This window comes from Staphylococcus cornubiensis (assembly GCF_900183575.1).
In the GTDB taxonomy this organism is placed as follows: domain Bacteria; phylum Bacillota; class Bacilli; order Staphylococcales; family Staphylococcaceae; genus Staphylococcus; species Staphylococcus cornubiensis.
This window is the reverse complement of record NZ_FXUZ01000001.1, coordinates 115,344-230,686: the sequence shown is the minus strand read 5'-3', so window position 1 is coordinate 230,686 and position 115,343 is coordinate 115,344. Positions and strand designations below refer to the sequence as shown.

The following is a 115,343-nucleotide window of genomic DNA, read 5'->3' as shown; positions in this document are numbered from 1 at the left end:
TAATCATAACTGTTTTTTCATTCAGTTTCAAGCCATTAACTTAAAAAATAACTTTTTAACCCGTCAACAATTGCTTGTTCAACGATTTTGCGATGATTTTCATCTCTCATCATCACTGTGTCAGTAGGATTACTAATATAACCCAATTCCAGTAATACAGCAGGCATTTCTGTCTGTCTCAATACTTGATAATTTTCTTGTCTAGTGCCTCTGTTGGATAGCATTGCTTTCTTTTGTATCGTTGCATTTAACGCTTGTGCCAACCCTTCTTGTTGTTCATGAAACCAGTATACCGTCGCACCATTCGCATTCGGTACTTCTAAAGCATCATTATGAATACTTAAAAAGACATCTCCTTTTAAATTACGGTCTTTCAGCTTCACATATTCATCAGTTGAACGCGTCATTTTCACTTTAGCGCCTTCTTTTTCAAGCAATGATTTTAATTCTAAACTGGTTTTTAAAGTAATATCTTTCTCCAAAGTTTGAGGACCTTGTTTGCTTGAAGCCCCTTGATCGCCACCACCATGACCCGGATCAAGAACGATCGTCTTATTTTTCAAAGGATTTGCTCGAGGATTTTCATCTGCAGGAATGTCAAGGTTTGTATGCCATCCTGCAATCCATCCCTTTTGTTTGCCATTAGCCGAACGCACTTGAATCCATTTGCCTTGTTTTCCAATTTGATCAAACTCATCACCTTGATGTACTTGATATAGTACAGGATAAGCTGCATTAGGACCTGTACGAATTTCTGCATCTTCTATTAAATTGATATGGTCTGAATCGCTATGTCGTAATACAAAATAAGAAACGACAATGATACCAATTAATGCAATAGTTAAGCACGCTCCATAAAATCGTTGCGGATGGATTCGTTTTTGTTTTAACCATTGATCGACCTTTTTCATACGATTTTTCCATCTACACTCTCAAAAATAATAGTCACTGGACCATCATTTTGAATATTTACAAGCATATCTGTTCCAAATTCTCCTGTTTCAACCGGAATTTGGAATGCACGTAACTGATCATTAAAATATTCGTAAAGCTCTTGCGCTTGATCAGGGGCCATCGCTTGCGTAAAGCCTGGGCGATTTCCTTTTCTCACATCCGCATATAAAGTAAATTGAGAAATGGATAAAATCTCACCGTTGATTTGTTGAATATTTAAATTTAGTTTTTCATTTTCATCTTCAAAAATACGTGAGTTCGCAATCTTTTTCGCTAAAACTTGCGCATCTGCCTCAGTATCACCTTCACCAATACCAACAAGGAGACAAAAACCTTGCTGGATGGTACGCTCTATTTGATGATTTTTAACACTTGCCGCACGAACTCTTTGTACAACGATTTTCATAATTATGCACTCCTAATTCCAAACTCGTGTCACTGTATAAATATCCCCGAGTTGTTTAATTTTATCTGCAACTTTATAAACTTCATGTACATTTTTTACCATAATGCTTAAATTAATGACAGCATTTCTATCCACATCAGATTTACCCGCTACCTTAATCAACTGACTCGAAGTACTGTTGACAGCTTGGAGTACCTCATTCAGTAAACCATTTCTATCATAGGCAGTCACTTCTAAATCCACTTGATATTTTTGAGAAGCATCTTTAGATTTCACCCATTCAACATCAATTAAACGTTCGTTTTCGTTTTTAATGTTCGGGCAATCTGTACGATGAACTTTGATCCCATGTCCTTTCGTGATGTAGCCGACGATACGATCACCAGGAATAGGATTGCAACATTTAGACAATTTGATCAGTACATTGTCGAGACCTTCTACGTATACACCTGAGTCTGTCGTAATAAAGTCTTTAATAGGTGCTGCTTTTGTCACTTCTTGTGCTTGATTTAATGCTTTTTGTTTATGCTCGATACGTTGACGTTCTGACAACTTATTGACAATTTGAAGCGCAGTCACACCACCGAAACCAACTGCAGCGTATAAATCATCTTCATTCGTAAAATTGTATTTGTCATTCACAATTTTAATATTTTTTTCAGTTAATAATTCTTCTGGTCTAAAGCCTTGTTCTTTCAATTCTGCTTCGACCATAAACTTACCTTTTTCAATATTAGACGAGCGGTCTTGCTTTTTGAAGAAGCTTTTAATTTTGCTTTTTGCACTAGAAGAACGGACAATTTTCAACCAATCACGACTTGGACCGTATGAATGTTTACTCGTACGAATTTCGACAATATCACCTGTTTGCAATACATAATCAATTGGTATAATTTTGCCATTTACTTTTGCACCAATCATTTTATTGCCCACTTCACTGTGAATGGCATATGCAAAATCAATCGGCACTGCGCCATACGGCAACTCAATCACGTCACTCGCCGGCGTAAATGCATACACTTTATCACTTTGTAAATCGAACTTCATCGACTCGATAAATTCTTGTGCATCTGAAGACGTGTGATCCGTTTCTGCAATATCTTTAAGCCAGTTCAACTTTTTATTATAGTTTTCATTATCTTTATCAACTTGTTTGCCTTCTTTGTATGCCCAGTGTGCAGCTACACCATGTTCAGCAATTTCGTGCATCTCAAAAGTACGAATTTGAATTTCAAGGGGATCGCCATTTGGACCAACCACTGTCGTATGTAATGATTGATACATGTTTTGTTTAGGCATCGCGATATAATCTTTAAAACGGCCTGGCATCGGTTTCCATAAAGTATGAACCAAACCTAAAACAGCATAACAATCTTTAATCGAATGAACAATAACCCTTACAGCAAGCAAATCAAAAATTTGATCGAATTGCTTTTTTTGTTTCATCATTTTACGGTAAATACTGTAAATATGTTTCGGGCGACCATTGATTTCGCCTTCAATATCCATAATGTCCATTTCTTTACGAATATTTTCAATTGCATTATCAATATATGCCTCGCGTTCACTTCGCTTTTTCTTCATCAGATTAACGATTCTGAAATATTGCACATTGTCGATATACCTTAAAGCAATGTCTTCAAGCTCCCATTTAATCGTATTAATCCCTAAACGATGTGCTAACGGTGCATAAATTTCTAATGTTTCTTTAGAAATGCGAATTTGCTTTTCACGAGGCATCGCACGCAATGTTCGCATATTATGTAAACGGTCTGCCAATTTCACTAAAATGACACGGACGTCTTTAGCGATGGCAATAAATAACTTCCGATGATTTTCGGCTTGTTGTTCCTCTTTAGAACGATATTTGACCTTTTTCAATTTGGTTACACCATCTACAATTGTTGCAATTTCCACGTTAAACATTTCTGCGACATCATCAAATGTGTAAGGTGTATCCTCAATGACATCATGTAAAAACCCAGCAACAATCGTAGGCCCATCAAGATGCATTTCTGTTAGGATACCTGCGACTTGGATGGGGTGCATAATATATGGTAAACCGTTTTTACGAAATTGTCCTTCATGTGCTTTATAAGCGATATGATAACTTTTAAGAACATATTCATATTGCTCTTTATCTAAGTACGTTTTCGCTTTATGTAGTACTTCATCAACACTATATGGATATTCGTTATTCATATGGTCACCCCCACGTTATAAATAATAATTCTATCATACTACATGAGTTCAAATAATTGAACCGTATCAGCACGCATAATTAAGAGAAAGTCCGTAATTTATAAAATAATCTTCACATTTTAAATGAAAAGTCATCAAAATGTATTATTTGTAGCATAAAAATATCGTTTAATGCCAAAACTGAGCGAACTATTGATATCAAAATAACTATAAAAGTTCGACATCATATTTTTCCCAATCGACCCTGTATGATTGAAATATACTTCTCTACTTAATCCCTTCTTTTTTAATCCATTGTGATGATATAAACAATACAGTAGCTATAGAAAAATTGTAGTTCATTCACATCACTCTAAGAAACGTTTAATCAAAACATCTGTCTGAGTTTGCTATCACAACACCTTAGTAAACGATAAACTCCGGAGACTTCAATCATCAATGACGAAAATGTCCCGGAGTTTTCTATTAACTTTATATTGGATTGTGTTACAGTAGATGGTTGATGAAACTATGCATAACTAAAAATAACTTATTATCCATGATTACAAATTTAGCTTGAAGCAATATCACATCCACTTCCTTCTTGTAAACGTAATAAAAATAATTCCAGAAAGAATAATGAATCCGGAAATCAAGTAACTGAACTGTATACTAAAATGTGAAATGATATACCCGAATAAAGGATCCGAAAAAATGAACATTAAACTCATCACAGTACTTTTTATAGAAAGCATAGTCGCTCTATTTTCATCAGTTGAAATATGATTAATCATTTTTGAAATCACCATAAAGAGCCATCGATTCGCAAATCTCGATAAGCCGTATAGAAGTAAAAAGATATAAAAATTCGATAGACTCATCATAAATAATAGCCCTGTAAAATAGATGAGCGTCATATAAAGCAAATGTTTATTTTCTATATTTGAAAGCGTTTTATCATATATTTTAGCGCCAATAATTGGGATGACATTAAACAAAAACACGATTATTCCAATATATTCAACGGCAATATAGTCTTTTAAATATGCAGGTAAATAGACGGATAATTGCGGTATAACTAGGTACATCAACCCTAAAAACACGTAAATATCATAATTTTTCACTATCGAAAGCCGAGTATCATTAAAAATTGATTTTTTTATTACTCTCTTACTTTCTGTTGCTTTTACTTCTTTCATAAATATCACAAATATAAGCAACAATACTTCCGCTATTAAAGAGATATAAAATGGTAATATCATATTCACTTTATATAAATAGCCCATAAATATAGCTAAGAATGCATTTGTGTATAAATTGATTTTATTACCTATCTCAAAATAAATTTTTTGATGCGCTTGATTGAGACGATTAATAAGCACAGCCTCAGCCGAACCGGATTTCCCAGACATACCAATACCGTATAATATCGAACCTACGACAATCATATAAAAATCTTTATACATTATGAAGCACATTAATGACAAAATAATAAAACTTGAACCAATGTAATAGCTTAATTTTTTTGACGTTGTATCAGCGAAATATCCAAACGGGACTTCTGTTATTAAGTTAGTGGTATATGTGATTGAAAATAAAAGTCCGATATGAAATACATCAATATTAATATCTTTTAAATAGACTAAAAATAATAGTGCATGGGCAAGTGTAAACGAATTCAAAAGACGAAATATAACGATTTTTTTAACTATAGAAAGTTTGACCATTCATCCCCTTTAACCTACACAGTAAACTACTTTGTTATGCCCAACACCTTCTTTGTACCCATGAGTGCAACAACCATACACGTACCTCTGTTTAAGTCAGATATTTCTGACAATTTAATTATATATCATTTTTGTCATATATCAATTCCTTTTTAACTTTTAAGGTTGGCATTATGTTATCACTATCATCAATCATTCAATTGGATCCAGATTTATTGATTGAAAACACTGCACGATTTATGCAATGAAATCATAATAAAAAACAACCTCATACATGACTGCATGAAGTTGTTTCATCACTTCAAAATAACAACTGATTATTCCTCATACTTAATTAAGCACATCACGTCATAATCTTTAATTTTTTCCATACCATTTAAATACGCAAGCTCAATAATAAAGGCAATACCTGCTACAATACCACCCTGTTTTTCAACAAGATTTATCGCCGCTTCAATTGTGCCACCTGTCGCTAATAAATCATCAGTAATCAATACACGTTGGCCAGGTTTAATCGCATCTGCATGCATCGTTAAAACATTGCTTCCATATTCTAAATCATATTCATAACGAATCACTTCACGCGGTAATTTGCCCTCTTTACGTACTGGTGCAAAACCAATTCCCATCGCATAGGCCACTGGACATCCGATAATAAAGCCACGCGCTTCTGGCCCAACAACGATATCCACATTTTTCTCTTTTGCAAACTTAACGATTTGATCTGTCGCGTAACCGTATGCTTCACCATTATCCATAATTGTTGTGATATCTTTAAAATTAACCCCTTCTTTTGGCCAATCTTTTACTTCTGATACATATTGTTTTAAGTCCATTAAAATCCTCCTCATTCATTCCGTGCCAATTCATTTTCTATCCAAGACTTAATGGCGCCAAATTCATCATATAGTAACTGTTTTTCTACCTCAATCCGCTGTACACGTGCTTGATAAACTCGGCTAGAGGTAATCGGTTGTTTATCTGTTGATTGCACAATCTCGATTATACCATCTTTTTGAGAAATGATTCCAAGGTCAAGAAAAACTTTTAAAATAAATTTAAGCATCATTGGTTTAACGTTAATATATTGACTTAATGCAACCCCATCTTTTTGTAAATCGGTTTGTCCTTTTTGATACAACGCCTTATAACAATTTTTGAAATCTGCAGGTTGCGGTAAACCTTCAAAATAAACTGAACGTTGATGCTGAAATACTAAATAGATTTGAGATGTATTTAAATAATGACAAGACAACTTAATATCATCCAGCGTTAATGGTAAATCACGCATGACGCACTTGTCATATTGCTGTGGTATATGCTCTCCATAGTAATACTCATGTGGTGACGACTTATCTTGGTTCGGATGAATTAAATAACAAACTTTTTGGTCATCCTCAAAAATTGGCAAGCGTTTATTTTTACTACGATAATCTAGTATTTGACGTTCATTACTTTTCATGTCAGTTAAAATCATTTGAGGTGTACGGTTACCATTCCACTCATTGATTTGTAGTTCGCCCGTTACATCGATATGTTGGTTTGGCATGAGCTCACTAGACAATGCACCTTGATTCCAAAATAGCGCTTGTAAATTTTGTTCAACAAACGTCATCTTCAAATGGGCTTGTTGTTGACCAATGCCTTTACTCTGTTGTACTGTCAGACCATTGACTTGAATAATCGGTCGCTTGAAGTCTGTACCAAACGGTCGTAATCTCTCGATAGATTGAATTTGTTCCACCGTTATATGACCTACGTCTATAGTGACATCCACTTTTTGTATCGGTTGTAATTGCGTCGTATCAATATGCGTCGTCATCCAATCGTTTAACCCTTCACGTAATGCGGACACTTGATCAATAGGTAAAGTTAAACCAGCCGCCATATGGTGACCTCCAAACTTAGTAATTAACGTTTGTTGAGAGGATAACGCTTCAAACATGGACACTTGTGTAATACTTCTTGAAGAGCCTTTCGCATGTTGCTGTTCATGATCAATATTTAATATCATTGTCGGCAAATGGTAAGTTTCGACAATTCTTGAAGCTACAATACCGAGTACACCCTCATGCCAGTCCTCTTTAGCTAGAACTAAAAAATGTTCTCCTGCTTGGACTGCCGTTTCCGCCATGACCATCGCTTCGTCTACTATCGTTTTCACGATTTCTTTTCGCTCAACGTTAAAATGCTCGACTTGCTCGGCTAAAAAGAGTGCTTCATCTTCATCATCAGTCATCAGTAATTCTGCAGCAAGTGAAGCATCATCTAACCGTCCGACCGCATTTAACCTTGGTCCAATCATAAAGCCGATAGTCTCCTCGGTCACAGTCTCATTAAATTGCGCTTGATTGAGTATAGCCGCTATAGCAGCAGGGGGATTTTCATTTAATAATCTCAGTCCATGCTTAACGATAAAACGATTTTCATCTGTTAATGAGACTAGATCAGCAATGGTTCCTATCATCGCATAAATCCAAAATATATCTGGGACTTCATCAAGCAAACTTTGTGCTAATTTAAGTGACACACCTGCACCACACAAACTAGGAAACGGATAATCAAAACCTGCGTGCATCGGATGAATAATCGCATATGCTGGTGGTAAAGTGTCTCCAATCTCATGATGATCGGTAACAATGACATCGACGCCTAAGTTTTGTACCATATCGATTTCTGAATGACCTTGAATCCCATTATCGACTGTAATAATGAGTGAAACACCTTCATCATACGCATTCTTAAACGCCGGTTCACTCGGTCCATAGCCTTCTGTAAAACGGTTTGGAATATACCATCCGACTATAGCACCTAATTGTTGAAGCGTCTTTACCATAATCGTTGTAGAGGTCACACCATCTGCATCATAATCCCCATACACTAATATTTTTTCTTGATTTTGAATTGCTGTATGTATACGTTCGACGGCTTTGTCCATATCACTCATCAAACGAGGATCGTGCATATTCTCATGAGATGACGCTAAAATTTGTGCGAGTTGTTGTGAATCAGTGTATCCTTTACTCTCTAAAATATAGCGCATCAAAGGGGTTAATTTATATTGTTCGATCAACGTTTCGTCCATTGATTGACGATTTGTTTCGGTTTGCCATTGAAATTTAGAATTTATCATATCTTCACCGCCACTTTCTCCACACAGTATTATATCGAAAATTCACTTAAATAAAAAGAATGAGAGACTAAGACATTTCAGTAGGTCCTAGCCTCTCGTTTTAACAGTATATCAATTGAATTAAACTAATACTTTTTCTTCGTTTGTACGTTTACGTTTGTACACCACAAGTTTGTGATGTGGTGATTTACGTAATTCTCGTTTTTTCAACATGCCCCATAACGGTACGGCAATAATAATGGATGAATAAACACCCGATACAAGACCGATAAGAAGCGCGAGTGAGAAGTTGAATATACTTGATGCGCCCAAAATGAGCAACGCAACAACAACAATCACAACTGTAAGCACTGTATTGATCGAACGCGTTAATGTTTGGCGAATCGAACTATTAACAATATAGTCAATTTGTTCCTCTTTCGTAATGACCTTAATTTTTGATAGCATCTCACGTACCCGGTCAAACGTTACAATTGTATCATTGATTGAATAACCGATAATCGTCAGCACTGCAGCAATAAACGTAATATCAACTTCTAATCGGAACAAACTAAATACCGCAATAATCATAAATGCGTCATGTAAGAGTGAAATGATAGAAGCAATACCCATACGCCATTCGAATCGTAAAGAAATATAAATGATCATACCGATTGATGCAATCAGCACTGCTAACATCGCATTTTTCGCTAATTCTTGACCGATGACTGGCGATACAGTATTGACAGATGGCTCTTTACCATATTGATCTTTTAACGTGTTTGTCACTTTTGCCACTTCATCTTTATTTAAATCACGCTTAAATTGCATTGATGCATTTTCATTGTTTGTACCACCAATAGACAATTGATTTGGTTTAAGGTCAATTGACTCCATTGTTTTTTCAACTTGGGCTTGTGTTAATTTTTGATTGCTTTGTAAGTCAACACGTGTCCCTGAAGTAAAATCAATCCCTAAATTCAATTTGAAAATAGCGAGAATAATGACACCTGCTAAAATGACAACGCCACTCAATGCAAATAATGGTTTCGCCCACTTCATGAAGTTTGCTTTATCATATGGTGTACTTAAATCATGTACATCCAGACCTTCGTTAATATCATGAATTTGTTGTCGTTTAACACCAAACCACCATAACTTTTTCTTGAAGACGTTTGAATGCACGACTAATGATAATAAAATACGTGTTAAGAAAACGGCTGTAACGAAACTCATGAGGATCGCAAGTAATAACATCGTTGCAAACCCTTTGACCGAACTTTCACCAAAGAAGAACAATACAGCAGCGGCTAACACAGTTGTTAAGTTGGCATCGAGAATCGTAATAAACGAACTCTTATTCGCTTTTTTATAAGCTTGCTTTAACGTTCGTCCGATGCGTATTTCATCTTTGATACGTTCGTACATAATAATGTTTGCATCGACGGCCATACCGACACCGAGTACCAATGCGGCTAAACCTGGCAATGTGAGCACACCAGAAATAAAGTTAAATGCAACCATTGTTAAGTATATGTACGTCGTTAACGTAATAACCGCCACAAAACCAGGTAAACGGTAGAATAATAGCATGAATAAGAAGATAATGCCGACACCAATCATTGATGCATTAATCGTTTTATCTAATGCATCTTGACCAAATTGCGCACCTACTGATGTTGAATAAATCTCTTTTAATTCTACAGGTAATGACCCTGAATTTAATAAGTCAGCAATTTGTTTCGCTTCAGAAATCCCTTCATCACCTTGGAAACCACCAGAAATTTCAACATTAGTCGAGTTAATCGGTTGGTTTACAGAAGCGGCAGAAATAAATTTAGGATCTTCTTTTGTTTTTTCTTTTTCATAACTGTCGCCTTTTTCGAAATCTAACCAAACGACCATAACATTTTCTTGTTTTTTAGAAATTTCTTCTGTTACTTTTTTAAACTTGTCACTATCTTTTAATTTGAAAGTGACAGCGGGTTGATTTGTGTTTTGTTTAAACTCTTGCTTAGCTGAACCTTGTACAAGATCTTTACCCGTTAATAAAACTTTATCGTCGGCATCACGAATCGTTAAGTTCGCTTGAGATGACAAAATTTTACGTGCTTGGTTTTGGTCTTGTACCCCTGCAAGTTGAACGCGGATACGATTCTGATCTTCAACTTGAATTTTAGGTTCTGATACCCCGAGTACATTGACACGACGTTCTAACGTTTTGGCTGTCGATTGTACTGCGGTGTTATCAATTTTGTCTCCATCTTCAAGTGGATTAACTTGGTACAATACTTCAAATCCACCTTGAAGGTCAAGCCCTAAGTTAACATTTTTGATTACACTTTTATATGTCGCACCCATACCCGCAAACAAGAGTACAACAAGCAGTAAAAAGGTAATCAATCTACTTACTTTTTTCACATGAACACCTCATTTAATCTTATGTCACAAGCATACTTGAATCACTCCGTTTAGTGCAAGTCATTTTGAGCATACAATAAAAAAGACATGGTGTTAAGCCATGTCCTTTATTGTATGCAAACTTACGGATACAATCAATCGTTATGAAGGGTCAACTTGCTTAATGGCTTGTTTTTCAAAAGTCAATTCTGTACCTTTACCGTTTACAGTAATAACGGCAGAAGTTTCATCTACTGCACGAACTGTCCCTTTGATGCCGCCGATTGTTGTTACACGTTGACCAGCTTGTAATTGTTCTACCATTTGACGATGTTCTTTCGCACGTTTTTGTTGTGGACGAATCATAAAGAACCACATTACTACGAAAAGTAATATTAATGGTAATAAACTAAAAAGTGATGACATAAAACATAACTCCTATCTAGAAATTTTTCGGATTATCAACATTCAGACCGTATTGTTCGAAAAATTCCTCTTTAAAATCTAAAAGACGGTCTTCTCGAATGGCTTGTCTAATGTTCTCCATTAATTTTAACAGAAAATGCAGATTATGGTAAGTAGTAAGGCGAATACCGAATGTCTCATCTGCTTTAATTAAATGACGTAAGTATGCACGCGTGTAATTTTGGCACGTATAACAATCACAATTTTCATCTAAAGGGCGAAAATCATCTTTGTATTGTGCATTTTTGACAACAAGTCGACCTGTTGATGTCATGCATGTCCCATTACGTGCAATTCGTGTGGGAAGTACGCAGTCAAACATATCCATACCGCGAATACTACATTCAATTAATGCGTCTGGTGAACCCACACCCATTAAGTAACGCGGTTTATCTTTCGGCATGAATTGTTCTGTATGTTCTACCATTTCGTACATGACAGGTTTCGGCTCTCCGACAGACAACCCTCCTATTGCATAACCAGGAAAATCAAGTTTTACTAGTTCTTCGGCAGATTGTTGACGTAAATCTTTATACTCGCCACCTTGAATAATCCCAAATAAAGCTTGGTCATCAGGACGTTGATGCGCAGCTAAACAACGCTCAGCCCATCGTGTTGTACGTTCTAATGAGTTTTTTACATAATCATATTCAGCAGGCATCGGTGGACATTCATCAAATGCCATAATGATATCCGAACCTAAATCATTTTGAATTTTAATAGAGTCTTCAGGTGACAGAAATAATTTCGAACCATTCGTATGATGGCGGAATTCTACACCTTCTTCTGTAATTTTACGCAAGTTACTTAAACTGAACACTTGGAAGCCACCTGAATCTGTTAAAATAGGACCATCCCAGTTCATGAACTTGTGCAACCCTCCAGCTTTTTTCACAATATCATTACCAGGTTGTAACCATAGATGATACGTATTCCCTAATAAAATTTTAGTGTTCATTTGTTTTAATTCTTCAGGGCTCATTGTTTTAACCGTTGCCTTTGTTCCAACTGGCATAAACATCGGCGTTTCAAATGAACCATGAGGGGTATGCACGATCCCTAAACGTGCACCTGATTGTTTACATGTTTTAATATGCTCATAAGTTACCGCGGGCATAATATTCTCCTCTCAAACTAAATGATAATCATCGCGTCACCAAAGCTAAAAAAGCGATACTTTTCTGCAACAGCATGGCGATAAGCTGATAACACAAATTGACGTGAACTAAACGCCGAAACAAGCATAACTAATGTCGATTTCGGTAAATGGAAGTTCGTAATCAAACCGTCTATCGCTTTAAATTCAAAGCCAGGATAAATAAAAATATCTGTCCAACCACTTGTCGCTTTGAAAGTGTCAAATTGTGTCCGAATTGTCTCAAGTGTACGTGTCGAAGTCGTTCCAACAGAAATAATGCGATGCCCTGCTGCTTTCGTTTCATTTAAAATGTCGGCAGTTTCTTGTGACATTTGGTAATATTCACTATGCATTTCGTGGTCATCAATATGATCAACGCTGACAGGTCTAAACGTTCCTAAACCGACATGTAATGTCACAAATGCAATTTGAACGCCTTGCTTCTGAATGTCTTCTAATAGTTCATCTGTAAAGTGTAGTCCAGCTGTCGGTGCGGCTGCTGAACCTGCTGCTTTAGCATAAACTGTTTGATAGCGTTCCTTTTCATCCAAACGCTCCTTAATATATGGAGGCAATGGCATTTCACCAAGTTCGTCTAAGCGCTCTTGTAAAATCCCTTCATAACTTAAACGCATCACACGTCCGCCTTGATCCAGTTCTTTAATACAAGTCGCTTTAATTTTACCTTCCCCAAAACTCAGCGTTTGTCCAAGCTTGATACGTTTCGCCGGTTTTAAAAGGACCTCCCAATCATCACCTTCAATTTGCGTCAACATTAACATTTCTACTTTAGCATTTGTTTCTTCTTTAATACCAAATAAACGCGCTGGCATCACACGTGTATCATTGAGTACCAACGTATCTCCAGGTTTGAAAAAACGCGTAATATCCTTGAAATGTAAATCCTCAGTCTCCCCAGTCTCGCGATTCAAATACAATAAACGACTTTGATCACGCTGTTTAAGAGGGGTCTGGGCGATGAGTGATTCTGGTAATTCATAATCAAATTCTTCTATGTTCAAAATAATGACTCCTTCACTTATTGGCTCGTATATTTAAAGTGTTCGTATGCATAAGGTGTCGCTTTTCGACCTCGAGGGGTACGCTCTAAAAATCCTTTTTGTATGAGAAACGGTTCATAAACATCTTCAATCGTTACACGTTCCTCACCTATTGAAACAGCAATCGTATCTAATCCCACTGGGCCGCCACGATATTGTTCAATAATACAAGCCATCATTTTGTGATCGATATAATCCAACCCTTCATCGTCCACTTGAAGTAGTTTCAATGCATGCTTTGTTGTCTCAATATAAATCATATCGTCTTGTTTGACTTGCTGGAAATCTCGAATACGTTTCAGCAGACGATTGGCAATCCGTGGTGTCCCACGACTTCTTTTCGCAATTTCTAAGGCGCTTTCTTCATCAATGGCTGTGCCTAATACTTCTGCTGTTCGTATAATAATTTGCGTTAATTCTTCTTCAGTATAATACTCAAGCCTTAAATGCACGCCGAAGCGATCTCGTAATGGACTCGTTAAACTCCCTGCACGCGTCGTTGCACCCACTAGTGTAAAAGGAGGTAAATCAATACGAATACTTCTTGCTTCGTCACCTTTACCTACGATGATATCTAAAAAGAAGTCTTCCATCGCTGGGTAAAGCACCTCTTCTACGACACTACTTAATCGGTGAATTTCATCAATAAATAGTACGTCGCCGGGTTGCAGGCCTGTTAATATCGCTGCTAAATCACCCGGTCGCTCAATCGACGGACCTGATACTGTACGTAAATTAACGTCCATCTCATTTGCAATAATATGAGATAAAGTCGTTTTACCTAATCCCGGTGGACCAAAAAGTAAGACGTGATCTAATGGTTCCTCACGAATTTTAGCGGCCTGTATAAAAACATCAAGGTTTGACTTAATTGCAGATTGACCTATGTATTGTCTTAAACGCTCAGGTCGTAATGACAATTCAAATGTGTGTTCATCTACTTGCTCATGTCCATCCATCATTCGGTCTTGATCCATTTACATCACCCCTTTATGAAATCAATTGTTTTAATCCAAATTTAACAGCTTCATCAACATCATTAAACGCTTGCTGTTGCATCGCTTTTTCTACTTTCTTCAACTCACGTTTTGAGTAACCTAATGCTTCTAATGCAAGTAAAGCTTCTTGTACTGCATGCGCATCATGCTCTGGCGTTAAATCTAACAACCCTTCGCTCACTTCTTCAGTAACGACAACTTTACCTTTAAGATCTAACACAATTTGGCGTGCAGTCTTCTTACCAATACCTGGAAATTGCGTTAAATATGCATCATTTTCATTTTCAATAGCACGTTTCACTTCATTAGGTGTACTTGCTGCTAAAATAGCTAACGCTGACTTTGGTCCTATGCCTGTCACTTTGATTAAACTTAAAAACATATCCTTTTCTTCTTGGTCGATAAACCCATATAACAATTGAGCATCCTCACGTACAATCAGGGATGTGTACACTTTTACCGGATGATCTAAATGCTTTTGAAAACGATATGAGTTCGGTGTTTGAATTTCATATCCGATACCAGATGTTGTTTCAACGACGATATGGGTTGGATGCAGTGCTGTTAATTTTCCAGAAATATATGCATACATTCAATAGCGCTCCTTACATGTTCATTCCAATAATGTCTACGTTATATACATTTTCCATTTGGCGTAGTTCATTAATGATTTGATAAGGTCCCCACTTGGCGTTTCGACCATCTAATGATAATGTAATCGATGCTTTTTGGTCAGTGGGAACACTTTGATGAATCGTCAATACAGAAAGGTTTAATTCAGATAGTTTCTCAAGTATTTGTGCTAAAATACCAACTTTATCTGTCACAAATAAAATAATCGTAAAAACTTCGGTCTGTTGCTGAACATCTTCTAGCGGAAATATCGTGTCCCTATATTTGTAAAACGCACTACGCGAACAATCATGCATATCTACAGCTTCTTGAATTGTTAATGATTGATCTTCTTTCAATGATGCCTTCACTTCTAGGACACGCTTAACAACATAGGGCAACACATCTTCACGAATAATATAAAATTGATGTTTCATACCTCTTCAGAACCTCCACTCTCAATATTATTCGACAAATTCAAATTCTCCACCAAGAATACGTACAATATCTCCATTTTCAGCGCCACGTTCTCTCAATGCATCATCAATACCCATTGAGCGCATTTGTCTCGCAAAACGACGAATAGCAGGTTCGCTGTTAAAGTCAGTCATCTTAAACATACGTTCAATCGCATTGCCACTTACGACATAGGCACCGTCATCGTCACGCGTAATCGTAAACTTATCTTGTGATGGCGTATGTTTATAAAGTACACGATTCACACCAACTTGTTCCTCTTGTGCAGAGAAATCGACATCTTTCACTTCTTCAAGTGTGTTTGCAATTTCATATAACAATTGATCGATATTTTCTCGCGTATAAGATGAAATCGGTACAATTGTAACAGTTTCATCTCCAAGTTGCTCTTTAAATAACTCAAGCTGTGCCTCAGCGTCAGGCATATCCATTTTGTTTGCTACAACGATTTGTGGACGGTCTTCTAAACGTTGTGCATACGCCTTAAGTTCGTGATTGATGATTTGGTAGTCTTCATACGGGTCACGCCCTTCCATACCACTCATATCAATGACATGCACAATCACTTTCGTCCGTTCTACATGTCTTAAAAATTGATGACCTAAGCCGACACCTTCAGAAGCACCTTCAATCAGACCTGGTAAATCAGCCATAACGAAGCTACGTTGGTCACGTGTTTCTACTACACCTAAGTTCGGTTGAATCGTAGTAAAATGATACGCACCAATTTTAGGTTTTGCTTTAGAGACAATGGATAATAAAGTAGATTTACCAACACTTGGAAAACCAACTAACCCGACATCTGCCAACAATTTAAGCTCTAAAGTAACTTCAATTTCTTCACCCGGCTCACCGTTTTCACTAAAATCTGGTGCTGGGTTTTTAGGTGTTGCGAAACGAGAATTTCCTCGACCGCCACGACCCCCTTTAGCAACAACCGCACTTTGACCGTGCTCAACAAGATCAGCTAACGTTTGTCCCGTCTCAACATCTTTAACAATCGTACCCGGTGGCACTTTTAAAATAAGATCTTCAGCATTTTTACCATGCATATTACTACTTTGACCGTTTTCACCTTTTTTAGCTTTAAAATGACGTTGATATCTAAAATCCATTAAAGTACGTAAGCCTTCATCTACTTCAAACACGACTGAAGCCCCACGTCCACCATCACCACCAGCTGGACCACCAAACGGTACATATTTCTCACGACGGTACGCAGTAATACCATTACCACCATCGCCAGCTTTCAATGATATTTTCACTTGATCGACAAACATGTTTTCACCTCTTTTACTTTGTTTTCTTTAATCACGTTTTGACTATCACGTTATATTATATAACTTTTTGTTCGTTTAATATAAAAAATAAACACCAGAAGTTACCTTCTGGTGTCAAAGATTGACAAATTATTCAGCAACTGCATATACAGAAACTTGTTTTTTGTCTCGACCTTTACGTTCGAATTTAACAACGCCGTCGATTTTAGCGAATAATGTATCATCGCCACCACGACCTACGTTTTCACCTGGGTAAATCTTAGTTCCACGTTGACGGAATAAGATAGAACCACCAGTAACGAATTGACCGTCAGCACGCTTAGCACCTAAACGTTTAGATTCAGAGTCACGACCGTTCTTAGTAGAACTTACCCCTTTTTTCGATGCGAAAAATTGTAAGTTTAATTTTAGCATGAGTTACACCTCACTTCAGATTTAATTTAATATACTCATTATATTCTTCTTCAATTGTTTGTAAAGAAATAAGTAACGATTGGAGTATTAACTGAGCTTGCTCGTTATTCGTATCAACAGCTCTCACATGAAAATACCCACCATCTTCAGAATAATCAATATCTGGACGTTCAGAAGTTAAGCCAATAATGGCATTCACACTACCAAACACAACTGCTGATGCACCTGCACAGACAATATCTTGACCGTGTTCACCATAATCCGCATGACCATCCATAATGACATCTGTAATTTGACCCTCGTCGTTTAACTTAATATCAACATTAATCATGATTATGCATTAATCTTGTCGATTGTTAATTTTGTGTAAGGTTGACGATGGCCTTTTTTACGTTTAGAGTCTTTACGACGACGGTAAGTGAAAACAGTGATTTTCTTACCACGACCTTGTTTGTTAACAGTTGCAGTTACTGTAGCACCTTCAACTGTAGGCGCGCCAACTTTAACGTTGTCTCCACCAACAAATAAAACTTTATCAAAAGTGAAAGTGTCACCTTCGTTTACGTCTAATTTCTCAACGAAAATCTCTTGACCTTCTTCTACTTTGATTTGTTTTCCACCTGTTTCAATAATAGCAAACATACTTTGCACCTCCTATTTATAAGTCACGCCATACATAGGTGACGAAACGTACTTAAAACCCATGTTTGAGCGGTTGTATGTAGCTACGAACTACTCAACTATTGCATCATACCATTCGTTTTACTTCGTGTCAATAGAACGTGAGCGATTTAAAAAATAGTTTGCAGCGAAGTAAAGGAAAATGAGTAAAATCGCATTCAGCAAGAGTGTAGGTAGTATTCGGAATAATATAAATTGAAGAAGATTAAATTCAATCAATCCGATAACCAAATAGATCAAGACGACGAAAACTTCTAGAAAAACAACTCCTATCAATGTCATCACAAAGACCATCAAATGATCACGGAAAAACACTTTTAAAAACTTATCAGCAAATAGAATAGAGACGATGTAACCAAATAGGTAGACACCATAAATTTGTCCGAAAAATAAATCGTGGACCGTTCCTAATAATGCGCCGAGAATCAAAGCAATACTTGTGTTTTTATAAACCGTAATCAAGATTAAAAATAAAAAGACAAGATGGGGCACTAAAATGAATCGATGCCCCCCTATCATAATGGGTGATAAAAAAGTTAAAACTGTATCCAAATAAAACATCAGTATCGCAACGAGAATATAGTAAATAGATTTCATTATGAATTATCACCCTCATCACTTACAACCGTTTTAGGATCGCGCTTTGCAATATAAACATGGTCAAAATGATTTAAATTAGCCCCTGTTTCAATGGCAACTTGCTTAGATAAACCATATTGATCATTTTGTACTTTTTTCACTTCGCCTATGTAAAGCCCTTTAGGTAATTGATCGCCTAAACCACTCGTCACCACTTTGTCTCCAGCTTTAATGTCTTCATTGTTATCGATATCGCTAATAATTAAACGATTCGTCTTCTCATCGAAATGATCAATTAAGCCAAATACTTCGTGACCGTCATGTTGTACGTTCACTGATAAACGATTTGTTCGTCCTTTAGTCGAGATTAAATGGATTTGAGATGAAAATTGATTCACTTTCGCTACACGACCGACTAAACCATCCGCGGTCATCACTGCCATATTTTCTTTGATGCCAGATTTTTTCCCTTTATCAATGACAATCGTATTTAACCATTGGTCAGGTTGTCGCGCTATGACAGCTGCAGTAACAGGTTCATATTCAGAAATGTCACTCATATCTAATTCTTTCTTGAGCTTTTTGTTTTCTGATTTTAGACGTTCATTTTCAGCTTCTAATTGTTTTTCTTTATTCGTTGGTTTTTCAGTTTTATGAAAAATGTCCGTGATTGACCCAGCAATAAAATGAATTGGATAAGAAAAGACTCTCTGTCCAAACGAAGTCGTATCACTGACATACTGTTCTGGAACTGATTGGGAGTGCGAACGAATTGATAATCCAATTAGAGCGATAAAAAGGATTAATGCACAAAACAACACAACGAGTTTGTTGTTTTTAAAAAAATTGGACAACCTCAACACCTCAAATTATATTTCAATGTATGTACTGCTATTATTTTATATTACTCTGTAAAGTAAATAAAGTCCCATGGTGTACATTATTGATAAATATTAGAAAAAGCGAGATAGAAGTGACTGCCACACCAAATTACTCTACCTCGCTTTGATATATATCTTTATGATGATTCTTCCGATTGTTGATTTTCAGATTTTTCTTCGTCTTCCTTATACAAAGTTTCATCTTTACGCCATTTTGCAAATAAGTTTTGAGCTTTCAACTGCTCGTTACTTGATTGTGCTTTATGGTTGTCAGACATCGTAAAATCACTCCTCATCAATCTGTCTCATCCATAGCCTAACTTATCAATGTTGTTATCTCAAGTCGTACACATTATCTTAAAGTTAATCGTCTGTTTCTTGTTGATAATCACTGATTGGCTTCATTTGGATTGTAGTTCCAAGTTGATTAAGGTCATAATAAAGATCATGTTCTGTCGTATAAACTCTCATCGTATCGTCACCAAAACGATATAGGATAAACTGTGAATCTCTTTCGGCAATTAAAAATTCTTGATCATAACCCATACGTGTCATTTCATTGACTTGCATGAATTCATATTTATCTATCCAATTAAACACATTTCTCATCTGACTTTTAGGGACATTTCTAAAAATGTCGTTTTCGCTTTGAATGTAACGACGACCATTTAACGGTACAAGATAACCTTCATCATCAGTGACTTGATATACTTCTTTATCTCCAACAGGGTTCCACGGTTCATTTTTAAAATCTGGCACAAACTTTAATACAGCAAAAACGAGGGCGATGAGTAATACAATAATTATAAATAATTTAATGAGACTTTTTATTATCCGCATGAATGCCCTCCTCTATATTTACTCTCATAAACACTACTCATATCATTATACGTTATATTATAATGAATAAGATATTTAAAAGACATCCATCTGAAGCATGATAAATATAACTTAAGAACGATGTGTCTGCTTCGTGAAAATACTACAATAGAATCAAAAGGAGTGACTTCAATGAGCTTAATTGCTTTATTTATTATGATATTGCTTGCCGTCGTTCTATTTAGAGTCAGTGTTTCAATCATCGGCTTTTTAATCAGACTCGGTATTATGATATTCATTGTTTACGTTTGTTATCAATTGTTCTTATGGCTTGTGAACTATTTTTAACAATAAACATATATGTATCATCAAATGGGATGGGACTTAAAAATTTTTGATGCTATTGATGAAATATTTTTGTTAAACTTGCTCTCCTTATGGTTTGTGGTTTTTAATTGCCTTCATGGATTTGCTTTTTTGAGAGACTAGCCCTTCAACTCAATTCGGCTTGATTGAAACGTATTTGAGATGGAAACCGAATTGGATTTTCGGGGTCCGTACAGAAATCAGATGTGCAACAAAGATTTCGTCGTACTGCCCCGCAAGGCTGACTAGACTTCTCAACAGCATCAGCATTGAGAAGTCAGACAGCTACTGTGTTAAACAGTAGTCACTATCAAAGTTAAAAGTTGTTACTTTGTTTTTAACGTTATCCCTCGGGAGTCTCAGCCTTCTGGGCAATCTTAGACCCAATACAGTGAAACTGATAGCAAGTTTATGAAATCAAGAAAACAATAGCATCAATTTTTAGTATGCCATTCATCCTCATTTTCCGCCTGCTTTAAAGTCATTAACGAATCATAAATTTCTGAATGGATTGAGGCTTAAAATTTTCTATGTCCGAATCCCATATTTTTTAATCCTCCTTCGTTTCACTCAAAATAGAAACAAAGGATTCTTCGCCGATAACAATATGATCCAATAACTCTATCCCCATCGCTTCACCACATGCCATCAATCGTTGCGTCGTTTCGATATCTGCTTTTGACGGTGTTGCGTCTCCTGAAGGGTGATTATGTATCACGATAATCGCATTCGCAGACCACTTTAAAGCTGTCTTAAATACCTCTCTAGGATGAATAATCGCACTATTCAGTGTCCCAATAAACAGTGTTTCCTCATGAACAATTTGATTTTTCGTATTGAGTATAAGCAATACAAAGTGTTCTTGATCATAATCTTTAAACTTTGCATAGTAACGTTCAGCAATTTGACTTGGCGAGTGTATTGGCTCAGAAAGATACTGCTTTTTATCTTCGGCTAAGCGACGTGATAATTCAAATACAGCGAGTATAGTTGTGGCTTTATTCCGCCCTATTCCTACAAATTTTTCTAATTCTACTAAAGATAAATTTCGAAGCTCTGTTAACGAATGACATTGAGACAGAATATTTGAAGCGACTTGAAGGCTAGAATGCCCTTTGCTGCCAGTATTAATAATAATAGCCAGTAATTCTGTATTGGATAGCGCTTGACTACCAAATTTAAGGAGTCGTTCTTTAGGTTTTTCATTTGATGATAAATCTTGAATACGTGTCATAAAAATCCTCCATAAAACAAAATCAACTTGGAATAGAGTGATGAGACTGATAAAAATGAAACAAAAATAGCCGGCACAAGTGGAACTCGGCGCTGTTGTATCCATTCAAACACTAATGAAAGCGGTAACAACAGTAAGCCTAACGGAAAAATGAATGTTAAAAAGAAGAGTAAAAATGCGTTTGGAAAGAAAAAGATGATGACAAGAAAGAGTTTAATATCTCCCATGCCGATCAAATTTTGTTGAATGAGTCCTACAATGAGCAAAACGCTCCAAACAACGATGTGTAGACAGTCTAAATAAAATGATGAATGTAATGAAAGTAACAATATCAATAATATAAATAGATATCTGTGAGGAATCAATTGGCTGCGTACATCAATGATTGCCATTGAGAGTAACAATAAAGATACAGAATAAAACGTAACGAGAGGGATGTATATAGGAATGAATAAAGGATAGACGATTAAAATACCGCCTAAAGCTTCACCTACAAATAACGATAAAGGGATTCCTTGTTTGCAATAACGACACTTGCCTTTTAAGCAACAATAACTGACTAAAGGTATTAAATCGAATGGCTTCAATTGATGTTTACACGTTTGACACTTCGACCTTTGAAAACAATGTTTAATGCGCAATGAAGGATGCTCAGCAAATTGCAGTAGAAAACTCATTAACATGCTACCTATCATAAATAACAGGACAATCATCACCTTAAAGACCTCCTAGTCGCTGTCTGACTGACAATATATGACAACACTTTTGATTGAATGCATTTATTATATGCGTATGAAGTCAGTTGGTCAAATTGCCAAAAAGCGACAAATGAGGCATAAAAAAGCAATAAAAACAAAAACCACCTTGTATGTATCACGGTTTCTCTTAATACATACAAGATGGTTAAATTTTTATGAATTAAAGTCAACTTTGGATTTAACTTCACTAATGAAATAAAGACTGCCTGTGATGAGTAATGCATCACCTTCATAATTGTTAATAAATGAGACGTAATCATCAACTATCGATTTTTGATTAAATTCAATTTCATCATATAACGTTTGTTTAGGAAGTGCTTTTGGAAAATCAAAGCCTGTGACATAAATGTGACGCGCTATATTTTGAAAAGCTTCTAACATATGATGGATTGGTTTCCCTTCAATAGCAGCAAACAAAACATCGACTTTCGGCACATTGTAATATTTTTCAATCGTATCTACTAAAGCATCCACGCTTTCTTTATTGTGTGCACCATCAATGATAATTAGCGGTTCTTTAGAAACACGTTCAATACGCCCTGTCCAATATGCATGTTCAATCCCTTCAATCATTTTGTTGAAGTCTAATTGAATTTTTTCTTGCTCGTACAATTCGATTAATGCAGTAATTGCAAGTGCAGCATTTTCTTTTTGATGTTCGCCTACCATGTGTAATGCTAAGTTTTCTAATTCATAATCTTTATAGCGATACGTAAATTCATCATCTTCTGATTTAATTAAAATATCGCGATCGAATTCTAAAGCTTTTGCATCTAATCGTTCAGCGGTATCTCTGAAATATTTTAATGCTTCCTCATTTTTAACAGCGTAAACAATTGGTGTATGCGGCTTAATAATTGCTGCCTTATCTTTGGCTATGTCTAAATATGTTTGACCAAGAATGTCCGTATGATCTAAACCGATGCTCGTCAAAATACTCATCAACGGCTGAATCACATTAGTAGAATCATTTTTAACACCTAAACCTGCTTCGACAATAACGAAATCAACCGGGTGGAGCTCACCGAAATAGAGATACATCATTGTTGTGATAATCTCAAATTCGGTTGCAACTCCTAACTCAGTTTGTTCTTCCATCATTTCACTGACAGGTTTAACACGAGCCACTAGCGCTACAATATCTTCGTTTGAAATTGGCAAACCATTTAAGCTAATTCGTTCATTAAATGTTTCAATATATGGAGACGTAAAAGTACCCACTTGATAACCATTTTTGAGTAAAGCTTCACGTAAATACACAACAGTAGAACCTTTACCGTTCGTGCCACCAACATGAATCGCTTGAATACGATGTTGCGGTTGACCAAGTTTTTCGAGCATCCATTCCATACGTTTTACACCTGGTTTAATGCCGAATTTTGTTCTTTCATGTATCCAATATAAACTGTCTAGATAATTCATAACTAAGACTCCTACGCTTTTAATTGTTCAATTCTAGCCTTAACACCATCATATTTTTCTTGGTATTTTACTTGCTTCTCTTTTTCTTCATTAATGACGTGCTCAGGTGCTTTATTCACAAAGTTGTCGTTTGATAATTTTTTATTAACGCGATCTAACTCTTTTTGCCATTTTTGTAAATCTTTCTCTAGACGTTCTAATTCCTTGTCCATATCAATGAGACCTTCAATTGGTAAAATGACTTCACCCGCTGCTACTACAGATGTCATTGCTTTTTCTGGAATCTCGATTTGAGTTTCAATTTCAAGCGTACTTGGATTGCAGAAACGTTCCAAGTAATGTTGGTTGGCCTTCAATAGTTGTTGAATCGTATCATTTTTAGCTTGAATTTTAATTGGAATTTCTTTAGATAGTGGTGTATTCACTTCTAAACGTGATTGACGCACTGATTTGATAATTTCCACTAATTGTTCCATTACATCTTTACTTTCTTCAAACATCAATGACTTATCCATTGTTGGCCATGCACTTGTCACGATTGACTCGCCTTCATGTGGTAAGTTTTGCCAAATTTGTTCAGTTACAAATGGCATAAATGGATGTAATAAACGCATAATGCGATCTAATGTGTAACTTAGAACTGAACGTGTCACGTTTTTCTGAGCTTCATCGTCACTATTCATTGGAATTTTACTCATTTCAATGTACCAGTCACAGAACTCGTCCCAAATAAAATTATACAACACACGGCCCACTTCGCCAAATTCATATTTATCGCTAAGCTGTGTGACCGTTTCAATCGTTTCATTGAGTCGTGTCAATATCCATTGATCTGCAACAGATAAATTGCCTGATAAATCAATATCTTCAAATTTGAATGAGTCACCAATATTCATCAAACTAAAACGTGCGGCATTCCAAATTTTGTTAATAAAGTTCCATACCGATTCTACCTTTTCTGTTGAATAACGTAAGTCATGACCTGGTGAAGAACCTGTTGCCAAGAAGTAGCGAAGACTGTCGGCACCATATTGATCAATCACATCCATTGGGTCCACACCGTTACCTAACGATTTACTCATCTTACGTCCATCTTCAGCGCGGACTAAACCGTGTAATAATACGTCGCTGAATGGCTTTTGACCTGTAAATTCTAAACCTTGGAAAATCATACGTGCAACCCAGAAGAAAATAATATCGTATCCAGTAACTAATACATTTGTTGGATAGAAACGTTTAAAGTCTTCTGCGTCTTCATTCGGCCAACCCAGTGTTGAAAATGGCCATAACGCACTAGAGAACCACGTATCAAGGACATCTTCATCTTGTGTCCAGTTTTCAATATCTTCAGGCGCTTCTTCACCTACATAAATTTCCCCTGTTTCATTATGATACCATGCTGGGATTTGGTGTCCCCACCATAACTGTCTTGAAATGGTCCAGTCACGAATTTCTTCCATCCAACGATTAAATGTTTTTTCGAAACGTGGCGGTACAAAATCAATACGTCCATCTGTTTTTTGATTATTTAACGCTTGTTCAGCAAGTGGTGCCATTTTAACGAACCATTGCGTAGATAAGTATGGCTCAACTACGGCACCCGAACGTTCTGAGTGACCTACTGAATGTACATGGTCATCAATTTTAATGACTAACCCTTCTTCTAACAAGTCTTTAACAAGTTGTTTACGACATTCAAAACGATCCATACCTGCGTACTTGCCGGCTTCAGCATTCATACGCCCTGCTTCATCCATCACGACGATACGCTCTAAATCGTGACGGTTACCAATTTCAAAGTCATTTGGGTCATGTGCTGGCGTTACTTTCATCGCACCACTACCAAACTCTTTATCTACATAGTCATCAGCAATAATTGGCAACTCGCGACCGACGATTGGTAAAATGACTTTTTTACCAATCACATCTTGGTAACGTTCATCATCAGGATTAACGACAATCGCTGTATCGCCAAGCATTGTTTCTGGACGTGTCGTTGCAATTTCCATGTAACCTTCACCATCTGCAAATGGATACTTGAAATGATAAAACTTGCCATTTACGTCTTCGTGAACGACTTCAATATCAGACAATGCTGTTCTCGCAGCTGGATCCCAGTTAATGATACGCTCACCACGATAAATCAAACCTTTATTGTACATGTCAACGAACACTTTACGCACAGCTTTGCTTAAACCTGCATCCAACGTAAAACGCTCTCTAGAGTAATCTAAACCAAGGCCTAACTTCGCCCATTGTTGACGGATAAATGATGCGTATTCTTCTTTCCATTCCCAGGCCTTTTCGAGAAACTTTTCACGTCCAATATCATGACGAGAAATGCCTTCTTCTCTCATTTTCGCTTCTACTTTCGCTTGAGTCGCAATACCTGCATGGTCCATACCTGGTAAGTAAAGTGTTTCATAGCCTTGCATACGTTTCATACGTGTTAAAATATCCTGTAATGTCGTATCCCATGCATGACCTAAATGCAACTTTCCAGTCACATTAGGGGGTGGAATCACAATGGTATATGTAGGTTTATCTGAGTTATCACTCGGTTTAAAAAGTTCTTGGTCTAGCCATTTTTGATATCGACCCGCTTCAACTTCTTGCGGATTGTATTTAGGTTTCATCTCCATTAAAAATCCCTCCATTAAAATAAAAAAACACCTGTCCAAAATAGGACGGATGTTCCGCGGTACCACCTATATTCAATAGTGCAGACAAACGCCTACACTACTGCTCTCTTATGATTAACGCTCATGACACGCTTTAACCTACTCAAAGTTCAATTAAAGTTCAAAACGGGCTACCTTCAGTTATTTCTTTTATGCATTTCCAGCAACCATGCACTCTCTAAAAAAAGAGGATAACCTACTCTTCCCATACACTATTTTTAATTTCATTCTTATAGTATACTGAAACGACAATGAAGTCAATACAAGGAGGAATAAAACGTGAACCCATGTGCATTTGGAACAAAAGACCCACTTTATCTTGATTATCACGACCACTTTTGGGGCAAACCACTTTATGATTCACAGGCTCTATTTGAGTTGTTGGCCCTTGAATCACAACATGCGGGTCTTTCGTGGTTAACTATATTAAAAAAGAAAGAAGCGTATCAACACGCATTTTACAATTTCGATCCTTATCAAATTGCACAAATGAGTGATGCGGATATTGATGCATTAATGACATTTCCAAACATTATTCATCATCGCCCTAAATTAGAAGCAATCGTCGCACAAGCAAAAGGCTATATTCAAATTGAGAAAGATTACGATAGCTTTAGCACGTTTCTTTGGTCATTTGTCGACGGTCAACCAGTTGATTTTAAATATCAATCCGTTGAAGAACGCATTACTGTAGATGACACTGCAAAAGCATTATCGAAAGCATTAAAAAAATATGGATTTAAGTTTATTGGCCCTGTCACAGCCTTTTCGTTTATGGAAGCTGCTGGCCTTTATAATAGCCATTTAGTGTCATGTCCCAATCGTTAGACGAGAATAGAGACAAACCTAGCAATTTCACCATCAATCTATAATCCCCATTAAAAAAGGACTTGGACGCGACATTATCCAAGCCCTCAATTTTTATTGTGACTATTTTTACGTTCTAAATATTTCAAATACAAGCTCACAAGTGGTGCAATTAAAAATAAAATAAAGAAAACACGGAAAATATGATAACTTGATATCATTGCGACATCCGCACCGATATCTAAAGCAACTAAGACGATTTGACTCATCCCACCTGGTGCTGCACCGAGAAATAATTCATCAATAGAAGCGTGATTAATAAATTGAACAAGATAAACCATCGCTAATGCACCGAAAATCAACAATACATTTTGGTAAGCAATTGCGACTGCGATTCGCCCTTTTAATTGATCAGTTAAGTGCGCAATTTGAATGCCCACACGAATCATATAAATAATTTGTGCGCCCGCAATCATTGGTGCATCGAGCGTGAATGTCAAGTTCGTTACGAAATTCCAGATGATGAGCACGACAATGGGCGCCATCAACATTTTTGTTGGAAAATGAATCCACTTCATTAATACATAAACAACCGCAATACCTAACGCGATAATAACAACATCTTGTATATTCAATACATCTGTTAAATATTGAACATTCGTTTCAGTGACACGATGCGTATGATCAGTTTTAAAGAAAAATGAGATCAATGGTACTAATAATACAACAAAGATGACGCGTGACGTTTGTGTAAGGCTGACAACAAGAATGTCTGCTTTTTTATTTTCTTCAGCCATAACAATCATCTGACTTAAAGCCCCCGGAATGACACTCAATAATGCCGTTTCTCGATTAACATGTGCAATTTTTCTAAAACCAATGGACACCACTAACGCTAAAAGCAAGATCAGCACACTGACTAAAACAATTGAGAGCCAATCATTTTTAATATCGCTCGTCACACTTTTAGTAAAGGAAGTTCCGATTTGAACACCCAGCATAATTAAACCGAGTTCGCTCAACCAAAACGGCCATTGGACATCACGTTTAAGTACTTTAACGACGAAAATACTTGCCAATATTGGTCCAAACATCCATGGCAACATGATATGCAACGCAAATAGAATCCAACCTAATAAAAGTGAAATGACGAGAACAAGTAAATTATTTAACATTTTATTTTGTGCCATGGCCGCACCTCCTTTGCCTATTTATTTCAAATCTACAAATACGATATTAAACAGATGAGGCCGGGAAAATCAGAATCTCCCAGCCTCCACGCATTTCATTACTTCTTGATGCGTTCTAAAGCCACATCGAAAGCATTGAGTGTTTTTTCAATATCTTCTTTTGTATGTGCTGTTGAGAGGAACATGCCTTCAAATTGTGATGGCGGTAAAAAGATACCTTGTTCTGCCAGTTCACGATACAACTGACTAAACATTTCTAAATCTGAACGATTCGCCTCTTTAAAGTTTGTCACTGGTCCTTCATTTAAGAAGAAACCAATCATAGAACCTGCTCTATTCACTGTTAATGGCACTTGATGTTTACCAAAGATTTCTGTTAAACCTTGTTCTAACATATCTCCAAGTTCATTAAAGTATTCATAACTTTCTGGAGTCAGTTGGCTTAATGTCATATAACCACTTGTCATTGCAAGCGGATTTCCTGACAGTGTACCTGCTTGATAAATATCGCCACTTGGTGCAATATGGTCCATAATTTCTTTACGTCCACCGAAAGCACCTACTGGCAGCCCGCCACCAATGACTTTGCCAAGACACGTTAAATCAGGAATAACGTTAAAGTAACCTTGTGCACAATTATAACCTACTCGGAAACCTGTCATGACCTCATCAAAAATGAGTAAGGCATCATTTTCTTTCGTAATATCACGTAAGCCTTGTAAGAAATTGTTGATAGGTGGGACAACACCCATATTACCTGAAACGGGTTCTACAATAACTGCTGCAATATCGTCACCGAACTCCTCAAATGCGTATTTTACAGCTTCAAGATCGTTATAAGGCACAGTAATCGTATTTTTAGCCGTACCTTCTGGAACACCTGGTGAATCAGGCAAGCCTAGAGTTGCAACACCAGAACCCGCTTTAATTAATAATGAATCACTATGACCGTGATAGTTTCCTTCAAATTTAATGATTTTATTCTTACCAGTATAACCACGGGCTAAACGTAATGTGTCTAATGTCGCTTCAGTCCCAGAAGATACCATTCTCACTTTTTCAATAGAAGGGACACGTTCAATCACTAACTCAGCTAAACGATTTTCTTCTAAAGTAGATGCGCCAAAGCTTGTGCCGCGTTCTACTACATCATGAATCGCCTCAATCACTTTAGGATCACGATGACCTAAAATCAGCGGTCCCCAACTGAGTACATAGTCAATATATTCATTACCGTCTATGTCATAAATACGACTGCCTTCACCGCGTGCCATAAAAATCGCTGGTGTGTCTACTGATTTAAATGCACGCACAGGGCTGTTAACCCCTCCTGGCATGAGTTGTTCTGCTTTTTCAAATGCTTTAATTGATTCATTATAACGCAATGCTGCCGCCTCCTATTATTGTTGATCTAAATATTGACAAATATCTTTCGCAAAGTAAGTGATAATCATGTCAGCCCCTGCACGTTTCATAGAGACCATTTGTTCCATCACTACTTTTTCTTCATCAATCCAACCATTTAATGCTGCTGCTTTAGTCATGCTGTACTCACCACTCACATTATAAGCAATAATGGGTACGTTGCTATTGTTACGTACATCGCGAATAATATCAAGGTAACTTAATGCGGGCTTTACAATCATCATATCTGCACCTTCATTAAGGTCAGATTCTAACTCACGTAATGCTTCAAGACGGTTAGCTGGATCCATTTGGTATGTTTTACGATCACCAAATGACGGTGCAGATTCTGCTGCATCACGGAACGGACCGAAAAAGCTTGATGCATATTTGATACCATAACTCATAATCGGAATATGATAGTAACCTGCCTCATCTAAACCTTGACGAATTGCCGCAACAAAGCCATCCATCATATTACTTGGTGCGATAATGTCTGCACCCGCTTTAACTTGAGAAACAGCAGTTTGAACGAGTAATGGTAATGTTTTATCATTATCGACATCATGCGTATGTGGGTCAATCACACCACAATGACCATGATCCGTATATTCACATAAGCATGTATCGGCAAGAATCAATAAATCATCATACATCGACTTCGCTAAACGTGTTGCTTTTTGAATGATACCGTCTTCAATGAATGCACCCGTACCACATGCGTCTTTTTCATTTGGAATACCAAAAAACATAATTGCACGAATACCTAGGTCATATGCTGCTTTCAATTCTTCATGTAGTAAATTTAAGCTGATTTGGTACACACCAGGTAATGATTTAATTTCGGATTTTACATCATCTTTCTCTACTACAAAAATAGGATAAATGAGATCTTCTTTTCTCACATGAGTTTCTCTTACCATATCGCGCATCACTTTTGATGAACGTAAACGTCTATGTCTGTCAAATTGCATTATTGAACCCTCTCTTCTAAAATTTTAGTAATGATTGCTTCTAAAGTTTGAATGTCAGCAATTGAACATGAATAACCATAATCTTGAAGTTGTCGTGCTGTTTGATGACCAATAACATAATAACGATCAAAGTTTTGAGGTGGACCGCTTTCGAAAAATGCTTTTACAGCCGAAGCACTTGCAAAAGTCAATGCATTCACTTGCCCGCGTTCAATGAGCCCTTGAGCCTGTTTAACATTTTCTATTAAAGTGCGCGGTGTATATAAGTCAATTTTTTTCACTTCAAAGCCACGTGACTCCAAAGTTTTATGAAGTATAGGACGTGCACGCTGACTCGATGGAATAAGGATGCGTTGTCCTTTTTGAGTTGGAAAACTGTCGAGAAAGCCTTCTTGTGAATAATCTGCTGGATAAAAGTCGACTTCCAAACCTTGTTTCTCACAAAAAGCTTTTGTTTTGGCTCCAATGACTGCTATAGAATCAAAATCTAACGCATCTAAATAAGGTAGAAAATGAACGACAGCATTTTTAGATGTAAAAACAAGCCAATCATAGTGATGACGTAGCACAGATTGATCAAATGGAAGTGGCTCAGTCGTCATGAATGGAAGATGAACGATTTCTGCACGTTGATCATTAAAACGATGTGTTTGGGTCATCACTACAATAGGCTTCATGCTTTACACCTCTTTTTCATTTAAAGCTTGAATAATTTTATCCGCACCTTGGGACTTGAGCACTCGACTCACTTCACTACCTACTTCAACCGGATCCTGTCCTGAAAATGTATACTCAAATCGTTGTTTACCATCAGGAGACATGATTAAACCAGTAAATTGAACCTCTGCATTATTTGAACGCGTTGCATACCCGCCAATAGGAACTTGACAACTGCCATTCATTTCTTTTAAAAATGTACGCTCTGCTGTGACACATGCTGCGACATCTTCATTATGTACTTTTGCTAATAATTTTAACAGTTCTTCATCATCAGCACGACACTCTATACCGAGCGCACCTTGACCAATAGCTGGTACGAGAAGATTTTCATCTAAATAAGTTGTGACAATATCATCAGACCAACCCATTCGCTTCAAACCCGCTGCCGCTAAAATAATCGCATCATAATCTTCGGTTTCTAACTTTTTCAAGCGTGTATCAATATTTCCTCGTATCCATTTAATTTCTAGGTTTGGATATTTTGCCAAAATTTGTGCACCACGTCTTAATGAACTCGTTCCAATGATGCTCCCATCAGGAAGTTCGTCAAGTGGAATATGGTTTTTGGAAATCAAAGCATCAAATGGATTTTCGCGGTCAGGAATACATCCTAAAGTTAAGCCTTCAGGTAATTCACTTGGCACGTCTTTTAAAGAATGAATGGCCATATCAATGTCTCGGCTAAATAGTTCGTTTTGGATTTCCTTCACAAATAACCCTTTGCCACCTACTTTAGATAATTGGCGATCTACAATTTGATCCCCTTTTGTCACAATTTCTTTAATTTCGATATCTAAAGTTGGATCGACTTCTTTTAAACGATCAATAAATTGTTGGCTTTGAGTCAATGCGAGCTGACTTCTTCTCGAGCCGACGATAAGTTTACGCATAGTGCTTTCCTCCAATTAAATTAAGTTAAACTCCTGTCCATTGATGGAATGATGATAATTGAGTAACCACAATTAAATTAATCATACAGCATAAAAATAACATAATATTTAAATTCATTAAAAAAGACTGCTTAAAACGTCGAGTCAATCGTAATGTAATAAAAATAGAATATGCAATAAAAATGATTAGTGATGATATCACTTTTAAATCTAAGAAAATGTCATAGCCAATAGACACCATGCCCCATTGTATTCCAAGCACAAGGCTGATAAACATGAAAATGACGCCAATTAAGGAACTGTAAAACACTAACTTTTCAAGTGTTGCAATACTACTCATTCTAAAGAAATTTTGAGTAAATCGCTTTTCTTTTAAATTTCGATATTGTATTAAGTAAATAATTGCATTCACAAACGCAACTGCAAAAATCACATAACTCAACAAAGCGAGTGAAATGTGGAAAAAAAGCAATTCATTCAACGCTGTAAGACGCGCGCCATCAAGTTTAAATTGACGTGGATGGAATGTATGAATCGTCATAAATACAAAACCAATAACATTTAAAAAAGCAATCATAAATTCAGATTGACGCAACACTGACATCACAAAGGTAATCGTCAAAATCAACCAAGTTAATACATAAAAACTTTCTATTAAAGAGGTTAAAGGGAGTTGCTTTTGCCATGTGATAAACATAGTTAAAGAGATTGTTTGACAAAACCAAACAATCCCTAAAGCATAGAACCCTATATTTTGTAGACGATAATTCTTTTGAAACACATCTATTATCAAACACACCATACTGATTAAATAAATCAATAAAATGATTTCATGAAAACGTATGAAAAACGCTTCTTCCATAGCATCACCGTTCTTTAAGTTTCTATACTCAGTAATCTTTCTTTTAACACAGATCTTTTCTTCTCAATCGCTTGAGCTTTATAATCTGTTTCAACTTCTAAATCAAAAATTTCTTGGAAAAGTGATAATTTTGCATCTGCATGCTTATCATCACTAATTTCTTTTGCTTGTTTAATAGGATCTTTTAACATTTGGTTAATGATGCTCTTCGTATGCTTAGAAATCACTTTTCGTTCGCGCTCCGACATATTAGGGAGTTTACGGTTAATACTATCCATCGTATCTTGTTGAATTTGCATTGCTTTTTCACGTAACGCACGAATAACTGGTACGACGCCGAGCATGCGCACCCATTCATTATGCTTGTCGATCTCTGCTGGAATACGTGATGCAATTTGTTCCGCAGCAAGTTGACGTTCGCGTAAGTTGGCATCAACGAGACCTTTTAAATCGTCTACGTCATAAATAAACAACTCAGAATGCGATACATCAACAGGCTCAATATCTCTTGGTACAGCAATATCAATCATGACTTTTTGAGATGACTTCGAAACGCTTTGGCACATTTCTAACATCTCTTTAGTAATCACAAATTGTTCTGCACTCGTTGAACTAATCACGATATCCGCTGCGACGATAGCCTCTCCAAGCGACGTCCATTCACCAACTTGTACGTCATGTTTGTCAGCTAAAGCTTGTGCACGTGATAATGTTCGGTTAATGACTGTGATACGATTCACACCTGCGCCTTTTAAGTTTAAAACAGCTAATTCAGCCATTTCGCCCGCACCAATGACTAAAGCATGTTTTTTATTCATTTTACCGAACATTTTTTTAGCCAGTTCAACAGCACCATAAGAAACGCTAATTGTATTATCAGCTATATCTGTTTCATGGTGTGCCTTTTTACTAAATGTAATGGCTTGTTTAAATAATTCATTAAAAATCGTACCCGTCGTACCTGCTTCTTGCGCTGTAAAGAATGCATCTCTCATTTGACCTAAAATTTGCGTTTCACCTAATACGATAGAGTCTAAGCCCGCAGTGACTCTGAAAAGATGATCAATTGCTTCGTCTTCAATTTTTACTTCAGACATTGCTTTAATATCATCAACTTCAAAATTAAATTGTCGTGCTAAAAATCTTTGAATATAGTAACGCCCCGTATGAATTTGGTCAACTACCGCATACACTTCCGTACGGTTACACGTTGATAAAATCACGTTTTCTAAAATTGATTTCGTCTCGAACAACGCTTCATGCACGTGTGACATACTCTCTTCTTGGAAAGAAAGTTTTTCACGACATGCCACATCAGCTGTTCGATGATTCACACTAACTGCTATTAAGTACATGCTTATGCCCCCATATATTCTACAATGACTACATTATAACACAGATTAGAGTTATTCTAATTAAAAATGCACAATCGTGTTAAGAATTTTAAACGACTTTCCAAATTTTTGTCATAATTGCTATTGCGCATGAGATTCATCAATCATTAGTGACTCACTCTTCCTCAATAAATGCACTAATGGCAGCCCAAATTTGATCTTGTTTCTTTTTCTCAATTGAAGAGTAACTGATAATCTGATCCCCTGACTCAAGTTCAAGTTTCTCTTTAATCATTTTAATGTGCTTTTGAACTTTGCCTTTAGGGATTTTGTCTTCCTTCGTTGCAATAATAAGTGTTGGAATGTCATAATACTTCAAGAAGTCATACATTAATACATCATCTTCAGTCGGCGGATGACGTAAATCGACTAATTGGATTACCAATTTTAATGCTTCTCTCGTTGTAATATAAGTCTCAATCATTTTCCCAAAAGCTTCACGTTGCTTTTTACTCACTTTCGCATAGCCGTATCCTGGAACGTCTACAAAAATCAACTGATTATCGATATTAAAAAAGTTTAAAGTTTGGGTTTTACCAGGTTGCTGAGACGTTCTTGCCATATTTTTTCGACCTATCATACTGTTTATAAATGTTGATTTGCCCACGTTTGAACGGCCACTTAGTGCAACTTCTGGTAAGTCTAATTCTGGATATTGTTCTGGTTTCACTGCACTAATCAGAATATCCACTTGGTTAGGGTTTATCTTCATCAGTTTATCCACCTCTTTTATGTATCATTGTACTATTTTAAGATTACCTTAACTTCTTAAAGTATTTCAACAAATGATTTATTTGTTTTCTTCGTGTAATGTTAATCATCTTTTTAAATTCAGACATTTGTTCTTTGTATTAACGCCAAATAAAAAGGCTGAGTCATAATCCGACCTGATTACGAAACTCAGCCTTTTATAATTAAGCTGTTCAACCGTTCGATGACTGAACCGTGATCTTATGCAGATGTTTTTGTTGTATTAACAAGATTACCTTCAGCGTCGTAGAGTTCAGGCTCTGTTTCATTCACAATTGTATCTTTTGTGATGACAACTTTAACGACGTTTTCTGTTGAAGGAATGTCATACATAATATCAATTAATGCTTCTTCAATAATTGAACGTAAGCCACGTGCACCTGTTTTTCGTTCAATTGCTTTTTCACTAATTGCTGCTAATGCGTCATCAGTGAATTCTAATGCAACATCGTCTAGTTCAAGCATTTTCGTGTACTGTTTAACAAGCGCGTTTTTAGGTTGTGTTAAAATGTTTTTCAACGCTTCAACATCAAGTGTTTCAAGGTTTGCAACAATCGGAACACGACCGATAAACTCAGGAATCAGACCATAAGTTTGTAAATCTTCTGGACGGATTTGCTCTAATAAACTTGCTTCGTCAAAGTTAGACGCTTCATTACTAGCAAAACCAATTACTTTTTCACCGAGACGACGTTTAATGACTTCATTAATACCATCAAACGCACCACCAAGAATAAATAAGATGTTTGTCGTATCAATTTGAATAAACTCTTGGTTTGGATGTTTACGTCCACCTTGTGGCGGCACACTTGCTGTTGTACCTTCTAAAATTTTAAGCAATGCTTGTTGTACACCTTCACCTGATACGTCTCGTGTAATAGACGTATTTTCAGATTTACGTGCAATCTTATCAATCTCGTCGACGTAAATAATACCTTTTTCTGCTTTATCAATATCAAAATCAGCAGCTTGGATTAAACGTAATAAAATGTTTTCAACGTCCTCACCTACATAACCTGCTTCTGTAAGACTTGTTGCATCCGCAATTGCGAAAGGTACATTTAACGTACGTGCTAATGTTTGTGCTAATAATGTTTTACCGCTACCTGTTGGCCCAATTAAAGCGACATTACTTTTTTGTAATTCAACTTCATCGTCTTTAGGTCCAAGTTGTTGCACACGTTTGTAGTGATTATAAACCGCTACAGCCAATGATTTCTTCGCTTTTTCTTGGCCGATGACATAGCTGTTTAATTGATCCATAATTTCTTTTGGTGTTGGTAATTCAGTGAGTTCTTCTGTTTGTTGTTGATTTAATTCTTCTTCAACGATTTCAGCGCATAGTTCAATACACTCATTACAAATATATACGCCACTACCTGCAACCAATTTTTTAACTTGGTCTTGATCTTTACCACAGAAAGAACATTTTAAGTTTTCTTCATCATCATTGAATTTAAACATACTTTATTACACCCCTGTTCTTTTACGACTATACTAGAAAGCATTCTATTACGCAAATATAGACCATTTCAAGTTTTTTGCATATTGCACAACAACACACAAATGATGTGATATATTGTGTCAACTAGTAAAAGTCATCCTCAACTTCTGTATCTCATCTATTTTAATTCGTAGTGTCTTCATAAAGTTTCATACCAACACGCCTCACCCAACAAAAATATTTACAGTTAAATGTAACTTTGCATGTTGAATGAAATTCCCCAAGCTTGCCGTTAATATACTAAGTGCTTACGACATAAAAATCAAATCATTTGCAAAAATACGATAAGGCAACCTTTTTCATGAGATATTGTCATAAATACTAAGCGGAGTGCGGTTGTTGTCAAATGGCCTTCATTTGATTTCAACAACCCACCCCGGTTGACATCACATTATATTAAAATATTTAGTGTTGAAACAGTTCATTAATAGTTGTGTAGTGGGACCACACATCGTTGTAGTTGATGTGTGGTCCCACGCGTTGACCTTCATTTGATTTTATCGTACAAATGAATAATGAAAGTTTCAATACAACGCATTCCTAATGTATGCGTGATTGTGCTTATGCTTCTTCGTTACCTTCTGAAGCAGCTTCAACTAATTTTGCTTCTTTTACTAATAAGTCAATGACCTTTTTCACACGGACGTCATTTTTAACAAGATCAGTGTTACCAAGTGTTTGCTTAATATCTTCAACAGAGATATTAAATTGTTCGCTCATTGTTTGAAGTTCTTTGTCTACATCTTCATCAGTCACTTCAATGTTTTCTGCGTCAGCAATCGCTGCTAAAGTTAAGTTAGTTTTCACACGTAACTCTGCGTCTTCTTTCATTTGTTCACGTAAATCATCTTCTGATTGACCTGAAATTTGGAAGTAAGTGTTTAAGTCTAAACCTTGTTGTTGGATACGTTGTGCAAATTCGCTCATCATGCGGTCTTGCTCTGTACGTACCATTGCATCAGGAATATCGATTTTAGCATTTTCAGTTGCTAAAGTAATCGCTTCTTCTTTTTGAGCATTTTCAGCATCTGTTTTCTTTTGTTCTTCAAGTTTTTTACGTAAGTTTGCTTTAAATTCATCTACAGTGTTTGCATCAGAATCTAATTCACTTGCAAGCTCATCGTCTAATTCTGGTACTTCTTTCGCTTTGATTTCATTGATTTTTGTTTTAAATACAGCAGGTTTTCCAGCTAATTCTTCTGCATGGTATTCTTCTGGGAATGTCACTTCGACATCTTTTTCTTCCCCAACTTTTAAACCAACAAGTTGTTCTTCGAAACCTGGGATAAACATACCTGAACCGATTTCTAAGTCGTATCCATCAGCTTGGCCACCTTCGAATTGTTCACCGTCAACGTAACCATCAAAGTCTAAGTTAACTGTGTCGCCTTCTTCAACTTGACCGTCTTCTTTAACTACCATATCAGTCATTGCGTCAAGACGTTGTTCTACTGCTTTGTTGAATTCTTCTTCTGTTACTTCGGTATCTTGTTTTTCAATTTCTAAACCTTTGTAGTCACCTAATTCTACTTCAGGTTCAACGATTACAGTTGCATCAAAAGTAAACGGTTTACCTTTTTCGATTTGTGTAACTTCGATTTCAGGTTGGTCTACAGGGTTGATACCTGTTTCTAATACAGCCTCACTGTATGCTTTTGGTAATAAGATGTCTACTGCATCTTGATATAAAGCTTCTACGCCAAAACGTTGTTCGAAAATTTGACGTGGCACTTTCCCTTTACGGAAACCAGGTACGTTAAGTTGTTTCACTACTTTTTTGAAAGCTTGATCTAAAGCTTTATCTACTTCTTCTGCAGGTACGTTTACTTGTAGTAATCCTTCATTACCTTCTTTTTTTTCCCAAGTTGCTGTCATGTATAAAAACCTCCATGATTTATCATTTTTAAAATTTTTCAACTTCTTTATTATAACATAGGTTGACCTTGTTTGAAATAACGAGACCTATGTATTTAACGATTTTATGAGTTTAAATATAACTAAGTGAGATGAATGTACATTGATTTCCTTACCCATTAACTCGTGGAAATATGCAACATACGCTTCACGCCACATCTCTACAGTGCCATATTCTAAAATATTTGCGGGATAAAGTGAAATATTATGTGTATTGAGTAGAATATAGGCTTCATGTACAAGCGATGGCATATCAGATTCCAGCGCCTCAATCACTTCAGGTAATAATTGATCTTTAAAAACGGTTTGTTCAATACCAGTCAGTTCTAAAGGCTTTACTTGAAATTGACGAAAATCTTTATTTACCGTAACGGACTGATTGTATCGAGCAAAACGTAAATATTCAAGCATCAGACTTTGTACACTTGAAACAATAGGCTCATGTGCTAATAAGTAAGCAAACGTCTCGGCGAATTGATACACATTATCGTCAATCAATGCGAGCACTAATTGCGTTTGATCATAGTGACTCAATTCTGTAAATCGTTGCAATCGATGCAGCATATAATCTTGACGTTCTTCCAACTTTGCTTGCGCGCGATTTTTAATAGGCAACAATGTCATTCGCGTTTCATGCGCATTCACTTCATCAAGCACCTGGTCGACCATTTCAACTGTCGCTTTATATTGTTCTAATGCGTACAAACTTTTAATATAATACACGATAAATGTGTCATAAGGCGGAAAACCTTGCATCATTAAAATGTTGGTTTCTTCTTTTAATTCAAGATAAGCGCCTAGTTCCCACAATAATTCACATTTTAATACAGCGAGTTGAGAAGTCAGTTCAAAATGGCGTTCATATTCATTAAATCGGTCATAGGCACGCTCATAATGTTCATTTTCGAATGCTTCTGTCATTTCGTGTATCAACTTTTCTTTGAGTTTAGGGAATGGGATAATATCAGACATCAAACTCACCTATTTCAACTGTTCTAATATTAATGCACTCCATGATTCAAATGCACTTGTATCTTTAATTTGACTTAAAGGTTGCCACTGAATCTTTAACGTATCTGTTTCGCGTACTTCGACATCTTGTTGTTTGACTTTCACCTTAAACACAACGCCGATATGAACTTGACCAACTTCATTATTGTCATCATTTATAAAACCTATAAAGTCAAGTGGCGTTTGTTCATTGATTTCAACGCCAACTTCCTCTTCAAGTTCACGACTCGCATTCGTTTTAATGACTTCATCAATGCGATTTGCTTCAGGCACATCGTTCATATGGCCTCCTACACCGATAGATGAATTGCCATGTAGACGTGCTTCTCCACCACCAGATAAACGTTCATATACGAGTAGTTCATGATGTTCATTTTCGATTAAGCAATAACTAATCAATTGTTTATAACTCGGATCTTCTTCCATATCACCGCGTCTTTTCACTTCATATTGAGAGAGCTTTTCATAAATCTTTTGACTGTTTTCTTCTGTTTGTGCTAAAAAGCCATTAAATGCAAGCGTCTCTTCTTCAAAAAGTATACGACGTGGGACTACAGTAATTTGTTCATCAAATTTAGACATTGTGAGCTCCTTTTATTCGTTTTTTATATCGTAACAAAAGAAATGAATTTTGGTAAAGTCATAATGAAAAAGAGTTGGCGCGTCACAATAGACCCCAACTCTTTCTCTACTATTTTAAAGCTGCTTTCGCTTGGTTTACTAATTCAGCAAATGCTTTCTCATCTGAGATAGCGATTTCTGATAACATTTTACGGTTAATGTCAATACCAGCTTGTTTTAAGCCATTCATTAAACGAGAGTAACTCATGTCATGTTGACGTGCAGCCGCATTGATACGAGTAATCCATAATTTACGGAAATCACGTTTTCTTTGACGACGGTCACGGAATGCATATTGACCTGATTTCATAACTTGTTGTTTTGCAACTTTATATAATGTGCTTTTCGCACCGAAGTAACCTTTAGCTAATTTGATTGTCTTTTTACGACGCGCTCTTGTTACTGTTCCACCTTTAACACGTGGCATAATAAATTCCTCCTTTTATCTCTACGGTATGATCTGTCATACCTCTCATATATTTCGTACTTTTAGAATGATTATTTAACGTATGTTAATAATTGTTTTACGCGTTTTGCATCACTTTTTGATACTAATGAAGCTTTACGTAATTGACGCTTTTGTTTTGTTGATTTGTTAGCGAATAAATGTGAAGTGTAAGCTCTAGAACGTTTAAGTTGACCAGATCCAGTTCTTTTTACACGTTTCGCAGCTCCGCGGTGGGTTTTCATTTTAGGCATGATGTTTTCCTCCTATTATCACTTTTTTATTTTTCATTAATTGGGGCTAACATAAGAAACATTTGGCGACCTTCCATTTTCGGTTTTTGCTCGATTGTTGCAAGGTCTTGACACGCTTCAGCATATCGCTCTAACACGCGTTGTCCAATTTCTTTATGCGTAATCGCACGCCCTCTGAAACGAATTGAAACTTTTACTTTGTCACCTTTCGTTAAAAACTTGCGTCCGTTTTTAAGCTTAGTGTTGAAGTCGTGTTCTTCAATTGTTGGGCTTAAACGGATCTCTTTAACGTTGATGACTTTTTGTTTTTTCTTCATTTCTTTTTCTTTTTTCTGTTGCTCGAATTTGTATTTGCCGTAATCCATAATACGAGCAACTGGTGGTTTAGCATTTGGAGCAACAACGACAACATCCAACCCAAGTCGGTCTGCCATTTCCAATGCTTCATTTTTAGATTTTACACCAATTTGGTCACCATTTTGCCCGATGACACGTAATTCTTTTGCGCGAATCTTTTCGTTAACTTGCGTTTGATCCTTAGCTATGATTGACACCTCCAGAAAGTTTACGAATGGTCCAAGTACGAAAAAAAGCGAGGGTTATTCAACCCCCGCTTCTCACGTCAACATGAACATACACTACATGTTTAATCGTTAACCTGCCAACAGCTTGCTGCGTCGCTACAGGTGAGAAGCGGGTAGCTTCTACTTGGTCCGTTTCGTATTCAACAGATACAATCATACCAACTCAGTGTATATTAGTCAATCTTTTTTTGAAAGTTTTTTTCAACTGTTTTCACATTTGGATCTAAGTTGACGTCTTTTAATGGAATTAATTTTGTTTTATAGCGAACTTTATGATAAATGAAGAACGCTAAAAATACTGGAATACCCATATACGTAATTAAGAAACGATTTAATTCAAAATCGCCGCCCTGAATCAAGTCGACATCTTGTCCGATAATCACAATAATACAAAGTACAGCAGCAAGAATTGGACCGAATGGGAACCACTTTGCTTGATATTTTAACTTATGCACATCGTAATCTTGTGCGGCAAAAGCTTTACGGAAACGATAATGGCTCACCGCAATACCCACCCAAGCAATAAAGCCTGTTAAACCACTTGCTGCAACGATATATTCATATGCATCTCCACTTACATGTTGCAATACGAAAATCAAAACAACGACTAACGCTGTAGATAACATGGATAGCATTGGCGTCCCGTTTTTATTCGTACGGCTGAATGCTTTTGATGCTAGTCCATCTTTACCCATTGAATACAACATACGTGTGCTTGCATACATCCCCGAGTTACCCGCTGATAACACAGATGTTAAGATGACAGCATTCATAAACGAAGCTGCAAACGCAAGCCCCGCATTTTTGAATACGAGTGTAAATGGTGATGTTGCAATATCATCACCGCCACCCATTAATGCAGAAGAGTTGTATGGGATAAGCATTCCGATAATAAAAATGGCTAAAATGTAAAAGAGTAAAATTCTCCAGAACACTTGTTTAATCGCTTTCGGTACGGCACGCTCAGGATTTTCTGACTCACCTGCAGTGATACCAACTAATTCAGTACCTTGGAAAGAGAATCCGGCAACTAAAAATACACCGAATACGACTAATAAGCTACCGCCAAAGCCATCACCTAATATCGGTCCATCCCCTGACGTAAATGTATCAAAGCCCACTGCTTGACCACCCATAATCCCTAAAATTGTAAGTAAACCTACAATTATAAAGATAATGACAGTAGCTACTTTGATGAACGCAAACCAATATTCACTTTCACCATAAACTTGTACTGATAGGGCATTTAAACCAAAAATAATGACCATAAAGAGGCAACTCCATGCCCAAGCAGGTAAAAATTGCAATGGTGCCCAATATTGAATGACCTGTGCAGCTATCGTCACATCGGCTGCTACAGTGATCACCCAGTTGAACCAATAGTTCCACCCTAAAGCAAATCCTAAAGATGGATCGACAAAACGTGTCGCATACGTACTAAAAGAACCTGTGACAGGGAGGTAAGTCGCCATTTCTCCTAATGATGTCATTAAGAAGAAAACCATGATACCGATAATCGCATAACCTAACAGTGCGCCTAAAGGACCTGCATCATGAATGGCACCACCTGATGTCATAAACAATCCAGTTCCAATGGCACCACCAATCGCAATCATCGAAATATGACGATCTTTTAAATGGCGCTGAACTTCATTTTGATTTCCCGTTTTTTCATTACTCATTTTCTTAATCCTTTCCTAATTGCTTAGAGGTTAAGACAAACTGTGTGAAGCTAATTTCATTTTTAAATCAATCTTGTAAAAAATAAAAGCAGTGATGACATCTATGTTGATGCCACCTCTGCTCATTATTTATGAATCGGTAGCACATCACATTTGTGACAGTCTAACGCCTTTCGAACGTTAGCCCAACAAGCACTAGTGATGGCCAATACTTGTTTCGGCAACTTTGCCTTTCGCATGTCGGGGCTTTGTACCATCCTACAACCCAACCGCCTACTCATCAAAATTGCGCCTCTAACTCAATCAAATCGTATTATAAATTGTTTCATTTATTACTATACATGATAGACATGTACCTATCAACATTATCTTTGTTTTTTCAAACGGATTTCATCGACTAAATCCCAAATGAATGTATCTTTTTCAACTGTTTTTTGATCTTTTGAACCATATTGACGGACATTAACTTCATTGTTTTCAAGTTCTTTGTCCCCTACAACAAGTTGGTAAGGAATTTTCTTCATTTGTGCTTCACGGATTTTGTAACCCATTTTTTCATTACGATCATCAATATGCACACGAACACCTTGTGATTTTAATTCGTCGTGAATTTGACGTGCGTAATCGTAATGCAAGTCGTTGTTAACTGGAATGATTTCAACTTGTTGTGGAGCTAACCAAGTTGGAAACGCCCCTTTTGTTTCCTCAGTTAAGAAGGCAACAAAGCGTTCCATTGTTGACACAACACCACGGTGAATGACAACAGGTTGATGATGTTCTCCATCTTTACCAATGTATGTGAGTTCAAACTTTTTCGGTAATAAGAAGTCAAGTTGTGCTGTAGATAATGTTTCTTCTTTACCCATCGCTGTTTTTACTTGAACATCCAATTTAGGGCCGTAGAACGCCGCTTCACCAATCGCTTCTTCATACGGTAAACCAAGTTCATCGACAGCTTCTTTTAACATTGCTTCAGCAGTGTTCCACATATCGTCGTCGTCATAATATTTTTCTTTATCCTCTTTATCACGATAACTTAAACGGAATTTATAATCTTCAAAGCCAAAGTCTTCATAGACATCTAAAATCATTTGAACGACACGTTTGAACTCTTCTTTAATTTGATCTGGTCGTACGAAGATATGTGCATCGTTTAAAGTCATCCCGCGCACACGCTGTAAACCAGATACGGCACCACTTGCTTCATAACGGTGCATTGTACCTAGCTCGGCAATACGAATTGGAAGCTCACGATATGAGTGTGGCTTGTTCGCATAAATCATCATATGGTGTGGACAGTTCATCGGTCTCAGTACCATCGCTTCATCCGCATCCATTTCCATTGTTGGGAACATATCTTCTTGGTAATGATCCCAATGACCTGATGTTTTGTACAATTCAACATTAGCCATCACTGGTGTATAGACATGGTCATAACCGAGGCTAATTTCTTTGTCTACAATATAACGTTCGATTTCACGACGAATTGTTGCACCATTTGGCAACCATAAAGGTAAGCCTGCACCGACCAGTTGATTGTTTGTAAATAATTCCATTTCTTTACCAATACGACGGTGGTCACGTTCTTTACGCTCTTCTAACAATTGAAGGTGTGCTTTTAAGTCTTTTTTGTCGAAGAAAGCAGTACCGTAAATTCGTTGCAGCATTTTATTATTACTATCTCCACGCCAATAAGCACCCGCTGTTGATAATAATTTAAACGCTTTAATTTTAGAAGTACTTGGCACGTGCACACCACGACATAAATCAGTAAACTCACCTTGGCTGTACAATGTCACTTGCTCATCTTCAGGAATCGCATCAATTAACTCCAATTTATATGGATCGTTGGCAAAAATGGATTTCGCTTCATCTCTCGATACAACTTGACGTTCAATTTTGTGATTCTCTTCAATAATTTGTTTCATTGTCTTTTCAATTTTTTCAAAGTCATCACTTGAAACTTTTTCATCCATATCAAAGTCATAGTAAAAACCATCCTCAATGACTGGACCGACACCAAATTTCACATCGCCATACAAACGTTTTAACGCTTGTGCCATTAAATGTGCTGTCGAATGACGCAACACTTCTAACGCTTCGTCACTTCCTGGTGTCACAATCTCCAGTGCACCATCTTCTTCTAATGGACGAGTTAAGTCGACCAATTGTTGATTGTATTTCCCTGCAACCGCTTTTTTACGTAATCCCGGACTAATGGATTGCGCAATTTCTTCTGTTGTTGTGCCCTTTTCAAACGCCTTTTCATTACCATCTGGGAACTGCACTTTAATTTCTGCCATAATAATCCTCCATTTCACATCATTTTTGCTTAAAATTGAAGAAAATAAAAAACCCCATCCCAATAAAAGGGACGAGGTTTCGCGTTACCACCCTAATTTGTCACAAACCTATCCTGTGACATCTCTACATAAGATAACGGTCTTGAGCCGGGCATTCATTACAAATACCATTTATCAATAGAGGGAGTAACATCGATGACTATGCACTACATTCTCAATCACAGTAGTTCCCTGTACCATAGCGATATCGATATCATATCCTCAAACTTTAGCAACATTATTGATTTATATACATATTATAACGCTAATTTTAAAATTTTCAATGCTTACGATAATTTTCGCCTTCAAGTAAATACGGAGTACTTAAAGTTTTCACACGTTCCATAATACGTTTGGCTTTCATTCGATCGACACCATTTTTCGTATCAGCTAAATGGGTTTCTAATTCTTCCAAATTCATATTTGAACTGAAAAATGTTGGGAGTTCTTGAATCATACGGTAATGCAATATCGGACCGAGGACCTCATCACGTACCCAAGGCGTCATATCTTCAGCGCCTAAATCATCTAAAAATAATACGCGCGCTTCACGAACTTGTTCAATTCGTTTTGCAGTCGTACCATCTTTAAAACCGTTTTTCAATGTTCGAATAAATTCTGGCACATAAATAATCATTGAAGGGACACGATTATTTTTCAATTCATTCGCAATTGCACCTAAAATAAATGACTTCCCTGTACCAAACTCACCATACAAATAAAACCCTTTAACCGGACGCTTTTCAATAATCGCATCAATTAAATCATCTAGTTGCATCGCTAAATCCAAACGATTGCGTCGCGTCATATAAATATCTTTAATTTTGGCATTTAAAGTATCTGGATGCATATGAAAAGAGGTAATCATACTTTTCGCATTTTGTTCCTCATCATGCCGAATCTTACATGGGCAAGGCTTATAACGAATTTTAATGTGCTGTTGATCGATATATAGTTCTGGAATGTGACCTTTCACAAAGTTAGGACAGTTTTCATACGTATGTGTCCCGTCATAACGCTTTTGTTGATCTTTATATTCCTGCAAAATGTTCAAGTCTTCCTCGATCATTCGATTCGTGACTTCAGATTGATGTGCTGTTAAAAATGCTTTGACATCAGGGTCTGCTAACACTTGCTTTTTAATTTGTTGAATTTTTTGTTCAAAAGCATGATTGCCACCTACAATACTATTAAAACTTTTCATTAATCTTCACCCGCCCTTCTTTTTTGTTCTAGTTTTTTCAAGAACGCAGCACGATCTTTTTCTAATGCTTCCTGATCTTCTTCTTTTTGCTCGTATTCTTCTGGATGCGTCACCCAACGCGGCTGTTTTTCTGCTTTGTTACGATATTTGCCGGTTCCGTTTTGCGTATAACCTTCCATACGTTTTTGTTTCGCTTGTTCTTGATTCTTTTGAATTTCCATTGCCTTTTCATATGCAGAACGTGCATCTGTCACACCGCTTTTCTTCCATGTTGACGCAACGGAATAGACATATTTTTCTGGAAGATTATTATCTGTTTTTTGCATTACATATTGCAACAATATATTAATAACACCAAAATTAAAGCCTTCTCGCTGCATAAGCTCTTCCACCATGTCTTTTTGATAACGTGGGGGCTCAGAACCTCCATATGCTGTTAACATCACAATTGGACTCGTCTGATCCATTAAAGCGAACCACTCATCCCAATTTGTCACTTCATCATCTTGTGTTTCTGTTGTTTGTTCTAAAGAGGAAGCAACAGTCGCTTGTGGTTGTAAAGATGGCAATTCTTGTTGGTGTTCCATTAAATAATAACTTTGTGCTTGTTTACGTAAATCTTTAACAGATAAAGACTGATCTGCATTGAGCGACTTTAAAATAATCGTTTTCATCACATCTGGTGATAAACGATACAGTGTCGCTAACTGGACAATAAGCGATTTTGTCGGCTCTGACAAAATAGTTTGACTGATATAATGCGTCTGCAACATATCTGCTAACAATTCAAAATCAAACGTCACATCTGTTAAATCAACACCTTGATATTGCGCTGCGTTAAGCTCTACGTCTGATGGCACTATTTGTTGCTTAGGTACCTTAAACACATCCGTAAACTTTTTCGTTACATTTGAAAACCCTGTCAAATCTTGTTTAACTGGCATAAAATGTTTTTTTAACGCGTGATAACGTTCTTGCCCTACAACTTGATAAAAATAAATCGACAACATCGGATCATTGAAAAAACGTTCTGGTGTTGGTGGTGGTATCAGTTCATACACAAATTGTGTCGTATTTTCAGATTGACGCACAAAAGTTTTTAACAAACCTATGCCTTCCAACAAATCTAAAAACTCTCTAAAACGACTTAAACTCAACTTTAATTCCGACATAATAGTGTAATGTGTAAACCCTTGGTCGAACGTAGCAGACTCAAATTGATTCAAAAATTGATAAACTCCAATTGCTTCAGCACCAATAAGCGGTGTGAACAATCGATTCAAAATATCATAATGGACTGAATGATATTGAAATTGACGCATTACGATAAATCCGTCATGCGGACTTAAATGATTTTGATACATAAATTGATTCATTCGTTATTCACTCCGCTTATTTTCTTTCAATATCCCTTGCATAGATTGTAATAATTGATCAACATCTTTAAATTCACGGTATACAGATGCAAAACGAACATAAGAAACTTGGTCGACATGCATCAATAAATCCATCACATATTCTCCAATATCTCTTGAGGACACTTCCGCAATGCCCTCTTCACGTAATTTCCATTCGACTTGATTCGTAATTTCTTCGAGCTGTTGAAAACGTACAGGCCGCTTTTCACAAGAGCGCACTAAACCATTTAATATTTTTTCTCGATTAAACTGTTCGCGTGTACCATCTTTTTTTACGACGATCAGTGGACTCATTTCTATATGTTCAAAAGTAGTGAAACGTGTACCACAATTGTCACATTCACGTCTTCTTCTAATTGCATTCATATCATCTGCATGTCTCGAATCCACAACTCGAGATTGGGTATGATTGCATTTTGGACATTTCACGACTTTGTCACCTTCTTAGTCATAGTTTTTGTTTCATTATACTATGAAACGACATGATTTCAAAAGTTAGCATACATAAGTCCAACTATCAATATGTATATCAATCAGCCCTTGAATGAAAAACTTTTTATCAAAATGCGACTATCGTTCTTATTGAATAAAAGCCGAAAAAATTTCAATTCAACTAAAAAAGCCGATGATTCATTGTTCATCGACTTTTTATGCGTGATTTATTGTGTCACTTTACTAGGGATTTGAGCAGCAATTTGTTGTAAGACGTCGACTACTCTTGTTGAATAACCCCATTCATTGTCATACCAAGCGAGTACTTTGACTTTGCGGTCTCCCATGACGATAGTTGAAGGTGTATCGACAATAGCTGAATGTGCATCAGTTGTAAAATCATCAGACACTAATGGTTCATCAGACACAGCGACCACACCATTTAAGTCATTCTCTTTAAATAATTGGTTCACTTCTTCTTTAGTCACAGATTGTTTTAAATCAACGACCAAGTCAACGAGTGAAACATTTTTTGTTGGCACACGTAACGCCATGCCATGCATTTTACCCTCAAGTTCAGGTAAAACGAGTGCGAGTGCTTTCGCTGCGCCAGTTGATGTCGGAATAATACTTTCAAAAGCAGCACGTGCACGACGCAAATCTTTGTGTGGATTATCTAAATTGTTTTGATCGTTTGTAACTGCATGCACTGTTGTCATTAAGCCATTTTCGATACCAAAACGATCATTTAAAAGTTTTGCAATCGGTGCTAAACAGTTCGTTGTACATGACGCATTACTAAAAATATCGTAGCGTTTCGCATCGATATCTTGATCATTCACACCTTTAACGATTGTTTGTACTTCTCCACCTTTTGAAGGACCCGTTAAAATAACTTTTTTGGCTCCAGCTCGAATGTGGGCATCTGCTTTATCTCCGTGATTAAATTTACCTGTTGCTTCTACAACGATATCAATATCTAATTCTGCCCATGGTAGATTTTCTGGATTACGATCCGATACAAGTTTGATTTTTTTACCGTCCACTTGAATACCATCTTCAATTGGTTCAACTGTTTGATTAAAGCGTCCGTGTGTTGTGTCATACTTGATGAGGTGTGCAATCGTCTCAGGTGGGTAACTTGCATTTATTGCTACAACCTCAATATCTTCTCTATTTAATGCCACTCTTAAAACCATACGGCCAATTCGCCCTAGACCGTTAATCGCAATCTTTGTCGTCATGTTTAAAGCACTCCTTATCAATGTGTTATACTTATATTTAACAGTATATCACAATTGTGATAAATTGAAACCGTTTTCCATCATAATTTTTTATTATTGTCCTTCATTATCAGAATCAATAATAGATAACAAAAATTCAGGAGCTTAGACAGACCTTTGTCCAAACTCCTGAATTTATTTTAATATATAAATTTAACTCATTATGACTCTGAGCCGTCATAGGCTTCCAAAAACCCTTTTTCCACTAAAAGCTGCTCTAAGTTTTGCTTTAACTCCAACTTAGAACCTAAATTATCAATGACGACATCCGCCATGCGACTCTTTTTATCAATGGAAATCTGACTATAAATTCTTGCTTTAGCATCCTCAATAGACAACTGATTACGTGCCATTAAACGATCAATTTGTATCGGCTCAGACGCATAAACGAGCCAAACTTCATCCACTGTGTCTTCTAAATGATTTTCAAATAAAAGCGGAATATCCATAATCACATTGTGACCTTCTGCTAAATATTGATCACGCGCTTCATTCATCATTTTGCCGACGATAGGATGTATGATCGCATTGAGTTGTTTTCTTTTTTCATCATCATAAAAGACTTGTTGCCCCACGTATGCACGATCCATTTCTCCATCCTCATTAATCGCTTCATCACCGAACAATTCTTGTACTTTTTTTAAACCTTCAGTACCTTTTTCAACTGCTTTTCGTGCAGCAACATCTGCGTCGACTATTTTAAAACCATGTATTGCGAGTAATTCTGCCACTGTTGATTTACCAGTGGCAATTCCGCCTGTTAATCCAATGACTTTGGGCATACTTTCACCTGTCCTCACTTTGGCAATTTGGACAAAAATGTGTGTTTCGTCCTGAAATGATAACCGTTTCAATTGCTGATTCGCATTCTGTACAGTGCTTTTGCTTATATACTTTTAAATGATCTTGCATCGTACCTCGTTGACCATCAGCATGTACATAATCCGACACACTTGTCCCACCATTTAAAATACCCATTTCTAAAACTTTTACTACACTATTAAATAACTTTGTCTTTTCTGCGACTGACAAATCTTTAACTTTTTTCTCCGGATGAATTTTTGCATCAAATAGTGCTTCACATGCATAAATATTTCCGCATCCAGATATAACACGGTGATCCAGGATAAAAGGTTTGATTGCTTTATTTATATATTTTTTCTCATGACTTTGAGCAAGATAATGTGCGAGTGCATCCTTTTCGAACGGCTCTGGTGCAATCTCTAAAATAGAAGGATACGCCTCTAAGCTTTCGACATTCCGAATCTCTCCAAATCGGCGAATATCAGAATAAACTAATTTAATACCATTTTCCAATTGAAACACGACTTGCCAATGTTTTCGGAAATTCGGAATCGCAATATCCTCAAGAGATCGAACTACAAAAAATGCACCTGCCATCCCTAAATGGGAAATCAATGTACGCTCACTATTTCCATGTTGAATGTGAAATAAAATGTATTTACTGCGTCGTTGCACATCTGTAATAACATAATCAACGGAATGGGTAATGAAATCATCAAGTCCAATCCCTTTAATAATCGTTTCTTTCCCCTCTAACTTGCCACGTTTTACAGGCTCTGAAAATGAAACATCTGTTATTCTTTGATGCATGATATGGGGTGTAATCCCACGCTTTACATGTTCTACTTCTGGTAATTCTGGCATTTCATGTCATACCTACTTTCTATTTTGCATCATACCATGTTTGGCCATAGTCTGATTCCACACTTAATGGGACATCTAATTGTAATGCATGTGCCATAATATCCTCAACAAATTTGCTGAATGCATCCACTTCATCTTTCGGCACTTCAAAAATCAATTCATCGTGTACTTGTAATAATAATTTGGCTTTAAATGATGTCTGCTGTACTTCGCGGTGGAAATTAACCATCGCTAATTTAATTATATCTGCCGCACTACCTTGAATTGGTGAGTTCATCGCAGTCCGTTCAGCAAACCCGCGCTGATTAAAGTTACGACTCGTAATGTCTGGAATATAGCGACGACGTTTTAACAATGTCTCGACATAACCTTGTTGTTTGGCATCTTGCACAATGTTATCCATATAATCTTTCACACCTGGAAAATGGTTTAAGTAATCATCAATGAATTGTTGTGCTTCTTTACGTGTAATTCCTAAACTTTGACTCAATCCATAATCACTAATGCCATATACGATACCGAAGTTAACTGCTTTCGCTTGACGACGCATTAATGCAGTTACCTCATCAGCAGCGACGTTAAATACTTTCATAGCTGTTGTCGTATGGACGTCTTCATTGTCATTAAACGCTTGTTGTAACGTAGGATCTCCCGTAATATGTGCCAAAACACGCAATTCGATTTGCGAGTAATCTGCCGCAAGAATCACATAATCATCATGCGTCGATTTGAACGCTTTTCGAATTTTGCGCCCTTCTTCTAGTCGGATTGGGATATTTTGCAGGTTCGGGTCCACAGATGAGAGACGGCCGGTTTGTGCAAGTGTTTGATTAAAGCGTGTATGGATGCGTCCGTCTTCCCAAATCACTTTTTGTAGCCCTTCAACATATGTCGATTGAAGTTTTGATAACGTACGATAAGTTAATATATTGTCGATAATCGGGTGTGCATTTTGCAATTTTTCGAGTACATCGACTGCTGTTGAATAACCAGTTTTCGTCTTTTTAATGACTGGCAACGCTAACTTTTCGAATAAAATGACCCCGAGTTGTTTAGGTGAATTAATATTAAAATTTTCACCCGCTTGTTCATGAATTGTATCTATTAATTGATCCAACTCTGTTTGAATGACACTTTCCATCTCTTTTAATGTATCTACATCGGTATGAATACCAATATATTCCATTTCACTTAAAATCAATGCAAGGGGTAATTCTAACTCTGAAAGCAATGAGATTTGTTCATGCTCCTCAAGAATCTTCATCATTTGCGGCTGAACGACATGAATCGCATCTAAAATTGAAGCGATATGCTTGTTGAGCACCTCGTCTTCAGGGATATGAAATGACTTGCCTTTACCGTACACAGCAACATCATCTTGTACATATGTTCGTTCAAAATGTGTCATAACTGATTGTACATCATCAATCGTGCGTGAAGGATCAATAATATAACTAGCTAACATCGTATCAAAAACAATATTTTGAATAGCAATGTCTGTACGTTTCATCGCGATATACGTTTTCTTCGCATCATGCACCCATTTTTGAGTGGACGCATCTTCTAACCAAGCGACTAACTCTGGATATTCGGTTACCTTCTCAAAAGGAATCACCACGTAATGTTCACCATCGTATAGTCCAAATTTTAATACATCATCTTTTAAATAATTGGCCCCTGCAACTTCTACATGAATCGCCGCTTCTGACAATTGTTCGAAATCTACAATGGACATATCGTCTGTTGGCGCAAATTCTTGACTCGCTGTTGAAGTATCTGCCTCGACATCAATATTTTCTAACAACTGACGGAATTCTAGTGCTTTGAAAAGCTCAATTTTGGCACTTTCATCAATTTCTTGAGGCAAACGTGTATCTTTGAGTGACACTGTAATCGGACTTTCACAATTAATTGTCGCTAAAGTTTTACTCATTAACGCATCATCACGACTATTTTCAAGTTTTTCTTTCAGTTTTTTACCAGACACTTCTTCTATATGGTCATAAACACCTTCAACTGTTTCAAATTGATTCAACAATTTCATCGCTGTTTTTTCACCAACACCTGCAACACCTGGAATATTATCTGAACTATCCCCCATTAAACCTTTTAAATCTATAATTTGTGACGGCGTAAGCCCATTATATTTTTCGGCAATAAACTCCGGCGTGTAATGATCAACGTCAGTAACCCCTTTTTTCGTATAATAAATCGTGACTTGCTCTGTCGCAAGTTGTGTCAAATCTCGGTCACCTGTAATAATAATCGTTTGCATACCTGCTTGATCCGCTTCACGACTGAGTGTCCCAATAATGTCATCTGCTTCATAGTTTTCAAGTTCATAACGTTGAATTTGGTAAGCATCGATTAATTGGCGAATATACGGAAACTGTTCACTTAATTCAGGTGGTGTTTTTTGACGTCCCCCTTTATAATCTTGATACGTTTCATGTCGAAAAGTCGTTTTTCCTGCGTCGAAAGCTACGAGAAAATGTGTCGGTTGTTCCTCTTTTATAATCTTTTCTAACAAACGTGCAAATCCGTATACTGCATTTGTATGAATACCTGCTTTATTTTTTAACAACGGCAATGCATAAAAAGCTCTAAAACTTAAACTATTACCATCAATTAATATAAGTTTGTCCACGTTTTTCCCTCCATCGTGATTTGTATATATTTTATCATAATCCGTATGTATCATGTCGATTAAGCAAGCATTCTATTTCTGCTTCACGACAGCGAGTGGAATGCCTATTGTACCACAGTCAAAGTCTTACATTTAAAACTTTGCGCTCCAACCTCTAAACACTGCTCAAACTTCATTATAAACGAGCCATCATAAGTCAACATAATTAAAACGAGAACAGTTCAAACGCATTGAATTTACGTTATCACTATTCCCGTTTTGTTCATTTCATATTTATTCTGGTAAAATCACTTTAAATTTCGAACCTTTGCCGAGTTCCGATTCTACTTCAATATTGCCTTGATAAGCTTCTATAATGTGCTTTGTAATAGACAAGCCTAATCCCGTGCCACCAGAGTCTCGACTTCTCGCCTTATCTACACGATAAAATCTTTCAAAAATACGGTACTTTTCTTCTTCGCCTATACCAATCCCTTGATCAATCACTTCAATGACAGGATGCTGATTTTCTCGATATACCGCTAAAGTGACCGTTCGATTTTCAGGAGAATAGTTGACCGCATTAGACATTAAGTTCACAATCACTTGAGAAATTTTATTTTCATCAGCCATCGCCATCACATCAGGTTCAATTCGATCAATTAATTCAATCGATTTTTCATTCGCAAGCGGTTGGATGACTGAAAATGAAGATTTCGCCACATCTGATAAGTCGATCAAATGCTTTTCTAACGTTGTGTTTTGTTCAATTTTCGATAAATCTAATAAATCTTCAACTAAAGATTGGATACGATTGGACTCTTTTAAAATGATGTTTAGGAACATATCTAGAGAAGCTTCATCATTTTTTGCTCCGTCAATGAGTGTTTCAGTAAATCCTTTCATAGACGTAATTGGTGTTTTCAATTCATGTGACACATTTGCTACAAATTCACTACGTAAGTTCTCTAACTTTTTCAATTTTGTTATGTCATGCAAAACGATAACCATCCCTTGTAACGACTTTTTCGTGCGCGATAATATCGGCACACATGACGTATCAAAGAATTTCTGATGAATATGATTAATAAGCACTTCAACTTGTTTGTACATCGTTTTTTCCGTACGAAATCCTTCAACAACAAGCTGCTTAATCGTTGGATGTAAATAGTGCTCATAGTTTTGATTTTCAACATTTGTAGACTCATTAAAAACTTCATAATACGTTTTATTCGCAATAACAATTTGGCCACTTTTATCAATCATTAAAATCGCACTTGGGATGTTTTCAAGCGTCGTAACAAGACGATTACGTTGAATTTTTTGCTCACTATTCAATTGCTCTAGTCGTCTCGCAAGTACATTAATCGTCACGTATAACTCGCGCATCTCTTTCACGCTACTTTCAGGGAGTCTCACCCGGAAATTCCCTTCTGTAAGGAGTGACGCAGCGTAGGACACTTCATTAATCGGTTGAATATAAGTTCGATTAATATAACGTACTGTAAAGAAGATTAACGCTAAAATAATCATCCCGATTAATATTAAATATTTCCAAAATTGAAGTTGCAATTCATAAACCATGTCAAAATGACCCGTAATCAATACCGTCGTATCACCTTGTCGATAACCGAACCAATAATTGCCTTTTTTACCATCTAGTTCATAAATCGGTTGTCTCGTTTCAAGTTGACGTAACAGACTATCTTGACGTTCTGCAATCGAAAGTTCCCGGTCACCCTCAAGCTCCGTCGTTTTATTGTTTTTAATAATTTTAATGTTGCTTTTATAATTATCGGCGAGTTGTTGAATACGACTATTATTACCCTCTTCATAAAAGTCAAGAATGTGTTCGGTATCTTTTACAAGAGATTTCTTTTCGTACTCTACCGTTTTAGTATAAATACTATTATGCACAATAAAGCCTAATAACAGAAAACTTACAACAGTGATTGTTGTAAGTATGATTAAAAGTTTGTGATAAAATTTAATCATTTATTTCGGTCGCTCCAATTTGTAACCGAGTCCACGAACGGTTTTAATAAATTGAGGTTGTTTCGGGTTTTCTTCTAACTTATCGCGCAAATGACTAATATGTACATCAACAATTCGAGAATCACCCGCAAATTCATAGTTCCAAACTGAATTCAACATATGTTCACGCGTAATGACACGACCTTGACGTTCAACTAAGTAAAGTAACAATTCAAATTCTTTCGGTGTTAACTCTAACAACTCATCATTTCGGTAAACTTCGAAAAAGTCCGGACGAATACGAATACTGCCAATCACAATATCTTCATCCTCTTCCTCATGACGAACCGAATCAACAAGCGATGAGCGTCGAAGGATTGCTTTCACACGTGCCACAACTTCTCTTGGCGAAAAAGGTTTCGTCATATAATCGTCAGCGCCAAGTTCTAAACCAAGCACTCGATCAAACTCATCATCTTTTGCAGTTAACATTAAAATAGGTACTTGGTTTTTATCTGAGCGAATCGTTTTACATACTTCAATACCATCCTTTTTCGGTAACATCACATCCAATACAATCAAGTCTGGTTTGGTTTCTTTTTCTTTTTGCAACGCTTCCTCTCCATCTTGAGCCACCTCAACAACATAACCTGATTGTTCGAGGTTGTATTTCAACAAAGTGACAATGGATTGTTCGTCATCAACGACAAGCACTCTTTGAGCCATATATGTACCTCCTTATTATGATTAAGTTCATTATACCTTAAAATAGACTTAAAAATAATATATCATTTAGCATCTTTACAATAACTTAACTTTCGCTTAATAAAATCAAAATAGAGACCGAGAAGGACCTAAAAATTTTTGATGCTATTGATAGCGTATGTATTTAACTTGTTCTCGACCTTAATTTTTATAGTTTTTGATTGTCCTCATGACTCCCCTTTTTAGAATCAGACCCCTTAACTAATCAAGCAACTATTTTGAATAAAGACTTTAACTCAATTATTAAATTTCATGAATCCGTATAACACAAATAAAAGGCCAGGAAACTTAATTCCCAGCCTTCGAATCATCTTATTATAAGTTTTTAATCAGTTCATCAGCAAATTCTGATGTTTTCACTTCAGTTGCACCGTCCATTAAACGTGCAAAGTCATAAGTGACCACTTTTGAAGCGATTGTTTTTTCAACTGAATTTGTAATTAAATCTGCAGCTTCTTGCCAGCCGATGTGTTCTAATAACATCACACCTGAAAGTAATACTGATGATGGGTTGACTTTATCTAAGTCTGCATATTTCGGAGCTGTACCGTGTGTCGCTTCGAAAATAGCGTGACCTGTCTCAGAGTTGATGTTCGCACCTGGTGCAATACCGATACCACCTACTTGTGCCGCTAATGCATCTGAAATATAGTCACCGTTTAGGTTCATTGTCGCTACAACGTCATGATCAGCTGGACGCGTTAAAATTTGTTGTAAGAAGATATCGGCAATTGAATCTTTAATAATAATTTTACCGTCTTTTTCCGCTTGATCTTGAATTTTGTTTGCTTCGTCTTTACCTTTTTCTTCCACAAGACGATCGTATTGTTGCCATGTGAAAACTTTATCAGCGAATTCATTTTCGGCTAAATCATAACCCCATTGTTTGAAAGCACCTTCAGTAAACTTCATAATGTTACCTTTGTGTACAAGTGTAACTGATTTGCGGTTGTTGTCGATAGCATATTGAATTGCAGCACGGACTAAACGTTCTGTACCTTCTTTAGATACAGGCTTAATACCGATACCTGAAGTTTCAGGGAAACGAATATTTTTAGCACCCATTTCGTTTTGTAAGAAATCGATCACTTTTTTAACTTCTTCGCTACCTTCTTTAAATTCGATACCTGCATAAATATCTTCAGTATTTTCACGGAAGATAACCATATCAGTCTCTTCAGGATGCTTAACAGGTGAAGGTACACCTTTAAACCAACGTACTGGACGTAAACAGTTAAACAAGTCTAGTTCTTGACGTAATGCTACGTTTAATGAGCGGATACCTCCACCGATTGGCGTAGTTAAAGGACCTTTAATCGCAATTAAATATTCTTTAATGGTATCTAACGTTTCTTTTGGTAACCATTCACCCGTTTCGTCATAAGCTTTTTGACCTGCTAATACTTCTTTCCAAGCAATCTCTTTTTCACCGTCATAAGCTTTTTTCACGGCAGCGTCAATCACACGACTTGCTGCTCTCCAAATATCTGGTCCGATACCATCACCGATAATAAATGGCACGATAGGTTGATTTGGAACTTGTAATCCACTGTCCGTTTTTACGATCTTTTCACTCATGTTTAATACCTCCGAATTTTGAAACTTTAATGATTTATAATGAGATTAGCGCTCTTCAATCGGCACATATTTGCGGTTTACATCACCGATATATGTTGCACGAGGACGCATAATTCTGTTATCTCTCAATTGTTCTAAAATGTGTGCAGTCCAACCAGATGTACGGCTCACTGCAAAAATTGGTGTAAAGAGATCATGCTCAATGCCCATGCTGTGATATACCGTTGCACTATAGAAGTCAACGTTAGGCAATAAGCCTTTTTCTTCTTTCATGATTTCTGCAATTTTAACAGAAACGTCGAACAGTTCACTTTGTCCTGTTTCGTTAGTAATTCTTTGGCTCATTTCTTTTAAGTATTTTGCTCGTGGATCACCATTTTTATATACACGGTGTCCAAAGCCCATAATTTTGTCTTTGTTTGCGAACGCTTTTTGTAAGTAGTCTTCAACGTTGTCTACTGAACCAATTTCAGTCAACATTCTCATTACACGTTCATTTGCACCACCATGTAACGGCCCTTTCAATGAAGCAACAGCCGCTGTTACGCCAGAGTACATATCTGATAAAGATGAAACGGCACAACGCGCTGTAAACGCTGATGCATTTAATTCGTGGTCAGCATGTAAAATCAATGCTTTATTGAATCCTTCAACCTCTACATCTGATGGTTTTTCCCCTCTAAGCATGTATAAGAAGTTCGCTGCATAGCTTAAAGAAGGGTCTGGTTTAACAGGTTCTTTACCTTCTCTCACTCTTGCAAATGAAGCGACGAGTGATGCGATTTTAGCTTGGATACGAATCGCACGTTCTTGTAATGCTTCTTCATCATTATCATCGGCATTTTCATCAAAGTGTGCTAAATAGGATACCGATGTACGTAAAGCCGTCATAGGATGTACTTTATCTGTTGTATATTCTTCAAAATGACTATACATTCTAGGATTTAAAGTCATATACTCGAATAATTTTTCTTTTAATTCAGATAATTCTTGTGCTGTAGGTAATCGATAATTCCACAATAAGAAAATGATCTCTTCAAATTGTGCATTTTCAGTTAAGTCATCGATATCGTAACCTGCATATGTTAATTGGCTATCGATAATTGAACTGATTTTTGTTTCAGCTGCGATTACCCCTTCTAAACCTCTCATTAATTCTGCCATATGAATTTCCCCTTTACTTTATATTCGTTCTTTGTAATGGCTTTCAATAACTATTATAGCCAATATGATACGTTTTGTGAACTTTTTAAGAACTGACATATGTCAGAATAATCTTATAATATTTAGGTAAAAATGAATTAGTTAATTTCTTAAACACTGATATAAAGCGTTTTCTTTTATGTTTTCATCGCTAATTTTAATAAAATCATATCATCATTTGCATTCATTATCATTAATAATAAAAAGATTTGATGACAGAGTATAATTGTAGAAATTTTAATTTAAGTGTAAATAAACTCTTTTTATACTAAGAAAATACAGATGTTAATTTTTCTTGAAAGCTATCTGTCTTTCGTTATGTAAAACAAAAAGGTTGATAAGGTTCTTTTCTACCTTACCAACCTTTTTCGTGTTTAAGTCAGTGTAATCTATTTAAAAATTATAATACGTTCGCATAACCTTCATATACTTTACCTTGTGTAGCGTCTACTGTTACCAAAGCATTGTCAGGAATCGTGTCAACCACATTATTGACACCGACTACAGTTGGAATACCTTTTTCAAGTCCAATAATCGCACTTGAAGATGTTAAACCAGCTTCTTCAGTGACTAAAGCTACAGCATTATCTAAATATGGGATAATAGTTTCGTCAATAGATGGCGTAACGATAACTGCTTGTTCTAGGTCGCGTCCTTTTAACTCAGAACCATTGTTCACAACTACAGTACGACCAACAGCAGAGTTACGTCCAATACCTTGACCACTTGCTAAATCTTCACCAACAAGATGTAATTTCATTAAGTTCGTTGTACCAGATTCACCTGTAGGCACACCTGCAATGATAATCAGTAAATCACCATTTTCTACACGTTCAGATTCAATCGCAGTTGCTACAGAATTGTTTAATAATTCATCTGTAGTAAAGTTACCTTCGCGAACAACTGGATATACACCCCATACGAGTGTACATTGACGCGCTGTTGTTTCAAATGGTGTAACCGCGATAATGTCAGATTTTGGTCTGTATTTAGAAATCGTACGCGCCGTTTTACCACTTTCTGTTGCAGCGACAATCGCTTTAACACTTAAATTTAATGCCGTATGTGCTGCTGACACACCAATTGCATTCACCAATGATGTTTCAACAAGTTTAGTACGATCTGATAAAAGTTGTTTGTAGTTTTGGGCTTGTTCAGCAGCTACTGCAATGTTATGCATCGCTTTTACTGCTTCTTCAGGGTATGCCCCTGCCGCAGTTTCACCAGAAAGCATAACTGCATCTGTACCGTCGTAAATCGCATTGGCAACGTCAGACGCTTCTGCACGCGTCGCACGAGGGTTACGTTGCATTGAGTCTAACATTTGCGTCGCAGTAATAACAGGTTTACCTAATTTATTACATTTACGGATTAAATCTTTTTGTACAATCGGCACTGTTTCAGGTGGAATTTCGACACCCATATCCCCTCTGGCTACCATTAAACCATCTGATACTTCAAGAATTTCATCAATGTTATCGATACCTTCTTGGTTCTCAATTTTAGGAATAATGCTAATTGTACGGTTACCTACTTCTTCTAAAATTTTACGAATTTCTAAAACATCGCTTGCACGACGGACAAAACTTGCCGCAATAAAGTCAACGTCTTGTTCGATACCAAAACGAATATCTTGCTCATCTTTATCTGTAATACCTGGTAAGTTGACACTCACGCCTGGTAAGTTAACACCTTTTTTATTTTTAAGTTCTCCTGTATTTAAAACTTTACAGTGAACTTCGCCTGCTTCATGATTGATAGATTCAACTTCTAATTCAATCAAACCATCGTCTAATAAAATAAATGAACCGACTTCAACATCGTTAATTAAGTTATCATATGTCACAGAGAACTTTTCCGCTGTACCTTCAACTTGTTGCATACTTACAATGACATGTGAACCTTTTTCAAGTGTAATTAAACCGTCTTTCATGTCATGAGTACGGATTTCAGGTCCTTTCGTATCAAGTAAGATACCAATATTTTTCTCTAACTTTTTCGCTATTTTACGAATTGAACGAATACGTGCTGCATGTTCATCATGTGAGCCATGTGAGCCATGTGAAAAGTTTAATCGCGCAACGTTCATACCTGCTTTCATTAACTTTTCTAACATATCTTCTGATTCTGATGCTGGTCCAATCGTACAAACGATCTTAGTTTTTTTCATTGGAAATGCCTCCTATAATTATATAGATAATTCTTCAGTTAAACCTAACATACGTTGGTTAATTTGACGTTCTGATGCGTTGAAAATCTCATCAAAATTCGTCGCAACTAAGCGGTTGTCTTTAATTCCGACACCTTTAGCCGTTTCACCGTTAAGTAAGAGCTCAACAGCATAGCCACCTAAACGTGATGCAAGTACACGGTCTGCGCCTGTTGGACTACCACCACGTTGAATATGACCAAGAACTGATACACGTGCGTCCACATTAATATATTTCGTTAATTCTGAAGCACACATATCGCCAGTCATACACCCTTCTGCAACAATGATGATAGAATGCTTTTTACCTCTATCGATACCATGTTGAATTTTTTCAGCGATATCTTTAATGTCTGTTTCTGTTTCGGGTAAAATAATTGTCTCTGCGCCTACAGCTAAACCTGACCATAATGCTAAATCACCACAGTCGCGGCCCATCACTTCAATAATAAAAGTACGTGCATGGCTTGATGCAGTATCTCGGATTTTGTCCACCGATTCGATAATTGTATTGAGCGCTGTATCAAAACCAATCGTAAAGTCCGTACCATTAATGTCGTTATCAATTGTACCTGGAATACCGATTGTTTGAATTTCTTTACATTCTTCACTGATACGTTGTGCACCGCGGTAACTTCCGTCGCCACCAATAACGACTAACCCTTCAATTCCGCGTTTTCTAAGGTTTTCAATCCCTTTTTGTCGCACTTCTTTTTCCTTAAATTCTGGGCAACGTGCTGAATATAAGAAAGTACCCCCACGTTGAATAATATCGCCCACTGAACCTAACTCTAGTTTGCGAATATCATCATTGATAAGTCCTTGATAACCTTGATACACACCATATACTTCAATGTCGTGATAAAGCGCTTTTCTTACAACTGCTCGAATTGCTGCATTCATCCCTGGAGAATCTCCGCCACTTGTTAAAACTGCAATTTTTTTCATGTAGACATACCCTTTCTTGCATAGTTGTTATGTTAAAAATACCACAATTTCATTACGCATTCCATCAAAAAAAGATACAAAAACAAATGAAAACGGTTTATTCAAATGAATTCATCAATCCGCCATATTTCATGTTTTCATAGCACTTTCATTCAATTGTAAAAGCGATTTAAATTACACATAGTTGCATCTATGCTGTATATTTTATATACCCAAAAATGAGCATTTTATGATTTTTTTGACATAATTCAACTAAAATTTTAAAAAGTAGTTCAATAGTTATTTCCAACTAACAACTTTGCTTATTTCTTCACATACTATTATAGTTGACGCAATACTTTTTGTATACAAATACAAAACATTATTATTTTCTACAAATAATTTTGATAGGGATTGGAAAACTTAAAGTCCCAGTCTCCCTAGTCAGTCTCCGAGGGGCAATACTACATCCCTAACAACAACACATTTTAAAAGAGAAATGATAGATGCTTTGATTTTTTAGCTTTACTTTATATTGAATTAACGAAGAAATGCAATATTGCAAAAACCGGGCAAGACTCCTGAAACATCACACCAAAACAAAATATACGAATGATGATATTGATTTGTTTTGAATAGAGCGAACATTTATAGACTCGCTTTTATTGTCTCTTACATTTTTATAACTGCAGATTTTTGATTTTGAGTTTGTAGCTTTGAGTTTTTCACTTTTCAAAGGTTGCATGAATAATCCGAGACTCCCATGGGATAAAGTAGAAAACAAAATGTCGTCTTTTAACTTTCAAAGAGACTAATTTGTAACGCAGTAGCTGTCTGACTTCTCAATGCTTGTACTTTTGAAAAGTCTAGTCAGCCTTGTGGGGGCAGTACTACGAAATCTTTGTTGCACATGAGATTTCTGTACTGCTCCCATAATCCAATTCGCCTCCAACCAGTGTTCACTTTAATCAAGCCGAATTTAGTTGAAGCGAGTCCCCTGGGAACGCGAGAATTAATTCTGCAATCTAAAAACTATTCATTGATTACTTAAAAAACAAATCAAAAAAATAGTATGAAAGCCTTAATCATACCAAGACTTCATACTATTCTCTTACCTTACATTTATTCAACATACGAGCCAATATTACGGAATTTCTCAAAACGATCTTCTTTAATATCAGCCGGTGTCATATGTTCGAATGATGCCAAATGATTGCTGAATTTTTGTTTAATGCGCTTCGCCAACATCTCAACATCGTGATGTGCACCACCTAATGGCTCCTTCACCACTTCGTCAATAATGTTCAATTCTAACAAGTCATACGCTGTAATTTTCATCGTTTCAGCGGCAATTTTAGCAAGTGAGCTGTCTTTCCATAAAATACCTGCAGCGCCTTCTGGTGAAATAACAGAGTATGTACTATTTTCTAACATCAATAAACGGTTGCTCACACCAAGGCCTAGTGCACCACCGCTTCCACCTTCACCAATAACAATCGAAATGACCGGTACTGTTAAAGATGCCATTGAAACAAGGTTACGTGCAATCGATTCACTTTGTCCACGTTCTTCGGCAGCCTTACCTGGATAAGCCCCTTTAGTGTCAATAAAAGTAAAAATAGGACGATTAAACTTTTCAGCTTCTTTCATCAATCTTAGCGCTTTACGGTAACCTTCAGGATGTGCCATACCAAAGTTACGATAAATGTTGTCTTTCGTATCTTTACCACGTTGTTGCCCAATGACTGTGACAGGTCGACCGTTGAAATATGCTAAACCACCAACGATAGCAGGATCATCTCTAAAGTTACGATCTCCATGTAATTCGATAAAGTCATCAAAAATGTATGGAATATAATCTAGCACAGTAGGTCTTTCTGGTAATCTTGCAATTTGAACACGATCCCATGGTTTTAAGGAAGTGTAAATTTTTTCTTTTTCAGTTTGTAATGCCGCTTCAAGTATTTCAATTTCGTCTGATAAATCGACATCATTTTTGGCTTGTGTTTCTTTCAATGATTCAATTTTAGTTTGAATATCCTGAATCGGTTTTTCAAAATCAAGCATTACTTCTCCACCTCACGATGCATATCAAATAACGTCGCTAACGTTTTTTTCATTTCACTTCGATGCACTACTTTATCTAATTGGCCATGTTCGAGTAAAAACTCAGCCGTTTGGAAATCATCCGGTAGTTTTTCATTAATCGTCTGCTCGATGACACGTCGTCCTGCAAATCCTATTAAGGCTTTAGGTTCTGCTAAGTTAATATCACCGACAGAAGCAAAACTAGCGGACACACCACCTGTTGTTGGGTGCGTCATATAGGAAATGAATAATAGACCCGCATCGGAATGTCTTTCTAATGATACACTTGTTTTAGCCATTTGCATAAGAGAGATAATCCCTTCTTGCATACGTGCACCACCTGATGCAGTAAATAACACGAATGGCAAGCGCTCTTCAGTACAATGATCCACAATACGACAAATTTTTTCACCCACAACTGAACCCATACTGCCCATTCTGAATCTTGGGTCCATGACGCCGATACCAAATTTAATCCCATTGAGTTCTGCAGTTCCTGTTACAACTGCTTCATTTAATCCTGTTTTTTCTTGGTCTTTTTCAACCTTTTCTTCATAGCCAGGAAAGTTTAATGGATTTGCAGAGGTCATCCCTTTATCAAATTCTTCAAAAGTTCCGTTGTCGGCAATTGCCTCAATACGACCATATGCTGATAATTGAATATGATGATCACAATTAAAACATACATTTAAATTTTCAGTGAGCTCTTTTGTGTACATAATTTTTTTACAGTTTGGACATTTCGTCATTATGCCTTCAGGAACTTCATTTTGTTTCGAATCTTGAACCGTAACATATTTTTTCTTTTTAGAATTACGATTAAAAAAGTCTTTAAACATCTTTATTACCTCCACTTTTCCATCGGCTATCAATCAAATTCGTTTGATTACTTTAAATCTGTGAGTGATAACGTCTTCTCGTATACATCGTCAGGATCGACTTCAATACGTGCAACACCTGATTCCATTGCAGCACGTGCCACTTCTCTTGCTACAGATGGCGCAACACGATAATCGAATGGTCCAGGAATGACATAATCAGGGTTACGCTCTTCATCCGTAATTAAATTAGCAATTGCTTCTACTGCTGCACGTTTCATCTCTTCATTAATATGTGTCGCACGCACATCTAATGCGCCACGGAAAATCCCTGGGAATGCTAAAACGTTATTAATTTGGTTAGGGAAGTCCGAACGTCCTGTACCGATGACTTTAGCACCTGCATTTTTAGCTTTGTCTGGTGTAATTTCAGGATTTGGATTCGCCATCGCAAAAATAATAGCGTCATCATTCATTGATTGTACCATTTCTTCTGAAAGCGCATCTGCAACTGAAACACCGATAAAGACATCTGCGCCTTGAATGACATCAGTCAGCTTACCTTCAACTTTATCTTTGTTCGTCCATTTCGCCACTGTTTCTTTCGTTGCATTCATACCATATGGTCGACCCTCATAAATAGCACCTTTAGAATCACACATAATCATGTGACGCACACCATATGAATAAAGTAATTTAACAATTGCAATACCTGCAGCGCCTGCACCGTTAAGTACAACTTTAATATCTGCTAAGTCTTTATCAACAATACGTAACGCATTAACTAAACCGGCCACTGTTACTATCGCAGTCCCGTGTTGATCATCATGAAAAACTGGAATTTTGGTTTCTTTTTTGAGACGCTCTTCAATTTCAAAACAGCGCGGTGCAGAAATATCCTCTAAGTTGACACCACCAAAGTTAGGTTCAACGAGTTTCACCGTGCGAATAATTTCTTCTGTATCATTCGTTGCAAGTGACAAAGGAAAAGCATCAACGCCTGCAAAACTTTTAAAAAGTACGGCTTTTCCCTCCATAACAGGAATACTTGCTTCGGCACCAATATTCCCTAATCCGAGAACCGCTGTACCGTCTGATATCACCGCAACAGTGTTACTTTTCATTGTATAATCGTAAACACGACTTGGTCTTTCATGTATATCTTTACATGGCTCAGCTACACCAGGAGAATAAGCTAAACTTAATTCTTCTTTATTCGTCACTTTCACTTTTGGACTAACGGCTAACTTGCCATGATTTTCTTTATGCATTTGCAGTGCATCATCTCTTAAGGACATTTATGATCATCTCCCATTTCCAAATTCCAACTATATTTTTAAGTCCTCTTTTAATCGCCATTATACTATAGCACATAATATACGCATATCAAAGTAAGGTATAACGCTTACATTATCCACTTACCCGCGCAAAATACCATATTATTATAACAAACGAATATGTTCTGGTTCAATCGATTCTAATAGGTCATCTAAATGAACGTCAGGTTGAATTAAATAACCTTTAAATAGAAACTGATTGTTGGTTTCTTGAAATTGGTAGACTGCAACACCATTATCCAATGGCTCTGTAGTTAGAAATTGTTGCGCTAATGCATCAGTCATCCCTTTTCTAATGACAATTTTACGTGTTTGTTGTCTCTTTTCTTTTTCAAAACTTTCTAAAGGGCTTAACCGGTTGATAATCAATTGAAGTTTGTCATTTCTTTTTTCAAACTTGCCCCATATAATATAAAATCCACTTGTCTCTAAAGTCTCAGACAATTGTTGATATGTTTTCGGAAAAATGACGCCATCCATTGTGCTGATACCATCGTTTAATTCTACAAATGCCATTTGCTGACCTTGCTTCGTTCGAATGACACGTACTGCATCTAGTGTAATGAGTACCGGTTGATGCTGTGCGTGCGCATGGAGGTGGAAAATACCAAGATATTGTTTTTTCTTAAACGTTTTTTCAACGGGGTGTGCCGTCACGTAAAACCCTAAATACTGTTTTTCATAATCACTTAACTGCTGACTCGACATTTCTTCAGTTTCAGCATATTCTTGTTTGATTGTTGCGACGCCTTCAAGTAGTCCTGTATCTATCGTCGTATCTGTATCTGACACTTTATCAATCGATTGCAATAATGTCGCACGATTTTTACCAAAACTATCCATCGCTCCAGTTAAAATTAACGCTTCTAATGTACGACGTGATCTTAAACGACCTGGGATACGATTACAAAAATCAAAAAAGTCTTTAAACGGACCATGTTCACGTCTTTCTGCCATAATGGTTTGTACACTTTGATAGCCGACACCTTTAATTGCCCCTAATGAAATATAAACACCTTCATGCGTTGCGACATAACGCCATTGACTTTTATTAATATGTGGTCCGTGAATAGTAATACGTTGCTTCTTAGCCTCTTGAATCATCATCTTTGTTTTCGTGTCATTACCAATCACATTACTCAATATATTGGCATAAAAATAGGCTGGATAATGCACTTTCAAATAGGTCATCATATAAGCAATCTTTGAATAGCTCACCGCATGTGCACGCGGGAAACCGTAGTCAGCAAATTTTAAAATCAAATCAAAAATCTGACCACTTAACGCTTCTGCATATCCTTTTGCTTTCGCACCATCAATAAAATGTTGGCGTTCATTTTCAAGAACCTCTCTATTTTTTTTACTCATCGCACGACGTAAAATATCCGCTTCACCATAAGAAAATCCTGCAAACTGACTCGCAATTTGCATGATTTGCTCTTGGTAAATAATGACTCCGTATGTGCGCTTCAAAATAGGTTCTAAATCTGGATGCAAATAAGTCACTTGACTCGGATCGTGACGACGGCGAATATACGTTGGAATTTCTTCCATTGGTCCTGGTCGATAAAGTGACGTCACGGCGACAATATCTTCAAAATGTTCAGGCTGTAACTTTTGTAAAACACGACGCACGCCTTCAGACTCCAGTTGGAAAATCCCTGTTGTGTCTCCACGAGATAACAGTTCAAAAACATGAGGGTCGTCAAATGGAATTTGTTCAATATCAATGTCAACTTTCAAATCACGCGCCACCTGCTTAATGATTTGATGAATAATCGTTAAGTTACGTAGTCCCAAAAAGTCGATTTTTAATAAGCCGATTCGTTCCGCTTCAGTCATCGTCCACTGCGTCAGTAGACCCGTCTCACCTTCAGTTAATGGAATCGAATGATACAGCGGCTGGTCATTCACAATAACCCCTGCTGCATGCGTGGACGTATTACGTGGTAACCCTTCTAACTTCTTACAATACTCGAACCAGCGTTCATGACGATGATTGCGATGTACAAATGCTTTGAAACGTTCTTCTTTGTAAGCATCATCCAGTGTGACACCTAGTTTGCTCGGAATTAATTTGGAGGCTTCACTTAATGTTGTTTCATCAAAGCCCATTACCCTACCGACATCTCGCGCGACAGCTTTTGCGAGTAAATGGCCAAACGTCACAATACCTGCGACACGATAATCACCATATTTTTGCTGTACATATTGAATCACTTTTTCGCGTTGTGTATCTTCAAAGTCAATATCAATATCTGGCATCGTCACACGTTCAGGGTTAAGGAACCGTTCAAATAGCAAATCGTATTGAAGCGGGTCAATCGTCGTAATATTTAATAAGTAACTCACTAATGAACCTGCTGATGAACCCCGTCCTGGACCGACCATCACACCGTTTGATTTTGCATAACGAATCAAGTCACTGACAATTAAAAAGTAGTCCGCATAGCCCATGTGTGTAATGACATCATATTCATATTTTAAACGTTCTCGATAACGTGCTTCTGTAAGTCCGAAATGCGTGAGTGCCCGTTGTAATTCAGCCCATAAGTAGTCATTAGCTGAACTGCCATCTGGTGTCACAAATTCAGGTAATAAAGCCTGATGATACTGAAGTTCTGCATCACACATGTTGGCAATTTCATCCGTTCGCGCCAACCATTCTTCATCGTATCGCGCTTCATATAACGCTTTGACATCATAAATATGTTCCGTTGGTGCCTCATACGACTCCACTAAATTTACTTTCGTATTATCACGAATCGCATGTAACACTTTTAACGTGTTTTTATCTTCTGCCTTTTCATAATAAGCAGCTTGCATAAAAACATGTGGCATCTCGCAGTCCGTTGCTGATTGATGGTCAATATAACATGTCGCACCGTCAGGCATTTCATCTTGCCAATGTTTTTCTTGATTCGTCATATTTTTAAAAATGACCACTGTATCATTGAGCAAATCTTTCATTTCATATATTGAAACATGTTCAATACGATTCACTTTAATTTCAGAGGATAATTTAAATAAATTTTTCAAACCTTCATTATTTTTAGCAATGACCACTGCTTCCAACACATTCAATTGGTCAGTAAGATAGAGCGTCATCCCTAATAAAGGTTTAATGCCTTGTTTAATACACTCATCGTAAAACTGGGGTATCCCATACATGACATTCAAGTCGGTAATCGCGATGGCTGAATATCCTAATTCAATTGTGCGCTGAACGGCCCCTTTGATAGTAATGCTTGAATTTAAAAGGTCATAAGCCGTATGAATATTTAAATGTGCAACCATCGTTAAGTCACCTTCTTTAACTTGTTATAGTTTTTGACGAAGCGCTTTGACAAGTAAATCAAATTCTTCCCAAGTCTCTACGGATACACCAGAGGCATTCGGATGTCCGCCACCACCAAAGTCAGCTGCAACGTCATTAATCGTAATTTCTTTTGAACGGATGCGACAGCGAATTTCTTCACCTTCGTCTACTGCAAACACCCATATTTTCAAGCCTTTCAAATCAGCCACCGCATTGACATATAGCGATGCTTCATTTGGCTTTATGTCGAATTGTTCTAACACATCATGCGTAATTTTCACTTGGCAAAAACCGTCTTCAAAAAGTTCGAAATGTTGAAGTACGTAGCCATGGAACGGCATTAAGCGAGGATCTTTTTCGCCAAGCTGATTCAATAGGCGGTTATGGTGAATGTCATATTGTAATAACTGACTCGCGATAGCCATCGTTTTAGGTGACGTGTTGTTAAAGAAAAAGCGCCCTGTGTCTCCAACGATACCTAAATATAAAGCACTCGCGATTTTATCATTCATCAACGCTAAATCATTAGAACCTTGAATCAAATCGAAAATCATCTCGCTTGTGGATGAAGCATTGACATCGACATCGTTAATTTCAGCATACGCATCTACAGGTGGGTGATGATCGATTTTAATTAATGCATTGCCTCGATCGTAACGTGCATCATCAATTCTTGCTGCATTTGCAGTATCACATACAATAACGAGCGCATCTTCATACTGAGCATCGTCAATCGTATCAAACGCGCCCATAAATCCAAGTGTCGGTTCTTCTGTTCCTACAGCATAAACATTTTTCGTTGGATATTTCGTTTTAAGGTATTCTTTTAATCCAAACTGTGAACCTAACGCATCAGGGTCAGGTCGCACATGACGGTGAATTATAATCGTGTCATATTGTTTAATTTGTTCTTGAATTTCTGGAATAAACTTCATATAAACGCTCCTTAATGATCTAATAGTTGGCACATAATTAATGCCTTCGCAACGGGTTGGTTCGCACTGACCATCGTTACTTCTAATTTCGCAAAATTACGTCCCATATCTAAAATCGTGTAATTCACTTCTACTTCACTTTCGATTTGCACTGTTCGTATATAAAAGATATTTAAGCTTTCTATCATTACTTCTAACTTTTTATGTTTACGCATCACAGATTTGATGGTTTCTTCAATAATAGCGACTGACACCGATTTACTCAATGTCCCAAATTGATTCGTCAGTTGTGGTGTGATTTCAACAATGATTTGTTGGTTACGAATTTCGATATGCTTCGCGACTTGATCATTAATTGTTTCGCCAACTTGTGGCTGACGTCCAACAATTTGCATCGCTTTCAATACATCTTCTCGTGAAATCACGCCGACAAGTTGTTTTTGATTTCCTGTGACGGGTAATAGTTCAATCCCTTCCCAAATCATCAAATGCGCACAACTTGCAACAGTCGTATTCAGTTGTACACTAATCGCTGGTTTGGTCATCACTCTATAAAGCTTTTCATCCAAATCTTTACCAATTATATCTTTACTCGTAATTAATCCTGCTAATTTGTTTTGACGATCTACTATTGGAAAACGAGAGTGTGACGTTTCACGCGACTTTTTGCCGACATCAGCGACAGTCATTTCATCATACAAGAAAGAAGTTTGCTCGATTGGGATGACAATATCCTCAACGACTAAAATTTCTTTTTTAATCATTTGATTGTACATCGCCCTATTTATAATATTGGCAACCATAAATGTATCATAATTAGAAGAAATGATTGGTAGATTTTGTTCATCTGCCATTCTCTTAATTTCGTCAGTCGTATCGAAACCACCTGTAATCAGTACCGCACTCCCGCGTTCCAACGCTGCTTTTTGTACATCCAAGCGATTTCCGACAATCAATAATGTATTTTTAGAGACAAAGTTGACGACATTATCAACTTCCATCGCGCCTATCGCAAATTTAGTGAGCGAGTTGAACTGACCCCCTTTACCACCTATTAAGTGGCCATCTACAATTTTCGCGATTTCTCCAAACGTTAAATGGTCGACTTTTGCACGTGTCTTCTTTTCGATTCGAACTGTGCCAACACGATCAATCGATGCCACTAATCCACGCTGACTTGCATCCTTAATTGCCCGATATGCTGTACCTTCTGAGACGTCTAAATCTTTAGCAATTTTACGTACTGAAATTTTTTGACCTACAGATAATGATTCAATATGTTTAATAATTTGTTCGTGCTTTGTCATGTATCTCCCTCTATTGTTATGTCATATCACTGAAACTTGTGATGCCTCTGAATGTAAGATAGTAATTTATCATAAAGTAGATACCCCTTTATTGACTTGTGAGCTACTTCTAAATCCCCATATCATCAACTTTATTTCTTTTATTATAACGTTTTTCAAATCGTAATGCGAAATGATAACCAATAAATGTTTGGTCACTTTATAAATCGGTTAAAATAATGTCGATTCAACATATTTTAGATAAATAAATCCTTCAAATATGTATTGAATAACATTTACCGATATTTTTGTTACACTAGTTTTAAGGAGGATGATAGAGATGCATCAAAATATTTTACTTGCAGTGGATACAGATTTAAAAAATGCGAAAGCGCTACAAGAAGTTGTTAAAATTTCAGGCGACAGCTCCGTTGTGACTTTGCTCAATATCATCGGAGAACAAGACGTCCAAGCTTCTGTAAAAATGGGGACGCATTATGAGGAACTGAAAAAAATTCGCCATACACAAATGCAGCCGACTCGCGACACATTAGAACAAAATGGTTTGCAATATGAAGAAATTATCGAACGTGGCAATCCAAAAGAAAAAATCGTAAACTATGCGAACAGCGGTAAATACGATATTGTCGTATTAAGTAACCGTAAAGCGGAAGCGGCTAAAAAATTCGTATTAGGTAGCGTAAGCCATAAAGTAGCGAAACGTGCCAAAATCCCTGTACTCATTGTGAAATAAACTCAAATAGCCGACAAAGTAAATCAACTGAGTCGACACGATTTGAATTAGATTCATTTCGATTATAGAAATCGCCATCAATTAAGGAGCTGGGAAACGCAACTGTGTCCCAGCTCCTTCCTATATGTTTTAACAACTCAATACGTTTCAGCCACAAGCATTATGCCATACTTTTGAATTACACGTAAAAAATACACCATAATCCAATCATTGACGTCTATCCATTAAAATTCCTTCAAATAGTAACACCTATCCAAAGGAGCATATTATAGAGTTGTTTTGCAAGTGAAATCTTTTACAACATGATGTATCGATAAAATTTATAAAAAAGATTGTCAGAACGACCCTTCACTTTTTTTAATCGAATGTTTGACTTAAGGTGAGGCGCATGGGCGACACTCCTGAGGCATAGTAAGCGGGGCCCAAATCAGCCACAACTTAGTCCAACCAATTATATGTATCCATTAAAACCCCTTCAATAGTATAACCTAGCCAGAGCAGTACATTATAGAATTGTTTTTGTAAGTGAAATCTTTTAGAACAATTTGTATTGATAAACCGCATATAAAAAAGATTATGAGTACTATTCTTTCCACATTTTAATGAGATTGGCTCATTTGTTTGCAAGTCTGGACGAGACTCTTGAGGGATCAGACGCAGCCGAAAATCCAATTCGGCTTCCAACTCGTGTTCACTTTAATCAAGCCGAATTTAGTTGAGGCAAGTCCCCTAAGAACGCGAGTCCTAGACAGCAACAAATGATGCAAATCCATTATGGTTCAAAGAATAGTACCACAATCTTTCAATTTAACACGCAATATCAATACAGCTGTGTAAAAATAGTCAAAAAGACAATACTAAAGTTCTACAGCTTCACCAGGTTTTACAATTTGAACTTCCCCAACATTCACAAGCTTCTTAAACGCCTCTGGATCTTGTTCAATCAATGGGAACGTATTGTAATGAATTGGCACAGTCACTTTGGGTTGAATCAATTCATTAATCGCATAACTCGCATCTTCAATACCCATCGTAAAATTATCACCAATCGGCACAAAACATACGTCAACAGGATGACGATCAGCAATTAACTTCATATCACTGAATAAACCTGTATCACCTGTATGATAAATCGTTTTACCTTCTAATTCTAAAATGACACCCATTGGCATACCTAAGTACATCGGAATACCATTATCATCTGTTAAGCTTGAGCTATGAAACGCTTGAACAAATTTGACAACACCAAAATCAAATGTCCATTTTCCGCCGATATTCATAGGGTGAACATTTTCGATACCTTGATTTGTTGATAAGTAGTTCGCCATTTCAGCTGAGCCAATCACAGTTGCATTGTTGCGTTTTGCAATTTCAACTGTGTCTCCAAAATGATCTTCGTGACCGTGTGTTAAAATCACATAATCCACTTTTAAGTCCTCAATATTTAAATCTGTTTGTCCATTTCCTGTTATAAAAGGATCAATAATACCTGATTTTCCATTTGCTTCAAAATATACAGTCGATTGACCATGAAAAGATAATTTCATGTCGCATCCTCCTTCATCATGTGTAATGCAGATTCCTAACTTTATATTAACAGGCTCTCAACCATAAATCTAAATATTTCGATTGCCAAGAGTCCCCTAACCTAAAGTCATCTTTCAAGTTTTTTATTTCGAAAAACAAAATAACTTCCGCTATTTTTATACACTTAAAACCTTCTATTCAAACATCTCGTAGCACGCACTTTGCATTCTCAAATTAACTGTCATAAAATGAAGAATTAAAGGAGGCGTTTTTATGTCAAAAATAGAACAACTCGTACAAACGTTAAAAGAACAAGAAGCGAATGCAATGTGGGTGTCAAATCCCATCAACATCTTTTATTTTACAGGCTATAAATCTGACCCCCATGAACGCTTATTTGCATTGCTTGTTCGCGCAGATGGTCAACAAATTTTATTCTGTCCTCAATTGGAAGTAGAAGAAGTCAAGGCCTCTCCATTTAAAGGTGATATCATCGGATACTTAGACACAGAAAATCCTTTCGACAAACACCAAGAAAAGTATGAAAAATTATTGATTGAAGAAAATCATTTAACAGTACAACGTTATTACGCACTTCAAACTGCTTTTTCTGTACAAACTTTTGGCGCAGCTGACCCCGTCATTCGTGCATTGCGAAATGTTAAAACTACGGATGAAATCGAAGCTTTAAGACAGGCGGCGAAATTAGCTGACAAATGTATGGAAATCGGTGTATCGTTCTTAAAAGAAGGTGTCACAGAACGAGAAGTTGTAAATCATATTGAAAATGAAATTAAGAAATATGGTGTCAATGAAATGAGCTTTGACACGATGGTATTATTCGGGGACCATGCAGCAGCACCACATGGTACACCTGGAGACCGACAACTTAAAAATAACGAATATGTGTTGTTTGACTTAGGTGTCATTTACAATCATTACTGCAGCGATATTACGCGAACTGTCGCATTTGGACAACCTGATGAAAAAGCACAAGAGATTTACAATATCGTATTAAAAGCAGAGCAAGAAGCCATTCAACATATCAAACCAGGTGTCACAATTAGTGAACTTGATGATATTGCGAGAGGAATTATTGCAGAAGCAGGATACGGCGAATATTTCCCACACCGTTTAGGACATGGTTTAGGTCTTGAAGCGCATGAATATCAAGATATTTCAAGTACAAACGAAAATCCGCTTGAAGTGGGTATGGTATTGACCATTGAACCTGGTATTTATGTACCAAATGTAGCAGGTGTCCGCATTGAAGATGACATTTTAGTAACTGAAAATGGCTATGAGTCACTGTCAGGTTATCCGAAATGATTAAAGAAGCGGTCGCATCATCTTTAATAGAAGTTGAAGCTAAACTGAAAGCAGGCGCCAATCGAATTGAGCTATGTGAAAATATGGCACAAAGCGGGACAACACCGAGTTATGGTATGGTTAAAATCGCGAGTGAAATGTGCCAAATGTATGGTGCTGAACTGGCTGTCATGATTCGTCCTCGTGGTGGTTCGTTTGTCTATAATTGGTATGAATTTGAATCGATGCAAGCTGATATACGACAACTTAAAACATTGCCGATAGATTATTTTGTATTCGGATGCCTAACAGACGAGGATACGTTACATCATTTTCAAATGCAAACACTCATCCAACGCGCTGCTCCAACACGTGTCGTTTGTCATATGGCCTTTGATCATATTTATCTTGAAGGTCAATCTAAAGCATTACAACAACTGATTGATTTAGGTGTGACACGATTACTGACGCATGGGGGACCTGCACAGTCGAATCTATTTGATAACTTACCACAACTTGCAAAATGGGTGCGACAATCAAAAGGACAAATTGAAATTATGCCAGGTGGCGGCTTGAATTATGAGAATTTAGATGCATTGTTAGAATTATTCCCCTTTCAAGAAGTTCATGGGACACACATCGTAAAAACTTAAGTGCACATATTATCTGAATAGCACACTAAGTAAAAATGTCGAGGTAAACGATGATTCGCTTATCTCGACACTTTTTATTATTTAGACTCAGTTAATACTTGCGTTACCGGTGTATATTCATAATCAAACGCTTCAGCAACAGCTTTGTTTGTAACATAACCATTGAATACATTCAAACCGTGTGAAAGTGGTACGTTTTCTGTTAATGCACGTTGGTACCCTTTATTCGCAATTTGTAATGCATAAGGTAATGTCGCATTATTTAAACCAATTGTTGACGTACGCGGCACTGCGCCTGGCATGTTCGCAACGGCATAATGTACGACACCGTGTTTAATATATGTTGGATCATCGTGTGTAGAAATTTTATCTGTTGTTTCGAAAATACCGCCTTGGTCAATCGCGATATCTACAATAACAGAACCTGCTTTCATGTTTTTAATCATGTCTTCTGTCACTAATTTCGGTGCTTTTGCCCCCGGAATTAATACCGCGCCAATGACAAGGTCACTTTCTACAACATGTGATTCAATGTTTAATGGGTTTGACATAATCGTCTGCACACGTCCATCAAAGAGATCCTCAAGTTCTTGTAAACGTTTAGGATTCACATCAAGAATTGTCACATCTGCGCCAAGACCTAAAGCAATACGTGCTGCATTTGTTCCTGCTTGTCCCCCACCAATGATAGTGACTTTACCTTTTTGGACACCTGGAATACCACCAAGTAAAATACCCATGCCACCATTAAAACGTTGTAAAAACTGTGCACCAATTTGTGTAGACATACGTCCTGCAACTTCGCTCATTGGTGTAAGTAGCGGTAACGAACGATCACCAAGTTGTACCGTTTCATACGCAATCGCCACCACTTTTTTGTCAATTAACGCTTTTGTTAATTCAGGTTCATTTGCCAAGTGAAGATATGTGAATAAAATAAGTCCCTCTCTAAAGTATCCATATTCTTCTTTCAATGGCTCTTTAACTTTCATAACCATGTCGACATTCCAAACATCATCCTGACGCGTAACGATGTTTGCACCGGCTTGAACGTAATCAGCGTCTTCGAAATAAGAGCCCTCACCTGCTTTAGTTTCGACTAACACCTCATGTCCAGCTTCTACGAGTGCATGCACACCACTTGGTGATAAGCCTACACGGTTTTCATTATTTTTTATCTCTTTCGGAATTCCAATTCTCATACTCCTTGCACCTCCAGAACTAATCATAACGCATACAATATGTAAGCGCAATCATAACAATTTTTGTATTTTTAGTTCATATAAATTTCACTTAAATTGAGAGATGATATGATATAATAAAAGTGAAATAAGAAAGGGGTTTTAGCTATGTATATGTACAAAAATATTTTAATTGCTGTTGATGGTTCTCATGAAGCTGAGTGGGCATTTAACAAAGCAGTTGCTGTTGCAAAACGTAACGATGCTAAACTGATTATTGTAAATGTCATCGATTCAAGAACTTATACATCTTTTGAAGTTTACGATTCACACTTCACTGAAAAGTCTAAATCATTTGCAGAAAAATTGTTAGATGGATACCGTCAAGTGGCGCTAGACGAAGGCATTCAAAATGTTGAAACACGTTTAGAATTCGGATCACCTAAGTCTGTACTTCCAAAACTTGCTAGTGATGAAAATACAGAAGTTGACCTTGTGATGTGTGGTACTTCAGGTCTGAATGCGGTAGAACGATTTATCGTAGGTTCTGTATCTGAAGCGATTGTACGTCATTCAGCATGTGATGTATTAGTTGTACGTACTGAGCAAATTCCAGAAAACTTTGAACCGAAAGTAGCAACAGATGAACTACTTAAAGATTACAGTATTTAATTAAACCCTGTACCAAACATTTGATTAGAAATGGGACATAAAGCGTTTCGATGCTATCTATTCACGCTTATATTCCGACTATTTGATAGTCAATTATGAATAATAAGCCCATTAGTAGTAAATAGAAGCTACGAAAACTTAATGAAATGCCCCCTCATGAATGACAAAGAGGCTTGGAAATTCGTTTCCGAGTCTCTTTTGTTTTACATATATAATGACTATGATCACATTAAAACCGACTCATAATAAAAAACAGTACGAGACACGGATGTGCCGCACCTCATACTGTCTTTTTTATATCGAAATTTTATATTGACTCTAATTATCCTTCTAAGTTCCCGAAAGTCATGACATCACGTGCAATCATAACCTCTTCATTTGTAGGGATAACTAATACTTTTACAGGTGAATGTGGGTAGTTTAATTCAGCTTCTTTACCGCGTAAGCCTTCATTTTTACGTGGATCCCAGTAAACGCCCATAAATTCTAATCCTTCTAATACACGTGCACGAACTGCGTCTGAGTTTTCACCCACACCTGCAGTAAAGATAATCACGTCTACACCATGCATACGTGTCGCATATGAACCCATATATTTATGGATACGTGAAGCAAACACTTCTAATGCTAACTCTGCACGTTCTTCTCCTTCTTTTGCATCTTCTTCAATATCACGTAAGTCTGAAGAAGTTCCGGTGATACCTAATAAACCAGATTCTTTATTTAAAATATTAAGTACCTCATCAGCTGTTTTACCCGTTTTTTCCATAATGAATGGAATTAAAGCTGGGTCGATGTTACCTGAACGCGTTCCCATTGTAACACCCGCTAATGGTGTGAAGCCCATTGAAGTATCGATTGATTTACCACCGTCGATCGCAGCGATTGAAGCCCCGTTACCGATATGACATGAAATGATGCGTAATTCTTCAAGTGGTTTACCTAAAATTTCAGCTGCACGTTGAGACACATACTTATGGCTTGTACCGTGGAAACCGTATTTGCGGATACCATATTCTTTATAGTATTCGTAAGGTAAGCTATATAAATATGCTGATTCAGGCATTGTTTGATGGAATGATGTATCAAATACAGCAACGTGTGGAATTTCAGGAAGCAATTTTCTAAATGCTTGAATACCCATTAAGTTAGCTGGATTATGAAGTGGTGCTAAGTCTGTCAATTTTTCAATATCTTTAACCACTTCATCTGTAACTAATGCAGATTCTGGGAAAACTTCGCCCCCATGTACGACACGGTGACCTGTACCATCGATTTCGTTAATATCTTTAATCACACCATGTTTTTGTAAACTGTCCAACATCATGTTAACAGCTTGTTCGTGATCTTTAATATCTTCTACTTCTTTAATTTTTTCGCCATCTACTTCAATTGTGAAGATTGAATCTTTTAATCCGATACGTTCTACTAAACCTTTAGTGATTAATTTTTCTTCTGGCATTTCGATTAATTGAAACTTTAATGATGAACTACCAGCGTTAATCGCCAAAATTAACTTTGACATGTCAACGGCCTCCAATATATTTATATTTTATACACATCTATTTAACCATTAATACAGTTTGATTTCAAGAGTGTAACAGCCTAATTTTTAGGTTGATTTTGTGACAACCACGTTCTTAATTCAGACAAAAATTGTTGGAAGTTTTGTGGGTTTTTAAAATCTGGAATATTTGCTAACAAAACTTCTACAGGCTTTGTTACATGCTGTTCTTTACGTTGCAAAATAAGAATTGATTTTTGGGCGCGTTCACTTTTAAATAATGTTTTAGGTAAATTAAGAAACGCTTGCATTTCTGTTTCTGTTGCAATAAAATTTTCTAACTGTTTTACATAGTCACCTTCAAAAAGTTGGCTTGGCACCACAAGAAAAACGTATCCAGATGGCTTCACCGCTTCAATTGCTTGCTCAATGAATAAATGATGTGCAAAACTGTGTCCCTCATCAAAACCTAACTGTAACTGTTCGCTACGGGCATCGTTCGGGTAATAACCAATCGGCAAATCTCCAATAACCACTTCAGCTCCGTCAAAAGGGAGTGGCATAATTGCGTCTTGAGGATAAACATCAAATGGTATTTCTAAAAAGTTAGCAAGATGGACACTTACTCTAGAAAGCACTGGGTCGACCTCAACTAAATGATGCATAATCGTAAAGTCCGCCATCACCTCATGAACAGTCGCACTTAAATGCCCTGTACCGCTCCCTAAATCCGCAATATGCAATGCTTCTGTACCTTCTTTAAATTGAGAAACTAAAAACCCTAGAATGAGGCCTATAGAATCGGGTGTAATTTGATGATTCGCTTGAACTTCTTCTTTTTGCAGTTGATTTAAGTATGCAAATTGAAATGCTTTTCTTCTATCTTGAAGTGTCGCTTGTTCTAGTAAATCACGTTCAGATGTGTAAAGTTGCTCCATCGCTAATCCTAAATTTTCAATAAAGCTTTGCCCATTTTCTTCGTTTAATTTTTGAGTTCTTTCATCGAGTTGATGAAACAATTTCTCCATAATAGAGACGCTTTCAGTCATTCTTCATCGTCCTTTCATAAAAATAAGGGAGTTATTCAGAAGCACACGTAAAAGGTGCGTCTTCTGAATCTCCCTTTGTTAACTTCAATAGCAATTTTACTAAAACAACATTGTCGTAGAGCTGATACGTTTCAGGTAGAAAAAGTATCCCGACATATCGAATCTCCACTTAACTTGGTCATTCATAATCCATTAAATGTTGCGATAAGCTTCAAGTGCTGCTTCAAAGTTAGGGAAATCCGTACCCTCTGGTACAATCTCTTTATATACCACTTTATTATTTTCGTCTAATACAAATACAGAACGTGCTAATAATTGTAAACCGTCCATAATGACACCATAGTTTTCACCAAATGAACGACTTTGATAATCACTCAATGTAATCACATTGTCTAATCCACTTGATGCACACCATCTTTGTTGCGCAAATGGTAAGTCTACTGAAATCGTTAATACGTACCCGTTTTCAGCACTCGCTTCTTCATTGAATTTACGTGTTTGTTGATCACATACACCTGTGTCAAGAGATGGGACAACGTTGATTAACTTTTTCTTACCATCATAATTTGCAAGTGTCACAGGTTGTAAACTATTGTCTACTACTGTGAAGTCTGGTGCTTGATCCCCAACGTTAACTTCTTTACCTAATAATTCAACTGGGTTTTGTTTAAATGTAATTTGTGCCATCAATAGTGCCTCCCTTAATCATATTATTTTACTATTATATCGCGTTAATGCCATGTAATCACGTCATACACCTTCAGTTTCTTTAATATAATGAAGGTATTTATTTTTAACAACGACCGTATCCGCAAAGTAATCGTGTACGCCGATATGTTTTGGTGTGAAAAGTACTGCTAAATATGGCAAGCCAAAAAATACATTGGAAATAATACGGCCAATCCATTCTCTAAACAATACATCAGACCAGTTCAATGAGGTAAAATCACGTCGAAATACTTTAATGCCTAAAATCATTTTACCGACTGTCTGTTGAAAATATTTCGTCATTAAAACAAAGTAAGCGAAATATATCAATGCATCTAGCAAGTGTCCGACACTGAATTGATTAATCCATAACTTCCACTCGTCAATACCAGTCAGTGCATAAATTGGATTTAAAACAATTTGTGTGAATCCCCATAAAATCGCAAGGTCGATAATATAACTGAAAAATCGTCTTCCGAACCCAGCATAGAAAAACCCATCGAGTTCATAACGGTGCTTTTCTAATGTTCGTGTTGCACGTTCCTCGGAATCATTCCCATGCATCGTTTGTGATATTTCTGGGCGAGGTTGAGACGGATTATAGTTATATTCATTAGAACGTTGCATCTCAATCACCTACCCTTCATATTTATACATTGGTCGTGTTTGTGATTCATTATTAATAATTGATTTAACACCTTTCAAATCTGCACGTAAATTATTAATGAATGATTTCATACCTAGGAAACTCGTTAAACTACTCTCTTCAGGATCGAAAGTAACAATTTCTGGGTTGTCAACTTTAATCGCTTTCTTCAAATCTTTTAATGTTTTATCTTTATAACCGATGTCGTCAATTAAACCATTGCTTTTCGCTTGTTGAGCACTGTAGATACGACCATCCGCTAATTCACGCACTTTTGATTCTGACATGTGACGTCCTTCTTTAACGACATTCACAAATTGATCAAAACTATCCTTATTAATTGATTGTAAGATTTCTCTTTCTTCATCTGTCATTTTTCGTGAGCTGCTCAAAATATCTTTATGTGCTCCTGATTTAATTGTATTCGTTTTAATACCTAAGTTGTCTAACAGCTCTGAATAATCTTTTGACTCAGAGATGACACCGATAGAACCTGTCAACGATTGCGGACCCGCATAAATTTTATCAGCAGGCGCTGAAATGTAATAACCACCTGACGCAGCTAAGTTTTCCATTTGCACGTAAATCTTTTTACCTGACTTTTTAACTTCTTTTATTTTTTGATAAAACTCATCACTTTCATATGTACCGCCACCTGGACTATTCACATCAAGGAGTACGCCTTTAATAGAATCATCATTTTTAATTGTTTCAAGTTGTTTTAAAGCAGCTTGGTGATTATAACCAGCGCCACCACCGAACAAACCACCACTTGCACCTGTATCAATAATCTCTCCTTGTACGACGATTTCGGCTATTCTTTTACTGCTATCACCTTCTTCAAGCACAGTACTTGTTGCTTCATCAGTGATATTAAAATCTCCACTCATAAAAGATGATACAACTGATGTCATGGCACTCATCAAAATACCGCCAAGCACGATAACGCATGCTAATATAATCGCTATGATCCTTTTTGACATAATCAACTTCCTTTCAATTGTTTTTTCAAATTTATCATAACAAAAAAATATAGTCTTTAGGTCAAATAACTATAAGAAATCATATGAATTTTAAAATCGATTCATTTCGGTCACTATCAGTCGTCATTAATACGCGGCAATATAGTCCCACACATTTTTCAAAATCAAAACAATTGTAACAACAACAAACAAAATTCTGACATAACCGACACCCTTTTTAAGTGCAAATAACGCGCCAGTATATGAGCCAGCAATCATACTTGCACCCATGATTAAACCATAAACGTAATCGACGCGGCCTAAATAAATAAACAATAGCAATGCACCGAGATTAGAAGCAAAGTTCAATACTTTCGCATTTCCTGCAGCACTTAAAAAATCAAAGCCGAGTAATAAAAATACGAAAAGCAAAAAGGATCCTGTACCACCGCCAAGAAAGCCATCATAAAAGCCAATAATAACAATGAGGCAAGTAAATAAAATCAATTTGTATAAAGGTAAAGTCGTATATGTACGAATACTTCCCCAATCTTTTTTCAATAACGTATAGATGAGCACCAATGACAAAATCACTATCACCAGTGGCTTTAATAGTTCTGCAGGCAAATAAACTGCCACAATTGCACCTAAAATCGAAGCAATAAAAGACAAAGGGAACAGCTTGAAAACAATTGGTAGATCCACTTTACCCGAACGAATAAAGCGAATCGCACTCGTCAATGATCCGAATGCGCTCGCTAATTTATTTGTTCCTAACGCAGCAGCTGGAGGCATCCCAATCGCGAGAAGTGCAGGTATAGAGATTAATCCACCGCCACCAACAACAGCGTCAATGAATGCCGCTAAAAACCCTAAACCAATGATCATTAAAATTAGTGTCCCATCCCATTCTAAAATCATTGTTTATCCCCCTTTTAGAACAAGTCATCATCCCATTCATTTTGTTCATCTTGATGGATTTGATAGTTTTTATCTATTACAATCGTTTCAATATTGTCTACTGCTCTATCAATCATCTCTTCAAAATCAAAACCTGATTCATATTGCAATACTTTTTCAAATTGCGGCTCAGTCACTGGGTTTTTCGGCGTGAAAATCGTACAACAATCTTCGTAAGGTTGAATAGATGTTTCAAACGTGCCAATAGCTTTCGCCTTTTTAACAATCTCTTCTTTATCTAATGACAACAATGGACGTAAAATCGGCGTGTTCGTTACAGCGTTGATGGCATACATACTTTTCAAAGTTTGACTGGCCACTTGTCCTAAATTTTCACCGTTCACAATGGCGTCAGCTCCAATTTGATGCACGACTTTATCCGCAATTCTTAACATCATACGACGTGTTGAAGTCATCGTATAGCGTTCATGCACCACTTTATGAATTTGCTTTTGAACTTCTGTAAAAGGAACGATATGCAAACGAATTGAACCGACTCTTTCAGCCATAATTCGTGTCAATTCAATCACTTTTTCTTTTGCTTTTTCGCTTGTAAATGGCGGACTATGGAAATGAATCGCTTCAATTGTCACACCACGACGCATTACTTCCATCCCTGCAACGGGTGAATCAATACCGCCTGACAACATTAATAGCGTCTTACCTCCCGTACCGACAGGTAAGCCACCAATTGCTGGAATGATGCGGTCATACATATAAATTGCATCGAGACGTACTTCAACTTTGATTTCATGATCGGGTTGACGTACATCCACGTGTAGTGATTTATTACTTTTAAGCACTTCTCCACCGACCATACGTTGAATCGCAAATGTTTCGTATTCAAAGTTTTTGTCTGAACGTTTGACTTCAATTTTAAAACTATCACCCGCTTCATAATCTTGAGCAAACAACCTCGCGTGTTCATACACCGCTTCCATTGATTTTTCTAATTTTAAAACCGGGCTAATCGAATGTACACCGAACACTTTAGAAATGCGTGTCATCATTTCTTCAATATCTGCTTCTGGTGTTAATTGAATATACATACGGTCACGATTGGCTTTCACTTCATACCCTTTTAATGGCATGAGTGCACGTTTTACATTTGAACGTAACTGACTCACAAATGTCTTACGATTGCCACCCTTTAATGTCAATTCTCCATAACGAACTAAAATATGGTCATAAATCATTTTTCTAACAACTCCTCAACTTCTCTATATACTTGATGAAACGCTGCTTTAAACGTCTCAATATCTTTCATCGTCGTATGTCGATCGAATGACAACCGAATACTACCTAAAATGCGCGACACTGAAATATTCATCGATTTTAATACTTCATTCACATTGGAATGTTTGGATGAACATGCACTCGTCGTCGAAATCATAATCCCTTGTTTTGAAAAGGCATTCACTAACACTTCGCCACGGACACCAGGAAAAGCTAAATTCAAAATATGTGGAGATGCGTCAACTGGCGAATTGATGACGACACCCGGATAATCTTCAATCATCTCACGTAATGCAGCAGTCACTTCCGATAGCGTTTGCATTAAAGCATGACGATGATCTTCAGCTAAACGAATCGCTTTCGCTAATGCCACATCACTAGCGACATTCACTGTTCCACTGCGTAAACCAAACTCTTGACCGCCACCTTGAATCGTCGGATAGATTTGATGCAAGTTTTTTAAAATGAGCAAGCCTTGCCCTTTCAAACCATTGAATTTATGCCCGCTTAAAGATAAACTGTCAATGCCTGTCATTTGAATAGGAAATTTCCCCAATGCTTGAACGGCATCGACATGAAAATGCACTTTTGGATAAGGTTTTAAGCACGCCACAATCTCTTCAATTGGTTGAATTTGTCCCATAATATTATTGACTTGCATACATGTCACTAATATCACATCATTCGATAACAGTGATTTTAAATGTTCAATATCTATACGCCCTTCAGCTGTGACGTTAACATACTTTAATATGAAACCCTCACGTTCTAATTCGCGCATTACCTCTAATACAGATGGGTGTTCAAGTACGGATGTCAAAATGGTGCGTCCAAAATGTTTTTTCTGATGCGCTGCCCCTTTTAAAGCCATATTATTGGATTCTGTTGCCCCGCTCGTAAAAATCAATGTTTCATCATTTAATTTCAAAGTCGTTTTGATTTGGTCTCTTGCATTTTGTAGCAAACGTTCGACTTCTTGCCCTTTTTCATGTGGACTATTCGGGTTATAATAAAACTTTTCATTCACTTTCATAAAACTCGATAACACGGATGCATCGGGTTTCGTCGTCGCTGCGTTATCAAAATATAACATGTGCAGACTTCCTCTCTTTAAATATCATTTTACATTGTACTACAAGTCGTGACGTTGATGTCATATCCATTCGATATTTTCTAAAATTTTATTATTCCGGTCAACTTTTCGGATTGTATTTATCCCATTCATCTACCGTTTATGGAATGCGCGAACAGCAAAGCAACAATCAACCACGACGCAATATATATAAATAAAAAGTGCACCTACCATAACTATGAAAGCTACGATAGATGCACGATGTATCTCGATATTTGATTTAAACCATTAAGCTTGTTCTTCTAATACTTCTCGTTCAATATGTTGCGCGATACCAGGCTCAAGTTGTTCCAGCGCTTGTTCTGAAATTTCACTTGAACGTTTGTAACGGTTATTTTTAAATAATCGTTCTGCCTCGTTCAAGCTCTTATCTAAATCATGGTTGTCTTTTCGATAACGGTTACCATATTGAATGAGACGTTCAGCGTACACCGCATTAATGAGCACGTCATTGGCTTCATCTTCAAATTTGTTCATTTGAAGGACGACTTTGTTCACTTTATCTTTCAATTGCTGCACATTGATTGGTCGTTCACTGAAACGTTTGTTCACGTCACGTACTTCATAGTCGATTTCATTTTTCAAAATAATGAAACGTTCTGGCACACTTGTTAAGTTTGAAGCGAGTAAACGACGATAAATTTCTTCTTTTTTACTTTGGACACGTAAAATATGTTCTTCTGCCTCTGCTTCATCTTCTCTTAATGAAACGAGATGATTTTGTAATTTTTCTTGTTTCGCATTGATGACTTCAACATGATCTTCAATATATTTTAAGTTATCTTGAACTTCACTATAGCGCACAGATGATTTTGCCATTTCAGATAAAATTTCATCATATACCGAAATTAAATTTTGTATTTCGTTTTCAAACTGACGAACGCTCTGAACATCGCTTTCATTGATGTAGTAATTTTCACGAACATATTCAATTTCAGTTTGTAGTGTGTAATTCATATCTTTAGCATGGAATAAATCATTCGTAATACGCTCTTTAGACTCTTCTACCGCGTTTTTCGACTTCACTTCATGCTCGATTAAATCGTACATATCATCGAGGCGATCGTTAATTTGCGCCAATTTATCATTTGCTTCATCTAATTCAAGACGGCTAATCATTGGCTCAACGAAACTCAACTCTGTCTTCAAGTCTTGTAATGTACTGTCGACTTTCACATGATCTAAATCATAGCCTTCAACTTTCAAATCACGTACGCCATATTTTAAGTCTTGGAATTGACCTGGAAGTTCTTTTTGTGCTTCGCGAATTAAATCAGGAATTTCACTCATATCCTCTTTTAAATAAGCGATATCTTGATCTAAACCCTGAATATGTGTGTGCGCCTCTTGATAGTTACCTTCAGCTTTTAAAGACTCATACACTTCGAATTCTGGTTCAAAGCCTTCAATTTCTTTTTCTAGTAAACTCGCAGCCTCTCCATACTGATGACGGTTTGCAAGGACATCACGCTTCAATTTACGGTGTTCATCTTTACTTCTTTCATAAATTTCGTCGCTCTGTTGATGCATATCATAAACTTCATCCGCCTTGCTAATGAGTTCTTGATGTTTCGCTTCGTACTGATCCATTAACGCATGTGCATCATTAATGTCAGTTTGAGCTAATGAAAACTTGAATTTATCTAGATTCATTTCTGCTTCATGGATTTTTTCATCAACAGGTGCTAAATAGTTATTCGTTGTGTCCGTCCATGATTGGTTCAGTGCATCGTATTGATTTTTTGTTTCACCAGATAAGTGCAACGTTTTCAATTTCTCCAAACTTTCATCATATGACAATGCATTCAATTTTTCTCTTCTCTCTTCAGCAGATTGAATAATCGACCTTTTGTTTGATCGCATGTAGAATAAAACACCGATTGCAATCAAAATAACTATGATAATCGCTAGTATAATATATAATGCCATGTCCACTCGTCTCCTCCTAAATACATAAAACTATTATAACGTAATTTAAGGATGCATTAAAATAAAATCTTAAAATTAATTGCAGTTTTTTGCAGTTTATACAAAATATCTCAGAAAATTGCGTCGCATTCAAGAGTTAGCTTATAATATGGAATAAAATGACAAGAAAGTGAGTGAACTGAATGACAGAATCAACAGACTATCATCTCTTATCCCGTCAACTCGATGCAATGTTAGATGGTGAGACAGATTTAATTGCGAATTTAAGTAATGCATCTGCGTTATTAAATGAAAACTTAGCACAAATTAATTGGGTAGGCTTTTATTTAATGAAAGACGGGGCATTGATTTTAGGGCCTTTCCAAGGTAAACCAGCATGTGTGCATATCGAAGTCGGCAAAGGTGTTTGTGGCACAGCAGTTGCAGAAAATCAAACCCAACGTGTCGCAGATGTACATGCTTTTCCTGGACATATTGCTTGTGATGCGAACAGTCAATCTGAAATCGTCATTCCAATTCATAAAAACGGTGAAGTGATTGGTGTTTTAGATATTGACGCTCCTATTCCTTCACGTTTTTCAGAAGTAGACGAAGCAGGATTGGAAGATGTTGTGAAAGTTTTAGAAGCACATCTTTAAGTAGCCATTTTAAATTTTGTTTGACTTTTGTATATATCATGATACAATAACCTTTGTGTGAATAAACGAAAATAGCAGTTGAATATTGATAGGCGCTATGATGTTCCCAAAGCGGACGTGCCGTGTAACCGGAGCTATGAGGCGAGGACACATAAAACATTATATCCTATTGAGCATTCAACACTCTTTTTTGTTTTTTCATAACAACAAAAAAGAAAAAGGAGGAGTCACATTATGGCTCGATTCAGAGGTTCAAGCTGGAAAAAATCTCGTCGTTTAGGTATCTCATTATCAGGTACTGGTAAAGAATTAGACAAACGTCCTTACGCACCAGGACAACACGGTCCAACTCAACGTAAAAAATTATCTGAGTACGGATTACAATTACGCGAAAAACAAAAATTACGTTACTTATACGGTATGACTGAACGTCAATTCCGTAACACTTTCGAAACTGCTGGTAAACAAGGCGGTGTTCATGGTGAAAACTTCATGATCTTACTTGCTAGCCGTTTAGACGCTGTTGTTTACGCTTTAGGTTTAGCGCGTACACGTCGTCAAGCACGTCAATTAGTAGGTCACGGTCACGTAGAAGTTGACGGTAAACGTGTTGACATTCCATCATACACATTAAAACCAGGTCAAGTAATTACTGTTCGTGAAAAATCACGTAAATTAGCAATCATCGAAGAATCAGTAGAAATCAACAATTTCGTTCCTGATTACTTAAACTTCGATGCTGATAGCTTAACAGGTACTTTCGTTCGCCTTCCAGAACGTAGCGAATTACCAGCTGAAATCAATGAACAATTAATCGTTGAGTACTACTCACGTTAATCTATCATTTTTCGAACACCAAGTATATTTATGCTTGGTGTTTTTTGCGTTCAAAAACGGTTTAAAATGACGTCTAGTAAAAAACATACCCTCTTTTGGCAAGGCATCTCCATTATTTTTTCTTCTTTACAGGTCTAACCCCTCATTCACACGATCATTCACTAATTTAAGTTGCGCTTCAGTCAACTGTTCCGTATCTTTCGTTTCCTCAGCTGATTCGCTATTTTCCACAGTATTATCTGTTTCCGTATTTGCTTCAGTACCCGCATCATTAAAAAACTGTAAGCTTAACTTTAACCATTGTTCTTTCATATTTCGCACCTCATTTAAATCTACTCTTGCAAGTTTTATGTCATTGCATGGGTGTGGACGACACTTGCATCTTTTAACGCCATAAGCACGGTTTGGGCAATAAAAAAAGCCACTGCAGCACAGTCGCTTAAAATTGAGTATAAAAAGAGCACCTGGATGAATGATTTACCGTTTCATCAGGCGCTTAATCTAAAACTTCAATCGATTTTATTTCGCTTTCTCTAAATTCATACAAAACTAACATACCATCATCTAAATATATGCAATCTTCTCGGCTGTCATTAGCTACTTCATCATATCCGAACACACTGCCATTAAATTCTTTACCATTCTTCAATACTACACGTACGCTTTTGTCTACGTAAATCCATAATTTCATCGCTTATCCTCCTTCCCGTTTGGTATAACATGAGTTCTAGTTTTTGAGTAGTGCACCTTTATTACGTTGCTATAAATCATCTGTCAATGTATAATTTACCAATCATTCCTGTAAAATCAATGACTTATTGTTTCTACATTGCCCTGCTGCATTAGTGATTAAATAAACTTAGACTACTTATTCTAAAATTTCAATTGATTTAATTTGACTTTCTTCAATATCATATATTTGATGTTCAGTAGATAAATGTATAGAATCTTCTCCACTATCATTGGCCACTTCATCCTCGTAATTTGTAACTTCTCCTATGAATTGTTGACCATCAGTAGTTTTCACCAAAACTTTTTCCCCTACGTAAGTCCATAATTTCATCGCTTACCTTTCTCCTCTCTAGGAACAACGTGAGTACCAGTTTTTAAGTAGTGTACCGTCCCCTACGTTTCTATAAATTCACTTTCTCTATAGTCTTTTCCGATAATTTCAGCAAAAGTAAAATACTTTGTTTCTCAATTTTTTGTGTTGCGAGTGATTCAATGACTTTTAAGTGGTTAATCAATAATTTCAATCGATTTTATTTCGCTTTCATCGATATCATATAATGAATTGCCATATTCAAAGTGGATAGAGTCTTCTCCGCTTTCGTTATCCATTTCGTCATCATAGTTTGTAACTTTTCCTGTTAATCGCTGACCGTCAATAAATTCTATTGATACTTTTTTGCCAACATAAGTCCACAACTTCATCCTTTATCTTCCTTTCCATTTAGTAATAACATGCGTTCTGATTTTTCAATAGTACAACTTTACCTATTACGTTTCAATATATCGTCTCTCAATGTAAAATCTACCAATCATTTCACCAAAAACATTGCTTTTTGTTTCTCAATTTTTTGTGTTGCAAGTGATTCAATGACTTTTAAGTGCTTAATCTAAAATTTCGATTGATTTAATTTGGCTTTCATCGAATTCGTATATTTGTTTTCCGGTATCTAGATAAATAGAATCTTCTCCGCTATTATTAGCTATTTCATCGTCATAATCATCAGCCTTACCGATGAATTGTTGGCCATTCTTCAATTCTATTCGTACATTTTTTCCTACATAAGTCCATAGTTTCATTTCTTATTCACCTCAATTTTCGAGACAACCATTTTCGATTTTTTAGCTTAATTTCTTCATGTTCTTTTATGGTTTTTTCGACAATTATCACTATTTCAGTGATGCGTTATCTTATGTGGCGTTACATCACATAGCCTAAAACCTAATTGTATCATATATCTACAGAAATCCATTTTCAATAAAATTTCAAACATATTCAAACGCTTCCCTACTTTAACGATTAACGCTTTCAAAATCTGTGTCATTTGTATAAAACGAAAAGCATTCTTCTATTGAGAATGAATACTAAAACAAGTGAGAAAGTTCTTCACATAAGTATTTTGAGAATCTCATCCAACTTAAAATAAAGTAACGATAAAAACTTCATCTCCCATTTGAAACGTCCTCTTTTTACATCATGTCCTATTTCCACTATACTGTTAATTAACTTAACAAAGGAGGCATGCACGATTTATGAAAGTTTTTAATGAAGAAACAGTGAAAAATACTTATAAAATGTCTGATGCGATCAATGACATTGAACAATTATTTACAGATATGGATGGCATTAGTCTCGCTCAACGAACAGTGATTCCAACGGGTGAAGGCGCAAAATCGATGCTCTATATGCCTTGTGTACATACAGGTCGACAACTGGGGATTGTCAAAATTACTTCGATTACGCCAGATAATCCGCAAAATGGCCGTCCAACAACACAAGGTAATATTATTGTGACTGACCTTGAAACTGGTGAACATGTCGCAAGTATGGATGGTAGTTATTTAACACGTCTACGTACAGGCGCGCTTAGTGGGATTGCGACAAAATATTTGAGTCGTGAGAATGCTACGACTTTAGGTATGATTGGTACAGGGGGGATGGCGTATGAACAACTCCTTGCAAATATTGAAGTACGTCACATTGATCATGTCATTCTCTATAACCGTACAACAGCTAAAGCAGAAGATTTTAAAACGCGTATTACTGAGGCGTTTCCAAATCTCACTGTTGAAGTAGTGGATGATGTTAATAAGCTTGTCGAACAAGCAGACATTATCAACTGTCAAACACAATCGTCTGAACCCGTATTTGATGCGGACACAATTCAACCTGGTACACATATTAATGGTATCGGTTCATACAGACCTGATATGAAAGAAATCGACAATCGTATTTTACCGAAAGCTGATAAAGTGTATTTTGATGATATTGAAGGCGTCAAAGAAGAAGCTGGAGAAATCATTGAAGCGAACGAGAAAGGTATTTTTAAATTTGAAGACGTTGATGGTGATTTAAAAGCATTGTCACTCAATGGTAAACTTCAACGCACAGACGATGACAGTATTACCGTGTTCAAATGTGTCGGTGCAGCATATTTCGATCTTGCAGTCGCATTAGGTGCATATGAACGCTTAATCCAACAATAACAATTCAAGGGCAACACTTCTCCTTATTACGGGATGTGTCGCCCTTTTTATATTACAATTTAAACAACTGATTCGGCGCATCTGAAATGAGACCATCTACACCTAAGTCGATGAGTCGTTTGGCATCTTTCACATCGTTCACTGTATACGGCATCACTTTTAGTCTGTGTTCACGCGCCCGCTTCATCCATTTTTTATTTATCAATTTGAAGTTAGGATTCGCATAATCCGCGTACGTTGCAATTTGCTCGAATGGTGGTTGTTTAAAGCGATATTGACGTAGACTCAGCAAAACACCTAGTCGTATATATGGAGCCATTTGATACAGCTTTTGGACACTTTGTTGATCGAATGATTGTAAAATAATCCGATTAAAAGGAAAGTCATGTTGCTTAATCGTCGCAATGACCGCTTCTTCTATTCCAGGATATTGCTTAGGCTTTTTAATTTCGATGAGTAGTGTTTTCGAATAATTTTTCGCTAACGTCAGCACCTCATCAAATGTCATGATTGCTTCGGGCTGACAACCTTCTTTCCAACTCCCAAAATCAAATGTACGTAATTCATCTAGAGTAAAATCGCGAATGGCACCAGAATGATTGGACGTGCGATCTATCGTATCGTCATGAATGGAGACGAGCACTTGATCTTTTGTCATATGTAAATCTATTTCTAGCATATCAATATGTCTTCCTAACGCAGCACGATAAGCAGTACGTGTATTTTCAGGATATATTTTTGAAAAACCTCGATGGGCAATAATTTGAAAATTTTTCGACGGTTTGGTCAATTTGGTCATAAGAGTCTCCCTTTCAATTCTATCTTGTTTCTACTACACTTAACTTAACATATATGATGAAGGAGTGAAGTATTTTGATTGAACACCAATTTCCAGTACAAGTTACCTGGCATGGAGGTCGCAATGAAGTCGGGCAAGTGCAAGGCGATGTCATTCAACATGCGGTATCGATTCCGGCTTCTCTAGGCGGTGTTGGAACGGGTACCAATCCAGATGAACTGCTCGTGAGTGCCGCAGCGAGTTGTATCACTATTGCTTTAGCGGCAACTTTAGAGCGCGCTCATTTAACACCTGTACAAATAACAATGAACAGTTATGGTGAAGCACAATTGGATCAACAACGTTTTAAAATGAATCGCATCATTCATCAACCTGAAATTCATGTTAAGGATGCCACATCAAAAGCAAAATTAGAAAAACGATTAACCCAACTGCTTGAGATTGCTGACCGAAATTGCATGGTTTCTAACAGTTTGAGAGGTAATGTGACAATCGAACTTCATCCTACCATTATTGTAGCCACTGAAGATTAATTCCAAACCATTCCGAGTGAAGTCGTTTTTGCTCGGTATGGTGTTTTAAGTTGCTTATTTCTTAAAATCCAATCATTATTTACAGAATTTTCACATCTTCCACCTATTAATATTTCTGAAAATTTGGTAAAATGTAAAAATATTACTGAAGGAGGTTCTCTATGTATACCCATCATTCTTTACTATTAACACCTGGTCCTACCCCTATCCCTCAGCATATCCAATCGGCAATGAATTTACCCATGGTGGGGCATCGTTCAGCTGACTTTGAACAAATTGCTGAAACAGCATTTCGTACATTAAAACCCATTTTCGGCAGTCAACATAATGTCATCATCTTAACATCAAGCGGTACAAGTGCATTAGAAGCAAGTATGGTGAATATTGTGAACCCTGAAGACCATATTGTCGTCATTGTATCAGGCGCATTTGGCAATCGTTTCAAACAAATTGCTGAAACCTATTATGAGAATGTGCATGTGTTTCAAGTCGCATGGGGTCAAGCTTTTGATGTGAATGAAGTCATGACATTCATTGAAAGCCTCAACACACCGATTACTGCAGTATTTAGTCAATATTGCGAAACATCAACCGCGGTCCTTCACCCAGTTGCTGAACTTGGTCATGCTCTTAAAAAATGGGATGATCAAATTTATTTTGTCGTTGATGGTGTGAGTTGTATCGGTGCTGTAGATGTGAACCTTGAACGTGATGACATCGATGTGCTCGTATCAGGCAGTCAAAAAGCGCTGATGCTCCCTCCTGGTATTGCATTTGTCGCTTACAACAATCGCGCATTGACACGTTTCAAATCAGTGCGCACACCGCGATTTTATTTAGATTTAGCAAAACATCACGCTTCATTAGAGGCACATTCAACGCCATATACACCTAACGTATCCACTTTTAGAGGTGTCGTTGAATATGGCCATATGGTTGAAGAAGAAGGGTTCGAACATGTCATCCAACGTCACTATCTGATTAGGGATGCTGTACGTACGGCATTACAACGATTAGATTTAGATTTACTCGTTGATGATACATACGCTTCCCCTACTGTGACAGCATTTATACCGAAAGATGAAGCTGAATTAAAACATATTAAAAATACATTGAAGTCTCAATTTAATATTACGATTGCTGGGGGACAAGGCAAATTGAAAGGACACATTTTACGTGTCGGTCACATGGGATTTATCTCGCCTTTTGACTTATTACCATTTGTCGCAGCACTCGAAGTCATTCTTACTCAGTATCGTCAACAAAGTTATATCGGTACTGGCACAAAAGCATTTTTGGAGGTTGTTCATCATGAGTTATAAAGTTTTAGTCGCGGATCCCATTTCAGTGGAAGGTTTAAAAAGCCTCAACGACGATGCTGATTTTGAAGTCGTCCATCAAACAGGATTATCTGAAGCAGCGTTAATCGAAGCCATTCAGGACTATGATGCATTAATCGTTCGCAGTCAAACGACAGTGACGGCTGATATTTTAAAAGCCGGCCAAAAGTTAAAAGTCGTTGCACGTGCGGGTGTCGGTGTCGATAACATTGATACTGAAACAGCAACCAAAGAAGGTATCATCGTCATCAATGCACCTGATGGGAATACCATTTCTGCCACAGAGCATTCTGTCGCAATGATTTTAAGTATGGCACGAAATATTCCACAAGCCCACGCTTCACTCAGTAACGGGGAATGGGATCGTAAAACATTTAGAGGGACTGAATTATATCAAAAAACGCTTGGTGTTATTGGTACAGGGCGTATTGGTACGGGCGTTGCGAAACGTTTACAAAGCTTTGGGATGCGTGTTTTAGCTTATGACCCTTATTTAAGCGAAGAAAAAGCGAAAGAGTTAGAATTTACAAGAGCGACTGTGGATGAAATTGCACAACAAGCAGATTTCGTGACTGTCCATACACCGCTTACTGAAAAAACGAAAGGCATCGTGAACGCAGACTTTTTCAATCAAGCGAAACCAACCTTGCAAATTATTAACGTTGCACGTGGTGGCATTATTGACGAAACCGCCTTAATCGACGCTTTGGATCAAAATAAAATAGCTGGTGCTGCATTAGATGTATTTGAAAATGAGCCCGCGATCAATTCACCAGTAATGAAACATCCAAAAATTATTGTTACGCCGCACTTAGGCGCATCGACGCTTGAAGCACAAGAAAAAGTTGCAGTATCTGTTGCACAAGAAATTATTGACATTATCAAACATGAAAATGTCGCCAATGCGGTCAATGCGCCAAGTGGTGTATTCAATGAAGATGAAGAATTAAAACCTTTTGTTGATTTAGCTAAAACAACTGGTAAAGTCGGTATACAACTCCTACCTAAAGCACCACGTACGCTTAAAATTACATATGCGGGTGACATTGCATTAGATGATACGAGTTTAATTACACGAACGCTCGTTAAAGGTGTGCTCGAACAAGATATGGGGGATCACGTGAACCTCATCAATGCGCTTGTATTGTTAAATGAACAAAACGTAACGTATACGATTGAAAAAACAAAAAAGAAAAAAGGATTCAGTAACTATATTGAATTGGAACTGATCAATAAAGGCGATGTCGTGAAAATTGGAGCAACTGTATTAAATGGCTTCGGTCCACGTATTGTGCGTATTAATGATTATCCTGTAGACTTTAAGCCTGAACATTATCAACTGGTCATTCATCACTTTGACCGTCCAGGCATCGTCGGTAAAACAGGTCAGATTTTAGGTGAACACGGTGTTAATATTGCTTCAATGCATTTAGGACGTTCACAAATTGGCGGCGATGCGATGATGATCTTATCTATCGACCATCCTATTAATGAAACAGTGCGTGAAGCCTTGTTAGAAATAGACGGTTTCCAAAGTGTGTTACAAGTCACATTAGATGCATAAAGATAAGCAGAGGCTGGGACATTAAACTTATCCCAGCCTCGTTTCCTTATTTTTATAATAAGATTTCTCGTATATCTAGTACATTATCAACGAGTATTTCTGCACCGTGGTCTCGTAATTCTTTTTCAGCTGACTTCCCTTTTAAACCAGTCAATGTTCCGATAAATTGCGCATTGACTGTTTGTGCACTGAATAAATCAGCAAGTGAGTCTCCTACAATTGTCACTTTTTCTTGATCCATTCGGTTTTCTTGATTTGTAGCGTATACATAATAGTCTTGTTTTTGGTTGCCATTGAATGCTGCAATGTAACTAAATGGATTCGGTTTTCCTAATGGCTTTAACTCTGGATAACGTGATTCGACCTCTAATACTTCACTCGCGGAAACGATATGTGCATCGTCAAAATGTGATAATAAATCGAGCGTTTCAAATGGAACAATCGTTTCTGTTCGTGGTCGCCCGGTCGCAATTGCAAGTTGGTAACCAGCCGATTTTAAATCATCTAGCAACTGCTTTATTTCATCAATAGGTGCCAATGCTATTTCATGATAGATGTATCCACGCTTATAATCTGTCTTCGCTTTTTTCTTTTCGACCTCTTCATAGAGTGTTGTCCCTAAATACCATTCTTGATAAATTTCTTGTGATAACTGCCATAACGGGCTACCCATATCAAAAAGTTTTACCTCTCCCACTTCAAGTTCCGTCATCGCATAATCTTGTAGTGACTGATAAATTTGTGAACGTCCTTCTGTCGCATTTTCAATGAACTTGAGCGGTTGCTCATGTTGGATATACATATTCGAAACTTGTTGACCCACTTTACGTAAAGTTTCCTCATCAAACTGTGAAACATTTAAATAATTTAAGCGTTCATCGTGACTTAACTGCTTTAAACATTCAATAAAATGCACTGAAAATACTACAAATAACATATCCCAATTTGAATTAATCCCCATTGATTTCAAACGATTTAAAGTCACGTCATTGTTAAATAATGTCGCACGAATGTCAGAAATTTGTTCGTCCGTCAACTGCGCTAAATTCAAATGTGACTTTAACCCCAAATAGTCTGAACTGTATAGTAGCTCATAGACTGTTAAAGCTGAAACATCAAAACAACGTGATTCATCCAAAAACACGCCGTCTACATCAAAAAGTATCGCTTTCGTCATACCTAGACCCTCCATTGCAGAAAATTCAGATAAAATCATTATAACATGGATTACTTAAGATGCCTAAACACGATTTTACACACTACCGCAAATAAAATAATAAAATATTTAAATATATCCCGTCGTCGAATTAAGACAAGCGCCATGGAAAATGTAACACGATTAAGCAACCATTAATCTTATATTAGGAAATAAAAAAGCAATACAAGTCATCACAACTCATATCGCTTTCTCACCTTATTTACTTCTTACATAAGCATTCAATTCTTTTTGCAACTGCTTCGTACGTTCACTAATCTGCTGCGTCACATAATCCACTTTTTCTTGACGATTTAAATCTTTTGGAAGGTTCGCCGTATCAATCGGTTCACCAAATTTAATGTAAGCTTTACCAGTTAATAAACCCATTAATTTCGTTGGACCCACATATGCCGCTGGTAAAATCGGTTGTTTTGCCAAAATCGCAATCGTCGCAGCACCACGTTTTAAAGGCGCTTCTTCTGTCGTACGATGACCTTGTGGAAAAATACCCACGATTTTATTGTCTTTTAATAATTTTACGGGTGTCTTCAATGTGCTTGGCCCTGGATTTTCACGATTCACTGGAAATGCATTCAAACGTGTTAATAATCCACCAAACCATTTGTTTTTAAACAGTTCTTGCTTTGCCATGTAGTGAATTTGGTTCGGTAATAATGATACACCTAACAATAATATTTCGTTGTAACTTTCATGATTACACGTCACAACATAACGATTTGACTTAGGTTGATGGCCAATTCCAATCACCTCTAAATTTTTCAATAATTTTACTACAATTAATTCAATAATGGATCCGATAATATGATATAACATCTTCACACCTGCTTTTACATTAGATTAATCCTTTAAATTCTATCATCTCCACTCTTTTTCAACAAGCATTCAATAAAATCCGTCTAAAGTTGGATAGTATCACACTGGTAAAAATTTTAAAAACCTATCATAATAATGATAAAGGAGGAATTTTATGCGAGAAAACGATAATGAACAACAACCAAAAGAACAACAAGAAATACAACAGAATCAGCATGTAGATGGTGGTCAACATCATACAACTTATCGTACACCACCCCCTCCAAGGAAAGCACCATTCCCATGGCTAAAAGTGATTCTCGTTTCATTAATCGCTGGTATTTTAGGTGCGCTCATTGTAGTTGGGGTTACGGGAGGATTATCAAACGTATTACCTTGGGGCAATCACAATGGTTCTGAAGTTAATGTAGCAAACAATCAAAAAGGCGGTAACTCGCTTGATGGTAAAAGTAGTAAATACAAGTCGGTGAACGAAATGATTAAAGATCAAGCACCGGCCATTGTGGGTGTTATCAATGAACAACGTGCCCAAAATTTAGGTGATTTATTACAAGGTAAATCTGCAAAAGCTGAACCAACAGGTATCGGTTCAGGTGTGGTTTACCAAAAAAATAACGGGGATGCATTTATCGTAACAAACAATCATGTCATCGAAGGTGCTTCTTCAATTAAAGTACAATTACACAATTCTAAACAAGTCGATGCCAAACTTGTCGGCACCGACCCATTAACAGATATTGCTGTGCTTAAAATTAAAGATAGAAACGATATTAAAGCCATTACTTTTGGTGACTCATCAAAAGTGAAAACAGGCGACAGTGTTTTTGCGATGGGTAACCCACTCGGTTTAGAATTTGCAAATACAGTGACTTCTGGTATCATTTCAGCAAGTGAACGTACGATTGAAGCTGACACTTCTGCAGGTTCCAACAAAGTCACAGTGCTCCAAACAGATGCAGCGATTAACCCTGGTAACTCAGGCGGTGCTCTAGTGGATATTGACGGTAATCTTGTAGGAATTAACTCAATGAAAATTGCTGCACCACAAGTAGAAGGCATTGGTTTTGCGATTCCAAGTAATGAAGTGAAATTAGTCATTGGTGAACTCGTTAAACATGGTGAAGTCAAACGCCCTTCTATTGGTATTGGTATGATTAATGTTGCGGATATTCCAGAACAATACAAAACAAATAGTGGTGTTGATTCAGGCGTTTATGTCGCTCAAGTACAACGACGCGGCATCGATGTTGAAAAAGGCGACATTATCGTGGCAATTGATGGACATAAAGTAGACAGTGATACAGATTTAAGATCTTACCTCTACAAAGATAAAAAGCCAGGCGACCATATTAAACTTAAAATTAATCGCGATGGCAAAACAAAAGAAGTTGACGTGACGTTAACCGAATCAAACGCATCTTCATAAGTTTAAAGAAAAGAGATTAAGCAACCGAACATTGCCTAATCTCTTTTTTAAATGATTATTTGTAATTAACCATGAAATATTTTTTCTTACCTCGACGGATGATGGTAAATGTATCATCATAACGGTCGCTATTTGAAAGTGTATAATCTAAATCTTGTTGACGTTCCCCATTAATATAAATGGCGCCGTTTGTCACATCTTCACGCGCTTGACGTTTTGATGGAGAAATTTTTGTTTCCACTAATGCTTCCACTAAATTTGTCGTCTCTTTTGATAACGTCACTTGTGGTACATCTTTGAAGCCTGCTTTAATTTCTTCAGCAGATAATGATTTCAAGTCACCTTTAAATAACGCTTGTGAAATACGTTGTGCTTCTACTAATGCATCTTCTCCATGAATGAAGCGTGTCACATTTTCAGCAAGTGTTGTCTGTGCTTTTCTTAAATGTGGCTCTTCTTCAACAGATTTCGCTAATGTATCAATTTCTTCTTTAGATAAGAACGTAAAGTATTTTAAGAACTTAATCACGTCATCATCGCTTGTATTAATCCAAAATTGGTAGAATTCATATGGGCTTGTTTTGTCAGCATCTAACCAAACTGTACCTGATTCAGATTTACCGAATTTTTTACCATCCGCTTTTGTTACAAGTGGAATTGTGAAGCCGTAAGCATCCGTCACACCGTACATACGACGCATCAATTCGATACCACTCGTAATATTCCCCCATTGATCAGAACCACCAATTTGAATTTTACAATCATGTACACGATTCAAATGGCCAAAATCGATTGCTTGTAAAATCGTGTAAGTAAATTCAGTGTATGAAATCCCCGTTTCAAGACGTGTTTGGATTGAATCTTTACCTAACATGTAATTCACACCTACATGTTTACCGTAATCGCGTAAAAACTCAATTAAAGAAATTTGACTTAACCAATCGTAGTTATTGACTAAAATCGGTCCATTTTCGACATTAAAATCAAACAATTGCTCCATTTGCTTTTGAATACCGCGAACGTTTTTTTCGACTTGTTCTTTAGTTTGGAGCACACGTTCTTCAGATTTGCCTGATGGGTCACCAATCATACCAGTCCCACCACCAACTAAAACGATTGGACGATGACCTGCTTCTTGAAAGCGACGCAATGTTAAATAAGGTAATAAATGTCCGATATGTAAACTATCAGCCGTTGGGTCAGCACCACAATAAATTTTTACTTCTTCTTTATTTAAAAGTGATTCAATACCCTCTTCATCGGTTTGTTGATAAATAAGACCTCTCCAACTTAATTCCTCTAACAATGCATTTGCCATAAAATAACCTCCTTAAAAATAAAAAAACACCACTTACATAAACGTAAGGGCGCAAATTGCACGGTACCACCATACTTGGGACTCTTACAATGATACGTTCATTGCCAACGTTGAAATCTATTGTTGAGGTGTATTCATAAACAAGCCATTATCAGTTCACAGCGACCACTGACTCTCTTAAAATCACTCAATTTACTACTTGTCCTCGATTTCAATGCTTAATGTGATTGTTATTCATTATAAAGATATATAAATTTAAAGTCAATCATAAAATTACAATGTATAACGACGCAATTTTGTAAATATGCTATACTGTTGATAAAAATTAATGGAGGTTTGTGACTAATGAAAACAAAAGAACAACATGAATTCACTACTCATATGTCGTTCAAGCGCTTTGACTTTTACATGCGTAGAATTAAGCAATTCATCATTTCGTTTGTTCTTTTTCTGCTCATTGGGTTTATTTTTGTATGCGGATTATTACTCGGCTATTTTGCGAGTATTGTCTCAGATTCAAAATCACTCAATGATCATGATTTAATCCAACAAGTCACTCGTCTTCCAGAACTGAACGTCGAACAACCTGAAAATACAGATTTTATTGCACTCTATAACGAACAAGAACCAAGTTTAATCGCTGGTCCTGCAGAAGTGTCGCCCTTTGTTACAAAAGCATTAGTCGCTTCAGAAGACGCTGATTTTTATGTACATAATGGCGTATTACCTAAAGCCATTCTAAGAGCGATGTTCCAAGATATTTTTGACACCCAATTTCCGACAGGCGGCAGTACGATTACACAGCAACTCGTCAAAAATCAAATTCTTACGAAAGAACGCACTTATGACCGTAAAGCGAAAGAAATTATGTATGCACTAAGAATTGAACACATTTTATCGAAAGACGAAATCATTTATACGTATTTAAATCTTGTGCCGTTTGGACTGGATACAAATGGACAAAATGTGACTGGTATCACTTCAGCATCATATGGGTTATTCGGAAAACCACCTAAAACATTAAACTTAGCTGAGGCCGCTTACCTCGTCGGATTATTACAAAGTCCTTATGCATATACACCATTCAATCATGATGGGACGCTTAAAGATGAAGAAGACGTATCCTTCTCAGTTCACCGTCAACATTACGTATTGAAGCGTATGTTAGTTGAACAGATGATTTCAAGAGATGCATATACAAAAGCACTCGACTATGATATTTATGACCATTTGTACGATTAATCGATAGGAAAACCACTTTCTGAATCACTATCACCACTGGATTTTACACTTACGATAATGAATTTACGTTCCGGAATTAAGACGGCACGTGAAAAAGGGCTAGGGAATTAAGTTTTCCTAGCCCTATGTTTCTTCATGCTGTTCATGAATCATAAATGGAACTGAGTTAGAACAAACCAATCGCATGGCCGTCTTCAGTCACGTCCATTTTTAAGGCAGCTGGTTTTTTCGGTAAACCTGGCATTGTCATAATCGCGCCAGTTAACGCAACGATAAAGCCTGCACCTGTTTTGGCTTCAAGTTCACGAATCGTAATTTCGAAGTCAGATGGTGCACCTAGCTGTGTTTGATCATCTGTGAATGAATATTGTGTTTTTGCCATACACACTGGGTAATGATCCCAACCGTTTGCTTTAAACTGTGCTAATTGCTTTTGCGCTTTTGACGTAAATGTCACTTTTGAACCGCCATAAATGTCTTTAACGATTTTTTCAATTTTCTCTTCAAGTGGCATTTCTAATTCGTATAATCGTTTGAATTGTTTTGGTGAATGAATGACTTCAAGTACTTTTTCTGCTAAATCCGTACCACCTTTACCACCTTTTTCCCAAACTTCTGTTAATGATAAGCGAACATCATTTTCTTTCGCCCATTGTTGCACAAATTCAAATTCTGCGTCTGTATCGTGAATGAAAGCATTTAAAGCCACGACAGGTTCAACACCAAATTTGCGAATATTTTGGACATGACGTTCTAAGTTTTTAATACCGGCTTTAAGTGCGACAACATTTTCTTCTTTTAAATTGTCTTTCGCTACACCACCATGCATTTTAAGCGCACGAATCGTCGCGACAATCACGACCGCATCAGGTTCGAAGTTCGCTTTACGTGATTTAATATTCAAGAATTTTTCAGCACCTAAATCAGAACCAAAACCTGCTTCTGTGACTACGATATCCGCTAAATCACGTGCTGTCTCTGTTGCGATAATTGAGTTACAACCATGTGCAATATTCGCAAATGGACCACCATGAATGAGTGCAGGTGTGCCTTCAATGGTTTGTACAAGATTCGGCTTAATCGCATCTTTTAAAATCATCGCTAAAGCGCCCTCTACACCTAAATCTTTAACAGTGACAGGTTGACGTTCACGCGTATAACCTATCGTAATTTTCGAAATACTTTCTTTAAGGTCTTTGATACCAGTACTCAAGCAAAGAATCGCCATAATTTCTGAGGCAACTGTAATATTGAAACCATCTTCTCTTGGTACGCCTTGTGTTGGACCACCAATACCAACAATCACTTGACGGAGTGCGCGATCGTTCATGTCCAATACACGTTTCCACTCAATGCGACGTTGATCAATACCAAGTTCATTACCTTGATGAATATGGTTATCTATAAAAGCTGAGAGTGCATTATTAGCTGTCGTAATTGCATGAAAATCACCATTAAAATGCAAATTAATATCTTCCATTGGGAGTACTTGCGCATAGCCGCCGCCAGTTGCCCCACCTTTAATACCGAATGTCGGTCCAAGTGCTGGCTCACGTAATGCGACCATCACATTTTGATTGATTTGTTGGAATGCATCTGCCAATCCAACTGTCACTGTCGATTTCCCTTCTCCAGCAGGTGTTGGACTCATTGCCGTCACAAGTACAACCTTCCCTTTTTCATTTTTTGTTTGGATTTTGGAAATATCAATTTTGGCTTTGTAGTGGCCATATTGTTCAAGTGCATCTTCGGAAATACCTGCTTTTTCAGCAATTTCCTTAATTGGTTTTAATGTTGATTGATTTGCAATTTCTAAATCTGTTAAATGACTCACATAATTCAACCCCTTAATCAATTTGAGAAATGATGACGTTATGTAAACGCATACAAATAAAATATATCAAGCTGTTTCAATATTTATCATAACGAACAATGGGGTGATTGTCGAACAAAAACAAGCCTATTTTCTGAAATAGAGATGATGCATAAAAATTTTTGATGCTATTGATGCAGTATTTTGTTTAACTTGCCCTTTCGCTATGAATTGTGTTTATGATTGCCCTCAAAGCTTCGTGTTCTTAGGAGCTGGCCCTTCAAGAGTGTCAACCTTCTAGGCAATCTTACATCCAGTACAGTCATTTAGGGCAAGGTTCCGAAATGATGACAAACAATAGCATCCCATTTTCACCTCCACTTCATCCTCATTTTTCGATGGTTTCATCATGCATGGATATAAATCCATCAAAAAAGGCCTGGACATGATATAGCCCAAACCTTTTAATATTTTCTCTTAATCTTCCATTGTACTTAAATCGCCTGTTGGTAAATCGAGCTCCCACGCTTTTAATACGCGACGCATGATTTTACCTGAACGCGTTTTCGGCAACTTATCTTTAAATTCAATTTCTCTTGGTGCAGCATGTGCAGCTAAACCTTCTTTAACAAACTTACGAATATCTTCTTTCAATTCATCAGAAGGCTCATAACCTTGACGCAATGCAACGAAAGCTTTAATAATCTCACCGCGAACCGGATCTGGCTTACCGATAACACCTGCTTCTGCAACTGCAGCATGTTCAACTAATTTCGACTCTACTTCAAATGGTCCAACACGCTCACCAGCTGTCATAATAACATCATCGACACGGCCTTGGAACCAGAAATAGCCATCTTCATCTTGATAAGCGGAGTCTCCTGAAACGTACCAGTCTCCAATAAAGTAAGATTGATACTTTTCAGGATTTTTCCAAACTTCGCGCATCATTGAAGGCCAACCTTTTTTAATTGCGAGATTCCCCATTCGATTCGGTGGCAACACGTTTCCTTCATTATCAATAATTGCTGCTTCAATACCAGGTAATGGTTTCCCCATTGAACCGAGCTTGATATCTTCTGCAAGGTAGTTGACGATCATGTGGCCACCCGTTTCAGTCATCCACCACGTATCCAATACACGTTTGCCGTAAACTTTTTTCGCCCACTTAATCACTTCTGGATTGAGTGGTTCACCTACTGATAAAATACTTCTTACTGTAGACAAATCGTATTTTTCAACTAAGTCATCACCCGCACTCATCAACATTCTTAATGCAGTCGGTGCTGTGTACCAAATTGTCACTTTGAAATCTTCTATCATAGAATACCAGCTCTCTGGAGAAAAACGTCCCCCAGCGATACAGTTCGTCACACCGTGTAACCATGGGGAAAAGATACCGTAAGATGTACCTGTTACCCAACCTGGATCTGCCGTACACCAATACACGTCATCTTCTTGGAAATCGAGGACGTATTTACCAGAAATGTAGTGTAGTAACATCGCTTCTTGTACATGCAATACCCCTTTTGGTTGGCCAGTTGAACCTGAAGTGTAGTGTAAAATCAGACCATCTTCACGCTCTAACCATTCAATATCAAAAGACGTCGATGCAGTGGTCATTTCTTGATTAAAGTCCACATATTGCGCATCTACATCATCATCAACGACAACAATGGTTTCTAAATTTGGTAATTGCTCTTGTGGAATACGTGATAATAAACTATTCGTCGTAATAATCACTTTAGCATCACTATTTTCTAAGCGGTCTTTCACTGCCTTTTCCATAAATGCTTCAAATAAAGGTCCTACAATGCCACCCAACTTTAAAATTCCAAAAAAAGCAAAGTAAAGTTCTGGCGTACGTGGCATAAAAATAAATACGCGGTCACCTTTTTGAACATTTGCTTTGTCTTTTAATACATTGGCAGCTTGATTCGATTTTTCTTGTAAATCTTTAAATGTGTAGCTTTCTTTACGTCGATTATCTTTATAATTTAATGCAATTTTGTCAGCTTTCCCTTCATTTACATGACGGTCAATACATTCATATGCCATATTTATTTTTCCAGTTTCATACCAAGAAAACACTTTCTCTACTTCTTGCCAATCAAACTGGTCATATGTAGTTTGATAATCTGTTAAATTGAAGTTGCCTTGATCCCCTTTGTAAACTTCGACTTTCATCACAAGTACCCCCTTGTATTGTAATCGGTTTCAAACTAACATCATTATACATTATCGGAGTATCGTTTTCAAAAAATTGTACTTATTCAGAATTTAAGGTGAAATTGTGTAAGTGTTATCATATAATAAAAATAGTGCAATATGTAAGAAAGGAGATGTGCCCATGAAACATATTAAAACCTATGAGTATGAAAGTTATACCGCTCAAGGACAAACTTTTATTATTGAAGGTCCAGTTTCAAAATCACAGTTACAAACTTTTACTTTCGATGATGGTCTCGATGCATTTCGGATTCCGATTGAACAATTTGAAGCAATACAGGAAATCAGTACATTAGACGAAGGGCGCATTTACATCATTAGAAAGGAAAATCATATCGTCGGTTACGTCACTTATTTATATCCTGATCCAATGGAGAGATGGTCTGAAGGTCAACTCCCCTATTTATTAGAACTTGGCGCAATTGAAATTAGTTTAGCTTATCGGGGGTTAGGTTTAGGGCGTATGTTGCTAAAAGTAAGTACACGTAGTCCTGAAATGGAAGATTATATTATCATTACAACCGAATACTATTGGCATTGGGATCTAAAAAACTCAAAACTCGACGTATTTGAATATAAAAAGTTAATGCAACGAATGATGTCGAATGGGGGATTAGAAGTATTTGCGACAGATGACCCGGAAATTACGAGCCATCCTGCAAACTGTTTAATGGCACGAATTGGTAAAAACATTACAGTCGACCAAATGGAAGCTTTTGATGATATCAGGTTTATGAATCGTTTCTTTTTCTAAGGGGGGATGTGATATGAAAAATCAGTCACAACGAGAAACGGGTTATGTTTATTCAGATGCATTACTACGCTATCGATTTCATAATAAGCACCCATTCAATCAAATGCGAGTGAAACTAACGACCGAATTATTACAGTCAACAGGTTATTTATCTGAAGAACAAATTATTAAGCCAAGACAAGCAACGATTGATGAAATTGCAATGGTACATAAATATGATTATATTCAAGCGATTATGCGTGGTGAAAGAAATCTTCTTGCCCCTGACGAACAACAAAAGTATGGTTTAGATGATGAAGATACGCATGTCTTTTCTAGAATTCATCGCAGTACAGCAACAATTATCGGTGGCGGCTTAAATTTAGTCGATGCGATTATGGATGGGAAATTTCGTAACGGTTGCCATTTAGGTGGTGGCTTGCACCATGCACATGAAGGTCGAGCGAGTGGTTTTTGTGTGTACAATGACGCTGCGATTTACATTAAATATTTAAATGAGAGATATCAACAACGCGTCCTCTATATTGACACAGACGCACATCATGGGGACGGTGTTCAATGGACTTTTTATGCGACAGATCAAGTGATGAACTACTCTATTCATGAAACCGGCAAATTTTTATTTCCAGGTTCTGGCCATTACACTGAGAGAGGAACGGATCAAGGATTTGGATACTCTATCAATGTACCGCTAGAACCGTACACTGAACATGAATCATTTTTAGATGTTTTTAAAAAAACGTTGTATCGAGTCGCTGAATCATTTCAACCAGATTTTATTGTCAGTGTAAATGGGTCGGACATTCATTATTTAGATCCTTTAACACATATGAGTTGTGATTTAAATACACTGTATCAAATTCCTTATATTATCACTGAAATTGCTGAAAAATATTGTGATGGCAAACAAATCATGTTGGGGGGCGGTGGATATAATATATGGCGTGTGGTACCGAGAGCCTGGAGTCATATTTATTTAAGTTTAATTCATCAACCCCCACTTCAAGGTCGTCTCCCTGAAGATTGGTTGAACAAGTGGCGTCATTATAGCCCTGTTCCGATTCCAGAATATTGGGAAGAACAATTTCAAGATTACCAAGAAATACCGAGACGTGCAGAAATTACACAACAAAATAATCAAGTCGCTGAAAATATTTTAAGCTGGTTTTAACTTTAACACTACAACGTACTGACATATAAAAAATAGGACGAGTCCACGTGTAACAACGCTTCACTCGTCCCTTTTTAATGCAATTTTTAACGTGTCGTACCACGATATTGAATTTTATGTGGTAAGATGACGTTTGGATTCTCAATATCTTCATTGTTCATATATTTTGTTAAGAGACGCATGCCCACTGCACCAATATCATATAAAGGCTGAATGACACTTGAAAGTTGTGGTCGCACCATTTCAACTAAACGTGTGTTGTTAAAGCTTACAATTTGAATATCTTTCGGTACTTCTAAACCATGATCTAACGCACCATGTACAATACCAATTGCTTGTTCATCACTGATAGATAATACTGCATCTGGTTGATAGTGACTTAACTTTTCATAAGCACGCAAACCATCTTTATACGTTTCATTACCAACATATAATAAATGTTCATCCACAGCGAGTTGATGTTGCTCTAACACTTCTTTAAGTCCTTCATAGACATCTTCTTGTGCTTTTTTAGAATAGCCACCGCCAACGAAAGCAAACTTTTTAGAACCTGTTTCGACTAATTTTTGTGTCACTTCTTTACTTGCTTGCACAAAATCAATATTCACAGATGCGATGCCGTCATCTTTGCCATTTGTTCCTGATACAACAACAGGGATAGAAGCACGACTAATTTGTTCTTTAATGTCATCCGTCAACGTTCCACCAAGGAAGATGATACCGTCGACTTGTTTACTTAATAAATTGTTAAAGATTTCTTTTTCTTTCTCCGGATCATCATCTGAGTTCGAAATAATTGTATGATATTTATACATCGTCGCAATATCTTCTAACCCACGTGCTAATTGCGAATAGTAGATGTTTGAAATATCCGGAATAATCACACCCACTGTTGTTGTTTTCTTACTTGCTAAACCTCGTGCTACGGCATTTGGACGATAGTTTAAACGCTTAATTACTTCATTCACTTTATCTCTTGTTTCAGGTTTCACGTTTTGATTGCCATTCACTACGCGTGATACCGTCGCCATAGATACTCTTGCTTCTCTAGCCACATCATAAATGGTTACAGTCATAATCCTTCCTCCTAGAAAACGCTTTATTTGTTATTATAATAAGTTTTCATGTCATTTTCAAAGTGTATCATAATTTGTGTTGTCAAAACATCTAAAACGCTTTCTTGTCATTGATTTGTCAAATTTATATATAGAATAATAATTGTCACTATCATTCAATTCATTATTTCATCAGTGTATTTAATCAAAAAATCATGAATCATATGTGTATGATACCTCTCACATAAGTTTGTGCAATGGTTGTATGTAAACGGAATATAATATTTCATGGAAGTCACGCATATAAAAAGGACAAGTCCCCTACGTTTTGTAGTAAGATCTTGCCCTTGAATAGTATTAAAATGTATGATGCATTATTTTAATTTCTTTTCGTTGTACATATCAGCTAATGGTTTAAGTACGTTGTAGAATTCATTGAACTCATTTAAATCCATTTGCTGACCGCTATCACTTAACGCCACTGCAGGTTCTGGGTGTACTTCTGCCATGACCCCGTCAGCACCAACAGCAAGTGCTGCCTTCGCTGCTGGTAACATAATGTCTTTACGTCCTGTACTGTGCGTCACATCAACCATGACTGGTAAATGTGTCCCTTGTTTTAAAATCGGTACCGCTGAAATATCTAATGTGTTACGTGTCGCTTTTTCATAAGTTCGAATACCACGTTCACATAGAATAATGTTTTGATTACCTTCTGACGCAATGTATTCTGCAGCATATACAAATTCTTCAATTGTTGCTGATAAGCCACGTTTGAGTAAAATAGGTTTACGTGTACGCCCTGCTTCTTTTAATAATTCAAAGTTTTGCATGTTACGTGCACCAATTTGGAAGACATCTAAGTACTGATCAGCAAGTTCAAAGTCATTCGGATGAACGATTTCACTGACTACATTTAAGTCGTATTTATCTTTCATTTGTTTAAGTATTTTTAAACCTTCTTCACCTAAGCCTTGGAAATCATATGGCGATGTACGTGGTTTGAATGCGCCACCACGAATGAACTTTTCGCCTTTTGCTTTCAAGTCTTTTGCCACTGCATCGATTTGGTCATAAGACTCAACCGAACACGGACCGAAGACGAAAGATTTTTGTCCTTCACCAATGATACCACCATTATCAAATTTCACGATTGTATCTTCAGGTTTTAACTTACGTGAGACATACAAATGTTTTTCATTATCTGATTTTTGTAAATCTGTTGAGGCTTTAAAAATTTCTTTAAACAGTTGTTTAATCACATTATCATTAAATGGACCTTGGTTTTTATCAATCAGCGTGTTTAGCATTTCTTTTTCACGTTGAGGATCATAAATTACAGTGCTCTGTTTACGTTTCTCCTCACCAATTTTTTGTGCTAATTCACCTCTTTTTGATAATAAGTCCAAAATTTGATCGTTAATCTCTTCAATCTGTTTTCTGTATGTTTCTAATTTACTTGTCATCATTTTTCACCCCAACCATTTTTCTAACTTGCTTTAAAGCAGTAAAATTTAAAAGTAGATATTGAGTATAGTAACAATATTATGTAGTAATTTCAACCCTTCTGACTTAATTAGGTTAAAAATATTTTTCTATTATGTTTTAAAATGTAAAGTATCCCCAATCATATGTCAACGAACAGAAACTTTCCTTTTTAATTTTGATGTTATATATTTTGAAAATTAAGTAAACTTATACTTCAAAAAAGTAGGGCTGAGGTTAATTGTACGTTCCTCAGCCCTTTATTTAGCGTTATAGTATTAAATTACCATACACAAGTGGCTACTGTTTAACGCGGTAGCTGTCTGTCTTCTCAAGACTTTCGCTTTTGAGCATCCTTGTCAGTCTTACGCGGCAATTCTACGAGATTTTTGTTGCACATAAGATTTCTGTACTGCTCCTGAAAATCCAATTCAGCTTCCATCCAGTATATACTCCAACCCAACCGAATTACGTTGAACTAATTCCTAAGAACGTGAATCCATAATGGCAATCGAAAATTAACAACCTTCACAAGGACGAAAGCAGTTTGGAAAAATTCAGCAATAATCAGCATCAAAAGTCCATGTATATTTACCGATTAGTCATTGAATGTATGTTTGCCAACTTTATTGTTTGTTTTTTTAGCTTTTTCTGTCACTTTTTTACTGTTAGCCTCAGTTTTAGCTTCAGTCTCATTTTTCACCTTTTGCTTAGGCTCTGACTTTTGAGCTGGAGTCGCTTTTTTCGCTTTGTTAGCAGATGGTTGACTATTCTTAGACTTAGCCCCTTTGCCTTGAGTCGTTTTTGCTTGTACCGTTTTACCTTGACGATCATGTGTAATGACACCATTTTCAAACGTTGCTTCACTATGCGAATTTTTTGGTACTGATGCTGTTGGATTAGATTCTGGTTTATTTACCGTTTGTCCTTGTTCGTTGACTTGTGTCTTTGTACTTTGACTTTTATCTTGTAAACGGTCTGAATCTACTTCGCTTCGAATCGCGCGTTGTTGTGCTGCAACTGATGTATCTGCGCTTGATTCCGTTTTTGATTCACCTTTATCATTCACTTTAACGTTTGAATCTTGTCCGCGGACCGATGTATCTTGTAAACGGTCTGAATCCACTTCACTTTGAATCGCGCGTTGTTGTGCAGCTACTTCACTATTCTGAGTTGTTTCGCTTGTTACCTTAGACTCTTGTTGCATTTGAGATTGTCTTTGTTTTGCAGCTTCAGCCAATCCTGTTGCCGTCACAGCTTCTGTCGTTGATGTTGCAACAGAAGACTGTTTAGATGATTGTTCGCGTGGTGTTTGGCCTTCTAAGCGATCTGAGTCCACTTCTTGGCGGATGGCACGTTGTTGTGCTGAGCGTTCAGCAGCTGAAGGTTCGTCTTGTGAAACTTTTGATTCTACTTTCATCCGTTGTGCTTGCGCTTTTAATGCTTCAGCTTTACGAATAGCTTCTTCTTTCAGTGCACTCGATGGCTCTCCATTTACTGTTGATGCTAAATTTTTATGACGTTTTTGAGTAGAACCTGGTTTTAAAATTAATCCTAATGCACTTCCTAAAATAGCCCCAGCGACAAAACCAAACACAAAATCTAGAGGTCGATATCCTGGTTCGTATTGAGGAACTTCATAACTTTCTAAACCTTTTGTATATAAATCACGATTATATTTTTCCATCTTCTTTTCCGCCTCCTATAATAAATGCACTTAAATTAAGTATTAGAACTCATTTAAGTGCATTCTGTTTAAAGCTTATTTAACATGACAACACTTATTTTGAATCTGTGTCATTCAATGTTGTGTATTTTGTGTTTACATCACTAGGATTTGTTGCGAAATCGTTAATGTTTTTATTTTCATATTGGTTGTTCACTAATTCTTCATTAGATAATGGTTGACCATTATGACCTTTTGCATTACGATTTGCATCATCTGCTACGTTGTTCGTTTTGTAAGCTGCACTACCGCGACGTTTTTTTCTATTTTGCCATTTGTCAGCGATTTCCATTGCAACGTTTGACCATTGAACAACTTGTGAAATTTTATCTTCATTTTGAGAAATGTTATGAGTGATTGAGTGTGTTACTCGATCAACAGAACCATTTAAAGTTTGTACTGAATCACCAATACCTTTAACCGCATCTACAACTGAGTTTAAGCGATTTGTTTTGTCTTGGATGTCTTCAGTTAAACGGTTAGCTTTGTGAAGTAAGTCTGTTGACTCACGCGTAATGCCTTGAATCTGACCTTCCACACCATCAAGTGTTTTAGCCACATGATCCAAGTTCTTTTTAACAGAAATCAATACAGCAACGATTCCGATTACTAAGATAAGAAAAGCAATTGCTGCGATGATCCCCGCGATAGGTAAAATCCATTCCATTCCTAAACGCCTCCTAATTGACTTTAAAATTATATGCTATTTATTTTAATTAAATACCCAACCTATTAGAACTCAAACATTAAAAACGCTGTTCAGCACCAATTTTTTCCATGTATGCTTTAAGAATTTTTTGAATGTCTCCTGCACCCATGAATAACAATACCGCATTGTCATGTTTTTGCAATTGTTCGACGCTCTCTTCATCAATCAAAT

At 36.8% G+C, this 115,343-nt stretch carries 103 protein-coding genes, 1 pseudogene, 1 riboswitch and 3 other annotated features (1 of these 108 only partly in view); of the genes and pseudogenes, 16 read left to right on the top strand and 88 right to left on the bottom strand.

Annotation, left to right across the window (positions count from 1 at the left end; genetic code table 11):
- Window positions 1-35: 35 nt before the first annotated feature.
- The 21 genes from CCE82_RS01210 to CCE82_RS01115 form a co-directional block, all read right to left on the bottom strand.
- Window positions 36-911, bottom strand: a complete 876-nt coding sequence (locus CCE82_RS01210) for an N-acetylmuramoyl-L-alanine amidase family protein (protein ID WP_086427615.1) — start codon at window positions 909-911, stop codon at window positions 36-38.
- Window positions 908-1,360: a D-aminoacyl-tRNA deacylase gene (dtd, locus tag CCE82_RS01205; protein ID WP_086427614.1), complete on the bottom strand. Its 453-nt coding sequence runs from the start codon at window positions 1,358-1,360 to the stop codon at window positions 908-910. Before dtd ends, CCE82_RS01210 begins: the two co-directional genes overlap by 4 nt.
- Window positions 1,361-1,372: 12 nt before the next feature.
- Complete coding sequence (locus CCE82_RS01200) at window positions 1,373-3,562, bottom strand: RelA/SpoT family protein (RefSeq protein ID WP_086427613.1); 2,190 nt, start codon at window positions 3,560-3,562, stop codon at window positions 1,373-1,375.
- Between the two features lie 566 nt (window positions 3,563-4,128).
- Window positions 4,129-5,268, bottom strand: a complete 1,140-nt coding sequence (locus tag CCE82_RS01195; RefSeq protein ID WP_086427612.1) for an MFS transporter — start codon at window positions 5,266-5,268, stop codon at window positions 4,129-4,131.
- 317 nt (window positions 5,269-5,585) lie between these two features.
- Window positions 5,586-6,104 carry an adenine phosphoribosyltransferase gene (locus CCE82_RS01190; RefSeq protein ID WP_086427611.1) on the bottom strand — a complete coding sequence of 173 codons (519 nt, stop codon included), beginning with the start codon at window positions 6,102-6,104 and terminating at the stop codon, window positions 5,586-5,588.
- An 11-nt stretch (window positions 6,105-6,115) separates the two neighbouring features.
- On the bottom strand, window positions 6,116-8,401 hold the full coding sequence (recJ, locus tag CCE82_RS01185) for a single-stranded-DNA-specific exonuclease RecJ (RefSeq protein ID WP_086427610.1): 2,286 nt from the start codon (window positions 8,399-8,401) through the stop codon (window positions 6,116-6,118).
- A gap of 120 nt (window positions 8,402-8,521) precedes the next feature.
- Window positions 8,522-10,801: a protein translocase subunit SecDF gene (gene secDF / locus CCE82_RS01180; protein WP_086427609.1), complete on the bottom strand. Its 2,280-nt coding sequence runs from the start codon at window positions 10,799-10,801 to the stop codon at window positions 8,522-8,524.
- A 141-nt stretch (window positions 10,802-10,942) separates the two neighbouring features.
- Window positions 10,943-11,206, bottom strand: coding sequence for a preprotein translocase subunit YajC (gene yajC, locus CCE82_RS01175; RefSeq protein ID WP_086427608.1), 264 nt, complete (start codon window positions 11,204-11,206; stop codon window positions 10,943-10,945).
- Between the two features lie 16 nt (window positions 11,207-11,222).
- Window positions 11,223-12,362 carry a tRNA guanosine(34) transglycosylase Tgt gene (gene tgt, locus CCE82_RS01170; RefSeq protein WP_086427607.1) on the bottom strand — a complete coding sequence of 380 codons (1,140 nt, stop codon included), beginning with the start codon at window positions 12,360-12,362 and terminating at the stop codon, window positions 11,223-11,225.
- Window positions 12,363-12,379: 17 nt separating this feature from the next.
- Window positions 12,380-13,405, bottom strand: a complete 1,026-nt coding sequence (queA, locus tag CCE82_RS01165) for a tRNA preQ1(34) S-adenosylmethionine ribosyltransferase-isomerase QueA (RefSeq protein WP_086427606.1) — start codon at window positions 13,403-13,405, stop codon at window positions 12,380-12,382.
- Between the two features lie 17 nt (window positions 13,406-13,422).
- The gene (gene ruvB, locus CCE82_RS01160; RefSeq protein ID WP_086427605.1) at window positions 13,423-14,421 is read right to left on the bottom strand and encodes a Holliday junction branch migration DNA helicase RuvB; all 999 of its coding nucleotides are present in this window, start codon (window positions 14,419-14,421) and stop codon (window positions 13,423-13,425) included.
- Window positions 14,422-14,434: 13 nt separating this feature from the next.
- Window positions 14,435-15,034 (bottom strand): Holliday junction branch migration protein RuvA, encoded by a 600-nt coding sequence (gene ruvA, locus CCE82_RS01155; RefSeq protein WP_086427604.1) that lies wholly within the window; start codon window positions 15,032-15,034, stop codon window positions 14,435-14,437.
- 13 nt (window positions 15,035-15,047) lie between these two features.
- Entirely contained in the window at window positions 15,048-15,491 is a 444-nt protein-coding gene (locus CCE82_RS01150; RefSeq protein WP_019169498.1) for an ACT domain-containing protein, read from the bottom strand.
- A gap of 27 nt (window positions 15,492-15,518) precedes the next feature.
- The gene (gene obgE / locus CCE82_RS01145; protein WP_086427603.1) at window positions 15,519-16,811 is read right to left on the bottom strand and encodes a GTPase ObgE; all 1,293 of its coding nucleotides are present in this window, start codon (window positions 16,809-16,811) and stop codon (window positions 15,519-15,521) included.
- A 129-nt stretch (window positions 16,812-16,940) separates the two neighbouring features.
- Window positions 16,941-17,225 carry a 50S ribosomal protein L27 gene (gene rpmA, locus CCE82_RS01140; RefSeq protein WP_014613716.1) on the bottom strand — a complete coding sequence of 95 codons (285 nt, stop codon included), beginning with the start codon at window positions 17,223-17,225 and terminating at the stop codon, window positions 16,941-16,943.
- A 10-nt stretch (window positions 17,226-17,235) separates the two neighbouring features.
- Window positions 17,236-17,556, bottom strand: coding sequence for a ribosomal-processing cysteine protease Prp (locus CCE82_RS01135; RefSeq protein ID WP_014613715.1), 321 nt, complete (start codon window positions 17,554-17,556; stop codon window positions 17,236-17,238).
- A 2-nt stretch (window positions 17,557-17,558) separates the two neighbouring features.
- On the bottom strand, window positions 17,559-17,867 hold the full coding sequence (gene rplU / locus CCE82_RS01130) for a 50S ribosomal protein L21 (protein WP_014613714.1): 309 nt from the start codon (window positions 17,865-17,867) through the stop codon (window positions 17,559-17,561).
- A gap of 11 nt (window positions 17,868-17,878) precedes the next feature.
- Window positions 17,879-17,952: a sequence feature (ribosomal protein L21 leader region), on the bottom strand.
- 35 nt (window positions 17,953-17,987) lie between these two features.
- Window positions 17,988-18,503 (bottom strand): rod shape-determining protein MreD, encoded by a 516-nt coding sequence (gene mreD / locus CCE82_RS01125; protein WP_086427602.1) that lies wholly within the window; start codon window positions 18,501-18,503, stop codon window positions 17,988-17,990.
- Entirely contained in the window at window positions 18,503-19,339 is an 837-nt protein-coding gene (gene mreC / locus CCE82_RS01120) for a rod shape-determining protein MreC (RefSeq protein WP_086427601.1), read from the bottom strand. The genes mreD and mreC overlap by 1 nt, the downstream gene beginning before the upstream one ends.
- 164 nt (window positions 19,340-19,503) lie before the next feature.
- Window positions 19,504-19,644, bottom strand: a complete 141-nt coding sequence (locus CCE82_RS13005; protein WP_167370950.1) for a hypothetical protein — start codon at window positions 19,642-19,644, stop codon at window positions 19,504-19,506.
- An 85-nt stretch (window positions 19,645-19,729) separates the two neighbouring features.
- Entirely contained in the window at window positions 19,730-20,206 is a 477-nt protein-coding gene (locus CCE82_RS01115; RefSeq protein WP_086427600.1) for a DUF4930 family protein, read from the bottom strand.
- Window positions 20,207-20,377: 171 nt separating this feature from the next.
- Here CCE82_RS01115 and CCE82_RS13000 point away from each other — a divergent pair, with 171 nt between their 5' ends.
- A complete protein-coding gene (locus CCE82_RS13000) occupies window positions 20,378-20,533 on the top strand; it encodes a hypothetical protein (protein ID WP_086427599.1) in 156 nt (51 codons plus the stop codon).
- 568 nt (window positions 20,534-21,101) lie between these two features.
- Here CCE82_RS13000 and radC read toward each other — a convergent pair.
- The 4 genes from radC to CCE82_RS01090 form a co-directional block, all read right to left on the bottom strand.
- Window positions 21,102-21,785, bottom strand: a complete 684-nt coding sequence (radC, locus tag CCE82_RS01105; protein ID WP_086427598.1) for a RadC family protein — start codon at window positions 21,783-21,785, stop codon at window positions 21,102-21,104.
- On the bottom strand, window positions 21,782-22,498 hold the full coding sequence (locus CCE82_RS01100; protein ID WP_206184361.1) for a prepilin peptidase: 717 nt from the start codon (window positions 22,496-22,498) through the stop codon (window positions 21,782-21,784). Before CCE82_RS01100 ends, radC begins: the two co-directional genes overlap by 4 nt.
- A gap of 198 nt (window positions 22,499-22,696) precedes the next feature.
- A complete protein-coding gene (locus tag CCE82_RS01095) occupies window positions 22,697-23,965 on the bottom strand; it encodes a bifunctional folylpolyglutamate synthase/dihydrofolate synthase (protein ID WP_086427597.1) in 1,269 nt (422 codons plus the stop codon).
- A gap of 11 nt (window positions 23,966-23,976) precedes the next feature.
- Window positions 23,977-26,607: a valine--tRNA ligase gene (locus CCE82_RS01090; protein WP_086427596.1), complete on the bottom strand. Its 2,631-nt coding sequence runs from the start codon at window positions 26,605-26,607 to the stop codon at window positions 23,977-23,979.
- Between the two features lie 38 nt (window positions 26,608-26,645).
- Window positions 26,646-26,868, bottom strand: a binding site (T-box leader).
- A 57-nt stretch (window positions 26,869-26,925) separates the two neighbouring features.
- On the opposite strand from CCE82_RS01090, the gene CCE82_RS01085 reads away from it, so the two are divergent.
- The gene (locus CCE82_RS01085) at window positions 26,926-27,474 is read left to right on the top strand and encodes a DNA-3-methyladenine glycosylase I (RefSeq protein ID WP_086427595.1); all 549 of its coding nucleotides are present in this window, start codon (window positions 26,926-26,928) and stop codon (window positions 27,472-27,474) included.
- 86 nt (window positions 27,475-27,560) lie between these two features.
- Here the strand turns inward: CCE82_RS01085 and CCE82_RS01080 are convergent, their stop codons facing one another.
- The 36 genes and pseudogenes from CCE82_RS01080 to CCE82_RS00905 form a co-directional block, all read right to left on the bottom strand.
- Window positions 27,561-28,643, bottom strand: coding sequence for an AbrB family transcriptional regulator (locus CCE82_RS01080; RefSeq protein ID WP_086427594.1), 1,083 nt, complete (start codon window positions 28,641-28,643; stop codon window positions 27,561-27,563).
- Between the two features lie 98 nt (window positions 28,644-28,741).
- Window positions 28,742-30,028 (bottom strand): glutamate-1-semialdehyde 2,1-aminomutase, encoded by a 1,287-nt coding sequence (gene hemL, locus CCE82_RS01075; protein WP_086427593.1) that lies wholly within the window; start codon window positions 30,026-30,028, stop codon window positions 28,742-28,744.
- Between the two features lie 15 nt (window positions 30,029-30,043).
- Window positions 30,044-31,021 carry a porphobilinogen synthase gene (gene hemB / locus CCE82_RS01070; protein ID WP_086427592.1) on the bottom strand — a complete coding sequence of 326 codons (978 nt, stop codon included), beginning with the start codon at window positions 31,019-31,021 and terminating at the stop codon, window positions 30,044-30,046.
- Window positions 31,021-31,698: a uroporphyrinogen-III synthase gene (locus tag CCE82_RS01065; protein WP_086427591.1), complete on the bottom strand. Its 678-nt coding sequence runs from the start codon at window positions 31,696-31,698 to the stop codon at window positions 31,021-31,023. The genes hemB and CCE82_RS01065 overlap by 1 nt, the downstream gene beginning before the upstream one ends.
- 3 nt (window positions 31,699-31,701) lie before the next feature.
- The gene (gene hemC, locus CCE82_RS01060; protein ID WP_086427590.1) at window positions 31,702-32,631 is read right to left on the bottom strand and encodes a hydroxymethylbilane synthase; all 930 of its coding nucleotides are present in this window, start codon (window positions 32,629-32,631) and stop codon (window positions 31,702-31,704) included.
- A gap of 25 nt (window positions 32,632-32,656) precedes the next feature.
- Window positions 32,657-33,493: a cytochrome C assembly family protein gene (locus CCE82_RS01055; RefSeq protein ID WP_086427589.1), complete on the bottom strand. Its 837-nt coding sequence runs from the start codon at window positions 33,491-33,493 to the stop codon at window positions 32,657-32,659.
- Between the two features lie 14 nt (window positions 33,494-33,507).
- Window positions 33,508-34,848 carry a glutamyl-tRNA reductase gene (gene hemA / locus CCE82_RS01050; RefSeq protein ID WP_086427588.1) on the bottom strand — a complete coding sequence of 447 codons (1,341 nt, stop codon included), beginning with the start codon at window positions 34,846-34,848 and terminating at the stop codon, window positions 33,508-33,510.
- 154 nt (window positions 34,849-35,002) lie between these two features.
- Window positions 35,003-35,599: a ribosome biogenesis GTP-binding protein YihA/YsxC gene (gene yihA, locus CCE82_RS01045; protein WP_086427587.1), complete on the bottom strand. Its 597-nt coding sequence runs from the start codon at window positions 35,597-35,599 to the stop codon at window positions 35,003-35,005.
- A 239-nt stretch (window positions 35,600-35,838) separates the two neighbouring features.
- On the bottom strand, window positions 35,839-37,101 hold the full coding sequence (clpX, locus tag CCE82_RS01040) for an ATP-dependent Clp protease ATP-binding subunit ClpX (protein ID WP_086427586.1): 1,263 nt from the start codon (window positions 37,099-37,101) through the stop codon (window positions 35,839-35,841).
- A gap of 601 nt (window positions 37,102-37,702) precedes the next feature.
- Complete coding sequence (gene tig, locus CCE82_RS01035) at window positions 37,703-39,016, bottom strand: trigger factor (protein WP_086427585.1); 1,314 nt, start codon at window positions 39,014-39,016, stop codon at window positions 37,703-37,705.
- 87 nt (window positions 39,017-39,103) lie between these two features.
- Complete coding sequence (locus tag CCE82_RS01030; RefSeq protein WP_086427584.1) at window positions 39,104-40,027, bottom strand: hypothetical protein; 924 nt, start codon at window positions 40,025-40,027, stop codon at window positions 39,104-39,106.
- 9 nt (window positions 40,028-40,036) lie between these two features.
- Window positions 40,037-40,648 (bottom strand): NUDIX domain-containing protein, encoded by a 612-nt coding sequence (locus CCE82_RS01025; protein WP_086427583.1) that lies wholly within the window; start codon window positions 40,646-40,648, stop codon window positions 40,037-40,039.
- Between the two features lie 109 nt (window positions 40,649-40,757).
- Window positions 40,758-41,114, bottom strand: a complete 357-nt coding sequence (gene rplT / locus CCE82_RS01020; protein ID WP_016425302.1) for a 50S ribosomal protein L20 — start codon at window positions 41,112-41,114, stop codon at window positions 40,758-40,760.
- 71 nt (window positions 41,115-41,185) lie between these two features.
- A complete protein-coding gene (rpmI, locus tag CCE82_RS01015; RefSeq protein WP_014613694.1) occupies window positions 41,186-41,386 on the bottom strand; it encodes a 50S ribosomal protein L35 in 201 nt (66 codons plus the stop codon).
- A gap of 26 nt (window positions 41,387-41,412) precedes the next feature.
- Window positions 41,413-41,940: a translation initiation factor IF-3 gene (infC, locus tag CCE82_RS01010; RefSeq protein ID WP_167370949.1), complete on the bottom strand. Its 528-nt coding sequence runs from the start codon at window positions 41,938-41,940 to the stop codon at window positions 41,413-41,415.
- Between the two features lie 24 nt (window positions 41,941-41,964).
- Window positions 41,965-42,102: a sequence feature (ribosomal protein L20 leader region), on the bottom strand.
- Between the two features lie 41 nt (window positions 42,103-42,143).
- Window positions 42,144-43,652 carry an amino acid permease gene (locus tag CCE82_RS01005; RefSeq protein WP_086427581.1) on the bottom strand — a complete coding sequence of 503 codons (1,509 nt, stop codon included), beginning with the start codon at window positions 43,650-43,652 and terminating at the stop codon, window positions 42,144-42,146.
- Between the two features lie 132 nt (window positions 43,653-43,784).
- Window positions 43,785-43,957: riboswitch (Lysine riboswitch) on the bottom strand.
- Between the two features lie 60 nt (window positions 43,958-44,017).
- Entirely contained in the window at window positions 44,018-45,955 is a 1,938-nt protein-coding gene (gene thrS / locus CCE82_RS01000) for a threonine--tRNA ligase (RefSeq protein ID WP_086427580.1), read from the bottom strand.
- 319 nt (window positions 45,956-46,274) lie between these two features.
- Window positions 46,275-47,198, bottom strand: coding sequence for a primosomal protein DnaI (gene dnaI, locus CCE82_RS00995; RefSeq protein ID WP_086427579.1), 924 nt, complete (start codon window positions 47,196-47,198; stop codon window positions 46,275-46,277).
- A complete protein-coding gene (locus CCE82_RS00990) occupies window positions 47,198-48,574 on the bottom strand; it encodes a replication initiation and membrane attachment family protein (RefSeq protein ID WP_086427578.1) in 1,377 nt (458 codons plus the stop codon). The genes dnaI and CCE82_RS00990 overlap by 1 nt, the downstream gene beginning before the upstream one ends.
- 3 nt (window positions 48,575-48,577) lie before the next feature.
- Window positions 48,578-49,045 (bottom strand): transcriptional regulator NrdR, encoded by a 468-nt coding sequence (gene nrdR / locus CCE82_RS00985; protein ID WP_019165113.1) that lies wholly within the window; start codon window positions 49,043-49,045, stop codon window positions 48,578-48,580.
- A gap of 230 nt (window positions 49,046-49,275) precedes the next feature.
- Window positions 49,276-50,292 carry a glyceraldehyde-3-phosphate dehydrogenase gene (locus CCE82_RS00980; protein WP_086427577.1) on the bottom strand — a complete coding sequence of 339 codons (1,017 nt, stop codon included), beginning with the start codon at window positions 50,290-50,292 and terminating at the stop codon, window positions 49,276-49,278.
- 200 nt (window positions 50,293-50,492) lie between these two features.
- Window positions 50,493-51,113, bottom strand: coding sequence for a dephospho-CoA kinase (gene coaE, locus CCE82_RS00975; RefSeq protein WP_086427576.1), 621 nt, complete (start codon window positions 51,111-51,113; stop codon window positions 50,493-50,495).
- Between the two features lie 4 nt (window positions 51,114-51,117).
- Window positions 51,118-51,999: a bifunctional DNA-formamidopyrimidine glycosylase/DNA-(apurinic or apyrimidinic site) lyase gene (gene mutM / locus CCE82_RS00970; RefSeq protein ID WP_086427575.1), complete on the bottom strand. Its 882-nt coding sequence runs from the start codon at window positions 51,997-51,999 to the stop codon at window positions 51,118-51,120.
- A gap of 19 nt (window positions 52,000-52,018) precedes the next feature.
- Window positions 52,019-54,646, bottom strand: a complete 2,628-nt coding sequence (gene polA / locus CCE82_RS00965; protein WP_086427574.1) for a DNA polymerase I — start codon at window positions 54,644-54,646, stop codon at window positions 52,019-52,021.
- A 273-nt stretch (window positions 54,647-54,919) separates the two neighbouring features.
- On the bottom strand, window positions 54,920-56,620 hold the full coding sequence (gene pnpS, locus CCE82_RS00960; protein WP_086427573.1) for a two-component system histidine kinase PnpS: 1,701 nt from the start codon (window positions 56,618-56,620) through the stop codon (window positions 54,920-54,922).
- Window positions 56,621-57,325, bottom strand: a complete 705-nt coding sequence (locus CCE82_RS00955) for a response regulator transcription factor (RefSeq protein ID WP_086427572.1) — start codon at window positions 57,323-57,325, stop codon at window positions 56,621-56,623.
- A gap of 354 nt (window positions 57,326-57,679) precedes the next feature.
- Window positions 57,680-58,945, bottom strand: a pseudogene (gene icd, locus CCE82_RS00950) (NADP-dependent isocitrate dehydrogenase); the annotation flags it as partial.
- A 42-nt stretch (window positions 58,946-58,987) separates the two neighbouring features.
- Window positions 58,988-60,106: a citrate synthase gene (locus CCE82_RS00945; RefSeq protein ID WP_086427570.1), complete on the bottom strand. Its 1,119-nt coding sequence runs from the start codon at window positions 60,104-60,106 to the stop codon at window positions 58,988-58,990.
- A 439-nt stretch (window positions 60,107-60,545) separates the two neighbouring features.
- Entirely contained in the window at window positions 60,546-62,315 is a 1,770-nt protein-coding gene (pyk, locus tag CCE82_RS00940; protein ID WP_086427569.1) for a pyruvate kinase, read from the bottom strand.
- 18 nt (window positions 62,316-62,333) lie between these two features.
- Window positions 62,334-63,302, bottom strand: coding sequence for a 6-phosphofructokinase (gene pfkA / locus CCE82_RS00935; protein WP_086427568.1), 969 nt, complete (start codon window positions 63,300-63,302; stop codon window positions 62,334-62,336).
- 1,101 nt (window positions 63,303-64,403) lie between these two features.
- A complete protein-coding gene (locus tag CCE82_RS00930; RefSeq protein WP_086427567.1) occupies window positions 64,404-65,348 on the bottom strand; it encodes an acetyl-CoA carboxylase carboxyltransferase subunit alpha in 945 nt (314 codons plus the stop codon).
- Window positions 65,348-66,208: an acetyl-CoA carboxylase, carboxyltransferase subunit beta gene (accD, locus tag CCE82_RS00925; RefSeq protein WP_086427566.1), complete on the bottom strand. Its 861-nt coding sequence runs from the start codon at window positions 66,206-66,208 to the stop codon at window positions 65,348-65,350. Before accD ends, CCE82_RS00930 begins: the two co-directional genes overlap by 1 nt.
- A 47-nt stretch (window positions 66,209-66,255) precedes the next feature.
- A complete protein-coding gene (ystJ, locus tag CCE82_RS00920) occupies window positions 66,256-67,485 on the bottom strand; it encodes an NADP-dependent malic enzyme (protein ID WP_086427565.1) in 1,230 nt (409 codons plus the stop codon).
- Between the two features lie 144 nt (window positions 67,486-67,629).
- On the bottom strand, window positions 67,630-70,821 hold the full coding sequence (locus tag CCE82_RS00915) for a DNA polymerase III subunit alpha (protein WP_086427564.1): 3,192 nt from the start codon (window positions 70,819-70,821) through the stop codon (window positions 67,630-67,632).
- Between the two features lie 24 nt (window positions 70,822-70,845).
- A complete protein-coding gene (locus CCE82_RS00910) occupies window positions 70,846-71,778 on the bottom strand; it encodes a DHH family phosphoesterase (RefSeq protein WP_086427563.1) in 933 nt (310 codons plus the stop codon).
- An 11-nt stretch (window positions 71,779-71,789) separates the two neighbouring features.
- Window positions 71,790-73,085: a DRTGG domain-containing protein gene (locus CCE82_RS00905; RefSeq protein WP_086427562.1), complete on the bottom strand. Its 1,296-nt coding sequence runs from the start codon at window positions 73,083-73,085 to the stop codon at window positions 71,790-71,792.
- A gap of 319 nt (window positions 73,086-73,404) precedes the next feature.
- On the opposite strand from CCE82_RS00905, the gene CCE82_RS00900 reads away from it, so the two are divergent.
- Entirely contained in the window at window positions 73,405-73,818 is a 414-nt protein-coding gene (locus tag CCE82_RS00900) for a universal stress protein (protein WP_086427561.1), read from the top strand.
- A gap of 857 nt (window positions 73,819-74,675) precedes the next feature.
- Here the strand turns inward: CCE82_RS00900 and CCE82_RS00895 are convergent.
- Window positions 74,676-75,365: a metal-dependent hydrolase gene (locus tag CCE82_RS00895; protein ID WP_086427560.1), complete on the bottom strand. Its 690-nt coding sequence runs from the start codon at window positions 75,363-75,365 to the stop codon at window positions 74,676-74,678.
- Between the two features lie 253 nt (window positions 75,366-75,618).
- Between CCE82_RS00895 and CCE82_RS00890 the strand changes: the two genes are divergently transcribed.
- Both CCE82_RS00890 and CCE82_RS00885 read left to right on the top strand, forming a co-directional pair.
- A complete protein-coding gene (locus CCE82_RS00890) occupies window positions 75,619-76,674 on the top strand; it encodes a M24 family metallopeptidase (protein WP_086427559.1) in 1,056 nt (351 codons plus the stop codon).
- The gene (locus CCE82_RS00885) at window positions 76,671-77,306 is read left to right on the top strand and encodes a copper homeostasis protein CutC (RefSeq protein WP_086427558.1); all 636 of its coding nucleotides are present in this window, start codon (window positions 76,671-76,673) and stop codon (window positions 77,304-77,306) included. The genes CCE82_RS00890 and CCE82_RS00885 overlap by 4 nt, the downstream gene beginning before the upstream one ends.
- A 77-nt stretch (window positions 77,307-77,383) precedes the next feature.
- On the opposite strand, the gene ald is transcribed toward CCE82_RS00885, so the two are convergent.
- Window positions 77,384-78,508, bottom strand: a complete 1,125-nt coding sequence (gene ald, locus CCE82_RS00880) for an alanine dehydrogenase (RefSeq protein WP_086427557.1) — start codon at window positions 78,506-78,508, stop codon at window positions 77,384-77,386.
- A 147-nt stretch (window positions 78,509-78,655) separates the two neighbouring features.
- On the opposite strand from ald, the gene CCE82_RS00875 reads away from it, so the two are divergent.
- Window positions 78,656-79,159: a universal stress protein gene (locus tag CCE82_RS00875; protein ID WP_086427556.1), complete on the top strand. Its 504-nt coding sequence runs from the start codon at window positions 78,656-78,658 to the stop codon at window positions 79,157-79,159.
- Window positions 79,160-79,481: 322 nt separating this feature from the next.
- Here CCE82_RS00875 and CCE82_RS00870 read toward each other — a convergent pair whose 3' ends face one another.
- From CCE82_RS00870 to ezrA, 9 genes are all read right to left on the bottom strand, one after another.
- Entirely contained in the window at window positions 79,482-80,684 is a 1,203-nt protein-coding gene (locus CCE82_RS00870; protein ID WP_086427555.1) for an acetate kinase, read from the bottom strand.
- An 80-nt stretch (window positions 80,685-80,764) separates the two neighbouring features.
- Window positions 80,765-81,712, bottom strand: coding sequence for a class I SAM-dependent methyltransferase (locus CCE82_RS00865; protein ID WP_086427554.1), 948 nt, complete (start codon window positions 81,710-81,712; stop codon window positions 80,765-80,767).
- 192 nt (window positions 81,713-81,904) lie between these two features.
- Window positions 81,905-82,399, bottom strand: a complete 495-nt coding sequence (tpx, locus tag CCE82_RS00860) for a thiol peroxidase (protein ID WP_086427553.1) — start codon at window positions 82,397-82,399, stop codon at window positions 81,905-81,907.
- Between the two features lie 63 nt (window positions 82,400-82,462).
- Window positions 82,463-83,047, bottom strand: a complete 585-nt coding sequence (locus tag CCE82_RS00855; protein WP_086427552.1) for an RDD family protein — start codon at window positions 83,045-83,047, stop codon at window positions 82,463-82,465.
- A gap of 9 nt (window positions 83,048-83,056) precedes the next feature.
- Window positions 83,057-84,049, bottom strand: coding sequence for a signal peptide peptidase SppA (gene sppA / locus CCE82_RS00850; RefSeq protein WP_086427551.1), 993 nt, complete (start codon window positions 84,047-84,049; stop codon window positions 83,057-83,059).
- Window positions 84,050-84,175: 126 nt separating this feature from the next.
- A complete protein-coding gene (locus CCE82_RS00845) occupies window positions 84,176-84,949 on the bottom strand; it encodes a TSUP family transporter (protein ID WP_086427550.1) in 774 nt (257 codons plus the stop codon).
- 14 nt (window positions 84,950-84,963) lie between these two features.
- The gene (gene thiI, locus CCE82_RS00840; RefSeq protein WP_086427549.1) at window positions 84,964-86,184 is read right to left on the bottom strand and encodes a tRNA uracil 4-sulfurtransferase ThiI; all 1,221 of its coding nucleotides are present in this window, start codon (window positions 86,182-86,184) and stop codon (window positions 84,964-84,966) included.
- Complete coding sequence (locus CCE82_RS00835) at window positions 86,181-87,317, bottom strand: cysteine desulfurase family protein (protein WP_086427548.1); 1,137 nt, start codon at window positions 87,315-87,317, stop codon at window positions 86,181-86,183. Before CCE82_RS00835 ends, thiI begins: the two co-directional genes overlap by 4 nt.
- Before the next feature lie 267 nt (window positions 87,318-87,584).
- Complete coding sequence (ezrA, locus tag CCE82_RS00830) at window positions 87,585-89,285, bottom strand: septation ring formation regulator EzrA (protein ID WP_086427959.1); 1,701 nt, start codon at window positions 89,283-89,285, stop codon at window positions 87,585-87,587.
- 182 nt (window positions 89,286-89,467) lie between these two features.
- Between ezrA and CCE82_RS00825 the strand changes: the two genes are divergently transcribed.
- Together CCE82_RS00825 and rpsD are read left to right on the top strand one after the other, a co-directional pair.
- The gene (locus CCE82_RS00825) at window positions 89,468-89,923 is read left to right on the top strand and encodes a GAF domain-containing protein (protein ID WP_086427547.1); all 456 of its coding nucleotides are present in this window, start codon (window positions 89,468-89,470) and stop codon (window positions 89,921-89,923) included.
- 234 nt (window positions 89,924-90,157) lie between these two features.
- Window positions 90,158-90,760 (top strand): 30S ribosomal protein S4, encoded by a 603-nt coding sequence (rpsD, locus tag CCE82_RS00820; protein ID WP_086427546.1) that lies wholly within the window; start codon window positions 90,158-90,160, stop codon window positions 90,758-90,760.
- A gap of 126 nt (window positions 90,761-90,886) precedes the next feature.
- Here the strand turns inward: rpsD and CCE82_RS00815 are convergent, their stop codons facing one another.
- The 5 genes from CCE82_RS00815 to CCE82_RS00795 form a co-directional block, all read right to left on the bottom strand.
- A complete protein-coding gene (locus CCE82_RS00815; protein ID WP_086427545.1) occupies window positions 90,887-91,072 on the bottom strand; it encodes a hypothetical protein in 186 nt (61 codons plus the stop codon).
- A gap of 184 nt (window positions 91,073-91,256) precedes the next feature.
- The gene (locus CCE82_RS00810; RefSeq protein WP_086427544.1) at window positions 91,257-91,451 is read right to left on the bottom strand and encodes an LSM domain protein; all 195 of its coding nucleotides are present in this window, start codon (window positions 91,449-91,451) and stop codon (window positions 91,257-91,259) included.
- Window positions 91,452-91,628: 177 nt separating this feature from the next.
- Window positions 91,629-91,823 (bottom strand): LSM domain protein, encoded by a 195-nt coding sequence (locus CCE82_RS00805; protein WP_086427543.1) that lies wholly within the window; start codon window positions 91,821-91,823, stop codon window positions 91,629-91,631.
- A 176-nt stretch (window positions 91,824-91,999) separates the two neighbouring features.
- The gene (locus CCE82_RS00800) at window positions 92,000-92,194 is read right to left on the bottom strand and encodes an LSM domain protein (RefSeq protein ID WP_086427542.1); all 195 of its coding nucleotides are present in this window, start codon (window positions 92,192-92,194) and stop codon (window positions 92,000-92,002) included.
- A 180-nt stretch (window positions 92,195-92,374) separates the two neighbouring features.
- The gene (locus tag CCE82_RS00795; protein ID WP_086427541.1) at window positions 92,375-92,569 is read right to left on the bottom strand and encodes an LSM domain protein; all 195 of its coding nucleotides are present in this window, start codon (window positions 92,567-92,569) and stop codon (window positions 92,375-92,377) included.
- A 453-nt stretch (window positions 92,570-93,022) separates the two neighbouring features.
- Here CCE82_RS00795 and CCE82_RS00790 point away from each other — a divergent pair, with 453 nt between their 5' ends.
- Window positions 93,023-93,976: an ornithine cyclodeaminase family protein gene (locus CCE82_RS00790; protein ID WP_086427540.1), complete on the top strand. Its 954-nt coding sequence runs from the start codon at window positions 93,023-93,025 to the stop codon at window positions 93,974-93,976.
- A 52-nt stretch (window positions 93,977-94,028) separates the two neighbouring features.
- On the opposite strand, the gene CCE82_RS00785 is transcribed toward CCE82_RS00790, so the two are convergent.
- Window positions 94,029-94,775, bottom strand: a complete 747-nt coding sequence (locus CCE82_RS00785) for a glycerophosphodiester phosphodiesterase (protein WP_086427539.1) — start codon at window positions 94,773-94,775, stop codon at window positions 94,029-94,031.
- Between the two features lie 74 nt (window positions 94,776-94,849).
- Between CCE82_RS00785 and CCE82_RS00780 the strand changes: the two genes are divergently transcribed.
- The 3 genes from CCE82_RS00780 (at window position 94,850) to serA (ending at window position 98,212) form a co-directional block, all read left to right on the top strand.
- A complete protein-coding gene (locus tag CCE82_RS00780) occupies window positions 94,850-95,308 on the top strand; it encodes an SACOL1771 family peroxiredoxin (RefSeq protein ID WP_086427538.1) in 459 nt (152 codons plus the stop codon).
- Between the two features lie 161 nt (window positions 95,309-95,469).
- On the top strand, window positions 95,470-96,630 hold the full coding sequence (locus CCE82_RS00770; protein WP_086427536.1) for a pyridoxal-phosphate-dependent aminotransferase family protein: 1,161 nt from the start codon (window positions 95,470-95,472) through the stop codon (window positions 96,628-96,630).
- Complete coding sequence (gene serA, locus CCE82_RS00765) at window positions 96,620-98,212, top strand: phosphoglycerate dehydrogenase (protein ID WP_086427535.1); 1,593 nt, start codon at window positions 96,620-96,622, stop codon at window positions 98,210-98,212. Before CCE82_RS00770 ends, serA begins: the two co-directional genes overlap by 11 nt.
- 52 nt (window positions 98,213-98,264) lie before the next feature.
- Here the strand turns inward: serA and CCE82_RS00760 are convergent, their stop codons facing one another.
- Window positions 98,265-99,389: an HAD family hydrolase gene (locus tag CCE82_RS00760; protein WP_086427534.1), complete on the bottom strand. Its 1,125-nt coding sequence runs from the start codon at window positions 99,387-99,389 to the stop codon at window positions 98,265-98,267.
- Between the two features lie 237 nt (window positions 99,390-99,626).
- Window positions 99,627-100,244 carry a lysophospholipid acyltransferase family protein gene (locus tag CCE82_RS00755; RefSeq protein WP_086427533.1) on the bottom strand — a complete coding sequence of 206 codons (618 nt, stop codon included), beginning with the start codon at window positions 100,242-100,244 and terminating at the stop codon, window positions 99,627-99,629.
- A 154-nt stretch (window positions 100,245-100,398) separates the two neighbouring features.
- Between CCE82_RS00755 and CCE82_RS00750 the strand changes: the two genes are divergently transcribed.
- The gene (locus tag CCE82_RS00750; protein ID WP_086427532.1) at window positions 100,399-101,670 is read left to right on the top strand and encodes a S1C family serine protease; all 1,272 of its coding nucleotides are present in this window, start codon (window positions 100,399-100,401) and stop codon (window positions 101,668-101,670) included.
- A gap of 55 nt (window positions 101,671-101,725) precedes the next feature.
- On the opposite strand, the gene tyrS is transcribed toward CCE82_RS00750, so the two are convergent.
- Window positions 101,726-102,988 carry a tyrosine--tRNA ligase gene (gene tyrS, locus CCE82_RS00745; RefSeq protein WP_086427531.1) on the bottom strand — a complete coding sequence of 421 codons (1,263 nt, stop codon included), beginning with the start codon at window positions 102,986-102,988 and terminating at the stop codon, window positions 101,726-101,728.
- 345 nt (window positions 102,989-103,333) lie between these two features.
- Between tyrS and CCE82_RS00740 the strand changes: the two genes are divergently transcribed.
- Window positions 103,334-104,230, top strand: a complete 897-nt coding sequence (locus CCE82_RS00740; RefSeq protein WP_086427530.1) for a biosynthetic peptidoglycan transglycosylase — start codon at window positions 103,334-103,336, stop codon at window positions 104,228-104,230.
- Window positions 104,231-104,396: 166 nt separating this feature from the next.
- Here the strand turns inward: CCE82_RS00740 and CCE82_RS00735 are convergent, their stop codons facing one another.
- Both CCE82_RS00735 and acsA read right to left on the bottom strand, forming a co-directional pair.
- Window positions 104,397-106,064 (bottom strand): formate--tetrahydrofolate ligase, encoded by a 1,668-nt coding sequence (locus CCE82_RS00735; protein WP_086427529.1) that lies wholly within the window; start codon window positions 106,062-106,064, stop codon window positions 104,397-104,399.
- 456 nt (window positions 106,065-106,520) lie between these two features.
- Window positions 106,521-108,230, bottom strand: a complete 1,710-nt coding sequence (gene acsA / locus CCE82_RS00730) for an acetate--CoA ligase (RefSeq protein WP_086427528.1) — start codon at window positions 108,228-108,230, stop codon at window positions 106,521-106,523.
- A gap of 163 nt (window positions 108,231-108,393) precedes the next feature.
- Here acsA and CCE82_RS00725 point away from each other — a divergent pair, with 163 nt between their 5' ends.
- Both CCE82_RS00725 and CCE82_RS00720 read left to right on the top strand, forming a co-directional pair.
- Entirely contained in the window at window positions 108,394-109,026 is a 633-nt protein-coding gene (locus CCE82_RS00725; RefSeq protein ID WP_086427527.1) for a GNAT family N-acetyltransferase, read from the top strand.
- Between the two features lie 13 nt (window positions 109,027-109,039).
- The gene (locus CCE82_RS00720; protein ID WP_086427526.1) at window positions 109,040-110,197 is read left to right on the top strand and encodes an acetoin utilization protein AcuC; all 1,158 of its coding nucleotides are present in this window, start codon (window positions 109,040-109,042) and stop codon (window positions 110,195-110,197) included.
- Between the two features lie 86 nt (window positions 110,198-110,283).
- Here CCE82_RS00720 and ccpA read toward each other — a convergent pair whose 3' ends face one another.
- The 5 genes from ccpA to murC all read right to left on the bottom strand — a co-directional run.
- Window positions 110,284-111,273: a catabolite control protein A gene (ccpA, locus tag CCE82_RS00715; protein ID WP_086427525.1), complete on the bottom strand. Its 990-nt coding sequence runs from the start codon at window positions 111,271-111,273 to the stop codon at window positions 110,284-110,286.
- Window positions 111,274-111,626: 353 nt separating this feature from the next.
- The gene (locus tag CCE82_RS00710) at window positions 111,627-112,718 is read right to left on the bottom strand and encodes a bifunctional 3-deoxy-7-phosphoheptulonate synthase/chorismate mutase (protein WP_086427524.1); all 1,092 of its coding nucleotides are present in this window, start codon (window positions 112,716-112,718) and stop codon (window positions 111,627-111,629) included.
- A 617-nt stretch (window positions 112,719-113,335) separates the two neighbouring features.
- Window positions 113,336-114,424: a hypothetical protein gene (locus CCE82_RS00705; RefSeq protein WP_086427523.1), complete on the bottom strand. Its 1,089-nt coding sequence runs from the start codon at window positions 114,422-114,424 to the stop codon at window positions 113,336-113,338.
- Window positions 114,425-114,518: 94 nt separating this feature from the next.
- Window positions 114,519-115,130 carry a DUF948 domain-containing protein gene (locus tag CCE82_RS00700; RefSeq protein ID WP_086427522.1) on the bottom strand — a complete coding sequence of 204 codons (612 nt, stop codon included), beginning with the start codon at window positions 115,128-115,130 and terminating at the stop codon, window positions 114,519-114,521.
- 79 nt (window positions 115,131-115,209) lie between these two features.
- Window positions 115,210-115,343, bottom strand: the end of a protein-coding gene (gene murC / locus CCE82_RS00695; protein ID WP_086427521.1) for a UDP-N-acetylmuramate--L-alanine ligase. 1,180 nt of this gene lie beyond the right edge of the window; 134 of the gene's 1,314 nt are visible here — the last part of the coding sequence; its start codon lies beyond the right edge, outside the window; it ends in the stop codon at window positions 115,210-115,212.

Coding starts and splice junctions, on each gene's coding strand:
- CCE82_RS01210 (WP_086427615.1), bottom strand. CDS start 911: ATGAAAAAGGTCGATCAATGGTTAAAACAAAAACGAATCCATCCGCAA.
- dtd (WP_086427614.1), bottom strand. CDS start 1,360: ATGAAAATCGTTGTACAAAGAGTTCGTGCGGCAAGTGTTAAAAATCAT.
- CCE82_RS01200 (WP_086427613.1), bottom strand. CDS start 3,562: ATGAATAACGAATATCCATATAGTGTTGATGAAGTACTACATAAAGCG.
- CCE82_RS01195 (WP_086427612.1), bottom strand. CDS start 5,268: ATGGTCAAACTTTCTATAGTTAAAAAAATCGTTATATTTCGTCTTTTG.
- CCE82_RS01190 (WP_086427611.1), bottom strand. CDS start 6,104: ATGGACTTAAAACAATATGTATCAGAAGTAAAAGATTGGCCAAAAGAA.
- recJ (WP_086427610.1), bottom strand. CDS start 8,401: ATGATAAATTCTAAATTTCAATGGCAAACCGAAACAAATCGTCAATCA.
- yajC (WP_086427608.1), bottom strand. CDS start 11,206: ATGTCATCACTTTTTAGTTTATTACCATTAATATTACTTTTCGTAGTA.
- tgt (WP_086427607.1), bottom strand. CDS start 12,362: ATGCCCGCGGTAACTTATGAGCATATTAAAACATGTAAACAATCAGGT.
- ruvB (WP_086427605.1), bottom strand. CDS start 14,421: ATGGATCAAGACCGAATGATGGATGGACATGAGCAAGTAGATGAACAC.
- ruvA (WP_086427604.1), bottom strand. CDS start 15,034: ATGTATGCATATATTTCTGGAAAATTAACAGCACTGCATCCAACCCAT.
- CCE82_RS01150 (WP_019169498.1), bottom strand. CDS start 15,491: ATGAAACATCAATTTTATATTATTCGTGAAGATGTGTTGCCCTATGTT.
- obgE (WP_086427603.1), bottom strand. CDS start 16,811: ATGTTTGTCGATCAAGTGAAAATATCATTGAAAGCTGGCGATGGTGGT.
- rpmA (WP_014613716.1), bottom strand. CDS start 17,225: ATGCTAAAATTAAACTTACAATTTTTCGCATCGAAAAAAGGGGTAAGT.
- CCE82_RS01135 (WP_014613715.1), bottom strand. CDS start 17,556: ATGATTAATGTTGATATTAAGTTAAACGACGAGGGTCAAATTACAGAT.
- rplU (WP_014613714.1), bottom strand. CDS start 17,867: ATGTTTGCTATTATTGAAACAGGTGGAAAACAAATCAAAGTAGAAGAA.
- mreD (WP_086427602.1), bottom strand. CDS start 18,503: ATGAAATCTATTTACTATATTCTCGTTGCGATACTGATGTTTTATTTG.
- CCE82_RS13005 (WP_167370950.1), bottom strand. CDS start 19,644: ATGTCTGACAACCATAAAGCACAATCAAGTAACGAGCAGTTGAAAGCT.
- CCE82_RS01115 (WP_086427600.1), bottom strand. CDS start 20,206: ATGCGGATAATAAAAAGTCTCATTAAATTATTTATAATTATTGTATTA.
- CCE82_RS13000 (WP_086427599.1), top strand. CDS start 20,378: ATGAGCTTAATTGCTTTATTTATTATGATATTGCTTGCCGTCGTTCTA.
- radC (WP_086427598.1), bottom strand. CDS start 21,785: ATGACACGTATTCAAGATTTATCATCAAATGAAAAACCTAAAGAACGA.
- CCE82_RS01100 (WP_206184361.1), bottom strand. CDS start 22,498: ATGATTGTCCTGTTATTTATGATAGGTAGCATGTTAATGAGTTTTCTA.
- CCE82_RS01095 (WP_086427597.1), bottom strand. CDS start 23,965: ATGAATTATCTAGACAGTTTATATTGGATACATGAAAGAACAAAATTC.
- CCE82_RS01090 (WP_086427596.1), bottom strand. CDS start 26,607: ATGGAGATGAAACCTAAATACAATCCGCAAGAAGTTGAAGCGGGTCGA.
- CCE82_RS01080 (WP_086427594.1), bottom strand. CDS start 28,643: ATGGCACAAAATAAAATGTTAAATAATTTACTTGTTCTCGTCATTTCA.
- hemB (WP_086427592.1), bottom strand. CDS start 31,021: ATGCAATTTGACAGACATAGACGTTTACGTTCATCAAAAGTGATGCGC.
- CCE82_RS01065 (WP_086427591.1), bottom strand. CDS start 31,698: ATGAAGCCTATTGTAGTGATGACCCAAACACATCGTTTTAATGATCAA.
- hemC (WP_086427590.1), bottom strand. CDS start 32,631: ATGCGTAAACTTATCGTCGGCTCGAGAAGAAGTCAGCTCGCATTGACT.
- CCE82_RS01055 (WP_086427589.1), bottom strand. CDS start 33,493: ATGGAAGAAGCGTTTTTCATACGTTTTCATGAAATCATTTTATTGATT.
- hemA (WP_086427588.1), bottom strand. CDS start 34,848: ATGTACTTAATAGCAGTTAGTGTGAATCATCGAACAGCTGATGTGGCA.
- yihA (WP_086427587.1), bottom strand. CDS start 35,599: ATGAAGATAAACCCTAACCAAGTGGATATTCTGATTAGTGCAGTGAAA.
- clpX (WP_086427586.1), bottom strand. CDS start 37,101: ATGTTTAAATTCAATGATGATGAAGAAAACTTAAAATGTTCTTTCTGT.
- tig (WP_086427585.1), bottom strand. CDS start 39,016: ATGACAGCAACTTGGGAAAAAAAAGAAGGTAATGAAGGATTACTACAA.
- CCE82_RS01030 (WP_086427584.1), bottom strand. CDS start 40,027: ATGTCTGATATTATCCCATTCCCTAAACTCAAAGAAAAGTTGATACAC.
- CCE82_RS01025 (WP_086427583.1), bottom strand. CDS start 40,648: ATGTCTAAATTTGATGAACAAATTACTGTAGTCCCACGTCGTATACTT.
- rplT (WP_016425302.1), bottom strand. CDS start 41,114: ATGCCACGTGTTAAAGGTGGAACAGTAACAAGAGCGCGTCGTAAAAAG.
- rpmI (WP_014613694.1), bottom strand. CDS start 41,386: ATGCCTAAAATGAAAACCCACCGCGGAGCTGCGAAACGTGTAAAAAGA.
- CCE82_RS01005 (WP_086427581.1), bottom strand. CDS start 43,652: ATGAGTAATGAAAAAACGGGAAATCAAAATGAAGTTCAGCGCCATTTA.
- thrS (WP_086427580.1), bottom strand. CDS start 45,955: ATGGCAGAAATTAAAGTGCAGTTCCCAGATGGTAATGAAAAGGCGTTT.
- dnaI (WP_086427579.1), bottom strand. CDS start 47,198: ATGAAAAGTTTTAATAGTATTGTAGGTGGCAATCATGCTTTTGAACAA.
- CCE82_RS00990 (WP_086427578.1), bottom strand. CDS start 48,574: ATGAATCAATTTATGTATCAAAATCATTTAAGTCCGCATGACGGATTT.
- CCE82_RS00980 (WP_086427577.1), bottom strand. CDS start 50,292: ATGACGACAAAGATTGCGATTAACGGTCTAGGGCGAATTGGCCGTATG.
- coaE (WP_086427576.1), bottom strand. CDS start 51,113: ATGCCCAAAGTCATTGGATTAACAGGCGGAATTGCCACTGGTAAATCA.
- mutM (WP_086427575.1), bottom strand. CDS start 51,999: ATGCCAGAATTACCAGAAGTAGAACATGTAAAGCGTGGGATTACACCC.
- pnpS (WP_086427573.1), bottom strand. CDS start 56,620: ATGATTAAATTTTATCACAAACTTTTAATCATACTTACAACAATCACT.
- CCE82_RS00955 (WP_086427572.1), bottom strand. CDS start 57,325: ATGGCTCAAAGAGTGCTTGTCGTTGATGACGAACAATCCATTGTCACT.
- CCE82_RS00945 (WP_086427570.1), bottom strand. CDS start 60,106: ATGGCAGAATTAATGAGAGGTTTAGAAGGGGTAATCGCAGCTGAAACA.
- pyk (WP_086427569.1), bottom strand. CDS start 62,315: ATGAAAAAAACTAAGATCGTTTGTACGATTGGACCAGCATCAGAATCA.
- pfkA (WP_086427568.1), bottom strand. CDS start 63,302: ATGAAAAAAATTGCAGTTTTAACAAGTGGCGGAGATTCTCCAGGGATG.
- CCE82_RS00930 (WP_086427567.1), bottom strand. CDS start 65,348: ATGCTTGATTTTGAAAAACCGATTCAGGATATTCAAACTAAAATTGAA.
- accD (WP_086427566.1), bottom strand. CDS start 66,208: ATGTTTAAAGACTTTTTTAATCGTAATTCTAAAAAGAAAAAATATGTT.
- ystJ (WP_086427565.1), bottom strand. CDS start 67,485: ATGTCCTTAAGAGATGATGCACTGCAAATGCATAAAGAAAATCATGGC.
- CCE82_RS00915 (WP_086427564.1), bottom strand. CDS start 70,821: ATGGTTGCACATTTAAATATTCATACGGCTTATGACCTTTTAAATTCA.
- CCE82_RS00910 (WP_086427563.1), bottom strand. CDS start 71,778: ATGAAGTTTATTCCAGAAATTCAAGAACAAATTAAACAATATGACACG.
- CCE82_RS00905 (WP_086427562.1), bottom strand. CDS start 73,085: ATGACAAAGCACGAACAAATTATTAAACATATTGAATCATTATCTGTA.
- CCE82_RS00900 (WP_086427561.1), top strand. CDS start 73,405: ATGCATCAAAATATTTTACTTGCAGTGGATACAGATTTAAAAAATGCG.
- CCE82_RS00895 (WP_086427560.1), bottom strand. CDS start 75,365: ATGAAATTATCTTTTCATGGTCAATCGACTGTATATTTTGAAGCAAAT.
- CCE82_RS00890 (WP_086427559.1), top strand. CDS start 75,619: ATGTCAAAAATAGAACAACTCGTACAAACGTTAAAAGAACAAGAAGCG.
- CCE82_RS00885 (WP_086427558.1), top strand. CDS start 76,671: ATGATTAAAGAAGCGGTCGCATCATCTTTAATAGAAGTTGAAGCTAAA.
- ald (WP_086427557.1), bottom strand. CDS start 78,508: ATGAGAATTGGAATTCCGAAAGAGATAAAAAATAATGAAAACCGTGTA.
- CCE82_RS00875 (WP_086427556.1), top strand. CDS start 78,656: ATGTATATGTACAAAAATATTTTAATTGCTGTTGATGGTTCTCATGAA.
- CCE82_RS00870 (WP_086427555.1), bottom strand. CDS start 80,684: ATGTCAAAGTTAATTTTGGCGATTAACGCTGGTAGTTCATCATTAAAG.
- CCE82_RS00865 (WP_086427554.1), bottom strand. CDS start 81,712: ATGACTGAAAGCGTCTCTATTATGGAGAAATTGTTTCATCAACTCGAT.
- tpx (WP_086427553.1), bottom strand. CDS start 82,399: ATGGCACAAATTACATTTAAACAAAACCCAGTTGAATTATTAGGTAAA.
- CCE82_RS00855 (WP_086427552.1), bottom strand. CDS start 83,047: ATGCAACGTTCTAATGAATATAACTATAATCCGTCTCAACCTCGCCCA.
- sppA (WP_086427551.1), bottom strand. CDS start 84,049: ATGTCAAAAAGGATCATAGCGATTATATTAGCATGCGTTATCGTGCTT.
- CCE82_RS00845 (WP_086427550.1), bottom strand. CDS start 84,949: ATGATTTTAGAATGGGATGGGACACTAATTTTAATGATCATTGGTTTA.
- thiI (WP_086427549.1), bottom strand. CDS start 86,184: ATGATTTATGACCATATTTTAGTTCGTTATGGAGAATTGACATTAAAG.
- CCE82_RS00835 (WP_086427548.1), bottom strand. CDS start 87,317: ATGTTATATTTTGATAACGCAGCGACGACGAAACCCGATGCATCCGTG.
- ezrA (WP_086427959.1), bottom strand. CDS start 89,285: ATGGCATTATATATTATACTAGCGATTATCATAGTTATTTTGATTGCA.
- CCE82_RS00825 (WP_086427547.1), top strand. CDS start 89,468: ATGACAGAATCAACAGACTATCATCTCTTATCCCGTCAACTCGATGCA.
- rpsD (WP_086427546.1), top strand. CDS start 90,158: ATGGCTCGATTCAGAGGTTCAAGCTGGAAAAAATCTCGTCGTTTAGGT.
- CCE82_RS00815 (WP_086427545.1), bottom strand. CDS start 91,072: ATGAAAGAACAATGGTTAAAGTTAAGCTTACAGTTTTTTAATGATGCG.
- CCE82_RS00810 (WP_086427544.1), bottom strand. CDS start 91,451: ATGAAATTATGGATTTACGTAGACAAAAGCGTACGTGTAGTATTGAAG.
- CCE82_RS00805 (WP_086427543.1), bottom strand. CDS start 91,823: ATGAAATTATGGACTTACGTAGGGGAAAAAGTTTTGGTGAAAACTACT.
- CCE82_RS00800 (WP_086427542.1), bottom strand. CDS start 92,194: ATGAAGTTGTGGACTTATGTTGGCAAAAAAGTATCAATAGAATTTATT.
- CCE82_RS00795 (WP_086427541.1), bottom strand. CDS start 92,569: ATGAAACTATGGACTTATGTAGGAAAAAATGTACGAATAGAATTGAAG.
- CCE82_RS00790 (WP_086427540.1), top strand. CDS start 93,023: ATGAAAGTTTTTAATGAAGAAACAGTGAAAAATACTTATAAAATGTCT.
- CCE82_RS00785 (WP_086427539.1), bottom strand. CDS start 94,775: ATGACCAAATTGACCAAACCGTCGAAAAATTTTCAAATTATTGCCCAT.
- CCE82_RS00770 (WP_086427536.1), top strand. CDS start 95,470: ATGTATACCCATCATTCTTTACTATTAACACCTGGTCCTACCCCTATC.
- serA (WP_086427535.1), top strand. CDS start 96,620: ATGAGTTATAAAGTTTTAGTCGCGGATCCCATTTCAGTGGAAGGTTTA.
- CCE82_RS00760 (WP_086427534.1), bottom strand. CDS start 99,389: ATGACGAAAGCGATACTTTTTGATGTAGACGGCGTGTTTTTGGATGAA.
- CCE82_RS00755 (WP_086427533.1), bottom strand. CDS start 100,244: ATGTTATATCATATTATCGGATCCATTATTGAATTAATTGTAGTAAAA.
- CCE82_RS00750 (WP_086427532.1), top strand. CDS start 100,399: ATGCGAGAAAACGATAATGAACAACAACCAAAAGAACAACAAGAAATA.
- tyrS (WP_086427531.1), bottom strand. CDS start 102,988: ATGGCAAATGCATTGTTAGAGGAATTAAGTTGGAGAGGTCTTATTTAT.
- CCE82_RS00740 (WP_086427530.1), top strand. CDS start 103,334: ATGAAAACAAAAGAACAACATGAATTCACTACTCATATGTCGTTCAAG.
- acsA (WP_086427528.1), bottom strand. CDS start 108,230: ATGAAAGTCGAAGTTTACAAAGGGGATCAAGGCAACTTCAATTTAACA.
- CCE82_RS00725 (WP_086427527.1), top strand. CDS start 108,394: ATGAAACATATTAAAACCTATGAGTATGAAAGTTATACCGCTCAAGGA.
- CCE82_RS00720 (WP_086427526.1), top strand. CDS start 109,040: ATGAAAAATCAGTCACAACGAGAAACGGGTTATGTTTATTCAGATGCA.
- ccpA (WP_086427525.1), bottom strand. CDS start 111,273: ATGACTGTAACCATTTATGATGTGGCTAGAGAAGCAAGAGTATCTATG.
- CCE82_RS00710 (WP_086427524.1), bottom strand. CDS start 112,718: ATGACAAGTAAATTAGAAACATACAGAAAACAGATTGAAGAGATTAAC.
- CCE82_RS00705 (WP_086427523.1), bottom strand. CDS start 114,424: ATGGAAAAATATAATCGTGATTTATATACAAAAGGTTTAGAAAGTTAT.
- CCE82_RS00700 (WP_086427522.1), bottom strand. CDS start 115,130: ATGGAATGGATTTTACCTATCGCGGGGATCATCGCAGCAATTGCTTTT.